General features: G+C 74.1%; 96 protein-coding genes, 1 tRNA gene and 2 pseudogenes (2 of these 99 cut by a window edge). 63 read left to right on the top strand and 36 right to left on the bottom strand.

Annotated elements, in window-relative coordinates:
* Together AB0883_RS09480 and glpX are read right to left on the bottom strand one after the other, a co-directional pair.
* On the bottom strand, positions 1 to 741 hold the 5' portion of the coding sequence (locus AB0883_RS09480; RefSeq protein ID WP_366640798.1) for a DMT family transporter. Its footprint begins 237 nt before the window's first position; only the first 741 of its 978 coding nucleotides appear in the window; the start codon lies at positions 739 to 741; its stop codon lies off the left edge, out of view.
* Positions 738 to 1,769: a class II fructose-bisphosphatase gene (glpX, locus tag AB0883_RS09475; protein ID WP_121396576.1), complete on the bottom strand. Its 1,032-nt coding sequence runs from the start codon at positions 1,767 to 1,769 to the stop codon at positions 738 to 740. Before glpX ends, AB0883_RS09480 begins: the two co-directional genes overlap by 4 nt.
* Before the next feature lie 152 nt (positions 1,770 to 1,921).
* Here glpX and AB0883_RS09470 point away from each other — a divergent pair, with 152 nt between their 5' ends.
* The 3 genes from AB0883_RS09470 (at position 1,922) to AB0883_RS09460 (ending at position 4,654) form a co-directional block, all read left to right on the top strand.
* The gene (locus AB0883_RS09470; protein ID WP_366640797.1) at positions 1,922 to 2,635 is read left to right on the top strand and encodes a DUF4245 domain-containing protein; all 714 of its coding nucleotides are present in this window, start codon (positions 1,922 to 1,924) and stop codon (positions 2,633 to 2,635) included.
* A gap of 111 nt (positions 2,636 to 2,746) precedes the next feature.
* On the top strand, positions 2,747 to 3,553 hold the full coding sequence (locus AB0883_RS09465) for a hypothetical protein (protein WP_366640796.1): 807 nt from the start codon (positions 2,747 to 2,749) through the stop codon (positions 3,551 to 3,553).
* A 246-nt stretch (positions 3,554 to 3,799) separates the two neighbouring features.
* Entirely contained in the window at positions 3,800 to 4,654 is an 855-nt protein-coding gene (locus AB0883_RS09460; protein ID WP_366640795.1) for a hypothetical protein, read from the top strand.
* Between the two features lie 111 nt (positions 4,655 to 4,765).
* On the opposite strand, the gene AB0883_RS09455 is transcribed toward AB0883_RS09460, so the two are convergent.
* Complete coding sequence (locus AB0883_RS09455) at positions 4,766 to 4,978, bottom strand: exodeoxyribonuclease VII small subunit (protein WP_366641690.1); 213 nt, start codon at positions 4,976 to 4,978, stop codon at positions 4,766 to 4,768.
* Positions 4,979 to 5,014: 36 nt separating this feature from the next.
* Positions 5,015 to 6,235 carry an exodeoxyribonuclease VII large subunit gene (gene xseA, locus AB0883_RS09450; protein WP_121396570.1) on the bottom strand — a complete coding sequence of 407 codons (1,221 nt, stop codon included), beginning with the start codon at positions 6,233 to 6,235 and terminating at the stop codon, positions 5,015 to 5,017.
* Positions 6,236 to 6,557: 322 nt separating this feature from the next.
* Between xseA and AB0883_RS09445 the strand changes: the two genes are divergently transcribed.
* Both AB0883_RS09445 and AB0883_RS09440 read left to right on the top strand, forming a co-directional pair.
* Entirely contained in the window at positions 6,558 to 7,547 is a 990-nt protein-coding gene (locus tag AB0883_RS09445) for a 4-hydroxy-3-methylbut-2-enyl diphosphate reductase (protein ID WP_366640794.1), read from the top strand.
* Positions 7,548 to 7,589: 42 nt separating this feature from the next.
* The gene (locus AB0883_RS09440; protein WP_366640793.1) at positions 7,590 to 8,045 is read left to right on the top strand and encodes a hypothetical protein; all 456 of its coding nucleotides are present in this window, start codon (positions 7,590 to 7,592) and stop codon (positions 8,043 to 8,045) included.
* Positions 8,046 to 8,339: 294 nt separating this feature from the next.
* On the opposite strand, the gene AB0883_RS09435 is transcribed toward AB0883_RS09440, so the two are convergent.
* Together AB0883_RS09435 and AB0883_RS09430 are read right to left on the bottom strand one after the other, a co-directional pair.
* Positions 8,340 to 11,609: a S8 family serine peptidase gene (locus AB0883_RS09435; protein ID WP_366640792.1), complete on the bottom strand. Its 3,270-nt coding sequence runs from the start codon at positions 11,607 to 11,609 to the stop codon at positions 8,340 to 8,342.
* 162 nt (positions 11,610 to 11,771) lie between these two features.
* Positions 11,772 to 12,950, bottom strand: coding sequence for a DNA recombination protein RmuC (locus tag AB0883_RS09430; protein WP_366640791.1), 1,179 nt, complete (start codon positions 12,948 to 12,950; stop codon positions 11,772 to 11,774).
* A 177-nt stretch (positions 12,951 to 13,127) separates the two neighbouring features.
* Here AB0883_RS09430 and AB0883_RS09425 point away from each other — a divergent pair, with 177 nt between their 5' ends.
* Both AB0883_RS09425 and AB0883_RS09420 read left to right on the top strand, forming a co-directional pair.
* Positions 13,128 to 14,297 (top strand): hypothetical protein, encoded by a 1,170-nt coding sequence (locus AB0883_RS09425; RefSeq protein WP_366640790.1) that lies wholly within the window; start codon positions 13,128 to 13,130, stop codon positions 14,295 to 14,297.
* Positions 14,298 to 14,445: 148 nt separating this feature from the next.
* Positions 14,446 to 15,228, top strand: a complete 783-nt coding sequence (locus AB0883_RS09420; protein WP_366640789.1) for a hypothetical protein — start codon at positions 14,446 to 14,448, stop codon at positions 15,226 to 15,228.
* A gap of 98 nt (positions 15,229 to 15,326) precedes the next feature.
* Here the strand turns inward: AB0883_RS09420 and ppc are convergent, their stop codons facing one another.
* Positions 15,327 to 18,113, bottom strand: a complete 2,787-nt coding sequence (gene ppc, locus AB0883_RS09415) for a phosphoenolpyruvate carboxylase (protein WP_366640788.1) — start codon at positions 18,111 to 18,113, stop codon at positions 15,327 to 15,329.
* A 129-nt stretch (positions 18,114 to 18,242) separates the two neighbouring features.
* Positions 18,243 to 19,280, bottom strand: coding sequence for a hypothetical protein (locus tag AB0883_RS09410; protein ID WP_366640787.1), 1,038 nt, complete (start codon positions 19,278 to 19,280; stop codon positions 18,243 to 18,245).
* A 137-nt stretch (positions 19,281 to 19,417) separates the two neighbouring features.
* Between AB0883_RS09410 and AB0883_RS09405 the strand changes: the two genes are divergently transcribed.
* Positions 19,418 to 20,458, top strand: a complete 1,041-nt coding sequence (locus tag AB0883_RS09405; protein WP_366640786.1) for a S66 peptidase family protein — start codon at positions 19,418 to 19,420, stop codon at positions 20,456 to 20,458.
* A gap of 257 nt (positions 20,459 to 20,715) precedes the next feature.
* Here AB0883_RS09405 and AB0883_RS09400 read toward each other — a convergent pair whose 3' ends face one another.
* From AB0883_RS09400 to AB0883_RS09390, 3 genes are all read right to left on the bottom strand, one after another.
* Complete coding sequence (locus tag AB0883_RS09400) at positions 20,716 to 21,627, bottom strand: DUF559 domain-containing protein (protein WP_366640785.1); 912 nt, start codon at positions 21,625 to 21,627, stop codon at positions 20,716 to 20,718.
* A gap of 321 nt (positions 21,628 to 21,948) precedes the next feature.
* The gene (locus AB0883_RS09395; protein WP_366640784.1) at positions 21,949 to 22,875 is read right to left on the bottom strand and encodes a cyclase family protein; all 927 of its coding nucleotides are present in this window, start codon (positions 22,873 to 22,875) and stop codon (positions 21,949 to 21,951) included.
* Positions 22,876 to 23,260: 385 nt separating this feature from the next.
* Positions 23,261 to 24,163: an AraC family transcriptional regulator gene (locus AB0883_RS09390; protein WP_366640783.1), complete on the bottom strand. Its 903-nt coding sequence runs from the start codon at positions 24,161 to 24,163 to the stop codon at positions 23,261 to 23,263.
* Between the two features lie 151 nt (positions 24,164 to 24,314).
* On the opposite strand from AB0883_RS09390, the gene mfd reads away from it, so the two are divergent.
* From mfd to AB0883_RS09370, 4 genes are all read left to right on the top strand, one after another.
* Positions 24,315 to 27,965 (top strand): transcription-repair coupling factor, encoded by a 3,651-nt coding sequence (gene mfd, locus AB0883_RS09385; protein ID WP_366640782.1) that lies wholly within the window; start codon positions 24,315 to 24,317, stop codon positions 27,963 to 27,965.
* 136 nt (positions 27,966 to 28,101) lie between these two features.
* Positions 28,102 to 28,872, top strand: a complete 771-nt coding sequence (locus AB0883_RS09380; RefSeq protein ID WP_366640781.1) for a hypothetical protein — start codon at positions 28,102 to 28,104, stop codon at positions 28,870 to 28,872.
* Positions 28,873 to 28,874: 2 nt separating this feature from the next.
* Positions 28,875 to 29,846: a nucleoside triphosphate pyrophosphohydrolase gene (locus AB0883_RS09375; protein ID WP_366640780.1), complete on the top strand. Its 972-nt coding sequence runs from the start codon at positions 28,875 to 28,877 to the stop codon at positions 29,844 to 29,846.
* 22 nt (positions 29,847 to 29,868) lie between these two features.
* On the top strand, positions 29,869 to 31,488 hold the full coding sequence (locus AB0883_RS09370; RefSeq protein WP_366640779.1) for a DUF885 domain-containing protein: 1,620 nt from the start codon (positions 29,869 to 29,871) through the stop codon (positions 31,486 to 31,488).
* A gap of 43 nt (positions 31,489 to 31,531) precedes the next feature.
* Here the strand turns inward: AB0883_RS09370 and AB0883_RS09365 are convergent, their stop codons facing one another.
* Entirely contained in the window at positions 31,532 to 32,224 is a 693-nt protein-coding gene (locus AB0883_RS09365) for a hypothetical protein (RefSeq protein ID WP_366640778.1), read from the bottom strand.
* 233 nt (positions 32,225 to 32,457) lie between these two features.
* Here AB0883_RS09365 and eno point away from each other — a divergent pair, with 233 nt between their 5' ends.
* Genes eno through AB0883_RS09345 form a run of 4 tightly spaced genes read left to right on the top strand, consistent with a single transcriptional unit; the run spans position 32,458 to position 35,543 of the window.
* A complete protein-coding gene (gene eno, locus AB0883_RS09360; protein WP_366640777.1) occupies positions 32,458 to 33,741 on the top strand; it encodes a phosphopyruvate hydratase in 1,284 nt (427 codons plus the stop codon).
* A gap of 32 nt (positions 33,742 to 33,773) precedes the next feature.
* Positions 33,774 to 34,412, top strand: a complete 639-nt coding sequence (locus AB0883_RS09355) for a septum formation initiator family protein (protein ID WP_366640776.1) — start codon at positions 33,774 to 33,776, stop codon at positions 34,410 to 34,412.
* Between the two features lie 34 nt (positions 34,413 to 34,446).
* Positions 34,447 to 35,004: a DUF501 domain-containing protein gene (locus tag AB0883_RS09350; RefSeq protein ID WP_366640775.1), complete on the top strand. Its 558-nt coding sequence runs from the start codon at positions 34,447 to 34,449 to the stop codon at positions 35,002 to 35,004.
* 2 nt (positions 35,005 to 35,006) lie between these two features.
* Positions 35,007 to 35,543 carry an amino-acid N-acetyltransferase gene (locus AB0883_RS09345; RefSeq protein WP_311414779.1) on the top strand — a complete coding sequence of 179 codons (537 nt, stop codon included), beginning with the start codon at positions 35,007 to 35,009 and terminating at the stop codon, positions 35,541 to 35,543.
* A gap of 1 nt (position 35,544) precedes the next feature.
* Here the strand turns inward: AB0883_RS09345 and AB0883_RS09340 are convergent, their stop codons facing one another.
* Positions 35,545 to 36,444, bottom strand: a complete 900-nt coding sequence (locus tag AB0883_RS09340) for a PHB depolymerase family esterase (RefSeq protein ID WP_366640774.1) — start codon at positions 36,442 to 36,444, stop codon at positions 35,545 to 35,547.
* A gap of 96 nt (positions 36,445 to 36,540) precedes the next feature.
* Between AB0883_RS09340 and AB0883_RS09335 the strand changes: the two genes are divergently transcribed.
* Positions 36,541 to 37,539, top strand: coding sequence for a helix-turn-helix transcriptional regulator (locus AB0883_RS09335; protein ID WP_366640773.1), 999 nt, complete (start codon positions 36,541 to 36,543; stop codon positions 37,537 to 37,539).
* Positions 37,540 to 37,566: 27 nt separating this feature from the next.
* A complete protein-coding gene (locus AB0883_RS09330) occupies positions 37,567 to 38,496 on the top strand; it encodes a Ppx/GppA phosphatase family protein (RefSeq protein WP_366641689.1) in 930 nt (309 codons plus the stop codon).
* A 121-nt stretch (positions 38,497 to 38,617) separates the two neighbouring features.
* On the opposite strand, the gene AB0883_RS09325 is transcribed toward AB0883_RS09330, so the two are convergent.
* On the bottom strand, positions 38,618 to 39,031 hold the full coding sequence (locus AB0883_RS09325) for a nuclear transport factor 2 family protein (protein WP_366640772.1): 414 nt from the start codon (positions 39,029 to 39,031) through the stop codon (positions 38,618 to 38,620).
* A gap of 68 nt (positions 39,032 to 39,099) precedes the next feature.
* The gene (locus AB0883_RS09320; protein WP_366640771.1) at positions 39,100 to 40,074 is read right to left on the bottom strand and encodes an NADP-dependent oxidoreductase; all 975 of its coding nucleotides are present in this window, start codon (positions 40,072 to 40,074) and stop codon (positions 39,100 to 39,102) included.
* A gap of 94 nt (positions 40,075 to 40,168) precedes the next feature.
* Between AB0883_RS09320 and AB0883_RS09315 the strand changes: the two genes are divergently transcribed.
* From AB0883_RS09315 to AB0883_RS09255, 13 genes and pseudogenes are all read left to right on the top strand, one after another.
* Positions 40,169 to 41,158 carry a helix-turn-helix domain-containing protein gene (locus tag AB0883_RS09315; protein WP_366640770.1) on the top strand — a complete coding sequence of 330 codons (990 nt, stop codon included), beginning with the start codon at positions 40,169 to 40,171 and terminating at the stop codon, positions 41,156 to 41,158.
* A 67-nt stretch (positions 41,159 to 41,225) separates the two neighbouring features.
* Positions 41,226 to 42,014, top strand: coding sequence for a hypothetical protein (locus tag AB0883_RS09310; RefSeq protein WP_366640769.1), 789 nt, complete (start codon positions 41,226 to 41,228; stop codon positions 42,012 to 42,014).
* A gap of 70 nt (positions 42,015 to 42,084) precedes the next feature.
* Positions 42,085 to 42,417 (top strand): PadR family transcriptional regulator, encoded by a 333-nt coding sequence (locus AB0883_RS09305; RefSeq protein WP_366640768.1) that lies wholly within the window; start codon positions 42,085 to 42,087, stop codon positions 42,415 to 42,417.
* Positions 42,414 to 43,433, top strand: a complete 1,020-nt coding sequence (locus tag AB0883_RS09300; RefSeq protein WP_366640767.1) for a hypothetical protein — start codon at positions 42,414 to 42,416, stop codon at positions 43,431 to 43,433. Before AB0883_RS09305 ends, AB0883_RS09300 begins: the two co-directional genes overlap by 4 nt.
* 210 nt (positions 43,434 to 43,643) lie before the next feature.
* Positions 43,644 to 44,033 (top strand): annotated as a pseudogene (locus AB0883_RS09295) (hypothetical protein); the annotation flags it as partial.
* Between the two features lie 201 nt (positions 44,034 to 44,234).
* Positions 44,235 to 44,921 (top strand): dienelactone hydrolase family protein, encoded by a 687-nt coding sequence (locus AB0883_RS09290; RefSeq protein WP_366640766.1) that lies wholly within the window; start codon positions 44,235 to 44,237, stop codon positions 44,919 to 44,921.
* Positions 44,922 to 44,940: 19 nt separating this feature from the next.
* Positions 44,941 to 45,654 carry a uracil-DNA glycosylase gene (locus AB0883_RS09285; RefSeq protein ID WP_366641688.1) on the top strand — a complete coding sequence of 238 codons (714 nt, stop codon included), beginning with the start codon at positions 44,941 to 44,943 and terminating at the stop codon, positions 45,652 to 45,654.
* Between the two features lie 78 nt (positions 45,655 to 45,732).
* Positions 45,733 to 46,479 (top strand): DUF4129 domain-containing protein, encoded by a 747-nt coding sequence (locus tag AB0883_RS09280; RefSeq protein ID WP_366640765.1) that lies wholly within the window; start codon positions 45,733 to 45,735, stop codon positions 46,477 to 46,479.
* A gap of 49 nt (positions 46,480 to 46,528) precedes the next feature.
* Positions 46,529 to 47,113 (top strand): hypothetical protein, encoded by a 585-nt coding sequence (locus tag AB0883_RS09275; protein WP_366640764.1) that lies wholly within the window; start codon positions 46,529 to 46,531, stop codon positions 47,111 to 47,113.
* Positions 47,110 to 48,108 (top strand): MoxR family ATPase, encoded by a 999-nt coding sequence (locus AB0883_RS09270; protein ID WP_121396538.1) that lies wholly within the window; start codon positions 47,110 to 47,112, stop codon positions 48,106 to 48,108. The genes AB0883_RS09275 and AB0883_RS09270 overlap by 4 nt, the downstream gene beginning before the upstream one ends.
* Positions 48,109 to 48,122: 14 nt before the next feature.
* Entirely contained in the window at positions 48,123 to 49,517 is a 1,395-nt protein-coding gene (locus AB0883_RS09265) for a DUF58 domain-containing protein (protein WP_366641687.1), read from the top strand.
* A gap of 8 nt (positions 49,518 to 49,525) precedes the next feature.
* Positions 49,526 to 50,086: a hypothetical protein gene (locus AB0883_RS09260; protein ID WP_366641686.1), complete on the top strand. Its 561-nt coding sequence runs from the start codon at positions 49,526 to 49,528 to the stop codon at positions 50,084 to 50,086.
* A 104-nt stretch (positions 50,087 to 50,190) separates the two neighbouring features.
* The gene (locus tag AB0883_RS09255) at positions 50,191 to 51,525 is read left to right on the top strand and encodes an NAD(P)/FAD-dependent oxidoreductase (protein WP_366640763.1); all 1,335 of its coding nucleotides are present in this window, start codon (positions 50,191 to 50,193) and stop codon (positions 51,523 to 51,525) included.
* A gap of 97 nt (positions 51,526 to 51,622) precedes the next feature.
* Here the strand turns inward: AB0883_RS09255 and AB0883_RS09250 are convergent, their stop codons facing one another.
* Positions 51,623 to 53,455 (bottom strand): hypothetical protein, encoded by a 1,833-nt coding sequence (locus AB0883_RS09250; protein WP_366640762.1) that lies wholly within the window; start codon positions 53,453 to 53,455, stop codon positions 51,623 to 51,625.
* Between the two features lie 102 nt (positions 53,456 to 53,557).
* Here AB0883_RS09250 and AB0883_RS09245 point away from each other — a divergent pair.
* The 3 genes from AB0883_RS09245 (at position 53,558) to AB0883_RS09235 (ending at position 55,151) form a co-directional block, all read left to right on the top strand.
* Positions 53,558 to 53,638, top strand: a tRNA-Leu gene (locus AB0883_RS09245).
* Positions 53,639 to 53,749: 111 nt separating this feature from the next.
* Positions 53,750 to 54,565, top strand: a complete 816-nt coding sequence (locus tag AB0883_RS09240) for a Bax inhibitor-1/YccA family protein (protein WP_121396533.1) — start codon at positions 53,750 to 53,752, stop codon at positions 54,563 to 54,565.
* 265 nt (positions 54,566 to 54,830) lie between these two features.
* Entirely contained in the window at positions 54,831 to 55,151 is a 321-nt protein-coding gene (locus AB0883_RS09235; protein WP_366640761.1) for a hypothetical protein, read from the top strand.
* 333 nt (positions 55,152 to 55,484) lie between these two features.
* Here AB0883_RS09235 and AB0883_RS09230 read toward each other — a convergent pair whose 3' ends face one another.
* The 3 genes and pseudogenes from AB0883_RS09230 to AB0883_RS09220 all read right to left on the bottom strand — a co-directional run.
* Positions 55,485 to 56,747, bottom strand: a complete 1,263-nt coding sequence (locus tag AB0883_RS09230; RefSeq protein ID WP_366640760.1) for an acetyl-CoA C-acetyltransferase — start codon at positions 56,745 to 56,747, stop codon at positions 55,485 to 55,487.
* 180 nt (positions 56,748 to 56,927) lie between these two features.
* The gene (locus AB0883_RS09225) at positions 56,928 to 57,731 is read right to left on the bottom strand and encodes an SGNH/GDSL hydrolase family protein (RefSeq protein ID WP_366641685.1); all 804 of its coding nucleotides are present in this window, start codon (positions 57,729 to 57,731) and stop codon (positions 56,928 to 56,930) included.
* A pseudogene (locus AB0883_RS09220) lies at positions 57,720 to 58,780 on the bottom strand (SGNH/GDSL hydrolase family protein); the annotation flags it as partial. The pseudogene AB0883_RS09220 and the gene AB0883_RS09225, both read right to left, overlap by 12 nt.
* Before the next feature lie 148 nt (positions 58,781 to 58,928).
* On the opposite strand from AB0883_RS09220, the gene AB0883_RS09215 reads away from it, so the two are divergent.
* Entirely contained in the window at positions 58,929 to 59,285 is a 357-nt protein-coding gene (locus tag AB0883_RS09215; RefSeq protein WP_366640759.1) for a YkvA family protein, read from the top strand.
* A 77-nt stretch (positions 59,286 to 59,362) separates the two neighbouring features.
* A complete protein-coding gene (locus AB0883_RS09210; protein WP_366640758.1) occupies positions 59,363 to 60,733 on the top strand; it encodes a cystathionine beta-synthase in 1,371 nt (456 codons plus the stop codon).
* Between the two features lie 54 nt (positions 60,734 to 60,787).
* Here AB0883_RS09210 and AB0883_RS09205 read toward each other — a convergent pair whose 3' ends face one another.
* The 6 genes from AB0883_RS09205 to msrA form a co-directional block, all read right to left on the bottom strand.
* Positions 60,788 to 61,297 carry a GNAT family N-acetyltransferase gene (locus tag AB0883_RS09205; protein WP_366640757.1) on the bottom strand — a complete coding sequence of 170 codons (510 nt, stop codon included), beginning with the start codon at positions 61,295 to 61,297 and terminating at the stop codon, positions 60,788 to 60,790.
* Entirely contained in the window at positions 61,294 to 62,223 is a 930-nt protein-coding gene (locus AB0883_RS09200) for a ribonuclease Z (RefSeq protein WP_366640756.1), read from the bottom strand. Before AB0883_RS09200 ends, AB0883_RS09205 begins: the two co-directional genes overlap by 4 nt.
* A gap of 345 nt (positions 62,224 to 62,568) precedes the next feature.
* A complete protein-coding gene (locus tag AB0883_RS09195) occupies positions 62,569 to 63,753 on the bottom strand; it encodes an osmoprotectant NAGGN system M42 family peptidase (protein ID WP_366640755.1) in 1,185 nt (394 codons plus the stop codon).
* On the bottom strand, positions 63,750 to 65,564 hold the full coding sequence (gene ngg, locus AB0883_RS09190; protein ID WP_366640754.1) for an N-acetylglutaminylglutamine synthetase: 1,815 nt from the start codon (positions 65,562 to 65,564) through the stop codon (positions 63,750 to 63,752). The genes AB0883_RS09195 and ngg overlap by 4 nt, the downstream gene beginning before the upstream one ends.
* A gap of 2 nt (positions 65,565 to 65,566) precedes the next feature.
* Entirely contained in the window at positions 65,567 to 67,351 is a 1,785-nt protein-coding gene (locus AB0883_RS09185) for an N-acetylglutaminylglutamine amidotransferase (RefSeq protein WP_366640753.1), read from the bottom strand.
* 281 nt (positions 67,352 to 67,632) lie between these two features.
* On the bottom strand, positions 67,633 to 68,295 hold the full coding sequence (msrA, locus tag AB0883_RS09180; RefSeq protein WP_366640752.1) for a peptide-methionine (S)-S-oxide reductase MsrA: 663 nt from the start codon (positions 68,293 to 68,295) through the stop codon (positions 67,633 to 67,635).
* A gap of 208 nt (positions 68,296 to 68,503) precedes the next feature.
* On the opposite strand from msrA, the gene AB0883_RS09175 reads away from it, so the two are divergent.
* Both AB0883_RS09175 and AB0883_RS09170 read left to right on the top strand, forming a co-directional pair.
* Complete coding sequence (locus AB0883_RS09175) at positions 68,504 to 68,827, top strand: hypothetical protein (RefSeq protein ID WP_366640751.1); 324 nt, start codon at positions 68,504 to 68,506, stop codon at positions 68,825 to 68,827.
* Between the two features lie 427 nt (positions 68,828 to 69,254).
* Positions 69,255 to 69,764 (top strand): GNAT family N-acetyltransferase, encoded by a 510-nt coding sequence (locus tag AB0883_RS09170; protein WP_366640750.1) that lies wholly within the window; start codon positions 69,255 to 69,257, stop codon positions 69,762 to 69,764.
* Between the two features lie 261 nt (positions 69,765 to 70,025).
* Here the strand turns inward: AB0883_RS09170 and AB0883_RS09165 are convergent, their stop codons facing one another.
* Positions 70,026 to 70,448 carry an HIT family protein gene (locus AB0883_RS09165; protein ID WP_366640749.1) on the bottom strand — a complete coding sequence of 141 codons (423 nt, stop codon included), beginning with the start codon at positions 70,446 to 70,448 and terminating at the stop codon, positions 70,026 to 70,028.
* A 332-nt stretch (positions 70,449 to 70,780) separates the two neighbouring features.
* On the opposite strand from AB0883_RS09165, the gene AB0883_RS09160 reads away from it, so the two are divergent.
* From AB0883_RS09160 to ilvA, 3 genes are read left to right on the top strand one after another with little or no spacing between them, the layout of a single operon-like run.
* A complete protein-coding gene (locus AB0883_RS09160) occupies positions 70,781 to 71,923 on the top strand; it encodes a cystathionine gamma-synthase (RefSeq protein ID WP_366640748.1) in 1,143 nt (380 codons plus the stop codon).
* Positions 71,924 to 71,938: 15 nt separating this feature from the next.
* A complete protein-coding gene (locus AB0883_RS09155) occupies positions 71,939 to 73,336 on the top strand; it encodes an amidase family protein (protein WP_366640747.1) in 1,398 nt (465 codons plus the stop codon).
* A gap of 49 nt (positions 73,337 to 73,385) precedes the next feature.
* Complete coding sequence (gene ilvA / locus AB0883_RS09150; RefSeq protein ID WP_366640746.1) at positions 73,386 to 74,606, top strand: threonine ammonia-lyase; 1,221 nt, start codon at positions 73,386 to 73,388, stop codon at positions 74,604 to 74,606.
* Between the two features lie 243 nt (positions 74,607 to 74,849).
* Here ilvA and greA read toward each other — a convergent pair whose 3' ends face one another.
* Together greA and AB0883_RS09140 are read right to left on the bottom strand one after the other, a co-directional pair.
* Positions 74,850 to 75,347 (bottom strand): transcription elongation factor GreA, encoded by a 498-nt coding sequence (gene greA, locus AB0883_RS09145; protein ID WP_121396515.1) that lies wholly within the window; start codon positions 75,345 to 75,347, stop codon positions 74,850 to 74,852.
* 153 nt (positions 75,348 to 75,500) lie between these two features.
* The gene (locus AB0883_RS09140) at positions 75,501 to 75,935 is read right to left on the bottom strand and encodes a DUF4307 domain-containing protein (protein ID WP_366640745.1); all 435 of its coding nucleotides are present in this window, start codon (positions 75,933 to 75,935) and stop codon (positions 75,501 to 75,503) included.
* Between the two features lie 191 nt (positions 75,936 to 76,126).
* Here AB0883_RS09140 and mca point away from each other — a divergent pair, with 191 nt between their 5' ends.
* The 6 genes from mca to purE all read left to right on the top strand — a co-directional run bounded on the left by mca (position 76,127) and on the right by purE (position 83,982).
* Positions 76,127 to 77,008 carry a mycothiol conjugate amidase Mca gene (gene mca, locus AB0883_RS09135; protein ID WP_366640744.1) on the top strand — a complete coding sequence of 294 codons (882 nt, stop codon included), beginning with the start codon at positions 76,127 to 76,129 and terminating at the stop codon, positions 77,006 to 77,008.
* A 48-nt stretch (positions 77,009 to 77,056) separates the two neighbouring features.
* Complete coding sequence (locus AB0883_RS09130; protein WP_366640743.1) at positions 77,057 to 77,350, top strand: hypothetical protein; 294 nt, start codon at positions 77,057 to 77,059, stop codon at positions 77,348 to 77,350.
* Between the two features lie 215 nt (positions 77,351 to 77,565).
* Positions 77,566 to 80,061: a bifunctional diguanylate cyclase/phosphodiesterase gene (locus AB0883_RS09125; RefSeq protein ID WP_366641684.1), complete on the top strand. Its 2,496-nt coding sequence runs from the start codon at positions 77,566 to 77,568 to the stop codon at positions 80,059 to 80,061.
* A 67-nt stretch (positions 80,062 to 80,128) separates the two neighbouring features.
* Positions 80,129 to 82,123: a thioredoxin domain-containing protein gene (locus tag AB0883_RS09120; RefSeq protein ID WP_366640742.1), complete on the top strand. Its 1,995-nt coding sequence runs from the start codon at positions 80,129 to 80,131 to the stop codon at positions 82,121 to 82,123.
* A 77-nt stretch (positions 82,124 to 82,200) separates the two neighbouring features.
* Positions 82,201 to 83,382: a 5-(carboxyamino)imidazole ribonucleotide synthase gene (locus AB0883_RS09115; RefSeq protein WP_366640741.1), complete on the top strand. Its 1,182-nt coding sequence runs from the start codon at positions 82,201 to 82,203 to the stop codon at positions 83,380 to 83,382.
* Between the two features lie 108 nt (positions 83,383 to 83,490).
* Entirely contained in the window at positions 83,491 to 83,982 is a 492-nt protein-coding gene (purE, locus tag AB0883_RS09110; RefSeq protein ID WP_132233504.1) for a 5-(carboxyamino)imidazole ribonucleotide mutase, read from the top strand.
* A gap of 637 nt (positions 83,983 to 84,619) precedes the next feature.
* On the opposite strand, the gene AB0883_RS09105 is transcribed toward purE, so the two are convergent.
* Positions 84,620 to 89,536: a permease gene (locus tag AB0883_RS09105; RefSeq protein WP_366640740.1), complete on the bottom strand. Its 4,917-nt coding sequence runs from the start codon at positions 89,534 to 89,536 to the stop codon at positions 84,620 to 84,622.
* A gap of 162 nt (positions 89,537 to 89,698) precedes the next feature.
* Positions 89,699 to 91,126 carry a UDP-glucose/GDP-mannose dehydrogenase family protein gene (locus tag AB0883_RS09100; protein ID WP_366640739.1) on the bottom strand — a complete coding sequence of 476 codons (1,428 nt, stop codon included), beginning with the start codon at positions 91,124 to 91,126 and terminating at the stop codon, positions 89,699 to 89,701.
* Positions 91,127 to 91,375: 249 nt separating this feature from the next.
* Between AB0883_RS09100 and AB0883_RS09095 the strand changes: the two genes are divergently transcribed.
* Positions 91,376 to 92,539, top strand: coding sequence for an acyl-CoA dehydrogenase family protein (locus AB0883_RS09095; RefSeq protein WP_366640738.1), 1,164 nt, complete (start codon positions 91,376 to 91,378; stop codon positions 92,537 to 92,539).
* A 98-nt stretch (positions 92,540 to 92,637) separates the two neighbouring features.
* Here the strand turns inward: AB0883_RS09095 and AB0883_RS09090 are convergent, their stop codons facing one another.
* Entirely contained in the window at positions 92,638 to 93,300 is a 663-nt protein-coding gene (locus AB0883_RS09090; RefSeq protein WP_366640737.1) for a hypothetical protein, read from the bottom strand.
* Between the two features lie 23 nt (positions 93,301 to 93,323).
* On the opposite strand from AB0883_RS09090, the gene AB0883_RS09085 reads away from it, so the two are divergent.
* Both AB0883_RS09085 and AB0883_RS09080 read left to right on the top strand, forming a co-directional pair.
* Complete coding sequence (locus AB0883_RS09085) at positions 93,324 to 93,842, top strand: acyl-CoA thioesterase (protein ID WP_121396503.1); 519 nt, start codon at positions 93,324 to 93,326, stop codon at positions 93,840 to 93,842.
* A 291-nt stretch (positions 93,843 to 94,133) separates the two neighbouring features.
* Entirely contained in the window at positions 94,134 to 96,107 is a 1,974-nt protein-coding gene (locus AB0883_RS09080) for an acetoacetate--CoA ligase (protein WP_366640736.1), read from the top strand.
* Between the two features lie 152 nt (positions 96,108 to 96,259).
* Here the strand turns inward: AB0883_RS09080 and AB0883_RS09075 are convergent, their stop codons facing one another.
* Positions 96,260 to 96,949 carry a TIGR03089 family protein gene (locus tag AB0883_RS09075; RefSeq protein WP_366640735.1) on the bottom strand — a complete coding sequence of 230 codons (690 nt, stop codon included), beginning with the start codon at positions 96,947 to 96,949 and terminating at the stop codon, positions 96,260 to 96,262.
* A 150-nt stretch (positions 96,950 to 97,099) separates the two neighbouring features.
* On the opposite strand from AB0883_RS09075, the gene AB0883_RS09070 reads away from it, so the two are divergent.
* Together AB0883_RS09070 and AB0883_RS09065 are read left to right on the top strand one after the other, a co-directional pair.
* A complete protein-coding gene (locus tag AB0883_RS09070; RefSeq protein WP_366640734.1) occupies positions 97,100 to 98,245 on the top strand; it encodes a glycosyltransferase family 1 protein in 1,146 nt (381 codons plus the stop codon).
* Between the two features lie 62 nt (positions 98,246 to 98,307).
* The gene (locus AB0883_RS09065) at positions 98,308 to 99,399 is read left to right on the top strand and encodes a sugar phosphate nucleotidyltransferase (RefSeq protein WP_366640733.1); all 1,092 of its coding nucleotides are present in this window, start codon (positions 98,308 to 98,310) and stop codon (positions 99,397 to 99,399) included.
* Here AB0883_RS09065 and AB0883_RS09060 read toward each other — a convergent pair.
* Positions 99,368 to 99,982, bottom strand: coding sequence for an NUDIX domain-containing protein (locus AB0883_RS09060; RefSeq protein WP_366640732.1), 615 nt, complete (start codon positions 99,980 to 99,982; stop codon positions 99,368 to 99,370). The two genes, AB0883_RS09065 and AB0883_RS09060, sit on opposite strands and share 32 nt — an antisense overlap.
* 39 nt (positions 99,983 to 100,021) lie before the next feature.
* Here AB0883_RS09060 and AB0883_RS09055 point away from each other — a divergent pair, with 39 nt between their 5' ends.
* Together AB0883_RS09055 and AB0883_RS09050 are read left to right on the top strand one after the other, a co-directional pair.
* Positions 100,022 to 101,056: a hypothetical protein gene (locus tag AB0883_RS09055; protein ID WP_366640731.1), complete on the top strand. Its 1,035-nt coding sequence runs from the start codon at positions 100,022 to 100,024 to the stop codon at positions 101,054 to 101,056.
* A gap of 281 nt (positions 101,057 to 101,337) precedes the next feature.
* Positions 101,338 to 102,342, top strand: a complete 1,005-nt coding sequence (locus AB0883_RS09050; protein ID WP_366640730.1) for a winged helix-turn-helix domain-containing protein — start codon at positions 101,338 to 101,340, stop codon at positions 102,340 to 102,342.
* A gap of 183 nt (positions 102,343 to 102,525) precedes the next feature.
* Here AB0883_RS09050 and AB0883_RS09045 read toward each other — a convergent pair whose 3' ends face one another.
* Positions 102,526 to 103,614, bottom strand: coding sequence for a coenzyme F420-0:L-glutamate ligase (locus tag AB0883_RS09045; protein ID WP_366640729.1), 1,089 nt, complete (start codon positions 103,612 to 103,614; stop codon positions 102,526 to 102,528).
* Positions 103,611 to 104,558, bottom strand: a complete 948-nt coding sequence (gene cofD / locus AB0883_RS09040) for a 2-phospho-L-lactate transferase (protein WP_366640728.1) — start codon at positions 104,556 to 104,558, stop codon at positions 103,611 to 103,613. The genes AB0883_RS09045 and cofD overlap by 4 nt, the downstream gene beginning before the upstream one ends.
* Positions 104,559 to 104,657: 99 nt before the next feature.
* Between cofD and AB0883_RS09035 the strand changes: the two genes are divergently transcribed.
* From AB0883_RS09035 to AB0883_RS09025, 3 genes are all read left to right on the top strand, one after another.
* Complete coding sequence (locus AB0883_RS09035; protein ID WP_366640727.1) at positions 104,658 to 105,629, top strand: hypothetical protein; 972 nt, start codon at positions 104,658 to 104,660, stop codon at positions 105,627 to 105,629.
* A 961-nt stretch (positions 105,630 to 106,590) separates the two neighbouring features.
* A complete protein-coding gene (locus AB0883_RS09030; protein ID WP_366640726.1) occupies positions 106,591 to 109,116 on the top strand; it encodes a bifunctional FO biosynthesis protein CofGH in 2,526 nt (841 codons plus the stop codon).
* Between the two features lie 637 nt (positions 109,117 to 109,753).
* Positions 109,754 to 110,011, top strand: a complete 258-nt coding sequence (locus AB0883_RS09025) for a WhiB family transcriptional regulator (RefSeq protein WP_088980572.1) — start codon at positions 109,754 to 109,756, stop codon at positions 110,009 to 110,011.
* Between the two features lie 35 nt (positions 110,012 to 110,046).
* Here AB0883_RS09025 and AB0883_RS09020 read toward each other — a convergent pair whose 3' ends face one another.
* Entirely contained in the window at positions 110,047 to 110,496 is a 450-nt protein-coding gene (locus AB0883_RS09020) for a metallopeptidase family protein (protein WP_089001916.1), read from the bottom strand.
* A gap of 197 nt (positions 110,497 to 110,693) precedes the next feature.
* Between AB0883_RS09020 and AB0883_RS09015 the strand changes: the two genes are divergently transcribed.
* From AB0883_RS09015 to AB0883_RS08990, 6 genes are all read left to right on the top strand, one after another.
* Positions 110,694 to 111,062, top strand: a complete 369-nt coding sequence (locus AB0883_RS09015) for a DUF3499 domain-containing protein (protein WP_121396491.1) — start codon at positions 110,694 to 110,696, stop codon at positions 111,060 to 111,062.
* 457 nt (positions 111,063 to 111,519) lie between these two features.
* Positions 111,520 to 112,287, top strand: coding sequence for a helix-turn-helix transcriptional regulator (locus AB0883_RS09010; protein WP_366641683.1), 768 nt, complete (start codon positions 111,520 to 111,522; stop codon positions 112,285 to 112,287).
* A complete protein-coding gene (locus AB0883_RS09005) occupies positions 112,278 to 112,478 on the top strand; it encodes a DUF397 domain-containing protein (RefSeq protein WP_132233542.1) in 201 nt (66 codons plus the stop codon). Before AB0883_RS09010 ends, AB0883_RS09005 begins: the two co-directional genes overlap by 10 nt.
* 368 nt (positions 112,479 to 112,846) lie before the next feature.
* Entirely contained in the window at positions 112,847 to 114,031 is a 1,185-nt protein-coding gene (locus AB0883_RS09000) for a spermidine/putrescine ABC transporter substrate-binding protein (protein ID WP_366640725.1), read from the top strand.
* Between the two features lie 5 nt (positions 114,032 to 114,036).
* A complete protein-coding gene (locus AB0883_RS08995) occupies positions 114,037 to 115,203 on the top strand; it encodes an ABC transporter ATP-binding protein (protein WP_366640724.1) in 1,167 nt (388 codons plus the stop codon).
* Positions 115,200 to 115,343 carry the start of an ABC transporter permease gene (locus tag AB0883_RS08990; RefSeq protein ID WP_366640723.1) on the top strand. It continues 762 nt past the right edge of the window, so only the first 144 of its 906 coding nucleotides appear in the window; the start codon lies at positions 115,200 to 115,202; its stop codon lies beyond the right edge, outside the window. The genes AB0883_RS08995 and AB0883_RS08990 overlap by 4 nt, the downstream gene beginning before the upstream one ends.

Here is a 115,343-nt window from a genome sequence, read left to right as displayed (position 1 = left end):
CAGGTAGAGCCACGGCTCGGCCGGCGCGCCGCCCGCCGGCCAGCCCCGGAGCGCGAGGTCGACGGCGAAGGCGACCAGCAGGGCCACCGTGCCGACGGAGAAGTTGACAAGCGTGGCGGTCAGCGCGCTGCCGGCGGCCATCCGTACCCGGCCGTTGACCGCCTGCTGCCAGGCGATGGCCACCCCGGCGAGCAGCGGCAGCAGGGCCAGCCCGAGGGTGCCCGGGTCGCCGAGCCGGTCGCCGACGGCCAGCAGGACCGCGACCACGGTCAGCGCCGCGCCGGCCAGCCGCCGGCCGGTGACCGGCTGGGGACCGCCCGGGCCGATCCCGGCCCGGTCGACGGCCAGGCTGCTGCCGGACTGGCCGGCGACCACCGCGACGGTGAAGACCGCCACGCCGAGGGTGCCGATGGTCAGGCCCTGGGCGGCGACCAGGAGCGCGCCGCACGCCCCGCCGAGGCACTGCCACGGCCGCAACGTGCCGTCGGCGAGCGCGCCGCGCAGGGCGGCCAGCCCTCGCCGCCCACCCGGGGTGGCGGGGACCAGCACCAGCAGCACCAGCAGGCCCAGCCCGAACGAGACGACCGCGGCGGCGATCCCGTCGGCCAGGCGTACGCCCAACTCGCCGTTGATCCGGGACTGCACGGCCACGGCCAGCCCGGAGGCGGTCGCGAGGCCCACGCCGGTGACCCGGCGGGCCGCCGACGGGGCCGGCGGGGCCAGCGTCCCGGCGACGCTCACTCCTGCTCGGCCAGGGGGCGGCCGTCGAAGTCGACCGCCGAGTAGAGGGCGAGCTTCTCCAACCGGTGGTACGAGTCGATCACCCGGATGGTGCCGCTCTTCGAGCGCATGACGATCGACTGCGTGTACGCGCCGCCGGCCCGGTAGCGCACGCCCCGCAGCAGGTCGCCGGAGGTGACGCCGGTGGCCACGAAGAAGCAGTTGTCCCCGGTGACGAGGTCGTCGGTCGTGAGCACCCGGTCCAGGTCGTGCCCGGCGGCGAGCGCCTTCTCCCGCTCCTCGGCGTCGCGCGGCCAGAGCTTGGCCTGCATCGCCCCGCCCATGCACTTCAGCGCGCAGGCCGAGATGATGCCCTCGGGGGTGCCGCCGATGCCCATCAGCACGTCGACGTCCGACTCGCCGCGGGCCGCCGCGATGGAACCGGCGATGTCGCCGTCCGAGATGAACCGGATGCCCGCCCCGGTCCGGCGGATCTGCGTGACCAGGTCGTCGTGTCGGCTGCGGTCCAGCACGCAGACCGTGACCTCGGAGACGTCCGTGCCCTTGACCTTGGCGATCCGGCGCAGGTTCTCGGCCACCCCGGCGTTGATGTCCACCACGTCGGCGTACGCCGGCCCGACGGCGAGCTTCTCCATGTAGAAGACGGCGCTCGGGTCGAACATCGCACCCCGCTCGGAGACGGCGAGCACCGCCACCGCGTTCGGCATGCCCTTGCTCATCAGCGTGGTGCCGTCGACGGGGTCGACGGCGACGTCCACCTCCGGGCCGGTGCCGTCGCCGACGTGCTCGCCGTTGAAGAGCATCGGGGCGTTGTCCTTCTCGCCCTCGCCGATCACCACGACGCCCCGCATGGGGATCGAGTTGATCAGCTTGCGCATCGCGTCGACGGCGGCTCCGTCGCCGCCCTCCTTGTCGCCCCGACCGACCCAGCGACCGGCGGCCATCGCCGCGGCCTCGGTGACCCGGACCAGGTCGAGGGCGAGGTTGCGGTCGAGATCCTGTGGGATCCGCGTCCTGGTGTTCGTCATGACGGCTCCTCCTCGCGACGTTGCGGGGCGGCAGGGTGCGGCGTCGCCGCTGCCGGGTTTGTCGCTGATCCTCACACGATCGCTCACCCGGCGCGGGATCGGGGCGGTGATGGCCCGGATACGGCCGGTCGGGCGGCTGCGAAGATGGTGGGGTGGAAGCCGCACAGCCTGCCGATCGCGTACCCGCCGACTCGACGCCGCCGGACGGCCAGCCACCGGTCGCCCCGAGCCGGGCCGCCGCCGTACCGGAGGGGGAGCCGGCGCTGGTCGAACCCGCCGGCGCCCCCGGGGCGGCCCCGCCCGACGGCGAGGCGGAGACGGGCGAACGGCCCGTGCCGCCGCCCGGGATCGACACCCGCAAGTCGGAGCGCTCGCCGAAGGACATGGCGATCTCGCTGCTCGTGCTGCTGATCCCGATCGCCCTGCTGCTGGCCTTCTACCGGGGATTCCTCGGCGGCGACCAGCCGACGACCGTCGACCCGGCGCCCGCCCTCGAATCGGCGCGGGCCGCCAACGCCTTCCCGGTCAGCGAGCCGGCGGAGCTGGACGACGGCTGGCGCACGGTCAGCGCGAGATTCCAGACCGTCGAGGGTGGGTCGAGCCTCCGGCTCGGCTATCTCACGCCGGAGGGGCGGGCCGCCCAGCTGGTGCAGAGCAGCGTGCCGCCGGAGCGGCTGCTGCCGACCGAGCTGACCGCCGAGGGGCAGCCGCAGGGCCAGACGGACCTGGGCGGGCGCACCTGGCAGCGGTACACCGCCCGGGGCAACGAGCAGGCGCTGGTCCTGCTCGAACCGAACCGGACCGTGATCGTGGTCGGCGACGCCCGGGACAACGAGCTGCGACACCTGGCCACCGCGATCCGGTAGGCGGCCGGAAACCGCCCCCCGAGTGTCGGTCGGATCGGCTACGCTGCCCCGGCTCACTGCCCGGCGGCTGAGGTTCGCCGGGTGCTTACCGTTTCGCGAAGAGAGACAACTGTGAACATTCGACGGTGGAGCGTCGGCGTGCTCGCCGCCACCCTGCTCGTTCCCGGCCTGGCCGCCTGCAAGTCGGACGGTCCCGCGCCGGCCGACGCGGGCTCGGCAACGTCGGCCGTTCCCGCCGACCCGAAGGAAGCGCTGCTCGCCTCCACCAAGGAGATCGAGAAGGGCAACTTCAACTTCACGATCGCCGGTGGCGGCGTCAACGGCCAGGGCTCGGTGCACAAGCCGAGCAACAGCGCCCAGTTCACGATGAAGGTCGACGACGGCTCCGGCACGACCTTCGGCATGGAGATGATCTACATCGAGCCCGACAGCTGGGTGAAGATGGACCTCGGCGAGCTGGGGGCGATGATCCCGGGCGCGGACAAGATGAAGGGCAAGTACCAGCACCTCGACCAGTCCAAGGTCAAGGACGGCGGCGATCTCGCCCTCAACATGAAGGACCTGGACCCGGCCGGCACCGCGGTGCTCGCCAAGGGCATCTCCGAGGTGCAGAAGACCGCCGAGGGCAGCTACGCCGGCAAGCTCGACGCCTCCGCCGTGGGCGACGGCTCGGCCGCCCTGGACTCCGACCTGGTCAAGGCGCTCGGCCCGCAGGCCAAGTCGCTGCCCTTCACCGCCAAGCTGGACGCGGAGGGCCGGCTCACCGAGCTGGTCATCTCCGTCCCAGCGGCCGGTGACACCAAGGCCCACGACATCAAGGTCGCCTACGCCGACTACGGCAAGGCCACCACCCCGCAGAAGCCGCCGGCGGACCAGGTCGTCGAGGCCCCCGCCTCGACGTACGAGATGCTGAAGTAAACACCGGCAGGACGGAAACGGGGCGGCCTCGGCCGCCCCGTTTCCGCGTTCCGGGGTCACCGGTCCGGGGCAACCGGACATCCCGGTGATTGTGCGACGCGGCGACAGGGAACAGGAGTGGGGCGGACCCGGACCGGTCGCCCCGGCAACCGGCCTCAGGGGGTCCGCGCGGCGCAGCCGACGTGGTGCGCCGCCCGGTTTCCGGCCGCCGCCAGGTGCGTCGGGTGACCCACGTGGGAGACACGTATGACTGTTCGACGCCTGAGCGCCGGCCTGGTGGCCGCCGCCCTGTTCACTCCCGGTCTGGCCGCCTGCAACGCCTCCGGGACCCCGACGGCGGGCTCCTCCGCCTCCCCGTCCGTCTCGGCGTCCGGTACGCCCGCGGCCTCCGGCAGCGCGGCCCCGGCCTCCGGCGACGCCAAGCAGGCGCTGCTGGCCTCCACCCGTGAGATCAGCAACGGCAACTTCCGGTTCACCATGTCCGGCGTCGGCTCGACGGCCGAGGGACGGGTGCACGAGCCGACCCAGAGCGCCGAGATGCGGGTGACGATCGGCAAGCCGACCGACGACCTGTTCATGAAGCTCGACCTCGTCCACTACAAGCCCGACAGCTGGGTGAAGGTCGAACTCGGCGGCACGACCGCCAGCAGCGTGCCGGGAGTGCAGAAGCTCAACCTCGGCAAGTACCAGCACCTGGACCAGACCCGGATCAAGGGCAACCGCAACCTCGGCTTCGACTTCGACAAGGTCGACCCCGCCGGCAGCGAGGTGCTGACGCAGGGCATCACGGAGGTGCGTCAGACGGGCGAGGGCGCGTACGCCGGCACGATCGACGTGTCGAAGGCGGCGGAGGCGGGTTCGGTGGACCCGACGGTGATCACGGCCCTCGGGGCGCAGGCCAAGTCGGTGCCGTTCACCGCGAAGCTCGACCCGCAGGGCCGGCTCAGCGAGATGGCCATCCAGATCCCGGCTGCCGGCCAGACCAAGGCGCAGGACATCCGGATCACGTACTCGGACTACGGCAGCGCCACCGCCGCCCAGAAGCCCCCGGCGGACCAGGTGGTCGAGGCCCCGGCGGAGCTCTACAACCTCTTCAACTGACCCCCACCCGCCGCCCCCGCCCCGTGGATCATGCAGTTGTGGTGGGTGACACAAGGTGCAAAGTGCCCTGTATCGCCCACCACAACTCCATGATCGACGCGCGGGGGTGGGTCAGGAGGTGGGGTCCTGGCGGGCGGCGTCGATGCGGGCGCGGGCGCCGTCGAGCCAGCGCTGGCAGGTGTCGGCGAGCTTCTCGCCGCGCTCCCAGAGCGCCAGTGACTCCTCCAGCGTCGTACCGCCGGTCTCCAGCCGCTCGACCACCGACGCCAGCTCGGCGCGGGCCTGCTCGTAGCTGAGCCGTTCGTCCTTCTTCTCGTCAGTCATCGCTGCCATCCCACCACATCGTGATCCCGTCCCCGCTCAGCCGTCGACCGTCGCGGCCAGCTCGCCGTCGGCGAGGCGTACCCGGAGCGGGTCGCCCTTGCCGACCTCGGACGCCGCGCGCACGACGTGGCCGTCGGCGCGCTGGACGATCGCGTAGCCCCGGTCGAGGGTCGCGGCGGGGGAGAGGGCACGCAGCCGGGCCAGGGTGTGCCGCAGGTCGTCGTCGGCGGCGGCGAGCCGGTGGTCCAGGCAGCGCCCGGCCCGCTGGCGCAGCCCGGTCAGGTCGGCGAGCCGCTGGTCGACCATCACCTGCGGGCGGGCCAGCACCGGCCGGGAGCGCAGGCCGTCGAGCCGGTGCGACTCGCGGTCCACCAGGTTGCGCACGGCGCGTTCGAGGCGGTGCCGGGCCTGCCGGATGACGCGCACCTCCTCGGTGAGGTCCGGAACCACGCGCTTGGCGGCGTCGGTCGGCGTCGACGCCCGTACGTCGGCGACGTAGTCGACGAGCGGCGCGTCGGTCTCGTGGCCGATCGCGCTGACCACCGGCGTGCGGCAGGCGAAGACGGCCCGGCAGAGCGCCTCGTCGGAGAAGGGCAGCAGGTCCTCGATACCGCCCCCGCCCCGGGCGATGACGATCACGTCGACGGTCGGGTCGGCGTCCAGCACCTTGAGCGCGTCGACGATCTGCGGAACGGCGCTCGGCCCCTGCACGGCCACGTTGACCGTGCGGAACTCCACCGCCGGCCAGCGCCGGCGGGCGTTGGTCAGCACGTCGCGCTCGGCGGCCGAGGCGCGGCCCGTGATCAGCCCGACCCGGTTGGGCAGGAACGGCGGCCGGCGCTTGCGCGCCCGGTCGAACAGCCCCTCGGCCGCGAGCAGCTTCTTCAGCTTCTCCAGCCGGGCCAGCAGCTCGCCGAGGCCGACCTGCCGGATCTCGTCGGCGCGCAGGCTCAGCGTGCCCCGGGCGGCGTAGAACTCCGGCTTGGCGTGCAGCACCACCCGGGCGCCCTCGCGCAGCTCGGGCGCGCCGACGTCCAGCACGTCCCGGTTGGTGGTGACCGTCAGGCTCAGGTCGGCCGACGGGTCCCGCAGCGTGAGGAAGACGGTGCTGGCGCCGGGCCTGCGGCTGATCTGCGCCACCTGCCCGTCCACCCACACCCAGCCCAGCCGGGCGATCCAGGCGCCGACCTTCTGACTGACCACCCGGACCGGCCACGGCTCCTCGGACGTGCTCCGCCCCACCTCGCCTGTGCTCACCGGCCCACCCTACGGCCCGCCCCGGACAGCCCCGCGCGGGCGACTCGGCGTGGCCGATCCGGTGGGCGCCGCTCGGCGGGGCGGGCGGCGCGCGGTCGGCACCGGGCGGCGGTGGCGCGCGGTCGGCCGGCGTGCCGGGCCCCGCGCGAGGGCAGGGTGGGATCAGGATCACCCTGGGCGCGTCCGCGCCGGAAAGGGCCTTCCGGAGGCGTGCCGGTGGCCACGTCGGCCCCCGGCGCGCCCGTTCCGGCAGGCCACGGCCGGCGCCGTGGTGGCGGTCGCGTCCCGTGTCGCCCTCGGGAGCGGCACGTACGATGGGCGGGTGACTCAGGCTGAAGTGACGTCCCGGACCGGCAAGCGCGTGATCCTGGCCAAGCCCCGCGGCTACTGCGCGGGCGTGGACCGCGCGGTGCAGACCGTGGAGGAGGCACTCAAGCTCTACGGCGCCCCGATCTACGTACGCAAGCAGATCGTGCACAACAAGCACGTCGTGCAGACCCTGGAGGCCCAGGGCGCGATCTTCGTGGAGGAGAACGAGGAGGTGCCGGAGGGCGCCACCGTCATCTTCTCCGCGCACGGGGTGGCCCCGGAGGTCTACGAGCAGGCCCGGACCCGTTCGCTGCGGGCGATCGACGCGACCTGCCCGCTGGTCACCAAGGTGCACCAGGAGGCGAAGCGGTTCGCCGCCGAGGACTACGACATCCTGCTGATCGGCCACGAGGGGCACGAGGAGGTCATCGGCACCTCCGGCGAGGCCCCCGAGCACATCCAGCTCGTGGACGGCCCGGAGGACGCCGACCGGATCACCGTCCGCGACCCGAACAAGGTCGTCTGGCTCTCCCAGACCACCCTCTCGGTCGACGAGACGCTGGAGACGGTGGCCCGGCTCAAGAAGCGGCTGCCGATGCTCCAGTCGCCGCCCAGCGACGACATCTGCTACGCCACCTCAAACCGGCAGCACGTGGTCAAGGAGATCGCGCCCGAGTGCGACGTGATGATCGTCGTCGGCTCGACCAACTCCTCCAACTCCGTACGCCTCGTCGAGGTCGCCCTGGACGCCGGGGCGCGCGCCGGTCACCTCGTCGACTTCGCGCACGAGATCGACGACGCGTGGCTGGCGGGGGCGCGTACGGTCGGCCTGACCTCGGGTGCCAGCGTTCCCGACCAGCTCGTGCAGGAGGTGCTCGCCCACCTCGCCGCGCGGGGCTTCACCGACGTCGACGAGGTGGTGACCGCCAACGAGCGGCTGACCTTCTCGCTGCCGCAGGAGCTCAAGCGGGACATGAAGGCCGCCGCCGCGGCCCGCGGCTGACCGGCGGGAACGGCACGCGGCCCCGCTGCGTCAGACACGGGTATGAGGACTCTTCGGCTCGCCGTCTCCGCGCTGGCCGTCTGCGTGGCGCTGAGCGCCTGCGGCGGGCAGGACGGTACCGGCGACACCCCCACCCCGACCCCGACGGGAGCGCAGCCGGTGACCAGCCCGCCCAGCCCTGATCCGAGCCTCCCCACGGCCCCGCCGACCCCCGGCGACCCGGTGGACCCGACGGGGCCGGCCCTGCCCCCGCCCACGCGGCCCAGCGGGGGGCCGACGAAGACGCCGCCGGCCGGCGGCACCACCCTGACCGGGACCGTCACCTCCGGGGTGGAGCCCAACTGCCTGCTGCTCGACAACTACCTGTTGATCGGCGGCCCGCGCGACCTGCTGAAGGCGGGCGCGAAGGTCACGGTCACCGGCCGGGTCCAGCGCGACCTGCTCACGACCTGCCAGCAGGGCACGCCCTTCCTGGTCGAGACCGCCCGCCGCGGCTGACCGGAGGGGCCGGAGCCCGTCCGCGTCGGGACGCCCCGAGATCGCCCGCCACGACTGACCGGAGAGGCCGGAGCCCGTCCACTCGCGGTCGCGTCGCGGGGCACCCCGGGCCCGTGCGTCGCGGGACGTCCTGAGCCTGTACATCGCGGGGCGGCCCGGGCCCGTGCGTCGCGGGGCACCCCGGCCCGTGCGTCGCGGGACGGCCCGGGCCCGTGCGTCGCGACGGAAGTCGCCGGAACGGGCGGAGCCCGCCCCCGGGTGGGGACGGGCTCCGGTGTTCCGGTGCGGGACGGGTCAGTTCACGGTGCCGATGGAGACGGCACCGCGGCCGACGACCGCGCCCTCGGTGGTCACCAGGGACAGCTCACCGAAGAGCGCCCGACCGGCGACCGGGGTGGACTGGGCGGTCACCGTACCGGTGAGGGTGGCGGTGGCGCCGTGGGCCAGGTTGAGCGGGGTGGCGGGCGCCGAGAGGCTGCCCAGCGCCGCCGCGGAGAACGAGTCCTGGTAGTCGTAGGCGGTGCTGCCACCGGCCCCGTCCACCGCGTAACCCTCGACGACCACCCGGTAGGTGCCCGCCGGCGGGTTGTTGATGGTCACGGCCTCCTCGGAGTCGCCGTCGGCGGCCCGACCGACCTCCGCGGTACCGCGGAAGACGTAGAGGTCGAGGTCGGCCGCGGCGCTGGCCGGGTTGCCGATCCGGGCGGTGAAGCGGGTCGCGCCCGCCGGCACCTCCACGGTGTACTCCTGCGACGCGCCCTCGACGATGGTCGGCCGCTCAGCGTGGACGCTGGAGAGCGGGCCGCCCTGGCCGGTCACCGCGACCGGGCCGAAGGTGTTGGTCAGCGACCAGGTCACCGGGGTCGCCGCACCGGCGGTGACCGACGGCAGCTCGACCACGGCCGGCTCGACCGCGACACCCTGCACCCGCGCCGTGAGCTGGAACGGGTTGTTCAGCGACGGCGAGGTCCGACGGGACTCCACCTCGATCTCCCAGACCCCGGCGATCGGGTTCTGGTAGTCGCGCTCCTGCGGCTTGCAGGCGTTGGCGTCGGAGAAGTTGGTGTAGCAGGCGAGGCTGGAGGTGCTCTCCACCGGGACGCCGTACGGGTTGAAGGCGATGAACCGGGTCTGCGAACCGGTGGCGATGCCGGAGAGGTTCACCTGGAGGGCGCCCGTGCCCGGCGGAACCGTCACGAAGTACGAGGTGAAGCCGTTCCGGTCGACCGAGCCCTCGGCCGAGAAGGAGAAGTTCGGCTTCTTCACGTCGTTCGAGGCGACGACGACGGTGGAGACCTCGAAGTCGATCACCGAGGTGGCCGGGTCGTCGATCGTCATGATCGCGCCGTGCGCGCCGGCGGTGGCGGGCTTGGCGGTGACCGAGACGGTGACGGTCTTGTTCAGCGGGAGCGAGACGGTCTTCGGCGCCTTGAAGGTGCCGTCGTTGCCGCGCAGACCCACGTTGTGCTTCACGGTGCCGGCCGGCCCGCTGGTGCGGGTGACCTTGACCTGGTAGCTCTTCGACTGGCCGATCCGCTGCCCACCGTCGGTGGAGGCGCACCGGTTGTAGAGGCCGGTGCCCCGGTTCGGGGTGCCCAACTGGCCGGACAGGACGGTGCAGACCGGGGCCTCGGAGGTGTAGGAGCGCGTCTCCACGCCCTTACGCAGCAGCTTCCACGCGCCCGGCACGTTGAACATGCCGTAACCCTGGGCGTACGTGGGAACGTCCGAGATCGGCTTGGCCGAGGTGTAGATCGCCCGGCGCAGCGCGGCCGGGGTGACGCCGTTGTCGGTCGCCTTGGCGGCCGACAGCAGCAGCGCGGCGGCGCCGGCGGCCTGCGGGGAGGCCATCGAGGTGCCGTTCAGCATCGCGTAGCCCGGGGGCAGCGCGTAGCCGGCCTCGGGGACCGCGTTGCCGGGCTGCCAGGTCGGGGCGGTGGAGATGGCCGAGCCGGGGGCGGCGATGTTCGGCTTGACGCCGCCGTCCTCGCGCGGGCCGCGGGAGGAGAAGTTGAACAGCGCGTTCTTCTTCTTCACCGCGGAGCCGTAGTTGGCCAGCCAGGTGTCCTTGCTGATGCTCGCCGCCACGCTGACCACGTTGGCCGCCACCGACGGGTCGCCGATGGTGTTCAGGCCCGGGCCGGAGTTGCCGGCCGAGATGAACATCTGCACGCCGTAGGTGGTGATCAGGTTGTTGTAGAGCTCGGCGCGGGCGTTGTTGCCGTCGTTCAGCGCCGGCAGGCCGCCGATCGACATGTTGACCACGTCGACCTTGCGGTTGATCACCAGGTCGGCCATGCCGGTGGTGAGGGCGGCGTACGTGCAGCCGCCGCCCCAGGAGCAGGCGCGGGCCGAGACGAGCTTGGCACCGGGCGCGGCACCGTCGAAGGCGCCGTTGCCGAGCATGTCGTTGGCGGCGGTGATGCCGGCGACGTGGGTGCCGTGGGTGCTCTCGACGATGCCGATGTTGACGTAGTCCACCAGGCCGGGACCGCCGATGGGGGCGGTGTCCACGTCCTCGCGGTACTCGACCACGAACGGGATCCGCTCGACCACCGGGGTGGCCGCGTTGTCGGTGCCGAAGTAGCCGACGTCGAACTTCTCCTTGTACGGCCGCATCACGGCGTCGTCGGTGAAGTTGTTGTTCTGGTTGGCGTCCACCCAGATGTTGTGGGTGGCCGGGTCGTAGAGGATGCCGAACGTGTCGGTCCGGTCGCCGTCGCGGTTGACGTCACCGGCCGGGTCGCTGGCGGCCGTGATCGACTCGCTGAACCGGTTGAACCGGTAGGTGCCCGCCGGGGCCGTCCAGGTCGCGCCACCGGAGGTGAACGTCGGACCGGTTACCTCGGTGAGCATCGGGCGCCAGGTGGCGTCCTCGAACGGGTCCGTCGCGGTGACCCAGTCGACGATCTTCCGCTCGCCCGTGGTGGTCTTCTGCAGCGCCGGGTGGGCGAGGTCCACACCGGAGTCCATGATGCCGATCGTGACGCCGCGGCCGTCCCACTGGGGGTTCTTCGCCACGAAGTCGACGGCGCCGATCTCGTTCGTCGGCATGTAGGGGTTGGCGGCCGGGGTGTCGGCACCCGGGCCGGGCAGCGTCGCAGCCTGCTTCGCCGCCTTCTTGCCGGAGGGGGCGACCTCGGGCGTCGGGTCGGGCAGCTGGATGGTCTCGTCCAGGTCGACGGCGGAGACGCCGGGCAGCGTGGCCGCCTTGACCACCTTGGCGGTGGGGACCTTGGCCAGGACGTAGCCGATGCTGTCGTACCGCTCGGTGACGGCGGCGCCCAGGTTCTTCAGGTCGGCGGCGACGTCCTTCGCCTCGCCCTTCTTGGTGGCCACGATCAGCGTGACGGTCGGGGCCTTCTTCGCCTCCGCCTCGGCGAGCAGCTTGGCGTCGTGCGAGCCCAGAGCCTCCACGGGGGTGGCCTGGGACGCGTCGGGTGCGGCGGTGGGCGCGGCGCTCGCCGTGGCGGCACCGCCGGCCACCGTCACCGCGCTGGCCGCCACGACCGACGCGAAGAGCGCGGCGGAGGTCCGCCGGCTCAGGTTTCGGGGTTTGCTCACGTTCTCTTTCCTCCAGAGAACAGGGCCCTCAGATGCAGGGCACGCGTGAGGCGAATCCTTCGCGCTGCCGCTGGTCACTGTCACTACCGTGGAGTTCGTTGTGACCACTTCGTGACATGGGCGGTCGTCCATTGTCACATCGGCGGTGGTAGGTATCGGTCGTCAGTCCAGTGTCGACCGCCCGGTCGGCGGTCCGGCATCGGCGTTTTCGAGCAGCTCCGGTGCCTGCGGCTGACGGGGTGCCAGCTCGATCTGCGCGGGCGCGGCCAGCTCCTGGTCCGACACCCCAAGCTCGGCGAGCTTGCGGGCGCTGACCAGCACGCGCGCCTCCAGCGACCCCACGGCCCGGTTGTACGCGGTCACGGCGCTGCCGAGCGACGAGCCGAGCTTGCCGACGTGCTCGCCCAGGGTCGACAGTCGCCGGTAGAGCTCCCGGGCCAGCGAGTGCACCGCGACCGCGTTGCGCGCCAGCGCCTCCTGCCGCCACGAGTAGGCGACCGTACGCAGCAGCGCGACCAGGGTGGCCGGGGTCGCCAGCACCACGTTGCGGGCGAACGCGTGCTCCAGCAGCGTCGGGTCGCGTTGCAGCGCGACGTCGAGGAACGGGTCGGCCGGCACGAAGAGCACCACGAACTCCGGCGTGCTGTCGAACGCGGCCCAGTAGGTCTTGGCGGCCAGCGCGTCGACGTGTCCGCGCAGGTGCTTCGCGTGCGCGTCGAGGTGCGTGTCGCGGCCCCGCTCGTCCCGGGCCTCCATCGCCGTCAGGTAGGCGTCGAACGGCGCCTTGGCGTCCACCACCACCGACCGGCCGCCGTGCAGCCGGACCACCAGGTCGGGTCGGACTCCCTGGTGGTCGGTGGCGGCGGTGACCTGCTCGGAGAAGTCGCAGTGCTCCAGCATGCCGGCCGCCTCGACGATCCGGCGCAACTGGTGCTCGCCCCAGCGGCCCCGCACCTGGGGTGCGCGCAGCGCCGCCACCAGCTGCTTCGTCTCGGTGCGCAGCTCGCCCGAGACCGTGCTCATCGCCCGGACCTGCTCGCGCAGTTCGGCGTACGCGTCGACCCGGTCGTGCTCCAGCTCGGCGACCCGCTGCTCGTAGCGGCGCAGCGTGTCGTGCAGCGGGGCGACGGCGCGGGCCACCGCCTCCTGGGACTGCGCGGTGGCCTCGTAGCTCAGCGCCCGCATGGACTGTTCGAGCCGCCCCTCGCCCTCCCGGGTGGCCCGCAGCGTGGCGTCCAGCCGGGCGATTTCGGTCGCCGAGCGGTTCCGGGCGGCGTACCAGCCCGCCGCGCCCCCGGCGGCGAGGCAGACGATCACCACGGCCAGCGTCGAGAAGTCCACCCCCGGAGCTTGCCAGACCGGCGCGCCGCGCGCCGCCGTGCCGCTCTCGCCGCCTTTGTCGCGGATGGACGTTGTGGCCGATCGTGCCGAGCAGCGTGGCGAGGTGGGGCCGTTCCGGGGCAGACAGGAACCCGGGAGATGGCCCAGAGTGACGACAGGACCTCGGAGGGAGACGGCATGGCTGGTCGGCTGCGTCCCGTACGGACACTCGTCGCGGCGGCGGCGGGAGTGCTCCTCGCCGGCCTCACCGCGCCGGGCGCGCCGGCCGCGGCGGTCGCCGCGCCGCCCGGCGGCGCCGTCGGCTGGCGGGACCTCGGCACGCTGGGCGGCGACTGGAGCGTCCCCGTCGGGCTCACCGACTCCGGGCTGGTCCTCGGCAACAGCCAGACCGCCGACGGCCGCATCCACGCGTTCGTGTGGCGGGACGGGAGCCTGACCGACCTCGGCACGCTGGGCACGGACAGCCACGGGGCCGCCGTCAACGAGCGGGGCGTGGTGGTCGGCACCACCACCCTGGCCGACGGGCGGACCAGGCCGTTCCGGTGGCGCGACGGCGTCATGACCGACCTCTCCGGCGTCCACGGGCCGTCCTCGGCCGTCGGCGTCAACGAGCGCGGCGAGGTGATCGGCACGAGACACACCGACGACAGCGGCCAGTACGGCAAGGCGTTCCGCTGGCGGAACGGGATCAGCACCGACCTGCCCGGTCGAGGTGGCGACACCCTCGCGGCGGCGATCAACGACCGCGGTGACGTCGTCGGCTTCACCAACAGCGCGGACGGGACCTCCACCGAGGCGGCGCTGTGGCGCGACGGCAGGCTGGTCCGGCTGACGCCGCCGGCCAGTGCGACCAGCATGGCCACCGGCATCAACGACCGGGGCCAGGTGGTCGGCACCATGCGGGTCGACGGCTCCGGCTGGCACGCCTTCCTGTGGCACGACGGTGTCTTCACGGACCTCGGCACCCTCGGCGGCACCGACAGCTACCCGGTCGGCATCAACCGGCGCGGGCAGATCGCCGGCAGCGCGCAGACCCCGACGGACATGCGCGCCGTGCGGTGGCACCACGGCGCCGTCACCGATCTGGGCACGCTCGGCGGCTCGTACAGCCAGGCCATGGCGATCAACGACGCCGGCACCGTGGTCGGTGAGGCGACGGTCGCCGGCGGCGCGAAGCACGGCGTGGCCTGGGCGTGGGGCCGCAGCGTCGACCTCGGCCCGCTGGATCTCGGCCGCTCGGGCGGCCGGGTGGGCTTCGTCAACGACCGGGGGCTCGTCGCCGGCTACCTGGCCCCCGCGGGCGGCGACGTGCACGCCGTCGTGTGGGACCTCGGCCGGCGACGCTAGCCCGGCCGCAGGCCACCCACCCCGGGTCCCGCCGGTCCCGCCCGGGCCGCCGCGGTCCTGCGCCACCCGGCCCGGCCCTCCGATCGCCGCCGCCGGGCTGCGTCCATCGGAGGCGTGACGCTGGCCTGGCCTGGGTAACGTCGCAGACATGAGATATCTGCCGCTGCTCATCCTCGTGGTGCTGCTGGTGGGTGCGGTCGTCTGGTGGCGCCGGGAGAGCGCCGCCCGGGAGGCCCGGCGCCTCGAAGACGCGCGGGCCGACGCCCAGCGCTGGTACGAGCGGCTCGGCGGTCAGGTGATGAACCTGCACGGCGACCACCCGGCCGTGCGCCAGGCGCTCGTCGACGCCGGGGAGCGTTACAACGCGGCCGGCAGCCAGCTGGAGCAGGCCCGCAGCGTCGAGCAGTACCGCCTGGCCCGGGAGACCGCGCTGGAGGGGCTGACCTACGCCCGGGCGGCCCGGGTGGCGCTCGGCATCGACCCCGGCCCCGAGCTGCCCCCGCTGGCCGCCGCGCAGGGCGCCGGGCAGCTCACCCGGGAGCGTCAGGTCGACGTGCAGGGGCAGACCTTCAAGGCCGGCCCGCAGCCCGGCCGCGACACCCCCTACTACTACCCGGGCGGGCGCTACCAGGGCCGGCCGGTGCCGGCGGGCTGGTACTCCACCCCGTGGTGGAAGACCGCGCTGGGCGCCGGCGCGGGTGTCCTCGGCGGCGTGCTGATCGCCGACGCGCTCTTCTCGCCCGGCTTCGGCGATCCCGGGTACGGCTACGAGGCCGGCTACCAGGAGGGCTTCGGAGACGCCACCGGCTACGGCGAGCAGGGCGGTGAGGCCGGCGGCGACGCCGGGGGCGGTGACATGGGCGGCTTCGGCGGTGGCGGCTTCGGTGGCGGAGATTTCGGCGGTGGCGATTTCGGCGGCGGTGACTGGTAGGGCCGACGTCGACGACCGCGCCGGCCGGGTTCGCCGGTGGTGTCCGTAAGGGCCCCTTCCCGTGCAGGAAGCGTCGGGAAGGGGCCCTTACGTATCCCTCAGCCCGTGTTGCGCATGCCGGCGGCGATGCCGTTGACCGTGGTCAGCAGCGCCCGCTCCAGCGCCGTACCGTCGCTCGGCGCCCGCCGGCCGCCCGGCGCGGTGGCCACCGCCCGGCCCGCCGCCCCGGACTCCCGGTACTGGCGCAGCAGCGCCACCTGGAGGTGGTGCAGCGGCTCCAGGTACGTGTCGCGGACGGCCAGGGTGCGCTGGAGCACCGGCGAGTTCTCCAGCAGGGCCGGCGAGGAGGTCACCGCCAGCACCTCCCGCTTGGTCAGCTCGTACTCCTGCTCGATCTGGTGGAAGATCGGGTGCAGCTTCTTCGGCACCAGCGTCTCGACGTAGCGGCGGGCGATGCTCAGGTCGGTCTTGGTGAGCATCATCTCGACGTTCGACAGGAACGTGCGGAAGAAGTGCCAGTTGCGGTGCATCTCGGCCAGCACGTCATCCAGTCCCGCCTCGCGGGCCGCGGCCAGGCCGGAGCCGACCCCGAACCAGCCGGGCACGATCTGCCGGGTCTGGGTCCAGCCGAACACCCACGGGATGGCGCGCAGCCCGGCGAGTCCGGCCCCGGTGTTCGGCCGCTTCGCCGGCCGGGAGCCGATGTTCAGCGCGCCGAGCAGCTCCGTCGGCGTCGACGCCCAGAAGTACGCGGGCAGGTCCGGATCCTCGACCAGCGACCGGTACGACCGGAAGGCCGAGTCGGAGACCAGCTCCATCGTGGCGTCCCAGCGTTCCAGCATCTCGGCGGGCTGCCGGGGCGCGGTGTGCAGCAGGGTGGCCTGGAGCACCGCGGCCAGCGTCAGCTCCAGGTTCTCCCGCGCCAGCGACGGCAGGGAGTACTTGTCGGAGATGACCTCGCCCTGCTCGGTGACCTTGATCGCGCCGTCCAGGGTGCCGTACGGCTGGGCCAGGATCGCCTCGTGCGTGGGCCCGCCGCCGCGACCCACGGTGCCGCCGCGACCGTGGAAGAGCCGCAGGTGCACGCCGTGTCGGGCCGCGACGTCGCGCAGCGCGCGCTGGGCCCGGTGGATGGACCACTGGCTGGTGGTGATGCCGGCCTCCTTGTTGGAGTCGGAGTAGCCCAGCATCACCTCCTGCACGTCGCCCCGCGCCGCCACCAGGGCCCGGTACGCCGGCAGCGAGAGCAGCTCGTCGAGCAGTTCGCCGCCCGTGTTCAGCTCGGCCGGGGTCTCCAGCAGCGGCACGAAGCCGATCCGGGACCGGCCGCTGTGCACGTCGATCAGGCCGGCCTCGCGGGCCAGCACCACCGCGGCGAGCACGTCGTCCACCCCGAGCGTCATCGACACGATGTACGACTCGATGACCTCGTTGCCGAACCGGTCCTGCGCCTCGCGGATGGTGCCGAACACGTCGAACGTCTTGCGGGTCGCCTCGGTCAGCGGGGTGTCCAGCGTGGAGAGCGGCCGGCGACCGGTCAGCTCGTCGGCGAGCAGCTTCGTCCGCTCCAGCCGGCTCAGCGACGGGTAGTCGGAGACCTCGCCGACGGCCGCGTAGAGCTGGGCGAGCACCGCGTGGTGCGCCTCGGCGTGCTCCCGGACGTCCATGGTCGCCAGGTGCAGCCCGAACGCGGAGACCGTACGGATGGTGGAGGCGAGCCGGCCCACGGCGGTGAGCTGGCCGGCGTTGCGGGCCAGCGAGGCGCGCAGCAGCTCCAGGTCGGCGACCAGCTCGGCGGAGCCGCGGTAGTCCCGCCCGGGCACGTGCGCGGTGCCCTGGCGCAGCCGCTGCCGGGTGTTGGCCAGCTTCGCCTTCACGCAGCGGGCCTTGAGCCGGTACGGCTCCTCGGCGTTGACCCGGCGGAACCGGGCCGCCACCTCGGGCAGCGCGTCCAGGTCGGCGGCGAGGCTGGCGGAGAGGTCGAGCGACACCCCGCGCAGCCGTCGGGACACCGACACCTCGTCGATCAGGTGGTCCATCGCCTTCTCGGTGGCCGCGATGCCGTGCTCGTGCTGGATCGTCAGCACCTCGCGGGTCACCGCGGGGGTGACGAACGGGTTGCCGTCGCGGTCGCCGCCGATCCAGGTGCCGAAGGACAACGGCCGGGCGGTCGGGGAGGTCTCCACGCCGAGGGTGCGCAGCGTGTCGGCGAGGTCGTCGAGGACCTGCGGGGCGGCCTCGGCGTACAGGTCGCGCAGGTAGTAGATGGCGTTGCGGGCCTCGTCGGTCGGATCCGGCCGGTCCAGCCGCAGCTCGTCGGTCTGCCACATCAGGTCGAGCAGTTCCGCGAGGCGGCGGTTGGCGGGGCCCTCGTCGCTGGCGCCGTAGAGGATCGCGTTCGCGGTCTCGGTGTCCAGCTCGTCGGCGATGGCGCGCAGCTTGGACAGGATCGACCGGCGGGCCGCCTCGGTCGGGTGGGCGGTGAAGACGGGCCGTACCGCCAGCCGCCGGGCCGCCGCGGCGATCTCCTCGGCCGGCACCCCACGCTCGGCGATCATCTTGGCCGCCTGGTCCAGCCAGCCGCCCTGCACCGCCCGGCGGCGCCGCAGCTCCCGGGCCCGGTGCACCTGCTCGGTGATGTTGGCGAGGTGGAAGTAGGTGGAGAAGGCGCGGGCCAGCTTGGTGCCGGTGGTGACGTCCAGGCCGGCGAGGCGCTGCGCGGCGGTGGGCGCGTCGGACCGCACCTGGGCGCGGATCTCCTCGACGAGGTCGAGCAGCGGCCGACCCTCCTGGCGGGCGAGGGTCTGCCCGAGCAGGGTGCCGAGGCGGCGGATGTCGGCCCGCAGGGCGGCGTCGGGGCCGTCGTGGTCGTGCTGGTCGGTCACGATGCGCTCCTTACGCGAGTACGAAGGACAGCGCTGTCCGACTCCCTGGATCGTATCCGCGTCCCCCGCCGGGAAGGAGGGGGACCCTTGCAATCGCCCGGGGCACGGCAGGTGGCCCCTCCTCGCGTATCAGCCGGCGCCGGGCACGTCTTCGCTGGCGGGGGCGGGTGCGGTGCGGCGGGCGGCCCGGCGGCGGGCGTGGAACAGCGTGGCGCTGAGCACACCCGCCACGCCCAGCGCCGTCCAGATGGTGAGCCCGGCGACCGGCCAGCCCGTCGACCGACGGTCGAAGTAGACGACGGACTTCAGCAGGTCGGTGGCGAGCCCCGGCACGTTCCACCGGTGCATGCCGCGCAGCCAGGTGGGAAGGAACTCGGGGGCGTAGATGCCGCCGGAACCGGGGTTGCCGAGCACGACCAGCAGCAGGATCACCAGCCCGGTGCCGAACAGCCCCAGCCAGCCCTGCACCGCCGAGGCGATCATCGCCGCCGCGAGGACGGCCAGCGCCCCGCTCGCGGCGATACCGACCAGGTCGTGGTCCCACACGTCCAGGACGGGCCCGACCACGACCGCGCCGACGACCCCGAGCACCAGGCTGTACGCGGCGAGCGCGGCGATCCGCAGCCCGGCGCGGCGCAGGCTGCGTGGGGCCGTGCCGTTACCCAGGCCGAGCACGGTGGCGGCGAGGTACCCGCCCAGCACGTACCCGACGGCCAGGTAGAACGGCACGAGCCCGCGCGGGTCGGTCGACGCCACCGGGACCTCGTCGGTCACGCGCAACGGCATCTCCGCCTGCCGGGCGGCGGTGCCGAGCACCTCGACGACGACGTCGGTCGCGGCCGGCGCGGCGGCGCTGGCGGTGGTCAGGACCAGTCCGCCCTCGGCCGTGGCGGTGAGCACCCCGTACACCTGGCGGGTGAGCAGGCCGTCGTCGGCGGCCGCCGGGTCGTCGTACCCGACTGCTTCGAGGGTGTCGGTCTGGTTCCGCACGGCGCCGAGGAGGGCCTGCGCCTTCTGGTCGCCGCGCACCACCCCCACCGGCACGTCGCGCGGCGTCGGCCGGTGCAGCGCACCGACGTACGCGGTGATGAACGCCGTGGCGAGCACCAGGGTGCCGAGCAGCAGCGCGGCGGTACGCGGCAGCCTGTCGCGTATCTCCTGATCCACGCCGTCAGCCTAGGTCGGCGCGTGCCCGGTGAGTGCCGTTTCGCGGCCCGGGGCCGGCGGGCGATGGGCCGGCGGGCCAGGTGGTCGGCGGGCCGGTCATTGGGAAAACCGGTTCCGCCGGTCGGTAGCGTCCGGTCATGACGTCGCCGAGCTATCCCCCCAAGCCCCGACCGGGAGACCGGGTCGCGGTCGTCTCGCCCTCCGCCGGCCTGCCGGCCCTCTTCCCCCACGTGTACGAGCTGGGGCTGCGCCGGCTGCGCGAGGAGTTCGGCCTGGAGCCGGTGGAGTACCCGACGACCCGGGTACTCGGCGCCGACCCGCGCGACCGGGCCCGGGACCTGACCGCCGCCTTCGCCGACCCGACGATCACGGCAGTGCTCGCCACGGTGGGCGGGGACGACCTGATCACGGTCACCCCGCACCTGGACGACGACGTGCTGCGGGCCAACCCGAAGCCGTACTTCGGCTACTCCGACAACACCAACGTCCTCAACCACCTGTACCGGCTGGGCGTCGTGTCGTACCACGGCGGGTCGGTGCTGGTGCACCTCGGCCGGTCGGGCAGCCCGCACCCGCTGACCTTCGACTCGCTGCGGGCGGCCCTCTTCACCTCCGGCTGGTACGACCTCACGCCCGCGCCGGAGTGGGGCGACCGGCCGAACGACTGGCGGGACCCGGCGACGCTGGCCGACGAGCCGGAGATGCTCCCGGGCGAGGGCTGGCGCTGGCAGGGGCCGTCGACGGTGGTCGAGGGGCGCACCTGGGGCGGCAACCTGGAGATCCTGCACTGGCTGCTCGCCGCCGACCGGGTTCCCCCGGCCGGGGACCTGGCCGGGTCGGTGCTGATGGTCGAGACCTCCGAGGAACTGCCCCCGGCCACCGAGGTGTTCCGGATCCTGCGCAACATGGGGGAGCGGGGACTGCTCGCCGGCTTCCCGGCGGTCCTCGTCGGCCGGCCGAAGGCGTGGGACTTCGAACGACCGCACACCCCCGACGAGCGGCGGGACTGGGCGGACGCGCAGCGGGAGGCGGTCACCCGGGCACTCGCCACCTACCGCCCCGACGCCGTGGTGGTCTTCGACGTCGACCTCGGCCACACCGACCCGCAGCTGATCGTCCCGTACGGCGGCGAGATCCGGATCGACGCCGTCGAGCGCCGCATCTCGGTCCGCTACTGACGACCTGGCGGCGGGGGCGGCGGTGCGCGCCACCCCTCCCACCCGAGCGCCCTGCCTTCCCGCCTTCGCACCTTCGCACCTTCCCGCCCGGGCGCCGCTTGCGCCGGCGCCGGTGACACGCGGGCGTGCCCCCGCCCTTGCCCGCAGGCGCCCCGCCGCGCCGCCCTCGCGCGGGCCCCCGGTGATCAGGACGCCATGGACGTAACCCGGCCGTTTCAGGGTCCATGACGTCCTGATCACCGTCGGCAGGGGCGTGATCAGTTGTGGCGTTCGTGGATTGCGGCAGTGACCAGGCGGACAATTCGGGCGGGGTGCCGCAGTACGTCGTCCGCCGTGAAGCGCAGCACCAACCAGCCCGCCGCACGCAGGGCGTTGAGCCGAGCTACATCGCGCTGGAAGTGGGTGCGCTCCCGGTGGTGGTCACCCTCGTACTCGATGGCGATCTGCCACCGGGGGTAGGCAAGGTCGACGCGGCCGAGGAAGATCCGTCCTCGCTGCGCGTGGGCGCCATGCACGTCGTGCTGTGCGGTCAGGAGCGGCAGCCCGGCGTCGTGCAGGAGGAGCCGGAGCCGGGTCTCCATCGGGGACTCGCTCAGCGGCTCGGCCAGCGTCAGCACCTCGCGCAGTTGGGCGGTGCCGGGCCAGCCGTTGTGCGTGTCCAGGTAGCCGCCCAACGCGGGGAGGTTGACCACCCGCCGATGCAGCAGCGCGTCCACCGCCACCAGCGCGTCCGTCCGGGGCAGCTGCCGCCCGAGGTCGAAGGCCGTGCGGACGCTGGTGGTGACCGGCAAGCCGGCGAACCGGGTGATCTCCCGGGCGGAGAGGGACCTCTGGTCGACCGACACACGTTGAGTGGAGCGTCGGCGGGCCGCCCCCGGAAGCGTGACGAAGACGGGGCTCGCGCGTGGCAGGAGGTCCACGCCCCACAGGAATGCCGCGCTGAGACCGCTGATGGCGGCCCCCGCCGGCAGGGTCAGGGCGACGGCGTCGCACCACATCCGGTGGTCGTTCTCCCGGTAACCGGCGACGTGGACGTAGATGCCGGGCAGCAGCCGGCGCCAGGACGGCCCACGGAGCATCCGCCAGGTGACCAGGCCGGCGGCGACGGCCCGACTGCCGGAGAACGGGAGGAACGCCAACTCTCTGGGAACGTGCGGTGCCCGTGGCATTGCGGCAGCTTGCGGTCACGGCCCGCTCGGGCGCTGACCTGAAGGTCGATTCCGGGGTGTTGTGGGGCCTTGCCGCTCAACACCGCCACGCGTGCCCCGACCGCTGGCTGCCGGAGCACGGCCGCCGGCTGCGGACGTGTGGGCCTGGCACGACCCGACGCCCGGCTGAAGTGGACCAGCGGCGCCACGAAGCCCGGCCCCGGAGCCCGACCGCTGGCTGCGGGAGCCCGGCGGCCTGGCCGCCGGCGCCCTGGGCCGACGGGTGGGCGGTCGGGCCGGGCGGCGCCGCAGGTTGGCGGGAGGCGGCCGTGGTACGGCAGGTCAGGTGGGGTCGACGACCGCGAACGCCCGTACCGGGAAGGTGCCCATGCCGGCGACCATCGGCGGGGCGGCCGTGAACCGGAAGCCGGTCGGGGGCAGCGCGTCGAGCCCGGTCAGGTGCTCCACGATCGGGACGCCGGCGGCCAGCAGGGTGCTGTGCGCCGGCCGCTCGCCAGCCGCCGCCGGGCTCATGTCGTCGATGTTGATCGAGTCGATGCCGACCAGGGCGGCGCCCGCGTCGACCAGGGCCCGGGCGCCGTCCCCGGTGAGGTAGGGCGCCTCCGGCGCGCCGTACCGGTCGGTGCCGAAGTGCGTCGACCAACCCGTGTGCAGCAGCACCGCGTGCCCGACGACGTCGTACGGGGCCAGCAACAGCCGGTCCACCGCGCGGGTGCCGGCCGGCACCCGGACCACGACGGCGGGCAGGTCGGCGAGGCGGTCCAGCGGGGTGGCGGCGAGGTCGGCGCCCCCGGCGAAGCGGTGGGCGGGCGTGTCCAGGTACGTGCCCGTGTTGGCGATCATGTCGATCCGCCCCACCTGGAACTCGGTGCCGGGGGCGTAGTTGGCCCGCGACGCCTCCCGCGTCAGCCACTCGGTGATCCGCGGTGCCGGCCAGCCCGGCAGGGTCGTCATGCCGTCGGCGACCACGTGGCTCAGCTCGATCAGGCGTCGCCGGGAACTGCCATCCGCGCCGGCCCCGGCGGCCACGCCCCGGCCGCCCTTGTGCGGCTCCTCGACGATCGTCCGGCCGGTGATCCGCACCTCGGCCACCATCAGCAGCCCGAGGTGCCGGACGAACAGCGCCGCCAGCTCGTCGTCGGTGATGTCGCGGCCGGGGATGTCCAGGCGGAACCCGTCCGTCCGCAGCCCGCCGCCGTTGGCGAAGGTGACCTCCGCGTCGAACTGTGCCCGCCACTGGTTGCCCATCAGCGCAGCCGATCACGACCGGCCGTGCCAGTCAAGATCCTTCGATCGGGCTGCCCCGCGCCCACCGGAGTGCCGTACAGGGGGGTGCACGGCACCGCCGGTGGGCAGCGACGGCGTTTCGCCGTCGCCGAGGTCGCAGCCGGATGGAGCTGCGGGCCTCCCCGAACAGGTCCGCGCACCCCGCGACCGCCGATCCGGCGGCTCGATCCCGGCTGACGAATCCCATCTTCGGCCGCCGGGCGGGCCGGGGTCTTGAACATCGATGCTCGTTTCACCCCGGCTCGACGATTCCGGCCCTAGCACTCCCCGCCCCACCCCGATCGATCCAACCCGACGACCCGCCCCGGCCCGGGGCACCGAGGGGCGGCACCGAGGGGCGGGTGGGTCAGGTCGGCCGGGTGCGGGTGAGGAGACGGCGCAGGTGGGCCGGGGGGTGGCCGAGGTGGTCCCGGACGACCCGGGTGAGGTGGGCCTGGTCGGCGAAGCCGTGCTCCGCCGCCACGGCGCGCAGCGGCCGTCCGTCCGCCTCGGCGAGGGTGTCCAGCACCGCCCGGACCCGCAGCCGGTTCCGGTAGGCGGTGAGGCTGCTGCCGGTGACCCGGTGGAACACCCGGCTCAGGTGGTGCGGAGAGGCGCCCACCTCCCGGGCCACCTCGTCGAGGCCGAGCGAGAAGTCGCCGGCGGTGAGCACCTCACGCGCCCGGTCGGCCAGGCGACGGTGGGCGGCCTGGGTGGCGGGCCGCCGGCCGACCGCGCGGGCCAGGTCCGCCTCCGGCGGTTCGGTACGGGCGTCGGCGAGGCTGAGCACCCCGTCGAGGAAGCGGTGCAGCCGCTCCGCCATCTCGAAGCGGTCCAGCCCCCGACGGAACTCCGCGATGAGCATCCGGTGCGCCAGGTCGAGCGCCGCGTCGGAGGTGCCCTCCCAGCCGGCGGTCTCCAACCAGCGGGCCCCGTCCGGGCGCTCGGCCAGCACCGCCGGATCGACCTGCACGCAGGTGTACGAGTCGCCGCAGCCCAGCGGGTGGGACACGGACATCTCGTCGCCCGGCCGGGTGAGCAGCACCGAGGTGGCGTCCGAGAACGTCGTACGACCGTTGAGCCGCCGCCGGTACGCCCCCGACCGCCCGAGGATGAGGTTGTAGAACCTCTCGACGGCGGGTTCGGTCCAGCCGTGGCTCTCGACGATGCAGCGCACCTCGTAGATCAGGATCCCGTCCGGGTGACCCAGCACCCGCCACCGGCCGGGCGTGGTCTTCCGGCGCGGGTCGCTGCCGTTTCCCTCAGGCATCCGTTCTCCCCTCGGGTGGCCCAACGCGGATTGTCGAGGAACCAACCTACGCGGGGGTGGTTCGTCCGACCGGAGAGATAGTGTCGACCGGTGGACCCCCCGTCCGACCGGACGAGGGGTGATCGTCGTGTCGTCCGCTGGAAGTGATCACATGCTCACCGGTCTGTTCTCCGCCGCCCTGGCCGACCCGGGGCTGGCCCGGGCACGTGACCTGGCGCGCTCCGGTGCCGCGCAGGTCGACGGCCTCGACATCACCGCGCCGCCCGCGCTGCGCCCGTTCGCGGTCGCCGCCGTCGCGGCCGACCAGGCCGGCGACGGCGGGCCGGGCGGCGGCGCGGGTCGTCCGGTGCTCGCCGTGACGGCCACCACCCGCGAGGCCGACGACCTGGCCGCCGCGCTGGGCGGCCTGCTCCCGCCCGAGCAGGTGACGGTCTTCCCGTCCTGGGAGACGCTGCCCCACGAGCGCCTGTCGCCCCGTTCCGACACGGTCGGCCGGCGGCTGGCCGTGCTGCGCCGCCTGGCGCACCCCGGGTCGGCGGACGCGCACGGCCGCACCGGGCCGCTGCGGGTGGTCGTGGCGCCCGTCCGGTCGTTGCTGCAACCGCAGCTCAAGGGGCTCGGCGACCTGGAGCCGGTGCAGCTCGCCGCCGGGCAGGAAGCCGACCTGGAGGAGGTCGCCCGCCGGCTCATCGACATGGCGTACGCGCGGGTCGACCTGGTCACCAAGCGGGGCGAGTTCGCCGTGCGCGGCGGCATCCTCGACATCTTTCCGCCCACCGACGAGCACCCGTCGCGGGTCGAGTTCTGGGGCGACGAGGTGGAGGAGATCCGCACCTTCGCCGTCGCCGACCAGCGCACCATCGAGCAGGTGCCGCAGCTGTGGGCGCCGCCCTGCCGGGAGCTGCTGCTCACCCCGTCGGTGCGCAAGCGGGCCGCCGCCCTCGCCGAGGAGCACCCGGAGCTGGCCGAGATCCTCGACAAGCTGGCCGAGGGCATCCCGGTGGAGGGCATGGAGTCCCTCGCCCCGGCGCTCATCGGCGCCGACTCGATGGAGCTGCTGCTGGACGCCATGCCGGCCGGCACCCACGTGCTCCTCTGCGACCCGGAGCGCATCCGCACCCGGGCGCACGACCTGGTGCGTACCTCCGACGAGTTCCTCCAGGCGAGCTGGGCCGCGGCCGCCGTCGGTGGCCAGGCCCCGGTCGACCTCGGCGCCGCCGCCTTCCGGACCTTGGCCGACGTACGCGCCGTCGCGGCGAAGCTGCGCCAGCCCTGGTGGACGCTGTCGCCGTTCGGCCTGGTCGAGGCGGACGCCGCCCCGGCCCGGCAGCCCTGGGAGGACGGGCCGGAGGCGTACGACGTCACCCCCGACGACGCGATCGCCGTGACCCTCTCCGCGCAGCCGGCCCCGCTCTACCACGGCGAGACCGCCCGGGTGGTCGACGACCTCAAGCGCTGGACCGGCGAGGGCTGGTCGGTCGCGCTGGTCTTCGAGGGGCACGGTCCCGCCCAGCGGGCGGTCGAGGTGCTCCGCGACGCCGGCCTCGGCGCGCGGCTGACCGAGGAGATCCCGGCCGCACCCGCCCCCGGCGAGGTGCTGGTCGCCTGCGGCAGCCTGACCGGCGGCTTCGTCGACGAGGCGTCCCGGTTCGTGCTGCTCACCGGCAACGACGTCACCGGCGGGCGGGGCACCTCCACCCGCGACATGCGCAAGATGCCGAGCCGGCGGCGCAACACCATCGATCCCCTGGAGCTCAAGGCCGGCGACCACGTCGTGCACGAGCAGCACGGCATCGGCCGCTACGTCGAGCTGGTGCAGCGCACCGTCAACGGCGCCTCGCGGGAATACCTGGTCATCGAGTACGCCCCGAGCAAGCGCGGCCAGCCCGGCGACCGGCTCTTCGTCCCCACCGACCAGCTCGACCAGCTCTCCCGCTACGTCGGCGGGGAGCAGCCCACCCTGCACAAGATGGGCGGCTCGGACTGGCAGAAGTCCAAGGCCCGGGCCCGCAAGGCGGTCAAGGAGATCGCCGCCCAGCTCATCCAGCTCTACGCGGCCCGTAAGGCGTCGAAGGGGCACAACTTCGGCCCCGACACGCCGTGGCAGCGGGAGCTGGAGGACGCCTTCCCGTGGCAGGAGACGCCGGATCAGCTCGCCGCCATCGAGGAGGTCAAGCGGGACATGGAGCAGACCGTCCCGATGGACCGGCTGATCTGCGGCGACGTCGGCTACGGCAAGACGGAGATCGCGGTCCGGGCGGCGTTCAAGGCGGTGCAGGACGGCAAGCAGGTGGCGGTGCTGGTCCCCACCACGCTGCTGGTGCAGCAGCACTACAACACGTTTGCCGAGCGGATGAGCCAGTTCCCGGTGACCATCAAGCAGCTCTCCCGCTTCCAGACGCCCAAGGAGGCCGAGCGGACCCTGGAGATGGCCGCCGCGGGCACCGCCGACATCGTCATCGGCACCCACCGGCTGCTCCAGGCGGCCACCCGGTTCAAGTCGCTCGGCCTGGTCATCGTCGACGAGGAGCAGCGCTTCGGCGTCGAGCACAAGGAGCACCTGAAGACGATGCGCGCCTCGGTCGACGTGCTCAGCATGTCGGCCACCCCGATCCCGCGCACCCTGGAGATGGCGATCACCGGCATCCGGGAGATGTCCACCATCGCCACCCCGCCGGAGGAGCGGCACCCGGTGCTGACCTTCGTCGGGGCGTACGACGAGCGGCAGGTGGCCGCCTCCATCCACCGGGAGCTGCTCCGCGACGGGCAGGTCTTCTACCTGCACAACCGGGTCGAGTCGATCGAGAAGACGGCCCGGAAGCTGCGCGAGCTGGTGCCCGAGGCGCGGGTCGCGGTGGCGCACGGCCAGATGGGCGAGGAGGCCCTGGAGAAGGTCATGGTCGGCTTCTGGGAGAAGGAGTTCGACGTGCTGGTCTGCACCACGATCGTGGAGTCCGGCATCGACATCCCCAACGCCAACACCCTGATCGTGGAGCGGGCCGACCTGCTCGGCCTGGCCCAGCTGCACCAGATCCGCGGCCGGGTCGGCCGGGGCCGGGAGCGGGCGTACGCGTACTTCCTCTACCCGCCGGAGAAGCCGCTCACCGAGCACGCCCACGAGCGGCTGGCGACCATCGCCCAGCACACCGAGCTGGGCGCCGGCATGTACGTGGCGATGAAGGACCTGGAGATCCGGGGCGCCGGCAACCTGCTCGGCGGCGAGCAGTCCGGGCACATCGAGGGTGTCGGCTTCGACCTGTACGTGCGGATGGTCGGCGAGGCGGTCTCCGCGTTCAAGGGCGAGCGCCCGGAGGAGGAGACCGAGGTCAAGGTCGACCTGCCGGTCGACGCCCACCTGCCGCACGACTACGTCGCCGTGGAGCGGCTGCGCCTGGAGATGTACCGCAAGCTCGCCGAGGCCCGCGACGAGGAGCGACTGCGCGAGGTGGTCGCCGAGATGACGGACCGCTACGGCGAGCCGCCCGCGCCGGTGCAGAACCTCGTCGCCGTGGCCCGGTTCCGGCTGCTGGCCCGCCGGTACGGCCTGACCGACGTCTCCATGCAGGGCAAGCACATCCGGTTCGGCCCGTTGCCGCTGCCCGACTCGAAGCAGCTGCGGCTCAAGCGCTACCACCCGGACTCGGTCTACAAGCAGGCCCTCGACCAGGTCAGCGTGCCCCGGCCGAGCACCCGGCGGGTGGGCGGCGAGCCGCTGCGCGACCAGGCCCTGCTGGAGTGGTGCGCCCAGCTGCTGAAGGACGTGCTGGGGGAGCCGGCGGTGGCGGGAGCCTCCGCCCGGTGAGCGGCGATCGACGATGGCCGGCCGGCAGCCGGCGAGCGACCAGGGGGCGGGGACCCGGGCCGGCACGGGACGGACGCGCGGGGAGACCGGTGGGCGGTGTCACGGGGGCCCCGGGCGGCATGAGAGAGTGACCGACATGCGTGCTCGCCGTCTTGTCGCCGTCGCCAGCGTGGCGCTCGGCCTCGTCGCCCTCTCCGGTTGCCGTGCCGAGCCCGGTGTCGCCGCCTACGTCGGTGACCTGCGGATCACCGAGGATGCCGTCACCGGGGTCGTGGACGACCTGCGGGCGAAGAACCCGACGCCGACGGGGCAGCCCGCGGCGCCCGAGGGGCAACCCCCGGCGCAGGTGCCGCAGCTGCCCGACCGCGGCCAGATCGTCAGCATGCTGGTGCTCTCCGAGGTCTGCGAGCGGCTCTCCGCGGACAAGAACTACCAGCCGCGCGGGCAGGTCGCGGCGGAGCAGCTCGCCCAGCAGATGGGCCTGTCGCCCGACACCGGCTACGTGCGCCAGTCCGCCGAGCTCTACAACTGCCTGTCGGGGGTGCCGACCGGTGCGCCGGCCGAGCCGACCGCGCAGGACCTGAAGGACGTGGTGGCGGCGGGCCGCAAGGCGGGCGCCATCCCGGCCGACGTGCCCGACGAGGCTGCCGCCCGCCAGCTCGACGGCGAGCAGCTGCGCGGCGCGCTGGCCACCCGCAAGTCGCTGGCCGAGGCGGTCGCCGCGTACGACGTGACGGTCAACCCCCGCTACCGCCCGCTGGAGTTCCCGGTGCTGAGCTTCTCCGGCAACGCGCCGGCCGTGAGCGTGCCGCTGGGCGAGGCCGGCTCCGACGCGGTCACCGACGTCTCCACCCCGGATCCGCTGCCCACCGCCGGGCCGCAGGCGGCCGGCGGGACCGACAGCTGAGCATGTCCGCCCGGATCGTCCTGCTCGTCACCTCGCCCCGGCTGCCGGCCGGGCTGCTGACCGCCGCCGCCTGGGACGTCGTACGCCGGCATCCGGTGCTGGCGGGGGCGGAGAGCGAGCTGACGACGGCGGTCCGCGCGGCGGGCGCCGAGGTCACGGTGGTCGACGGCCGGGCGACGCAGGCGTTGCTCGACGCGGCGGCGACGCACGGCGTCGCGGTGTGGCTGGCCGGCCCGGCCGGCGACGAGTCGCTGGCCCGCGAGCTGGGCCTGCGGCTGGCCCGCGAGCCCGTCCTGGCCGAGCTGGAGCTGATGTACGGCTCCTGGGACCCGCCGGGCGCCCGGCTGCTCGACGCGGTGGCGGTGATGGACCGGCTGGCCTCCCCGGGCGGCGACCCCTGGAAGCGCGCGCAGACCCACCGCAGCCTCGCCGGCTTCCTGCTGGAGGAGTGCTACGAGGCGTACGACGCGATCAGCGCCGGGGACACCGACGCGCTGCGCGAGGAGCTGGGCGACGTGCTGCTCCAGGTGGTGCTGCACGCCCGCCTCGCCGAGGAGCTGCCCGAGGGGCAGCGGTGGACCGTCGACGACGTGGCCGGCGGGCTGGTCGACAAGATGGTCCGGCGCAACCCGCACGTCTTCGCCGACGCGGCGGCGGGCACCCTGGAGGAGATCGAGGCGAGCTGGGAGCGGATCAAGCGGGCCGAGAAGGCGCGTGACTCGGTGCTCGACGGCATCGCGCTGAGCCAGCCCGCACTCGCCCTGGCCGCCAAGATCCTGGAGCGCGCCGGGCGGGTCGGCCTCGCCGTACCACCGCCCCTCGCGGACTCCCAGGTGGACCCGGAGGCGCGGCTCGGCGCGGGCCTGCTCGCCACGGTCGCGGCGGCCCGCGAGGCGGGCCTGGACCCGGAGGCGGCCCTGCGCCGCGCCGCCCTGGCCTACGCGGACGCGGTCCGCGCCGCCGAAAAGGCCTGAGCCGACCCGGTAGGGTCGGCGGGTGGAATCGTTTGTGCCGCTCGCGGAGCGGATCGTCGACGCGTTGCTCCAGAGCCGGCCCGGGCTCGCGACCTCCACCGGCGACCACCGGTACGACGACCGACTGCCGGACCTCTCCGCCGGGGCGGTCGCGGCCGACCGGACCATGCTCAAGGAGGCCGCGGACGCGCTCGCCGAGCTGGACCCGGACGCCCTGGACGTCGAGGAGCGCGTCGACCACGCGCTGCTCACCTCGTTCGTGGACCGGGAGCTGTTCGAGTCCGGCGACATCCGCGCACACGAGTGGGACCCGCTGCGGCACAACCCCGGGCCGCTGCTGCACGCGCTGCTCGCCCGCCCGTACGCCCCGGCGGACGTGCGGCTGACCAGCCTGGCCGGTCGGCTCGCCGCCGTACCGGACGCGCTGGCGACCGCGCGCGCGACGCTGCGCGACATGCCGCGCATCCACGCCGAGACGGCGGTCGGGCAGTTCACCGGCGCGGCGGCGCTGATCCGCGACGAGGTGCCGGCGCTGCTCGCGCAGGCCCCCGCCCTCTACGACCGGGTCGAGCCGGCGGCTACGGCGGCGATCGCGGCGCTGGAGGAGTTCGTCGCGTGGCTGCGTCAGGGCCTGGCCGCCGACGCCGGCCCCGGGCGGGACCCGCGGCTGGGCCGCCGCCGCTGGGAGGCGCGGCTGTGGCACACCCTCGACACCGAGCTGGGCGCCGCCGAGATCCAGCGCCGGGCCTGGGCCAACCTGGACCGGGTCGGCGAGGAGATCCGCGCGGCGGCCGTCGAGCTGGTCGGCGGCCCGGCCGACGACGAGACGGTACGCCGGGCGCTGGACCTGCTGGCCGCCGAGCACCCGGACGACCACACCATCGTGGACCTCGCCTCGGTCACCCTGGACGAGGCGACCGACTTCGTGCGCGCCCACGACCTGGTCACCCTGGTCGACGACCCGTGCGTGATCCAGGAGATGCCCCAGTTCGCCCGGGGCGTGGCGGTCGCCTACTGCGACTCGCCCGGCCCGCTGGAGACGGCGGACGTGCCGACCTTCTACTGCATCGCGCCCACCCCGGCGGACTGGCCCGCGCACCGGGTCGAGTCGTTCTACCGGGAGTACAACGACCACATGATCCGCAACCTGACGGTGCACGAGGCGATGCCGGGGCACTTCCTCCAGCTCGCCCACGCCCGCCGGCACGTCGGCCCCACCCGCGTACGCGCGCTGACCGAGTCGGGCCCCTTCATCGAGGGCTGGGCGGTCTACACGGAGGAGCTGATGGCGGGCCTCGGCTTCGGCGGCCTGCCGGTGCGGTTGCAGCAGCTCAAGATGCAGCTCCGGATGACCATCAACGCGCTGCTGGACCAGCTCGTGCACTGCGAGGAGCTGCCGGAGGCCGAGGCGATGGCGCTGATGACCGGGCGGGGCTTCCAGGAGGAGGGGGAGGCGGCCGGCAAGTGGCGGCGCGCGCTGCTCACCTCGACGCAGCTCTCGACGTACTTCGTCGGCTACAGCGAGGTGGCCGCGATCGCCGCCGCCCGCCCGGCCGGCGTGTCGGTGCGCGAGTGGCACGACGCGATGCTCGCACACGACTGCCCGCCCCCGCGCCACCTGCGCACCCTGCTGGGCGTGTGAGAGAGGGCGGGCTCCACCGGCACCGCCGTGGTGGCGGGGTCGGTCACGAGCTGACCGGGCGGCGGTCCACGACGCCGGCGTCGGGCGGCAGGTCGAACACGGCGCCGTCGACCGTCTCGCGGTAGCGGCTCAGCGCCAGCTCGACCTGGCGGCCGTCGACCCGGCCGGTGAAGCTGCCCAGCACCCCGTCGGTGGTCACGCAGGCGGTGAAGTCCCCGCCCGACTGCGTCACGTCGACGCAGGTGGCGTGGTGGCCGGCGAGGGTGGTGTCGCTCTGCTCGATCACCGCCTCCGGGTCCAGCGCGGCGGTGGTGAGCAGCCCCACGACGACCGGCGGCGTCAACAGCCCTCGCTGCTTGGCCTCGGTGAACATGGTCACCGTGGGCTTCGCGTTGGGCGCGGGCGGTGCCTCCAGGGTGCAGGTCGCGCGGCCGGCACCGGTCTCGCAGCGGGTCGTCGCATCCGGGGTGACGGTGAGCTTGCCGCCGGGCCAGGTGTACGCGGAGCGGGCCGGGTCCTGGGCCTGGGCGATGGTGGCGGTCTGCCCGCCGGGGAGCTGGTAGTCGGCGGAGTAGGTCAGCTCCAGGGCCCGGTCGAGCCGGGCGGCCAGGTCGTTCACCAGGTCGGACCGCCCGATCGCCCGGCCGGCGTCGTCGAGGGTCTGGCAACCGGTCACCGTGAGCGACGCGATGACCGACACGGCGAGCATGCGGAGGGTGGTCGAGGCGGCGGGCATGGCGACCAGCCTCGCCGATCGGGTCAACCGCGCGCAAACCCGTTGCCGGTTGAGGCACGAGAATCCGGGAATGTCCGTGTAAAGCACTGCCCGGAGGCAGGTTTCGGATCGGGCCGGCGAGCGCCCGGACCGCCCGCGTCCGAGCGCCGCCCGATACGCTGCGTTCAACAACTGCCTCAGCCGCACCGTCGCGGCCCATACCGGACCGGAACACACAAACGAGGAGCGACTCAGTGGCAACCATCGAGGGAATCGTCGCGCGGGAGATTCTGGACTCGCGGGGCAACCCGACCGTCGAGGTCGAGGTCGGGCTCGACGACGGCACGATCGCCCGGGCGGCGGTGCCCTCCGGCGCCTCCACGGGCGCCTTCGAGGCGATCGAACTGCGCGACGGTGACGCCGACCGCTACCAGGGCAAGGGTGTCGAGAAGGCGGTCTCGAACATCGAGGACAAGATCGTCGACGAGCTGATCGGCTACGAGGCCAGCGAGCAGCGGCTGATCGACCAGAAGATGCTCGACATCGACGGCACGGACAGCAAGTCCGAGCTGGGCGCGAACGCCATCCTCGGGGTCTCCCTGGCGGTGGCCAAGGCGGCGGCCGGCAGCGCCGAGCTGAGCCTCTTCCGCTACCTGGGCGGTCCGAACGCGCACCTGCTGCCCGTGCCGATGATGAACATCCTCAACGGCGGCGCGCACGCGGACTCGAACGTCGACATCCAGGAGTTCATGATCGCGCCGATCGGCGCGCCCAGCTTCCGTGAGGCGCTGCGCTCCGGCGCGGAGGTCTACCACGCGCTGAAGTCGGTGCTGAAGAAGAAGGAGCTCTCCACCGGCCTCGGCGACGAGGGCGGCTTCGCGCCGAACCTGCCCACCAACGCCGCCGCCCTGGACCTGATCGCCGAGGCGGTGGAGAAGGCCGGCTACCGGCTCGGCACCGACATCGTCTTCGCGCTCGACGTGGCCGCCACGGAGTTCTTCGACAACGGCACCTACACCTTCGAGGGCACCGCGAAGACCGCCGAGGAGATGAGCAACTACTACACCAAGCTCGCCGGCGACTACCCGATCGTGTCGATCGAGGACCCGCTGGCCGAGGACGACTGGACCGGCTGGCAGACGCTGACCGCCTCGCTCGGCGACCGCATCCAGATCGTCGGCGACGACCTGTTCGTCACCAACCCGCAGCGCATCGCCCGCGGCATCGCCGAGAAGGCCGCCAACGCGGTCCTGGTCAAGGTCAACCAGATCGGCTCGCTGACCGAGACCCTGGACGCGGTGGACCTGGCCCACCGGGCCGGCTTCAAGTGCATGATGAGCCACCGCTCCGGCGAGACCGAGGACACCACCATCGCCGACCTGGCGGTGGCCACGGGCTGCGGCCAGATCAAGACCGGCGCCCCGGCCCGCTCGGACCGGGTCGCGAAGTACAACCAGCTCCTGCGGATCGAGGAGGAGCTGGCCGACGCGGCGCGGTACGCCGGTGCGGGCGCCTTCCCGCGCTACCGTTCCGCCTGAGACGCGCGAGGCCTCGGGGGAGGGGTGTGACGATGCAGCAGCGCCGCACACCGGGCGGTCAGCGCCCCGCCCGCCGGCCGGGTCACACCGGCCGGCCGGGCGGGGCCCGGGGCGCCCGGACGTCGGTCCGCGAGGGCGGTGTCCGCGCCGAGCCGCGGGCCACGGCCGGTCGCGCGCCGGGGGCGGCCCGGGGCGCGGAGGGCGTACGCTCCGCGAGCCGGCCCGCCGCGGCCCGTCGTACGGCCGCCGGCACCGTCAAGCGGCTCTCCGCACCCCGCTCCCGGGGCCTCACCGGGCGGGCCACCGTGCTCTTCGCGGTGCTGATCGCGCTCGCCCTGGCCTACACCTACCCGGTGCGCGTCTACCTGGACCAGCAGGCCGACATCGAACGGATGGAGGCCGCCCAGGCCGCCCAGCGGGAGGCGATCGAGGAGCTCTCCGAGCGGGCGGCCAAGTGGCAGGACCCGGAATACATCAAGATCCAGGCCAGGGAGCGGTTCTTCATGGGGCCCCCGGGCGAGACGCTGCTGGTGGTGCTCTCCGACCCGGCGGGCGCCGCCCGGGACGCCGGTTCGGCCGCGGCCCCGTCGGCGCCGGTCACCCCCGCTTCCTGGTACGACACCCTCTGGTCGAGCGTGCAGGCCGCCAACGGCGAGCAGCCCGACAAGTGAGCAACACCCGAGCATCGAACGAGAGACCAGCATCGTGACTGTCGTACCACCGCAGGAGCCGGCGGCGGACTCCGTACCCCCGCCGCGGCGCGAACCGGCCACCGAGGCCGACCTGGCCGCGGTGGCCGCGCAGCTCGGACGCCCGCCCCGGGGCACCCGGGCCGTGGCCCACCGCTGCCCCTGCGGCCTGCCGGACGTGGTGGAGACGACCCCGCGCCTGGCCGACGGCACCCCCTTCCCGACGCTGTTCTACCTGACCTGCCCCCGGGCGACGGCGGCGTGCAGCCGGCTGGAGTCGGCGGGGCTGATGAAGGAGATGGCGGACCGGCTGGCTGCCGACCCGGAGCTGGCCGCGCGCTACCGCGCCGCGCACGAGGACTACCTGGCCCGCCGGGACGCGATCGGCGAGGTGCCGGAGATCGCCGGCATCTCCGCCGGCGGGATGCCCGGCCGGGTGAAGTGCCTGCACGTGCACCTCGGGCACGCGCTCGGGGCCGGGCCCGGGGTGAACCCGTTCGGCGACGAGACGCTGGAGCTGGTGGAGAAGTGGTGGGCGGCCGGGCCCTGCGTGGACGTGCCGGCGGCGGACTGACCATGGCGGGCGCGGACGGGGGCGTGGCGGGGGCCGACGAGGTCGTGGTGCGGCGGGCCCGCACCTCGGACGTGCGCGGCATCCGGCGGCTCGTCGACACCTACACCGACGACCGGCGGCTGCTCAGCAAGGCCACCGTGACCCTCTACGAGCACGTGCAGGAGTTCCGGGTCGCGGTCCGTGCCGGCGACGGCGCGGTCGTCGGCTGCGGCGCGCTGCACGTGATGTGGGAGGACCTGGCCGAGATCCGGACCGTTGCGGTCGACCCCTCCTGCCGGGGGCGCAAGCTCGGCCACCGGATCGTCGCGGAGCTGATCGACGGCGCCCGCGAGCTGGGGGTGGCCCGGATCTTCGTGCTCACCTTCGAGACCCGGTTCTTCGGCTCGTTCGGGTTCACCGAGATCGACGGCGCGCCCGTGCCGCAGCCGGTCTACGAGCAGCTCCTGCGCTCCTACGACGAGGGCGTCGCGGAGTTCCTCGACCTGGAACGGGTCAAGCCGAACACCCTCGGCAACACCCGGATGCTGCTGCGCCTCTGACTCAGCTCCGGCGCGGGTGGGCGGCGAAGAAGTCCCAGACGAGTTCGGTGGCGACGAGGCCCGCGTCGGGGGCGGCCAGCTCGCCGGATGCCGCCCCGGGCCACGAGTGCCCCATGTCGGGCAGGGTGTAGACGGTCACGTCGCTGCCGTCGCCGCACCGCGCGTCGGTGCGGGTGACCCGCGGCGCGCCCGGCGGCGGTGCGCCGGTCTTCGGTGTGCAGCGCAGCCGTCGCTGCCAGGTCCGTACGCCCTCGGTGAAGACGTCGGCGTAGCGGTCCTGCCCGCCGATGAACGTGATCACCGACACGGGTCGCCGGGGCACGTAGGTCTCGGGGGCGGTCCGGGGGCCGCTGTAGCCACCGCTGACCACGCCGATCGCCGCGAAGAGCCCCTCGGCCTCGACGGCGGCGCGGAAACTCATGTCCCCGCCGTTGGAGATGCCGGTGAGGTAGACCCGGTCCGGGTCGACCCGCCACGTCCGCACGAGGTGGGCGGTGAGGTCCTTGAGGAAGCCGACGTCGTCGGTCGTCCCGCAGCAGATCAGCGCGTTGAAGCCGCCGTTGTGCCCGTCCGGGTACGCGACCAGGAAGTTCTCCCGGTCGGCCACGGCGTCCAGCCCCACCATGTCCCGCAGGCGGGCGCCGCTGCCGGGATAGAAGTGCAGGGCGATCACCAGCGCGGTGGGCCGGGCGGGGTCGTAGCCGGGCGGGGCGTGCAGCAGGTACCGGCGGTCGGACCCGCCGTGCGGCAGGGTGAGCCGGTGGTCGCCGGCGGCGGGGCGCTCGACGGCCCCCGAAGGCGACGGGGCCGGCGTGACCCGGGCCTGACCCCGGCCCCCACCACACGCCGTGGTGACGACGGCGAGCATCAGCCCCGTCAGCACTGCCACCGTCCGTCGCACGCCCCGCCCCCTCCGTGACCCGATGTCCACACTGGATCGGGCGACCCCCGCGCGGCAACCCTTTCGGTCCAGGCCGAAGGGAGGCAGTCTGCTGGCATGCTTCGTCTCCGCCTGGGCCCGGCGGACCTGTGCCGGGTCCGCTTCGCCGACCGTCTGCACCCGGTGGGCACCGCCATGCTGGCCTGTCAGGCGCTGTACGACGCGGAGGCGGCCCGGACGGCGCCGGGCCCGGCCGCCGGCGCGGCGACGGCGACGGGCCGGGTCCGCTCCGCCGCCTCGGTGCTGCGGCACCTGCTGCCCGCGCGCGGTCGCCTGCCGGACTTCCTCACCCCGCTCGACGGCCTGGAGTCGGTCGCCGCCGGCCTGGAGGCGATCCGGGCCGTCCCCGTTTGGCGCGTGCGGGCCGAGGTGACCGCCGCGTACGCCGACCTGGCCGAGACTCCGTTGCGCAGGCGGTTCGCCGAGGCCGACGGGGAGACGATGAACCTGTTCGGCCGGGCCCTGGGCACCTGGCACGACGCGGTGCTCGCGCCGCACTGGGCCGACCTGACGGACGTGCACCGGCACCAGGTGGCCGAGGCGACCGGGCACCTCGCGGCGTACGGGCTGGACGGGTTGCTGAACGCGTTGCACCCGGCGATCCGGTGGGAGGCGCCGACGTTGACGTTGACGGTGCGGACCTGGTGGAGCGCGACGGTGTCCGGCACCGGCCAGGGCCTGCTCCTGCTGCCCTCCCCGCTGGCCGGGCCGCATCCCCGGGTGCTGGTGGAGCCGGACCGGCCCGTGCTGGTGGTGTATCCCGCGCGGATGCCGCACCGGGTCGGGTCGAGCGTCGCCGATCCGCTCGGCCGCCTGTTGGGCGCCACCCGGGCGGCGGTGCTGCGTCGGCTCGGCGGCCCCGGCCGGCACACCACCACGACGCTCGGGCGGGCCGTCGGCATCAGCGTCTCCTCGGCGTCCGAGCACGCGGGGGCGTTGCGGGCGGCCGGGCTGGTCGTCAGCGTCCGGGACGGCGGGGCGGTGCTGCACCGGTTGACGCCGCTCGGCACCGAACTGCTCGGCCGCGACGACGTCCTGCCGCCCGCCGGCGCCTGACGTAGGGTTGCTGCCGTGACGACGCGTGTGGCCGCCATCGACTGCGGGACCAACTCGATCCGACTGCTGGTCGCCGACCTGCCCGACGCCTCGGCGGGTCCGGAGGCGCCGCTGGTCGACCTGAGCCGGCGGATGGAGATCGTCCGCCTCGGCCAGGGCGTCGACAAGACGGGGCGGCTGGCCCCGGAGGCGATCGAACGCACCCGGGTCGCGCTGGCCTCCTACGCCGCCGAGATCGAGAAGCTGGGCGCGGAGCGGGTCCGGATGTGCGCCACGTCGGCGTCCCGGGACGCCTCCAACGCCGCCGAGTTCCGCGAGACGGTCGAGCGCACCCTCGGGGTCGCGCCCGAGGTGGTGACCGGTGACGAGGAGGCGCGGCTCTCCTTCACCGGCGCGGTGCGCGGGCTGCCCGCCGACGCGCGCGAGCCGTACCTGGTCATCGACATCGGCGGCGGCTCGACCGAGTTCGTCGTCGGCACCCGCGCGGGCGGCGTCGAGGCGGCCATCTCGATGGACATCGGCTGCGTCCGGATGACCGAGCGACACCTGCACGGCGACCCGCCGGGGCTGGACGAGGTCGCCGCGGCGCAGGCCGACATCGCGGTCGCGGTGGAGCGGGCGCTGGAGGCCGTGCCGGGCCGGCAGGCCGCCACGCTGGTCGGGCTCGCCGGGTCCGTCACCACCGTGGTCGCCATCGCCGAGGGCCTCCAGGAGTACGACCCGGGCCGCATCCACCACGCCCGGGTCCCGTACGACGCGGTGGCCGACGTGACCGCCGACCTGCTCGGCAAGAGCCGGGAGCAGCGGCTGGCCATCCCGGTGATGCACCCGGGCCGGGCGGACGTGATCGGGGCGGGTGCCCTGGTGCTCCGGGTGATCATGGAGCGGGCGGGGATGGACTCGGTGGTCGCCTCCGAGCACGACATCCTCGACGGCATCGCCTGGTCGCTGGCCTGACCCGCCCGGGAGAACCTGGCGACCCCGCGCCACGACGGCGGTGAGGCACGGCGTGCGGTGATCGGACCCGGCGCCGGTTCCGATCACCGCACGGCTCGACCCGGGTCAGCCGGTCCGCGACTCAGCCTGCGAACGCGGCGTCGATCGCGTAGGTGTCCTCGTACATGTGATAGGTCGTGATCTTGCCGTTCCTGACGCCGATGTGCAGGGCGAAGTGGTTGGTGAACGACTTCCCCGTGGCGAGGACCTCGAACTTGTTGTGCCCGAGCACGACCGCGTTCTCCCCGTCGACGACCGTCGTGGCGATCTCGTATTCCTGGGCCGGTCCGAGTACGCGACCGAACGAGCCGAAGAAGTCCGGCAGTTCGGCCGGGGTGGAGCGCCGCCCGGACCAGGGGACGGCGGGGGTCCCGTCGACCACGAAGTCGAACGTGTCGGCGAAGAGGTCGACGAGTCCTGGTACGTCGCCGGCGCCGAACCGCGCGAAGAAGGACTCGACGACGGCGGCTGTGCTGGTACGTGTCGCGTTGCTCATGCGGATGGAACTCCTCTGTGCGTGACGTGGTTGGTCACCGCCCTCGGGGGCGGGTGCGAGGACGGGCCTCAGGCGATGACGGAAAGGACGATCTTTCCGGTGGTTCTGTTGGTCTCGCCGCGCTCGTGGGCGCGGGCCGCCTCTCTCAGCGGGAGAGTCGTGTCGACGAGTGGCCGCAGCTGCCCGCGAGCGACCAGGTCCGCGACCGCCTTCATGCCCGCCTGGTCGGGCTCGACGAGCATCCGGGTGGCGCGGACGCCGAGCTTCTCGGCGAGGTCGGCGGGGAAGTCCGGGGCCACGGGGAGGAGGGAGACGAGGATCCCGCCCCTGCGGAGGGTGCGCAGCGAGCGCGGGGTGTAGTCCCCGCCGACGGTGTCGAGCACGACGTCGATGTCCCGCAGGACGACGCCGAAGTCGTCCGTCGTGTAGTCGATCAACTCGTCCGCGCCGAGTCCGCGAAGAAGGTCGTGCTTGCCGGCTCTCGCGGTGCCGACGACCCATGCGCCCCGGGCCTTGGCGATCTGCACCGCCAGGTGTCCGACTCCGCCGGCGGCGGCATGGACGAGGACGCGCTGGCCCGGCTGGATGTCGGCGGTGTCGACGAGAGCCTGCCACGCGGTCAGGGACGCCAGGGGCAGCGCGGCGGCGGTCGTGTGGTCGATGTTCGCCGGTTTACGGCAGAAGTGCCGGGCGGGTGCGGTCACGAACTCCGCGTACGCGCCTGCCGGATGCGGGAAGCGCGGCATGCCGAACACCTCGTCGCCCGCCGCGAACAGGGTCACCCCGGGCCCCACCTCCTCGACCACCCCGGATACGTCGAAGCCCAGGACGAACGGGGGGAGTACGCCGGTGGCGAACTGCCCGCGAGCGCGGGTCTTCCAGTCGGTGGGGTTCACCCCCGCGGCGTGGACCCGGACGAGGATCTCGCCGGGTGCGGGGACCGGACGCGCCATCTCGATGATTTTCAGGACGTCGGGTGTCCCGGCCACGTCCTGGCTGACGGCGAACATCCGGTTCGGCGCTCGCCCTGAGCTGGTTGTCACTGGACTCCTCACCTGTCGTGCCGGCCGCGTGGGCGGCCGTGCCCGTCCAGCATCTCCGGAGGGGCGGTGCCGCTGCCGCGGCCAGATGGACAACATGTGTCAGGATCTGGCCATGCATCGCGTCGTTGTGCTCGCGCTTCCCGGCGTCGTCCCGTTCGAGCTGGCCATCCCCTCGCGCCTCTTCGGCGCCGCCCTCGGCTCCGACGGCGATCCGCTGTACTCGGTGACCACCTGCTCGATCGATGGCGGCCCTGTCGAGACCTCGGCCGACTTCGCGATCGCCGTGGACCACGACCACACCGCGCTGGCCCAGGCGGACACCGTGGTGATCCCTCCCTCCGCGAGCGGACGGAAGTGGGGCGAGGAGAAGGCTCTTCCGGTGCCGCTGCGGGACGCGCTGGGGCTCGTCCGCCCCGGCGCGCGGGTGATGGCGATCTGTACGGGCTCCTACGTCCTGGCGGCGGCGGGAATCCTCGACGGACGCCCGGTGACGACCCACTGGCGTGAGTCCGACCACCTTCAGGGCCTGTACCCGGACCTCATGGTCAACGCCGATGTCCTCTTCATCGACGACGGCAACGTGCTCACGTCGGCGGGCGTCTCGGCGGGAATCGACCTGTGCCTGCACGTGATTCGGCGCGACCACGGCAGCGAGATCGCCAACGAGGCTGCGCGTTCCTGCGTGGTGCCACCCTGGCGCGACGGGGGCCAGGCCCAGTACATCCGGCGCCCGGTGGTCGAGGCGGAATCGACGACGACGGCACCGGCCCGGGCGTGGGCGCTCGAACACCTCGATCGCCCGTTGGCCCTGGCTGAGCTTGCCGCCCGGTCGAACATGAGTGTGCGGACATTCAGCAGGCGGTTCCAGGACGAGGTGGGGGTGAGCCCGATGACCTGGCTCACCCAGCAGCGGGTCGAGCGCGCCCGGGAGCTGCTTGAGAGCTCAGACCTCCCGGTAGACAGGATCGCGGAGCAGGCCGGGTTCGGCTCAGGTGGTTCGCTCCGGCAGCACCTGTTGGCTGCCACCGGGGTGTCGCCGCGCGCCTACCGGCGAACATTCCGGCCGGCTCCGGCGGGCCGGTAGCGCCGGCGCCGCACCCATCGGACCTCAGGCCCTGTTGCGCGACAGGGGGTGCCGGTATGTTCTCGCCATGCTCGCCGATCCCGCTCAGCTGTTGCCCCGTCCGGTGCTGTGCGTGCTCGGCGCCGGCCTGGACTTCGACACGGTGGGCAGGATCGCGGCCCAGGCGGGAGCCGCAGCCGGCTTCACGCTCGACGACGAATACTCCGAGCGGGAGCACGACCCGCGGATGTCCCACGCGTTCGAGGCGAGCCTGGCCGGGGTCAGCTTCACCGACGCCGACTGGGCGGCGGTAGCGGCGCACGACAGCGTCGCGTACGTGCTGTCCCGGCCCCTGCGGGCTGTCACGATGCCGCCGGAGCTGTTGCGGCCGACGCTGCTGGAGGTCTCGCGCGCGGCGCTGGCCGTGTCGGCCGCACTCCTGCGCTCCGGTGCCACCGCCGTGAAGAACGAGAGCAACGGTGTCGCGCACGGCCGGGACCGGTGGCTCTCCCTGGCCGACGAAGCGGCCGCCGCGACGACGGCCGCGGAGCTGGCCGGCGTGCTGTACCGCGCCACCGTCAAGCGACCGATCCGCGCCGGCGAGTCGTCGTACAGCTGCGGCATGCATCTGCTCGGCGCGCCCGACGTGGAACTCCTGACGACCGACGGCGGGGTCGAGGACCGCGTCACCCTGATGGACACGCTGGCGCTGTACCTCCTGACCGACGAGCGGGCGGCGGAGATGGCCGACGGCGAAGGGTTCCGCCGCACCGCCGACTCCCCGCGTTGGCTGCTGGAGCACCGCCCGGACGACCGCCACGAGACCGACGACCTCTTCCACAATCCGCTCGGCTACTGGCGCCTGACACCCGCCTGACCGGAACACCCTCACCCCGCGCGGCGCGTCCCTTTGACGGTACTGTGCATTGCGTACTAGTGTGCATTGCGTGGACACCACACAACTGCTGAAGGGCGTGCTGGATCTCGCGGTCCTCGCCGTGCTCCGCGGGGAGGACGGCTACGGCTACGACATCCTGCGCCGGCTGCGCGACGCCGGGTTGGAGGAGGTCGGCGACGCCTCGGTCTACGGCACGCTGCGTCGGCTCTACGCCGCCGGCCTGCTGACCACCTACGTCGTGCCGAGCGAGTCCGGCCCGCACCGCAAGTACTACTCCCTCAACGCCGCCGGCCGGGACCAGCTGACCCGCTCCGGCAAGCTCTGGCGCTCGTTCGCCACCACCATGGACGCACTGCTCGACGATCGGGGGATGGCGGCATGACCGTCACGGAGCAGGAGATCGCGGACTACGCCGCACGGGTCCGGGCCGCGCTGGCCGACCTGCCGCCGGCGCACCGCGACGAGTTGACCGAGGACCTGCCGGAGCACCTCGCCGAGGTCGCCGCCGAGGCCGACGGCTCGCTGGTCGACCGGCTCGGCGAGCCCGAGGCGTACGCGGCCGAGCTGCGCGCCGCCGCCGGGGTCGGCGCCGCCACCACCGGCGGGCGTCGCCACCGTCGCCTCGGTGTCGCCGTGGACCGGTTCCGCGCGCGGGCGCACCGCTGGGACGTGCAACTCGGACCACCCCTCGGGTACGCCACGGCCAGCGAGTTCCTCCGGCTGCTCCGGCCGGCCTGGTGGGTGCTGCGGGGCTACCTGGCCGCCATGCTCGTCACGGTGATCACGACCGGCGACACGTTCGGTGTGCTGCCCGAGCTCAACGGCAGCCTGCTGGCCGGCCTGGTCCTGCTCGCCGGCAGCGTGCTCGCCTCGATCTGGCTCGGCCACCACACGCCGGGCCTGACCCGACCCAAGCGGCGGATGCTGCACGTCGGCACGGCGGTGCTGGTGTTCTTCGGGCTGGTCGGCCTGGCCGACGTGAACGGCAGGGTCGGCAGCGGCGACCTCGGCTACGAGCAGATCTCGATCGACGACCGGTACGACCACATCCGCGACGTCTTCGTCTACGACCGCGAGGGGCGGCTGGTGGAGGACGTCCGGCTCTTCGACCAGAACGGCGATCCGATCCGGCTCGGCTACCCGGACTGCCCGGACGCGCACGACCCGAACGCGCTCGGTCTTCCGCTGCTGCGGACGTACCCGTACTGCCCGCAGCAGGCGCCGTTCGCGCCCCGGGCGCCGATCGGCCCCCTGCCGTCGGTGGGCGTGCCACCGCTGCCGGCACCCACCACGTCGGGCGACCCGGCCGAGCCCACGCCCACCCCGAGCGGCACTCCGACCACGGAATCCACGCCGACGGATGCGCCGGCCGCCACGCCGGCCCCGAGCCGGACGTGAACAGGATCATGGAATGAAGCTGGGAAATAGCTGAACGGATGAGTCCAGCGGGGCAACGGCTGTCGGTCCCGGTCGCTACGGTGTCGTCTGCTCACTCACCCCCCGGAAGGAAAACGCGTGTCAGAGCAGGTCGCACCGCCCCCCGCGTCGGACGCCGCCCAGCCCCCGTCGGCCGTCCAGGCGCCGCCCCCGGCGGAGCCCCAGGCCGAGAAGTCCGGTTCCAAGAAGCTGCTCGGCATCGTGGGCGCGATCGTCGTGTTCCTGGTCGTCGCGGGCCTCAAGTTCGGCATCGGCTCGGCGATCGGCAACTTCTTCAACAAGGACGAGACCGCTGAGGCCAAGGTCGGCGACTGCATCGCCGAGCTGCCCGAGGTGACCGGCACCAAGGAGGAGAAGGTCGACGGCGCGAAGGTCGTCGAGTGCACCGCCACCGACGCCGTCTACAACGTGGTCGGCCGCGTCGACGGGCAGACCCAGGCGCAGGCCCGCTCCGGCGAGGCGTGCGGCCAGTACATCAAGGAGGGCCAGGAGGGCTACGTCTACTACAGCATCGAGCCGGGCAAGACCGGCTACCTGCTGTGCCTGACGAAGAAGGCCTGATCCCCCGGCTCGACAGGACCGCCGACGGCGGCGCGGACATCGTCCGCGCCGCCGTCGGCGTCCGTGGGTACGGGGGGCGAACAGGAGGTGAATGCCACTGTTCCGGCGTCTTCCCCGGGGCGCTCACGGCGTGGCAGGCTACCGACACGTAGCAACACTGTGCGACCAGCCAACGATGACTGACCGCTAGGAGGACGGCCGATGGGCGAGATGGTGAGCTACCGCGGCAACGGGGGGACGGGCGAGGGGTATCTCGCGATACCCTCCGGCGGTGCGACCAGCCCTGCGGTCATCGTCATCCAGGACTGGTGGGGACTGGTGCCCCACGTCCGGGCGGTCGTGGACCGCTTCGCCGAGGCCGGTTTCGTCGCCCTCGCCCCGGACTTCCGCCACGGCGGCCCGGCCAGCAAGCCGAGCGAGCCCCGGCAGATGCTGAACAGCGCGCAGATGGACGAGGCGGCGGCGGACATCGCGGGCGCGGCGGACTACCTCACCGGGCGGCCCGAGGTCGCCGGCAAGGTGGGCTGCGCGGGCTTCTGCGCCGGGGCGAGCCTGGCCCTCTGGGCGGCGACCCGTTCCGAGCGGATCGTCGCCACCGCCGCCTTCTACCCCCGGCTGCCGTGGGACGGGATGCGCCCCGAGTGGCCCGACTACGCGGGCAAGGCGGCGCACATCCACTGCTCCGAAGAGGACGGCACCTCCGCCGCCGACGGCGTACGCACCGTCCGCCGCGCCATCGAGACCTCGGGCGGCACCTGCCAGACCTACGACTACCCCGGCACCTCGCACGCCTTCTTCAACGAGGACCGGCCGGAGCACTTCGACCAGCGCGCCGCCGCCACCGCCTGGGCCCGCACCCTCGAGCTCTTCCGGGCCAAGCTTGGCTGAGCCCCGTACGCCCGACGAGGTGGTCGCCCGCGCCGCGCGGGCGACCGACCTGGCCGACCTCGACGCCGCCGTCAGCGACTGCTTCGCCTGCCCGCGGCTGGTGCGGTGGCGGGAGGAGGTGGCCCGCGTCCGCCGGGCGGCGTTCCGGGACCAGGAGTACTGGGGCCGGCCGGTGCCCGGGCTCGGCGTCCCCGACGCGCGCATCGCGATCCTCGGCCTGGCGCCCGCCGCGCACGGCGGCAACCGCACGGGCCGCATCTTCACCGGCGACCGCTCCGGCGACGTCCTGTTCGCCGCGCTGCACCGGGCCGGGCTGGCCAACCAGCCGACCAGCGTCGCCGCCGACGACGGGCTGACGCTGCGCGACCTGCGGATCTTCTCCGCCGTGCGCTGCGCCCCGCCGGACAACAAGCCCACGCCGGAGGAGCGGGACACGTGCGCGCCGTGGCTGCACCGCGAGGTGACGCTGATCCGGCCCACCCTGCGCGTCGTGGTCGCGCTGGGCGCGTTCGCCTGGGCCTCGTGGTGGCCGGTGCTGCGCCAGGTGTACGGTCTGCGCCCGCCCAGCCCGCGACCGGCGTTCGGCCATGGGGCACACTGGTCCGGCACGGGCGCACCGGAGCTGCTCGGCTGCTACCACGTCAGCCAGCAGAACACCTTCACCGGGCGGCTGACACCAGGGATGCTGGACGACGTGTTCGCCCGGGCGAAGCAACTGGCCGGGGTGGACTGAGGCGCGGGGGCGATGGCGATGACGGACGTGACGCGTCGGTCCGTGCGACCCGCCCCGGTGGCCCGGAGGTAGCTCTCGATGGAACTCAACGTCCTGCGCAGGTGGTGGCCGGTCGTGGCGGTGGTGCTCCTGCTGGCCGTCGCCGCGCTGTCGTCCGCCCACTCGTCGATCGGCGCCAACCGGATCCCGCCCGCCGCCGACAGCATCCCCTACATCCCGGAATATCCGACCGCCGAGCCGGTCCCCTCGATCCCCGTCGAGCCGCGGGACACCGCCGAGACCACCGGGACGCGGATCCCGAAGTGGCTCGTCACCGCCGTCGTCGTGCTGCTCGGGCTGGCCCTGCTCGCCGCGTTCGGCTACCTCACCTGGACGCTGGTCCGGGGCGCGATGCGGCGCACCACCCGGGCGCTGCCGGCCCGGCGGTCCCGGCGGACGCCCGAGGGCACCGCCCGCGAGGTGGCCGCCGCCCTCGACGCCGGCCTGGAGGAGTTGGACGACCGCGACACCGATCCGCGTACGGCGGTCATCGCCTGCTGGGTGCGCCTGGAGCAGGCCGCGGCCGGGGCCGGCGTGTCCCGGCTGGCCGGCGACACCCCCACCGACCTGGTCACCCGGCTGTTGCGGGGCGACCCGTCGGTGGGCATCCCGGCCATCGCCAGCGCCGACGTGCTGGCCGAGTTCGCCCACGTCTACCGCGAGGCCCGGTACGCCACCCGGGAGGTCGACGAGCGCACCCGCGACCAGGCCCGGGCGGCGCTGCGCCGGCTGCGCGGCGAGCTGACCGCCGCGGTCGCCCCCGACGACGCCGAGGTGCCCGCGTGACCGGGACCGGGGCGCGGTCCCTGCCGGCCCGACGCGGCGAGGTGGCGCGGTGAGCAGCACCAGCATCGACGACCTGCTCAGCTCCGAGGAGGAGCGGACGGCGCCCGCCGAGCGGTCCCGGGGCGGGCGGGCCGGTCGGGTGTTCCGCACCCTGGCCGGCGTCGTGGCGGTCGTGGTCGTGCTGGTCGCCGGCCTGCGCGTGGTGGGTCTCCGGGTCTCCCTGCCGGTCCTCGTGGCCGGCGTGGTCGCGCTGTTCCTGGTGCGCCGGGTCGTCGCCGCCCTCGCGCCCCCGCCCCCGCCCCGCTCCGGCGGCCGGGTGCCGGCCGCCGCCGACGACGGCACCTGGAACTGGGGCGCCCGGGACGCGCTGCGCGCCGCGATCAACGGCTGGGAACGGCCGCTGGACTGGGCCGGAAGGGACCGGGAGCGGTTCGCCGGGCGGATCCTGCCCCGGATCGGCGAGCTGGCCGACGAGCGGCTGCGCCAGCGCCACGGCCTGACCCGCGAATCCGACCCGGAGCGGGCCCGTGCCCTGCTCGGTGACCGGCTCTGGGCCTTCCTCAGCACCCCCTCCCGCCGCCCCCCGTCGCCGCGCGACCTCGCGGCGATCGTCGCCGAACTGGAGAAGATATGAACGACGTGGACCGCAGCATGCCCGCCGCCGAGGTCGGCCACCTCGCCCGGTCGGTGCTGGAGGCGGTCGGTCAGGTCGTGGTCGGCAAGCGGGACGCGCTGGAACTGGTCCTCGCCGGGATCCTGGCCGGCGGGCACGTGCTGCTGGAGGATCTGCCGGGCCTCGGCAAGACGCTGACCGCGCGGTCCTTCGCGCAGGCGCTCGGGCTGGACTTCCGCCGCCTCCAGTTCACCCCCGACCTGCTGCCGGCCGACGTGACCGGTTCGTTCCTGTACGACCAGCGCAGCGGCGACTTCGCGTTCCGGGCCGGGCCGGTCTTCACCAACCTGCTCCTCGCCGACGAGATCAACCGGACCCCGCCGAAGACCCAGTCGGCCCTGCTGGAGGCGATGCAGGAGAAGCAGGTCTCGGTGGAGGGCGTGACGTACAAGCTGGACGAGCCGTTCCACGTCCTGGCCACCGCCAACCCCATCGAGTACGAGGGCACCTACCCGCTGCCGGAGGCGCAGCTCGACCGGTTCCTGCTCCGGGTCTCCTTCGGCTACCCGGAAGCCGAGGAGGAGTGGGAGGTGCTGCGCCGGCGGATGGCCCGCCGGCGCGAGGAGGCCGACATCAAGCCGGTGGTCGACGCCGAGACGCTGCGCGCCATGCAGGCCGCGCTGGAGGACGTGGTCGTGGAGGACTCCATCGGCCGCTACATCGTCGCGCTGACCGCCGCCACCCGCGAGCACCCGTCGGTGCTGGTCGGCGCCTCACCGCGCGGCTCGCTGGCGCTGCTGCTGCTGTCCCGCGTACGGGCCGTCATGGCCGGCCGCGACTACGTGGTGCCGGAGGACGTCAAGGAGGTCGCGGCGCCCGCCCTGGCACACCGGATCACGCTGCGCCCGGAGATGTGGCTGCGCCGCGTCGATCCGTCCTTCGTGGTCGGCGAGGTGCTGGAGGCGACCCCGGCCCCCGCCAGCGGCGCGCTGCCCAGCTACGCCGCCGGGCACTGATGGTCGCGCCCGCCGTGTCGCCCCGCGAGTCGCCGCCGCAGGAGCCGGAGCCCTCGACCGGGTGGGCCCCCACCTGGGCGCTCGGCCGGGCGGTCCTGCTCACCGGGCTGCTGCTGATCGCGGGGGTGCTGCTCGGCCGGGTCGACCTGGTCGTGCTGGCCGCCCCGTTCGCGATCGGCACCGCGTACGCGCTGCGCCGCCGGCCGACCGCCCTGCCCCAGGTCTGGATCTCCGCCGACGAGGGGCACCTCGTCGAGGGCGGCGAGCTGACCGGCACGGTCACCGTCGGCAACCCGGACCTGCTCGACTACGACGTGGCGGTGGTCCGCAGCCGGGTCTCGCCGTGGCTGCGCGTCGAGCGGGCGACGATCGCCGGGGCGACCGCGACGTCCGGCACCGGTTCGGCAACCGCCCCGTCAGTCGCCGAGCGGCCCTTCGTGACCGCCGTTCCCAGGGCCGCGGCCGTGGACCTGGAGCTGACCGGTACCGCGCTGCGCTGGGGGCGGCACCCCATCGGCCCGGCGGGCGCCCGGGCGGCCGCCGCGCAGGGACTGCTGGTCTCCCGCGCCGTGATCGCCGAGCCGTCCCGGCTGCGGGTCTACCCGAAGACCGAGCCGTTCGACGCGGTGGAGGCGATGCCCCGGGCCGCCGGCCTGGTCGGCGCGCACCACTCGCGCCGGCCCGGCGAGGGCGGCGAGCTGGCCGGCGTACGGGTCTTCGCGCCGGGGGACCGGCTGCGCCGGATCGACTGGCGGGTCTCGCTGCGCGCCCGGCAACTGCACGTGGCGGCCACCCTCTCCGACCGGGACGCCGAGGTGGTGGTGCTGCTCGACGTGCTCGCCGAGGCGGGCCGCTCGGGCGGCGTGGCCGGTGCCGCCTCCGTACTGGACACCACCGTCCGGGCCGCCGCCGCGATCGCCGAGCACTACCTGCACCGGGGCGACCGGGTGTCGATGCTCGAGTACGGCCCGGCCGCGCGCCGGCTGCGCCCGGCCACCGGCCGCCGGCAGTACCTGACCGTCCTGGAGTGGCTGCTGGAAGTGCGGGCGGAGTCCTCGCCGCACGAGCCGTACGACCAGGTGTTCGGGCCGCAGCTGTTGTCGGCGGACGCGCTGGTGGTGGTCCTCACCCCGCTGCTCGACGAGCGGTCGGCGCAGATGCTGGCCCGGCTGGCCCGCTCCGGGCGGTTCGTGGTCGCGGTGGACACCCTGCCGACGGATCTCACCCCGCCGAAGGACCGGGGCTGGGCCGAGGTGGCGTACCGGCTGTGGCGGCTGGACCGGGACACGATGATCGGACAACTGCGGGAGCACGGCGTGCCGGTGGTGCCCTGGGCCGGCGCGGGCAGCCTCGACCAGGTGCTGCGGGACGTGGCCCGCCTGGCGACCGCCCCGAGGGTGGCCCGGTGAGCGCGCCGGTGGACGCCGTCGTCGAACGGGTCCGGGCCGTGCGGTACGCCGCCGCCCGGGTCAGCCTGACGCCGCTGCTGGTGCGCGCCGGCATCTTCCTCACCGTGCTCGTGGGCCTCGCGCTGGCGTACCCGTCGCAGGTGCTCCTCGGCCGGCCGCTGCTCGCCCTCGTGGCGGTGGCGGTGCTGCCGGCGGTCGGGCCGCGCCGGGTCTGGCCGACCTTCGCGGCGCTGGTCACGGTCGGCGGCTGGCTGATGGCCACCGACGGGTACGGCCGACCGATCGCCCTCTGGCGGCTGCTCGCCGTGGCGGCGGCGCTCTACCTCACCCACACCCTCTGCGCGCTGGCCGCCGTGCTGCCGTACGACGCGGTGGTCGATCCGGACCTGATCGTGCGGTGGCTGGCCCGGGCCGGTGGGGTGCTGCTGGCCACCTTCGTCCTCGGTGTGCTGTTGGTCGAGGTCGGCGGGCTCGGTGGTGACGCCGGACACCAGGCGGCGACGGTGGTCGGTCTGCTCGTGGCGGTGGCGGTGGCGGCGTTGCTGGGGTGGCTGCTGCGCCGCAGGTGACAGCCCCTTTCGGGGGAAGTCGTGCAGGTCACAGGGGTTGTGCTCCGTCACAGAGAAGGGGCGCGAGCGGGATTAGCCGGGCCGCGCGGGGAAAGATAGATGACGTGAACCCGAAGCGGATCCTTGTGGTGGGTGCCGGGCACGTCGGTCTCTACGCGGCACTGCGCCTGTCGAAGAAGCTCAGCTCCCGTGAGGCTGAGGTCGTCGTGGTGGACCCTCAGCCCCACATGACCTACCAGCCGTTCCTGCCCGAGGCGGCTGCCGGGAACATCTCGCCCCGGCACTCCGTGGTGCCCCTGCGGCGGGAGTTGCGGCGGTGCAAGGTGGTGGCGGGCGCGGTGACCCGGATCGACCACCACCGCAAGACCGCCGTGGTGCAGCCCATCAGCGGCCCCACCCGGGAGATCCCGTACGACCACGTGGTGGTCGCCCCGGGTTCGGTGTCCCGGACGCTGCCGATCCCCGGCCTGCACGAGCACGGCATCGGCTTCAAGACCATCGGCGAGGCCATCTACCTGCGCAACCACGTGCTGGACCGGCTCGACGTGGCCGCCGCCACGCCGGACCCGGCCGTCCGCCGCTCGGCGCTGACCTTCACCTTCGTCGGCGGCGGGTACGCCGGCATCGAGGCGCTCGCCGAGATGGAGGACATGGCCCGGGACGCCCTGAAGTACTACCCGGAGCTCAAGCCGGAGGACATGCGCTGGGTGCTGGTCGAGGCGACCCAGCGGGTGCTGCCGGAGGTCGACCGGGACATGGGCGCCTACACGGTGCAGCAGCTGCTCAAGCGGAACATGGACATCCGGCTGGACACCCGCCTGGAGTCCTGCCTCGACGGGGTCGTGAAGCTCTCCGACGGCGACAGCTTCCGCTCCGACACCATCGTCTGGACCGCCGGCGTGAAGCCGTCGCCGATGCTGGACGCGACGGACTTCCCCCGCGACGAGCGGCGGCGGGTCACCTGCCTGCCGACCCTCCAGGTGGTCGACGGCGACCGGGTGGTCGACGGCGCCTGGAGCGCCGGTGACTGCGCGGCCGTGCCGGACCTGACCAAGGAGCCGGGCAACTACTGCTCGCCGAGCGCCCAGCACGCGGTGCGTCAGGCCGCCCGGATGGCCGACAACATCGTCAACGTCGTCCGTGGCCGGGAGCCGGTGGAGTACAAGCACAAGCACGCCGGCAGCGTCGCCAGCCTCGGCCTGCACAAGGGCGTGGCCCAGGTGTACGGGATCAAGATGACCGGCTGGCCGGCGTGGTTCATGCACCGGACGTACCACATGAGCCGGATCCCGTCGTTCAACCGCAAGGTCCGGGTCGTGGTCGACTGGACGTTGGCCTTCTTCCTCAAGCGCGAGGTGGTCGCCCTCGGCCAGCTGCACGATCCGCGCGAGGAGTTCGCCGAGGCGTCCCAGCCGGTCGGCGTCGCCCGCGCCGCCTGACGAAGCACGCGAAGCCCTCTCCGCCTCCGGGCGGAGAGGGCTTCCGCACGTCCGTGCCGTCGGCGCGCGGGGCTGTGGCTGCGCGATCCGGTGCGGGTCAGACGCGCCAGGTCCAGGCGTCGGCGATCCGGGTGGCGGGGCCGTAGAGCTGCTCCAGCGTGCCGCGCAGGCTGTCGGCGTGCGGGGTGTCGTCGGCCAGCGCCACGCAGGAGGCCCCCCAGAACTCCGCGTCCTGCGCGGCCTGCCGGCGCTGTTCGTCCCCGATGACGGGTTGACCGCCGCGCCGGCCGACCTCGGCGAGCAGGGCCGACGTGGGCCGGGAGTAGGTGCCCATCGCCGCCGTGCCGCCGCGACCGTACGGGCCGATGAAGAAGCCCTCCGGCATGCCGAAGGCCGCGTCGGCGGCGGTCGCCCAGCGCATCGGCCACGGCTGCTTGGGCGTGGCGAGCGGCACCGGCACCAGCACCCCGCCCGGCTCGACGCACTGGCGCCAGTGCCCGCCGGTGACGAACTCGGGCAGCGGCGGGCGCCCGGCGGTGGGCAGCGGGGTCGGCAGCAGCGGCAGCAGCGCCACGCCGACCGCCGCCGGCACCAGGCGGCGGGCCAGGCCGGCGCCGCGCAGGGCCCGGTCGACCGCCAGCACCAGCAGCGTGGCGATCAGCGGGAGCACCGCGAGGGCGAACCGCATCGGCAGCGCACCGTCCACCACGGGCAGTCCCGAGAGCAGGGCGTACGGGCCCGGGACGGCGGTGGGTTCACCGTCGACGACCACCCGGGGCCCGAGCGACAGCGCCCCCGTCACGAGCGTGCCGACCACGCACGCGACGACCAGCGGGCGACGGCCCAGCCAGAGCGCGCAGGCGGCGGCGACCAGCAGCAGGGGCAGCCCGAGGAAGGTGTTGTACTCGGCCGGCCCGGTGGTCAGCCGGGCGGCCCCGTCGCCGCCCGCGAGCGACAGCGGCGAGACGGTCCACCAGCTGCGTAGGTCCGCCGAGAAGTAGTGCGGGCTGAACATGCCGTCCGAGACGCCCTGCGGGCCGGCGAACTGGAACCAGAGCGGCCAGGCCAGTACGAGCAGGGCCAGCCCGGCGGCGAGCGTCATCCCGGCGGCGAAGCCGGGCAGGGCGCGGCGGGCCAGGTTCCGGTCCGCCACCGCGTAGGCGACCGCCATCACCAGCAGCGTGACCGCGCAGAGGAAGAGCACCTCCTCGCCGACGAAGACCTGCGCCGTGACCGCCGCCGCCAGGCCGACGGCCGAGCTGACCACCCGCCGGCGGTCCGGCCCGTCGGCGGTGCCCGCCGGGTCGGCGGCCCGCAGCATGCGGACCACGAGCCAGACGATCACCGGAACCAGCCACTGCGCGGTCATGTGCAGGTGGCTGTTGGTCTGCGAGACCATCCCCGGGCCGAAGCCGCAGAGCGCCGCCCCGAGCGCGGCGGCGGTCCGGCGGGCACGCAGGACCCGGGTGAAGAGCAGGTACCAGGCGATCGCGGTGCCGGCCAGGTTCGCCATGGCCAGCAGGGCGAAGGTCACCGGCGCGCCGAACAGCAGGGTCACCGGGGCGAGGAGCACCCCGAGCGCGATGACCGTGGTGTTGGTCATCAGGTTGACCCCGTCCGGCGCGTTGAGCCGCCCGGTGAGCAGGTCGAAGTCGCCGAGCAGCGCCCGGGAGTCGACGGCGAGGAACCACTCGTAGAGGGCCTGGTCCTCCGGGTTGAGTGCCAGGACCCGGGCCGCCGGGTCGGGCCAGAGCCCGTGGGTGAGCCAGCCGGCCAGCGCCACGAAGAGCAACGCGACGGTGACGTCGGCCCGGCGACGGTGGACGGCGGTCAGCAGGCGCGCCGGCCGGAGCCGGCGGGACGGCCGGTCGGCGGCGAGGACAGCCTGGTCAGGGACGGCGTCGGGGGCCGTGGGGGCTGTGCTGCTCACGGTCTCGACCCTAGTGCGACCCGCCCGCCGGGGTACGCCGGGTCGCCGCCGACCCGCTACCGTGGCACTGCACCACGCGTGTCGACCCGCGCGGTGTCACCCGCCCGGGTGGTGGAACGGCAGACACGGCCGCCTTAAAAGCGGCTGCCGCAAGGCGTGCGGGTTCGACCCCCGCCCCGGGCACGCCGCACTCTCAGCTTCCGTTCAGCCTGGTGATCTCCACGGGACTGCCCCGGGCGTTTACTCTTGGGAGTGCACGTTCACGTGCAACGACCCCCTGAGGGAGGCCTGACAGTGAAGACTTCGAACCCGGTGCTCGCCCGGCTCGGCCAGGCGGCCGAGCGGGAGCGCTCCGCCGGGTACGCCCCGACCGGGCCGTACGGACAGCCCGGTTATCCCCAGCAGTACCCGACGGAGGCCGGCTACCCGGCGGCCCCGCCGACCGTCAACACCATGTCGATCGACGACGTGGTGGTCAAGACCGTCACGCTCCTCGGCATCCTCGGCGTCTCCGCCGCGGCCGCCTGGGTGCTGGTGCCTGACGCGCTGCTCGGCGCGGCCTGGATCGGCGCGGCAGTCGTCGGCCTGGTCCTCGGCCTGATCATCTCGTTCTCCCGGATGGCGAACCCGGCGCTGGTCGTCGCGTACGCCGTCGTCGAGGGCGTCTTCGTCGGCATGGTCAGCAAGTTCTTCAACTCGCTCTACGACGGCATCGTGGTCCAGGCGGTGACCGCCACGTTCGGTGTCTTCTTCGTGATGGCCATGCTCTACAAGGCGAAGGTCATCCGGGCGACCCCGAAGTTCGTCAAGGGCATGATCGCCGTGATGGCGGGTCTCTTCGCCGTTATGCTGATCAACCTCGTGTTCGCGCTCTTCGGCGTGAACACCGGCCTGCGCGACGGCAGCCCGCTGGCGATCGGGTTCAGCCTGGTCTGCATCGTCGTCGCCTCGCTGAGCTTCGTGCTCAGCTTCAAGGAGGTCGAGGACGGCGTCCGGATGGGCCTGCCCCAGCGCTACTCCTGGGTCGCCGCCTTCGGCATCCTGGTCAGCCTGGTCTGGCTCTACATCGAGATCCTGCGCCTGCTGAGCTACTTCCAAGGCGACGACTGACCGTCGTCCACGACTGACCGGCGCCCGCCCCCGCACCCGCGAGGGCGGGCGCCGTCGCCTCCCGCCCCGCCCCGCCTCCGCCCCGCGCCCCGCGCCCGCCGCTCCGCAGCGTTGATCATGAGGTTAGCGGCGAAGTTGATCGCGATTCCCGCCGCAAACCTCATGATCGCCGGCGGCCGGGGCGGGACCGGGGACCGGGGGCCGAGGGTGGGCTGGGTGGGACGGCGGGGGTGGGGGCGGGGTGGGGGTCCGTAGACTCGGCGGGGTGAGTGCGGGGGAGTTGGGGCGGGCGGTGGAGTTGCTGGTCCGTCAGGTCGGGCACTGGCAGCAGCCCCGCTGGGCGGCCACGGCCGCCGGTGGCAACGTGTCCCGCGCCGATCTCGTGCACCGGCTTGTGCAGGAGATCGCCAACCGGGCCGCCGACGCGGAGGGCGGGCCCCGGCGGACGGTGCCCCGGCTCGACAACGACCTGGCGCTGCCCGACCAGCTCCGGGTGGTGGCCGCCGACCTGGTGGCCGCCGCCCCGCCGCCAGAGGTGCTGGCGCGGGCCGCCGCCGAGGTGACGGCGACCCGCGAGACCCTCTAGCCCGATCCGCGCGTGGCCGACCGGGCTGCGGCCCCGACTACGGGGCCCGCCCGGGCCGGGCCGCGCCTGGTCGGGCCAGTCCAGGTCAACCCCTGCTTTTCAACAGTCCGACGTGGCCCTTGGGGGTGGTCCTGACGACGAGGGCCGACCCCGACAAGGGGCCGGCCCTGTCGTCCAGGTCAGGATCCTGGGCTCGGAACGCCAGCTCGGGGCTCCGGCGCTCAGGACCTTGGCACGGGCTGGACTCCGGACTCGGAACTCCAGCCCAGGACCCGCGGGCTCAGGATCCTGCGCTCCGGGCTGGGCTCTTGGGCTGAGGCAGGAACAGGCCGCTCAGCTCAGGCGCTCGACGACCATGGCCATGCCCTGGCCGCCGCCCACGCACATGGTCTCCAGGCCGATCGTCTTGTCGTGCCAGTCGAGGGCGTTGAGCAGGGTGCCCGTGATCCGGGCGCCGGTCATGCCGAACGGGTGCCCGACGGCGATCGCGCCACCCATGACGTTCAGCTTCTCCAGCGGAATGCCGAGCTGGCGGTACGAGGGGATCACCTGGGCGGCGAACGCCTCGTTGATCTCCACGAGGTCGACGTCGTCGATGGTCATCCCGGCCCGCTTGAGCGCCTGCCGGGTGGCCTCGACCGGGCCGAGGCCCATGATCTCCGGCGAGAGGGCGGTCACGCCGGTGGAGACGATCCGGGCCAGCGGCGTGATCCCGAGGTCCCTGGCCCGCTGGGCGCTCATGATCACCACGGCGGCGGCGCCGTCGTTGAGCGGGCAGCAGTTGCCGGCGGTGATGCGGCCGTCCGGCCGGAACACCGGCTTCAGCCCGGAGACGCCCTCCAGGGTGACCCCGGCGCGCGGGCCGTCGTCGGTGCCGACCACCGTGCCGTCCGGCGTGGTGACCGGGGTGATCTCCCGGGCCCAGAAGCCGTCGGCGATGGCCTTCTCGGCGAGGTTCTGGCTGCGTACGCCGAACTCGTCCATGTCGGCGCGGGTCACGTCGTACACCTGGGCCAGGTTCTCGGCGGTCTGCCCCATGGTCAGGTAGATGTCCGGCAGCTCGCCGGCCTCGCGCGGGTCGGTCCAGACCGGGGCCCCGCCCTGGGCGCGGGCCTTGGAACGCTCGGCCGCGGCGGCGAAGCGCGGGTTCTCCCAGCCGCCGCCGACGAGCGCCTGTGCCTCCTTCGGTAGCCCGTCGGAGTTGCCGCGGGCGTACCGGGAGACCATCTCCACGCCTGCGGAGACGAACACGTCGCCCTCTCCGGCCCGGATCGCGTGCATCGCCATCCGGGTGGTCTGCAGCGACGACGCGCAGTAGCGGGTGAGCGTCGCGCCGGGCAGGGTGTCGAGGCCCATCAGGGTGGCGACCACCCGGGCCATGTTGAAGCCCTGCTCGCCGCCGGGCAGGCCGCACCCCAGGTAGAGGTCGTCGATCTCGGCCGGGTCGAGCTGGGGGACCTTGTCCAGGGCGGCCCGCACGATGGTCGCGGCGAGGTCGTCCGGGCGGACGTCGCGCAGGGACCCCTTGTGCGCCCGGCCGATGGGGGAGCGGGCGGTGGCGACGATGACGGCGTCGCGGGACGACTCAGTCGGCATGAACCAACGTTAACCCGTCGGTAACTTCGGGCGGAAGCTGCCCGCCGGCCGGGAAATGTCACGCCCGCGCCGTCGCCGTCCCGGCGTCGACCGACCGCTCGCCCACCCGGGGCGGGACCGCGTCGCTCTCCGCCCGTTTCGCCTCCCGCCAGGAGGACCCGCCCGGCACCGGCGGGCGATTCACTGCCGGGAGGCGACCGCCGCGGCGGCGGCGACGGCCGGCAGCAGGGCGTGCGCCCAGACCCGGTAGCCGTCGGCGGAGGGGTGGTAGCCGTCGTGGCACAGCGTCCCGGCGTCGGCCCGGAACACCGCGCCGGTCTCGGTGGCCAGGTCGACCACCGTGCCGCCGGCGTCGAGCACCGCCGCCGCCTGGGCGCGGGCCACCCGCCGCCCCGACCAGCCGACCACGTTGCGCAGCGGCGGCGCGATGGCGCGTACGGCGCCGAGGTCGGGGCACGTGCCGACGACCACCTCCACCCGGGCCTCGCGGAGCCGGTGCACGGCCGCCCCGAGGTAGGCGGCGGCCTCCACCGGGCGACGCAGGGTGGTGGCGTCGTTGGCCCCGATCAGGATCACCGCCACGTCGGGACGCTCGCCGAGCAGCGCGCGGGCCACCTGGGTGGCCAGGTCGGTCGAGCGTGAGCCGGAGACGCCGACGCTGGACAGGTGCACCCGGCGGCCGGTCGGGCCCTCGGCGAGCAGGTTGGCCAGCTGCCCGCCGATGGTCTCGTCGAGGCGGCCGACCCCGACGCCGAGGGCGGACGAGTCGCCGAGCAGCACCAGTCGCAGCGGCGGCGCGCCGGCACGCCCGACCGTGGCGCGCAGGGCGAGCGCCAGCTCCGGCTGGGCGTACCGGCGGTGCCGGGCGGCCAAGGCCTGACCGGCGAGGACGGCGGCGCCGCCGACCGTGCCGGCGATGAGGCTGAGCGTCGCCGCCCGGCCCAGTCGATTGGCGAGCCCCGAGGGGATGAAGCGCTCGCTCATGCCAGTCCCTCCAGTGTGGGTGAGTCGGCGGCGGGGCTGGGCTGCGGCGCCGCGCCGACACCGAAGAAGGCCCGTCGGCGCAGCTGCGCCCACCGGCCGGCGGGGCCGCGTTCGCGCCCCCTGACCCGGGTGCCGCTGACCTCGGTGCCCGCGTGGCGGGCCGCCTCCTGGGCGGCCTGCGGCAGCGAGCGCACGCCCTCGCCCCGGTCGAGGGTCGGGCGGCGTTCCTGCCCCGCGCCGAGCGCGGACAGCACGGTCGGCAGCAGGGCGGCGGCGGCCATCGCGTAGCCCTCCGCCGAGGGGTGGAAACGGTCCCAGGCGAACATCCGGGTCGGCTCCGCCGTGAACCGGGGACCGAGCAGGTCGCCGAGGGAGACCGTCCAGCCGCCGGCCTCGACCACGGCCACCGTCTGGGCGGCGGCGAGCTGCCGGCTCCAGTGCCGGGCCAGCCACCGCAGCGGCGGCTGGATCGGCCTGATCGCGCCCAGGTCGGGGCAGGTGCCGACGACCACCTCGCAGCCGGCCGCGCGCAGCGTGCGGACCGCGTCGACCAGGTAGCGCACCGCCAGTGCGAACGGCGCGCGGTTGGTCACGTCGTTGCCGCCGATCAGGATCACCGCGACGTCGGGCCGGCACTCCAGCGCCGCCTCCACCTGGTGGCGCAGCACCGCCGAGATGGCGCCGACCACGGCGAAGCGGTGCAGCCGGACGGGGCGTTGCAGGCGGCGGGACAGGCCGGTGGCGAGCAGGGCGCCGGGCGTCTCCCGACGGCGGTGCACGCCGTAGCCGGCGGCCGACGAGTCGCCGAGCACCACCAGGGTGACGGGCGGGCCCGGCAGCTTCGCGCCGTAGACGCCGTCGCAGCGCGGCGGCGGGGCCTCGGCCATCGGGATCGTGCGGCGGGCCTGCCGGGCCTGCCCGAGGAGCACCCCGCCGGTCGCCACCACGGCCGCGGCGGTGGCACCCGTGCCGATCGCCGCGAGGCGGGCGAGCTGCCGGGCGCGCTGCCAGCGCGGATTTACCGGGACGACGGAACCAGCGACCCCCATACAGCGACATTATCGCGCCGGCACGACACGCCGCTGTCGTCGTGTCGGCTCGCGGGTGCCTGGAAGGCGACGGTCCTGGGTACCTGTACGGGTGACCGGGGGACGGTTGCGCGGGCGCGTCACCCTGGCACGTGGAGAGGGGCCGAACATGGGGAAGACACTGAAGCGGAGCGCGGCGTTCAGCGCGCTGGCCCGGGCGCTCGCCGCCGGATCGCGGGGCGGGCCGTCGCTCGGGGCACGGCTGGGCGCGCTGCCCCGGATGATCCGGGCCACCGCCCGGGGGGAGTACGACGGCGGCCTGCGGCTGGCCCTGATGACCGCGGCGACGGCGTACATCGTCTCGCCGGTCGACCTGCTTCCCGAGATCCCGCTGGCGATCTTCGGGCTGGCCGACGACGCGGTCATGGTGACCTGGCTGGCCGGCAGCGTGCTGGCCGAGACCGAGCGGTTCCTGGAGTGGGAGGCTCGGCGCAGCTCGGTGATCCCCGGGCACGTGGCGTCCTGAACCCACGTACCCTGGGGCGTCGAGAAGACGTCTGCCCGGCCGCCGCCGGCGGCGCCGGAGGAGAAGGGCACAACGAGGTGCGGTACTACGACAACGTCGTCGAGCTGATCGGCAACACCCCGCTGGTACGGCTGCGCAACGTCACGGCCGGGATCCAGGCCACCGTGCTGGCGAAGGTGGAGTACCTCAACCCGGGCGGCTCGGTGAAGGACCGGATCGCGCTGCGGATGGTGGAGGACGCGGAGAAGGCGGGCATCCTCCAGCCGGGCGGCACGATCGTCGAGCCGACCAGCGGCAACACCGGCGTCGGGCTGGCGCTGGTGGCGCAGCTGCGGGGCTACAAGTGCGTCTTCGTCTGCCCCGACAAGGTCAGCCAGGACAAGCAGGACGTGCTGCGCGCGTACGGGGCGGAGGTGGTGGTCTGCCCGACCGCCGTGGCCCCCGAGGACCCGCGCTCCTACTACAACGTCTCCGACCGGCTGGCCCGGGAGATCCCCGGGGCGTGGAAGCCCAACCAGTACAGCAACCCGGCCAACCCGCGCTCGCACTACGAGACCACCGGCCCCGAGCTGTGGGAGCAGACCGGGGGCGAGATCACCCACTTCGTGGCGGGCGTCGGCACCGGCGGCACCATCTCCGGCATCGGGCGCTACCTGAAGGAGGCGTCGGAGGGCCGGGTCAGGGTCGTCGGCGCCGACCCGGAGGGCTCCGTCTACTCCGGCGGCACCGGCCGGCCGTACCTGGTCGAGGGCGTCGGCGAGGACTTCTGGCCGGAGACGTACGACCAGGGTGTCGCCGACGAGATCATCGAGGTCTCCGACAAGGCGTCCTTCGAGATGACCCGGCGGCTGGCCCGCGAGGAGGGGCTGCTGGTCGGCGGCTCCTGCGGAATGGCCGTGGTGGCCGCCCTGGAGGTGGCCCGCAAGGCCGGCCCGGACGACGTGGTCGTGGTGCTGCTGCCGGACAGCGGCAAGGGCTACCTGTCCAAGATCTTCAACGACACCTGGATGGCCCGGTACGGCTTCCTGGACAACTCGGGCACGGAGCCGACGGTCGCCGACGCGCTCACGGGCAAGCCGGGCGGCCTGCCCGAGCTGGTGCACGTGCACCCGACCGAGACGGTCCGCGACGCGATCGACTACATGCGCGAGTACGGCGTCTCGCAGCTTCCGGTGCTCAAGGCCGAGCCTCCGGTGGTGACCGGCGAGGTGGCCGGCTCGATCGCCGAGAAGGACCTGCTCGACGCGCTCTTCACCGGCCAGGCGCACCTGCACGACACCATCGAGCGGCACATGGCCGATCCGCTGCCGATGATCGGCGGCGGGCAGCCGGTGAGCGAGGCGGTCAACCTGCTGGAGAAGTCCGACGCCGCCCTAGTGCTGGTCGACGGCAAGCCGAAGGGCGTCCTCACCCGGCAGGACCTGCTGGCCCACCTCGGCGCGCGCTGACCGCTTGCGGAACGCCCCCTGTCGACGCCTGGTGCGCACGGCAGGGGGCGTTCCTCACAACGGGCGGGCGTACCGGAGCTGGGGCACGACCGCCGGGCCGATGCGTTCGTCGCGTTCGGTGCCGGTGAAGGTCCAACCGCCGCGCTCGTAGAAGGCCCGGGCGTGCGCGTTGTCCCGCAGCACCCAGAGCACCGCGCGGGACCAACCACGGGCGCGCATGGCGTCCAGGGCGTCGACCATCAGGGCGCGCCCGGTGCCCCGGCCGCGTTCGGCGGGTTCGAGGTGGATGGCGTTGAGCAGGCCGGTTGCCGGGTCGCCCTCGTCGTCCGGGCCGAGGTAGCTGAAGCCGACCAGCCGGCCGTCGCGCTCGACCACGGTCATCCGGTGCTCGTCCCGCTCCCACGTCCACCGCTCGGTCCAGTACGCGCCCATCGCCTCCGGCGTCGGGTCGGCCAGCGCCTGCGCCGGCAGGAAGGCCGCGTAGGCGGCGACCCGGGAACGCTGGTGCAGCGCGCCCACCGCCATCAGGTCGTCGACGGTGGCGGAGCGCAGGGTGACCGTCACCCGCCCGAGGCTACCCGCCGGGGCGGGACCTGCACGGTCGTCAGGTCCTCGGCGATCACCAGGTCGCCGTCGAAGTGCGCGCGGGCCTCGTCGGCGAAGCGGCGCGGGTCGGCGTACCGCTGGGAGAAGTGGGTGAGCACGAGTCGGCGTACGCCCGACTCGGCCGCCACCCGCGCGGCCTGGCCCGCCGTGAGGTGGCCGACCTCGGCGGCCAGCGCGGCCTCCGAGTCGAGGAACGTCGACTCGATGACCAGCAGGTCGGCCTGCTCGGCAAGGGCGTACACCCCGTCGCAGAGGCCGGTGTCCATGACGAAGGCGAAGCGCTGCCCGGGCCGGGGCACGCTCACCTCCTCGCGGGTGACGCGGCGCCCGCCGACGTCGAGGTGGCCGACGCGGATCAGCTCCCCGACCGCCGGCCCGGCGATGCCGTACGCGGCCAGCCGCTCCGGCAGCATCCGGCAGCCGTCCGGCTCGACGAGCCGGTAGCCGTACGTCTCGATGGGGTGCCGCAGCCGGCGGGCCTCCAGCGTGCCGACGCCCAGCGCGATCCGCTGCCCGTCGGCGTCGACGGGCTCGACGCGCAGCTCGGCCGTCTCGTGGAAGCTGGAGGCGTGCCGCAGTCGGGCGAAGTACTCCGCGCCGCCGGCCGGGAAGTGTACCGCCACCGGGTGCGGCACCCGGTCCAGCGAGAGCCGCTGGATGGTGCCGGGCAGGCCGAGGCAGTGGTCGCCGTGGAAGTGGGTGACGCAGATCCGGGTCAGGTCGGTGGCGGTGACGGTGGTGTGCAGGAGCTGCCGCTGGCTGCCCTCGCCCGGGTCGAAGAGGATCACCTCGTCGTCCCAGCGCAGCACGTACCCGTTGTGGTTGCGCTGCCGGGTGGGGGCCTGGCTGGCCGTCCCGAGCACCACCAGCTCGCGCATCGACACGGTGACCTCCGGCTGCGTCGACCACCCGGCCTGCGGAAAGGGTCGACCCCCGGGGCTTCCGTGCTCGCGCACGGGCCGGCTGGACTGGGCCGGCACCCCGGGGGTCGGGTGGCTGTCGTGGTTTCGCCGCACCGCTGCCACACGGTCTCGACGATGGTGCTGTGCCCGCCTCGCGGCGGACGAGTTTACTGTCGAGGACAGCGGCTAGCGGACAGCCACCTCACGAGTCCGATTGCTATACAAGTCTGGACCACCTCCTTTCCCGTGTACCGCCACGCTATCGACCCCTCGCGTCCCGGGCAACGGATTTCGATCACACGGCGCCCGGGAATAGCGGGCCGGCGGTCAGGAGTTCTCGGCGATGCCGATCGGGCCCTCGCGGGGGCCCTCCTCGCTGGCCGGCTGCACGGCCAGCGACGGGAAGTCGGCCAGGTCGCCCTCCGGCTCGGCGTCCCACTCCGGGAAGACCAGGTCGCTCTGGAGGTAGAGGCAGAGCAACTGGGTGAGCTGGCGCAGGCCCTCCAGGTGGGTGCGCTCGTGCCCGTGGGTGGCGTCCACGCCGAAGCCGAGCAGCGCCACCCGGGCGTGCGCGCCGGCCTCCACGGCCGCCGCCACGTCCGAGCGGTAGAACTCGAAGACGTCGCGGACCAGGTCCACCCCGTGCTCGGCCGCGATCGAGGCCAGGTTGCGGGTCAGGTGGTAGTCGAACGGTCCGACCCCGTCGCCCATCGCCAGCGTGGCCGCGTCCTCGCGGGACTGCTGGCCGGGCGCGACCACCGCCGCGTCCACGGAGACGATCTCCGCCACGTCGGGGTCGAGCCCGTGCGACGCCCCGTGCCCGATCTCCTCGGTCACGGTGACCAGCAGGTGCGCGGTGACCGCCGGGCGTACGCCGGCGTCGACCATCGCCTTGAGCGCGGTGAGGACCGCCGCCACGCCGGCTTTGTCGTCCAGGTGCCGGGACTTGACGTACCCGCTGGGGGTGACCGTCGGGTTGGGCAGGAACGCCACGAAGTCGCCCGCGTCGATGCCGAGGGCGCGCAGCCCGGCGACGTCCTCAACCGGCTCGTCCACCCGGACCTCGACGTGCTGCCAGCCGACGCCCTGGAGGTCCACGTCGTCGTTGTAGCGGTGGCCGCTGGCCTTCAGCGGCAGCACCTGGCCGGTGATCACCCGCTCCAGGTCGTCGGTGAAGATCCGCACGTGCGCGCCCTCGGCGAACCGGGCGCTGTGCGTACCGATGGTCTTCAGCTCCAGCCGGCCGTTCTCCTTCAGCCGCTTCACCATGCCGCCGATGGTGTCGGTGTGCACCACGATCGCCCGGTCGGCGCCGGTCGAGCGGGGGCCGGGCAGGCAGGCGCTCAGCGCGCCGCGCCGGGTCAGCGTGGAGGGGATGCCGAGCGCGGAGAGCCGCTCGCCGACGTACTGCTGCACGTGGTCCGTACGCCCCGACGGGCTCGGGATCTCCAGCAGCTCCACCAGCACCTGGCGCAGGTAGTCCAGGTCGATCTCCAGGGGCCTCGGGCTCACGCGGCACCTCCCGGGCCGGCCGGGGTCCAGAGCCGCTGCGGCGCCCGGGTGCCGGGGAAGAGCAGGTCCACGAAGCGCTCGGCGGTCGGCTGCGGCTCGTGGTTGGCCAGGCCGGGTCGCTCGTTGGCCTCGATGAAGACGTGCTCCGGCCGGTCCGGGGCCCCGACCAGCAGGTCCAGCCCGGTGACCGGGATGTCCAGCGCCCGGCTGGCCGCCACGCACGCCTCGGCGATCGCCGGGTGCAGCTCGGCGGTGACGTCGTGGATGGTGCCGCCGGTGTGCAGGTTCGCGGTCCGGCGTACGGCCAGCACCTGCCCCTCGGGCAGCACGTCGTGCAGCTCGTGGCCGGCCTCGGCGAGCACGTCGCGGGTCATGTCGTCGAGCGGGATCCGGGACTCGCCACCGGTGGCGGCGGCCCGGCGACGGCTCTGCCGCTCGATCAGCTCGGCGATGTCGTGCACCCCGTCGCCGGTGATCGAGGCGGGCCGCCGGACCGCGGCGGCCACCACCTCGTGGTCGATGACGACGACGCGCAGGTCCTCGCCGGCGCGCATCTCCTCGATCAGCACGTCCGGGCAGAACCGGGCGGCCAGCTCGACGGCGGCGGCCAGCGCCTCGGGAGTCCGTACGCCCACCGTGATGCCGTTGCCCTGCTCGCCGCGCGCCGGCTTCACCACCACCCGGCCGACCTCGGCGAGGAAGGCGGTGTCGCCGTCGTCGCCGGTGGCGGTCCGGCCGCGCGGCACCGACAGCCCCGCCTCGGCGAGGATGCGGCGGGTCACCCGCTTGTCGTCGCAGCGGCTCATCGCCACCGCCGAGGTCAGCTCCGACAGCGACTCGCGGGTCAGCACGGTCCGTCCGCCGCTGCTCAGCCGCAGCTCACCCCAGTCCGGGTCGGTGACCTCCACCCGGATGCCGCGCCGCATCGCCTCGTCGGCGACGATCCTCGCGTACGGGTTGAGCTGGTCGTACCCCTGCGGCATGGCGGGCAGGAAGAGCCGCTCGTTGATCGGGTTCTTCCGCTTCACGCAGAGCGTCGACGTCCGGTAGAAGCCGAGCCGCTCGTAGAGCCGGATCGCCCCGGCGTTCTCGGCGAGCACGGACAGGTCCACGTACGCCCGGCCCCGCTCGACCAGCCGGGCGGCCAGCGCGGTGATCAGCGCCTGGCCGGTGCCCGGCGGCGCCGTGTTGAAGTCGACGGTGAGGCACCACAGGCTGGCGCCGTTCTCCGGGTCGTCGAAGACCGCGACGTGGTCGACGCCGGTGATGGTGCCGACGACCTCGCCGGTGGCGTCCTCGGCGAGCAGGTGCAGGAACCGGTCGGTGCGCGCGTTGTCGACGAGCACGTCGACGGGGGCGGTGACCATGCCGTTGCGGGCGTAGATCCGGTTCACCGCGTCCGCGTCGGCGGCGTCGGCCAGCGGGCGGATGGTCAGCCCCGGCACGTCGCCGTCACCGGCCGGCCGGTCGTCGCCCAGCGGCAGCCGGTAGGTCAGCGACGGATCGATGAACAGCTCGTCGGGCAGCCGGGACACCAGCACGTGCGGGTCGCGCAGGTAGATGCAGATGTCCCGGGAACCGGCGGCCTCGGAGCGCAGCACGGCGGCGACGGCGGCCTGGTCGGCGAAGGTCTGCCCGAAGACGAGCCGCCCCCAGCCGCAGTCCAGCACCACGTCGGTGTCGCCCTCCCGGGTCGGCGGCTCCGCCGGCTCCGGTGCCATCGGATCGCCGCCGGGGCCCACCCGCTCCCGCCGCCGGCCGTTGCGCGACCGCTCGGTCCGGGCCGCGCCTGTCGCCAGGGTGTCGGTCACGGTCAGTCGATTCCGTGGCTCTGGAGCCACATTTCCAGGAGTCCGAGTTGCCACAGCTTGTTTCCGTTCAACGGGGTCAGTTCGGCGTTCGGATCGGCGAGCAGGGCGTCGACGTAGTCGGCGCGGAACAGGTCGCGGCGGCGGGCCTCGGGCGCGGAGAGCGCGTCGCGTACCCGGTCGAGGAGCTTGCCCTCCAGGTGGGTGAGGCCCGGCACGGGGAAGTAGCCCTTCGGCCGGTCGATGACCTCGTGCGGCAGCACCCGGCGGCCGATCTCCTTGAGCACCCCCTTGCCGCCCTGCGCCAGCTTCAGCTCCGGCGGGCAGCTCGCGGCCAGCTCGACGAACTCGTGGTCGAGGAACGGCACCCGGGCCTCCAGCCCGTGCGCCATCGTCATGTTGTCCACCCGCTTGACCGGGTCGTCGGTCAGCATGACCTGGGTGTCGATGCGCAGGCCGGCGTCGACGGCGGTCTCGGCGCCGGCCCGGCCCAGGTGCGCGGCCACGAACTCCCGCGCCGGGTCGCCGTCGGTCAGCCAGGCCGGGTTCAGCACCCGGGCCAGCCCGGCCGCGTCCCGGTCGAAGAAGGCCCCGGCGTACGTGTCGAGCGCCCCGTCCCGGCCGACCCGGGCGAGCGGCGGGTACCAGTGGTAGCCGCCGAGGATCTCGTCCGCGCCCTGGCCGGACTGGACGACCTTGACGTGCTGCGACACCACCTCGCTGAGCAGGTAGAACGCCACGCAGTCGTGGCTGACCATCGGCTCGGACATCGCGGCGACGGCCGCCTCCAGCGGCGGCACCAGGTCGGCGGCGGCCACCCGGATCTGGTGGTGGTCGGTGTCGAAGGTCTTCGCGACGAGATCGGAGTAGCGGAACTCGTCGCCCTCCCGACCGCCGACCGCGTCGAAGCCGATGGAGAAGGTGGAGAGCCCGCGCTGGCCCTCGCCGGCGAGCAGAGCGACCACCAGGCTGGAATCGAGGCCGCCGGAGAGCAGCACGCCCACTGGCACGTCGGCGACCATCCGCCGCCGTACGGCCGTGGTCAGCGACTCCAGCAGGGCGTCCTGCCAGTCCTTCTCGGACCAGCCGGCCCGCTCGGCGGAGCGGGTGAAGGCAGGGTCCCAGTAGACCCGCTCGGAGGTGCGGCCGTCCGCCTCGTAGACCCGTACGGTCGCCGGGGGCAGCTTGGTGACGCCGCGCAGGATGGTGCGCGGCGGCGGCACGATGCTGTGGAAGCTCAGGTAGTGCGCGAGCGCGACCGGGTCGATGCCCGTGTCGATCCCGCCCCCGGCCAGCAGCGCGGGCAGGGTGCTGGCGAAGCGCACCACGCCGGGCGTCTCGGCCAGGTAGAGCGGCTTGATGCCGAGCCGGTCCCGGGCCAGCACCAGCCGGCCCGTGTCCCGCTCGCTGATCGCCACGGCGAACATGCCGACCAGGTGGTCGACGAAGTCGAGCCCCCACTCGGCGTACGCCTTGAGCACGACCTCGCTGTCGCCGGAGGAGAAGAACCGGTGGCCCTTGGCCTGAAGTTCCTCGCGCAGCTCGCGGTAGTTGTAGATGCACCCGTTGAAGACGCCGGTCAGCCCCGCACCGGGGTCGACCAGCGGTTGCCCGCTCGCGGCGGAGAGGTCGATGATCTTCAGGCGTCGGTGTCCGAGGGCCGTCGGGCCCTGGGCCCAGACGCCACTGTCGTCGGGCCCCCGGTCGCTCATCGTGGCCGCCATGCGCTCCACCGCCGCCACGTCGGCGCGTGAACCGTCACGGCGGAACTCTCCCGCAAGTCCGCACATGCCAGGCAATGCTGCCAGAGGCCGGCGAGGATTGCCCGTTGGGCTGATAACAGTTTCTTGAAGTTTTGCTACACTGCGCGATTCCGTCACGGCGCGTGTCGGCCGTAGTGGCGAACCGCGTCAGGAGTGCCGGGTGGGGCGGTTTCCGCGCCGGGGCAGATGTGATCGATTGCTCAGTTCCGGGAAGCGCGGAGGCCGGCGCGACTGACGCCGCGCCGGCCCGCGTGAATCGTGCCCGTGGTCCCGGTGAACGTGCCGGTGATTCCGCCCCCGGGCGGGGTTCAGCCCGAGGTGCGGGCCACGCCGACCGGGCAGCTCAGCCCGTTCGGGCCGTGGTTGCAGTACCCGTTCGGGTTCTTCGTGGGGGCCAGATACTGCTGGTGAAGATCCTCGGCGAAGTAGTACTCACCGAGCCGGTCGATCTCCGTGGTGATCTCGCCCTTGCCGGCCCGCGCCACGATCGGTGCGAACGCGTCTCGGGACGCCTGGGCGGTGGCGAGCTGTTCGTCCGTGGTTACGTAGATCGTCGACCGGTACTGGGTGCCCACGTCGTTGCCCTGGCGCATGCCCTGGGTCGGGTCGTGGTTCTCCCAGAAGACCTTCAGCAGGTCCTCGTAGCTGATCGTGGCGGGGTCGTAGACCACCTGGACCACCTCGGCGTGCCCCGTCATGCCCGAGCACACCTCCTCGTACGTCGGGTTCGGCGTGATGCCGCCCGCGTAGCCGGCGGACGTGGTGATCACGCCCGGCAGGGTCCAGAACAGCCGCTCGGCGCCCCAGAAACAGCCCATGCCGAACACGGCCACCTGCGAGCCCTCCGGGAAGGGACCCTTGAGCGGGGTGCCCAGCACCTCGTGCCGGTCCGCGATCGGCATCGCGATCAGGCGACCCGGCAGGGCCTGGTCGGAGGTGGGCAGTTCGGCCTTCATGCGGCGCAGGAACACGGTGGGACTCCTCTCGTACCTCTCCCAGCGTGCAACACCGCCGGACCCGCCTTCCTTACCCGCTCCACCCGCACTCAGGCGGATCCGGCGAACGGTGCGTGTGAGATGAGGCGTTGTCGGTTGATCGCGGCACGGTGGCCGGCGCAGTGGCCGGGATGGTGGGCGGCGCGGTGACCGCCGTGGCCGCCCGTGGCCGGCATGGGGTGCGGTGGCCGGTGTGGTCGGCGTGGTGGTGCGGTGTGGCCGGCGTGGTGGTGCGGTGGCCGGTGTGGCCTGGTGTGGTGGTGCGGTGGCCGGTGTGGCCGGCGTGGTGGCCGGCGTGGTGGCGCGGATGAGTATGCAGAGCGGGGGCAACGGCAAGCCGCTGGGGGCGATCTTCAGAACCTGGTGCGCAGCCGCCACTGACGTCAGGCAGCGCTGCTGTCGCCACCTGTCCGCGCCCGCGATGCCGCTCGACGCGAAGCGGCACGCGGCGGGCAGCCTGACGCTGCGTCGCGCGGCCGACGACGCCACGGCGACACCCTCGCCCTAATTGTCCGCTTAGTCGCTGACGCGCTACACCAACGCCGTTCCAGCCAATGGTGATCAGGACGCCATGGACGCTAAAACGGCCGCGTAACGTCCATGGCGTCCTGATCACCTTGCTTCGCCCGTGGGCGACCCCGCCGGCGGCGCTCGCGCCAAAGGAAGTGGCGTGTGGGTTACGTCGCCGGCGGCAGGGGCGCGCGGGGGGACGGGGCGCCGGGCGGTTGATGTCGGCGCGTTGACCGGTGCTGTCGTTACCTTCCGTGGCCTGCGCGGGCGACTTTGTGGCCTGTGGCCGGGGCGGCGGGGTCGGCACCGGACGTGGCGGGCTGGGCTGGGCGTCGGGGCGGTTTGGGGCATCGGGCATGGGGCGGGCGTCGAGGGCCGAGTTCTTGTCCCGAGGGTGGGTGGATCTGGGGAAGGGGACGCGAGGAATGCGGCCGTTCGGAGCGGAGAGGTCCAAACAGGGTCGAGACGGTGGGGACGGCGGCGGGGTCTCGGTCGTCCGGATCTGGCCCGCGGCCGACGAGGGGCTGGCCCGGTCACTGCTCGCGGTGCAGCACGCGGCGTACGCCGTCGAGGCCGCCCTGATCGGCGATGACCGCATCCCGCCGCTGCACGAGACCCTCGCCGACGTACGGGCGGTGCCCCTGCACTGGCTCGGGGCCCGCTCCGGGCCGCGGTTGGTCGGGGCGATCGGCTGGACCGAGGACGACACGACCGTCGGCATCGATCGTCTGGTGGTCGACCCGGCCGCCCATCGGCGCGGGATCGGGCGGGCGTTGGTGGGTGCCGTACTTTCCCACGCCGGCAACCGCCGCGTCGTCGTCGCCACCGGCCGGGACAACCGCCCCGCCCGACAGCTCTACGAGTCGCTCGGTTTCGGCTCCACCGGGGACGAGGAAGTCCTTCCCCGCCTCTGGGTCACCCACTACGCGCGGTGATCCCCGCGGTCATGGTTGGTTCCAGCGCCTGGAAGGGCCGTTCCCGTCCAGGATCGGGAGCGCCCGGGGGCCTCATGCCCAGCCGCGCCCCAGATCGTGCCGAGCCCCGGACCGCGCCGCGTCCGCGCCACCCCACGTCCCGCGTCCCGCGTCGCCCCCCCCGCCACCCTAAGTCCCGCCGGGTCCCGCGTCCCGCGTCGGGCCAGGGGCCGCGTCGGGCCAGGGGCCGCGTCGCGGCAGGGCTCGCGTCGACTCGCGTTGTCAGGTGGCGGGGCGGAGGGCTGCGGTGACGCGGGCGGCGTAGGTCTCGGCCTCGGCGTCGTCTGCGTAGCGGGTACGCGGCCAGAAGAAGCCCCGCAGGCCGTCGCCCCTGGTACGCGGCACCACGTGGGTGTGCAGGTGCGGGACGGACTGGGACACCTTGTTGTTCATCGCCACGAACGTCCCGCCGGCCTCCGTGCCGGTCTCCACGGCGACCGCGAGCCGCCGCACCAGGCCGAAGTAACCGGCCAGCGCCTCGGCGGGCAGGTCGGTCAGCGTGACCAGGTGCGTGCGCGGCACCACCAGCACGTGCCCCTTGAAGACCGGCCGGGTGTCCAGGAACGCCATCCCGTCGGGCTCGTCGGCGACCCGGAAGGCGGGGACCTCGCCCGCCACGATCCCGCAGAACACGCACCCGCTCATCCGTCCAGGCTATGCCGCGAGTCCGGCGCGGGAGACGCCTGCCGCGCCAGCCCGCCTGCTGCCCCAACCCCTTGCCCGCTGGCCGGCCTGCCGCGCCGGCCCGCCTGCCGCGCTAGCCCGGGCCCGCTGGCCGGCCTGCCGCGCCGGCCCGGGCCCGCTGGCCCGCCTGCCGCGCCAACCTGCCGCGCCTGCCGCGCCGGCCCGGGCCCGCTGGCCCGCCTGCCGCGCCAACCTGCCGCGCCTGCCGCGCCTGCCGCGCCGGCCCGCCGGCCCGCCGGGCCCGAGAGCACCGTTCCGTTCCAGCCCTCGGGACGGGGGATTAGCCTCACGGGATGAGTCACGGCTTCGACACGCTCGCCATCCACGCCGGCCAGGACCCCGAGGCCCGCACCGGCGCGGTGATCCCACCGATCTACCAGACCAGCACCTACGCCCAGGACGCCGTCGGCGCGCCCCGGCTGGGCTACGAGTACAGCCGCTCCGGCAACCCGACCCGCGACGCCCTCCAGGAGTGCCTCGCCGCGCTGGAGGGCGGCCCGGTCGGGCTCGCCTTCGCCAGCGGCCTGGCCGCCGAGGACACCCTGCTGCGTACCGTCTGCAAGCCGGGCGACCACGTGGTGATCCCCGACGACGCGTACGGCGGCACGTACCGGCTCTTCGCCCGGGTGGCCGAGCGTTGGGGGCTGGACTTCACCCCGGCGAAGGTCTCCGACCCCGACGCGATCCGGGCCGCCGTCGAGCCGGGCCGGACCCGGATCGTCTGGGTGGAGACGCCCACCAACCCGCTGCTCGGCATCGCCGACATCGCCGCGCTGGCCGGTGTCGCGCACGACGCGGGCGCCCTGCTGGTCGTCGACAACACGTTCGCCTCGCCGTACCTCCAGCAGCCGATCGCGCACGGCGCGGACGTGGTGGTGCACTCGACCACCAAGTACATCGGCGGCCACTCCGACGTGGTCGGTGGCGCGCTGGTCGCGGCCGACGCCGGGCTCGGCGAGGAACTGCGCTACCACCAGAACGCGATGGGCGCGATCAACGGCCCCTTCGACGCGTGGCTCACCCTGCGCGGCATCAAGACCCTGGGCGTACGCATGGACCGGCACTGCGACAACGCCGAGCGGCTCGCGGCGTACCTGGACGGGCACGCCAAGGTCGGTCAGGTCATCTACCCGGGGCTGCCCGCGCACCCGGGCCACGAGGTGGCCGCGAAGCAGATGCGCCGCTTCGGCGGCATGATCTCGTTCCGGGCCGCCGGCGGCGAGGAGCACGCCGTCGAGATCTGCAACCGGACGAAGCTCTTCATCCTCGCCGAGTCGCTCGGCGGCGTGGAATCCCTGATCGAGCACCCGGGCCGGATGACACACGCAAGTGCTGCCGGCTCGCCGCTTGAAGTTCCCGGCGATCTCGTGCGACTGTCTGTCGGCATCGAGACGGTCGACGACCTGCTCGCCGATCTGGAGCAGGCGCTGGGCTGACCGCTGGCTGGGAGGGTGGCCGTGCAGGACATCATGCCGACCTGGGTGGGGGCGACCGCCAAGCAGATCGCCCGGGGCGTACGCCGGGGCGACGTCACGGCCACCCAGGTCGTCGCCGACCACCTGGACCACATCGCCCGGGTCGACGCCGACCTCGCCGCGTTCCGTACGGTACGCGGCGGGGAGGCGATCACCGAGGCGGAGAAGGTCGACGAGCAGGAGGACCTGGCCAACCTGCCGCTGGCCGGGGTGCCGGTGGCGGTCAAGGAGAACACCGCCGTCGCCGGGCTGCCCACCTGGAACGGGTCGGCCGCGGTGCGTACGCCGGTGGCCGAGGCCGACCACGAGGTGGTCCGGCGGCTGCGCGGCGCCGGCGCGGTGATCCTCGGGGTGACCCGGATGCCGGAGCTCGGCCTCTGGGGCATCACCGACGACGAGACGGCCGTGACCCGCAACCCCTGGGACACCCGGCGTACCCCCGGCGGCTCGTCCGGCGGCGCGGCCGCCGCCGTCGCCGCCGGCCTGGTGCCGATCGCCCACGGCAACGACGGCCTCGGCTCGATCCGCATCCCGGCCGCCTGCTGCGGCCTGGTCGGGCTCAAGCCGGGCCGGGGGGTGGTCCCGTGCCAGCTCGGCGCGGACGACTGGTTCGGGCTCACCGAGCACGGCATGCTGACCAGCACGGTCGCCGACGCGGCCGTCGGCTTCTCGGTGCTGGCCGGCCGCCGCCCGGACAAGCTGGTGCCGCCGCAGCGGCTGCGGGTGGGCGTCTCGCTCCGCTCGCCCGTGCGCGGCGTGCACGCCGACGCGCCCAACCGGGACGCGGTCGCCGCCGCCGGCCGGCTGCTCGCGGGCGCGGGCCACGACACCGTGCCGGCCGATCCGGTCTACCCGACGGCGCTGGGCCTGCAGGGCATCGCCACCTGGTTCGCCGCGGCGGCCGCCGACGTCCGCGCCGCCGGGTTGGACCGGCGCGGCCTCCAGCGGCGCAGCCGCCGGCACGTCGCCCTCGGCGAGTGGGCGCAGCGGCGGGGGTACGTCCGGGAGGCCGACCGGGCCGCCTGGCGCGAGCGCTCGATCGGCTTCTTCGCCGACCACTCGGTCGACCTGCTGCTGACGCCCGCCCTGGCGACCGTGCCGCCGGAGGCCACAAGCTGGTCCGGCCGGTCCTGGCGGGCGAACATGCTGGCCAGCGTCAGGTACGCGCCGTTCGCCGCCCCGTGGAACATCGCCGGACTGCCCGCGCTCGTGGTGCCGGTCGGCCGCCGCCCGGACGGGCTGCCGGTCGCGGTGCAGCTGATCGGCCCGCCCGGCAGCGAGCTGCTGCTGCTCGGCGTCGCCGGCCAATTCGAGATGCAGGCTCCCTGGTCCCGCCACGCCCCCGGCTACCCCCGGATCCCCGCTCCCGTCTGAGGGGTGGCGTGGGCGCGTCGGCGCGGGTGGCGGGTGGCACGATCAGGGCATGACGGAACTGGTCGGTCTCGCCGACGTACGGGCCGCGCGGGAACTTCTCGCCGGCGTCGTCCGCACCACCCCGCTGGAGCCCTCCCGGCCGCTCAGCGCGGCGCTGGGCGGGCCGACGTGGCTCAAGTGCGAGAACCTGCAACGCGCCGGCTCGTACAAGGTGCGCGGCGCGTACGTGCGGATCTCCCGGCTGTCGGAGGCGGAGCGGGCCCACGGGGTGGTCGCGGCGAGCGCCGGCAACCACGCCCAGGGGGTCGCGCTCGCCGCCGGCCTCGTCGGTACGCACGCCACGGTCTTCATGCCGGTGAACGCGCCCCTGCCGAAGGTGGCCGCCACCAAGGGCTACGGCGCCCAGGTCGAGCTGGTCGGCAACACCGTCGACGAGTCCCTGGTCGCGGCGCAGACCTACGCCGAGCGGACCGGCGCGACGCTGATCCACCCGTTCGACCACCGGGACGTGATCGCCGGCCAGGGCACGGTGGCCCTGGAGATCCTCGAACAGTGCCCCGAGGTCAGGACGATCATCACGGGGGTCGGCGGCGGCGGGCTGGTCTCCGGCATGGCGGTGGCGGCCAAGGCGCTGCGGCCCGACGTGCGGATCATCGGGGTGCAGGCCGCCGGCGCCGCCGCCTTCCCGCCCTCCCTGGTGGCCGGCGAGCCGGTACGCCTCCCGTCGTTCGGCACCATCGCGGACGGTATCGCCGTCGGCCGGCCGGGGGAACTCACCTTCACCCACGTCCGCAAGTTGGTGGACGAGATCGTCACGGTCTCCGAGGAGGACATCTCCCGGGCGCTGCTGATGCTGCTCGAGCGGGGCAAGCAGGTGGTCGAGCCGGCCGGCGCGGTGGGCGTGGCCGCGCTGCTGGCGGGCGTCGTCGAGGTGCAGGCGCCGGTGGTGGCGGTGCTCTCCGGCGGCAACATCGACCCGCTGCTGATGCTGCGGGTGATCGAGCACGGCCTCGCCGCCGCCGGGCGCTACCTGCGGGTGACGGTGCGCTGCTCGGACCGCCCCGGCCAGCTCGCGTCGCTGCTCGGCGAGATCGCCGAGCACCGGGCGAACGTGGTGGACGTGGAGCACCAGCGGGCCAATCCGCACCTGCGCCTGGGTGAGGTGGAGGTGGCCCTGTCGGTGGAGACCCGGGGGGTCGAGCACTCCGACACGCTGATCAGCGCGTTGCGGGCCAGCGGCTACCAGGTGGTCTTCGCCGGCGAGGCGTGAAACGTGGCCTTCGCCGGTGAGGCGTGACACCGGACCGCGCAGTCGGTCCGCGACCCGTGCCACGCCTCGTCTGGTCGGGCGTCGTTGCCGCCTGGCCGGGGCCGGTGCCCGGGTCGCCGTGGCGTCCAGGCGCGGCTCAGGCGTGGCCGCGGCGGGTGCCTCCGGCGGCCGTGTCGTCCGGTCCACCACCGAGGCGGCGGCTGTCCCGCCCGCCCGGTTCAACCCGGGCGGGCGGCGGGGGACTCAGCCGGCGAACGGCTCGAAGCTGACCACGGTCACCTTGATGTCGGCCCCGCTGGGGGCGGTGTAGGTGCAGGTCTGGCCGGCCCGGCCGCCCAGGATCGCCTGGCCCAGCGCCGACTCCGGGCTGTAGACCGTCAGCTCGGTGGTCGACGCGATCTCCCGGGAACCGAGCAGGAAGGTCTCGGTGTCGTCCTTGTCGTCGTCGAAGAAGATCGTCACGACCATGCCGGGCGAGACCACGTCGGCGGCCTGCGCCCCGCCCACCTTGGCGGTGCGGAGCAGCTCCTTGAGGTAGAGGATGCGCCCTTCGGCCTTGCCCTGCTCCTCGCGGGCGGCGTGGTAGCCACCGTTCTCCCGCAGGTCGCCCTCCTCGCGGCGGGCGTTGATCTCGGCGGCGATGACCGGCCGGTTGGCGATCAACTCGTCGAGCTCGGCCTGGAGCCGGTCGAATGCGTCCTGGGACAGCCAGGTGGCGGGCGCCTCGTTGCCAGTGGACACAGGCGGTCTCCTCGTTCGTGCGTGCTGGCTGACAGGTGAACTTCCAAGTTACCAGTGCCGTACGACACAGGGTGCGCTCGAACACCGGCGGTGCCGCCGGCGCCCGGGCCGCCGAGGGTGTCCGTACGCGCGTCCGGTCCGCGTCGTGGCCGCTCAGCCCACGGGCCGGCAGCGCAGCACCTCGCCGACGAAGGGCCGGGCGGTGGTGGCCACCCGGTGCTGCGCGGTCACCTGCCGCTGGTCGGGCCGGGCGGTCACCGTCACCTCTTCCCGGCCCACCTCGGCGCCGTCGCGGTCCCGCGCGCGCAGCAGGCAGACCGCCGAGCCGCCCTCCGGCACGGTGACCCGGAAGTCGACCACCACCTGGCTGTCGGTGATCCCCGTGTAGGTGATCACCTCGGCGTCGTAGTTCGGGTCGCCGTACTGCCGGTAGAGCCGCACCGCGACCAGGGTCATGACGGCCACCAGGGCGACCACCAGCAGCGCCATCAGCAGCGGCCGGCGGCGCCCGGGCTCCCGGCGGCGGCCGTACCGGCCCGGCGGGAAGGCCGGCGCGCCCGGCGGAAGTGTGGCGTGCGTCTCGGTCACCGGTGGGTATCTCCTGGCGTCGTTGTCGGGGGCATCGGCAAGAATGGCAGGGTTCCATCTTCCCAGCCCGTCCCGTCGTCAAATATGGCAGGTCGGCACCGGCAGGTCCCGGCGTGGGGGGAAGATTCCGGCAGGTCAGCCGGGCGGTCCCGCGGGGGGTCCGCCGGGGCCAGAGACGAGGAGCGCCGACGTTGGCAGAGCAACTGCGACTGATGGCCGTCCACGCACACCCCGACGACGAGTCGAGCAAGGGTGCCGCGACCATGGCGAAGTACGTCGCCGAGGGCGTGGACGTCCTGGTGGTGACGTGCACCGGCGGCGAGCGCGGCAGCGTGCTGAACCCGAAGATGGACCGGCCGGACGTCTGGGCCAACATCGCCGACGTCCGCCGGGCGGAGATGGACGCCGCGCGGGCGATCCTCGGCGTCGAGCAGGCGTGGCTCGGCTTCGTCGACTCGGGCCTGCCCGAGGGCGACCCGCTGCCGCCGCTGCCCGAGGGCTGCTTCGCCCTCCAGGACGTCGAGGTGGCGGCCGGCCCGCTGGTGCGGCTGATGCGCCAGTTCCGTCCACACGTCGTCACCACGTACGACGAGGAGGGCGGCTACCCGCACCCCGACCACATCATGACCCACAAGGTCAGCGTGGCCGCGTTCGAGGCCGCCGGCGACCCGGAGCGCTATCCGGAGCTGGGCGAGCCGTGGCAGCCGCTCAAGCTCTACTACGACATCGGCTTCTCCAAGGGCAAGATCATGGCGCTGCACGAGACGCTGCTCGCCGCCGGTCTGACGTCGCCCTACGAGGAGTGGATCAAGCGCTGGGAGGACCGCCCCGACAAGGGCCCCCGGATCACGACCCGGGTCGAGTGCGCCGACTACTTCCCGGTCCGCGACGACGCGCTGCGCGCCCACGCCACCCAGATCGACCCGGACGGCTTCTGGTTCCAGGTGCCGATGGAGTTGCAGCGGCGGGCGTGGCCGACGGAGGACTTCGAGCTGGTGCGCTCGCTCGTCGACAGCCCGCTGCCCGAGTCGGACCTCTTCGCCGGGGTACGCGAGACGGCCCATGCCCGCTGATCCGGGACGGGGCTACCCTGGTCACCAACCGCACACCGGAGGAACGCCATGCTGACCGCCGCACAGGTGCTCGCCCAGAACAACTTCGGGGACACCCGCACGGGTGGCCTGGCCGGGCCGATGGGCCTCTTCCTCATCCTCGTTCTGGCCGCCGCCACCGTCCTGCTGATCCGCAACATGAACTCCCGGCTGCGTCGGCTGCCCGACCGGTTCCCCCAGCAGGGCCCGTCGGCGACCCCCGACCGCGCGGACGCGGCAGTCGTCGATCCGACAGAAGGCGCGCTGAGGCAGGATTCATCCTCCGCCGCTCCCACCGGGCGTCAGCAGCGTCGCAACGGCTAGTCCGCCCATGATTCACGTCGAACCCGGTCGTCGCCCCCTGTTGCGGCCACCGGGTTTGCCTTAGCCTCTCGCCGGGGGGACCAAGAGTTCCCGAGCCGTGCGCGGGAGGGGGCGCCGATGACCACCACACCAGCGGCCGCCCGTCGTACCGGCGAGCGGCCCGCGGGCGGAGCGGCCCGGTGACCTCCGGCAGGGCCGGCGAGTCGACCGACCGGATCGGAGCCCGCGGCACCCCCGCGCGGCTGCTCCTGTTCACCGCCGCCGTCGCGCTGACCGCGCTGGTCGCCGCCGGGCTGGGGTGGACCGCCCCGACCCGGCTTCCCGCCGACGACCCGCTCGGCGGGCCGGCCCGCTTCGGCCTCGCCGTCGCCGTGTTCGCCGTCGCCCAGCTGGCCCGGCTGCGGTTCCGCACCGCCGCCGGGATGGTGAGCATCACCTGGGGCGAGGCCGCGCTGATCATCTGCCTCTACCTGGCGCCCACCGGCTGGCTCCCCTCCGCCGCGCTCCTCGGTGCCGCGCTCGCCTGGTCGGCCATGTCGTTGCTCGGCGACCGGCGACCGGTGCTGGAGGTCGTCCGGATCACGACCTCGCTGACCGCCGCCACCGCCCTGGCCGTCTCGGTCACGACCGTGCTCGGCGAGCCGCTGCTGGCGACGCCGACCCCGGCGCTCGCCCTGGCCGTGCTCGCGGGTTCGGTCACCTACCTCCTCGCCACCGCCTGGCTCGGCGGCGCCACCCTGGCGCTGCGGCACGGCATCCCCGTCGCGCCGCCGCTGCTCGCCGCGCTGCGGGGCAAGCTGCTGATGTTCGTCGGGAACGTGGCCGTCGGTCTGGTCGTGGTGGCGCTGCTGGAACTCGACGCGCGCTGGCTGCTGCTGCTCCCGCCGCCGCTCTGGCTGCTCCAGCAGACCTACCGGCACCGGCTCCGCGCCGACCAGGAGCGCCGCACCTGGCGGGCCTTCGCCGAGGCCACCGCCGCGCTCAACCAGCTCGACGAGCGGGGCGTCGCCACGGCCGCGGTGACCGGCGCGCTGACCCTGTTCAACGCCGAACTCGTCGACGTCGACGTGGCCCGGGGCGACGGCCGCTGGCGGCGCTACCGGGGCGACCCGGGCGGCCAGCTGGTCGACCGGGAGGTCGCACCGCCCGGCCGGACCGAGCCGGAGGACCACGAGCTGGTGCGTACCCTCTCCGTGGGTGCCGCCCGGGTGGGCGAGCTGCGGGTCCGGTTCCCGCGCTGCGCGCCCCCCAACGCCCGGGAACGCGACGCCGTGGCCGCGTTCGGCGACGCGCTCGCCGCCGCGCTGCACGACGCCGCGACCCACCGCGAGCTGCGCCTGGTCACCGCCCGCTCGTCGTACGAGGCGGTGCACGACCAGCTCACCGGGCTGGTGAACCGGTCGGCCATGCTGAGCAAGGGCGACCAGGCGCTGCGCCAGCTCGCCCACGACCACCCGGTCGCTCTGCTGCTGCTCGACATCGACCAGTTCAAGGAGGTCAACGACACCCTCGGGCACGCCGCCGGCGACCAGCTGCTGCGGCTGACCGCCAACCGGCTGGGCACCCTCGCCCGCCCCGGGGACCTGCTCGCCCGGCTCGGCGGCGACGAGTTCGCGCTGCTGCTGACGTCGGTCCCGGTGATCGGCGACCGGGCCGCCCCGATGGCGTACGCGCTGCGGCAGGCCCGCGAGATCGCCGAGCGGCTCGCCGCGCCGACCGAGGTGGCCGGGGTACGGATGTCCGTCGAGGTCTCCGTCGGAGTCGTGGTCGCCGACGCCGGCACCGCCGACCTGACCGAGCTGCTGCGCCGGGCCGACATCGCCATGTACCAGGCCAAGGAGGGCGGCGGCAGCGTCGCCGCGTACGACTCCGCCCGGGACGCCGCGAGCACCGACCAGCTGGCCCTGCTGGCCGAGCTGCGCGAGGCGCTGAAGACCGACGACCAGCTCGTGCTGGCGTTGCAGCCGGCGGTCGACCTGACCACCGGCGCCCCGACGGGGGTGGAGGCGCTGATCCGCTGGCGGCACCCGCGCCGGGGTTGGCTCGGGCCGCACGACTTCATCCGTCCGGTGGAGAACAGCGAGCAGCTCGGCACCTTCACCCGCTACGTGCTGGACAAGGCGCTCGCCGTCGCCGCCGGCTGGGCCCGGGACGGGCTCGACGTGCCGATCTCGGTCAACCTGTCGGCGCGCAGCCTGCTCGACCCCCGCCTGCCCACCGAGATCGCCGACGCCCTGCGCCGGCACCAGGTGCCGCCGGACCGGCTGGTCCTGGAGATCACCGAGACGGTGGTGATGAGCGAGTTGGAGGTCATCGACGAGGTGCTCGCCACCCTGCGGTCGATGGGCGTGCAGCTCGCGGTCGACGACTTCGGCACGGGCTTCTCCTCGCTGACGTTCCTCACCCGGATCGCGGTGGACGAGCTCAAGGTGGACCGCTCCTTCGTGATCCGGATGGCCGACTCCCCGGAGGCGGCGGCGATCGTACGCACCACCGTCGGCCTCGCCCACGAGCTGGGTCTGCGGGTGGTCGCCGAGGGCGTGGAGACCGCCGAGCAGCGCTCCGCCCTGGCCGAGCTGGGCTGCACGGCCGCCCAGGGCTACCACTTCTTCAAGCCGATGCCGGCCGACAAGATCGGCGCGGTCCTGGGCACCCTCCTCGACGAGGCCCGCCCCAACGTCTTCCCGCTGCGCGCCGACGGCGCCTCCTGACCCCACCCCCGCCGAGGGGGAGGCCGGAGCGCGGGCGGGCGCGTCGCCGGGTGGTTATGGTCGTCGGGTGAACCGACTCGCTGACGCCACGAGCCCGTACCTGCTCCAGCACGCCGACAACCCGGTCGACTGGTGGCCGTGGTGCGACGAGGCGTTCGCCGAGGCGAGGCGCCGGGACGTGCCGGTGCTCATCTCGGTCGGCTACGCCGCCTGCCACTGGTGCCACGTGATGGCGCACGAGTCGTTCGAGAACGAGCAGGTCGGCGCCCTGATGAACGACGACTTCGTCTGCATCAAGGTGGACCGCGAGGAACGCCCCGACGTCGACGCCGTCTACATGACCGCCACCCAGGCGATGACCGGGCAGGGCGGATGGCCGATGACCGTCTTCGCCACCCCGGACGGCACCCCGTTCTTCTGCGGCACCTACTTCCCCCGGCCCAACTTCGTCCGGCTGCTCCAGTCGGTCGCCGCCGCCTGGCGGGACCAGCGCGACGCCGTCATCCAGCAGGGCGCCGCCGTGGTCGAGGCGATCGGCGGCGCGCAGGCCGTGGGCGGCCCCACCGCGCCGCTGGACGCCGCGCTGCTCGACGCCGCGGCCGACCAGCTCGCCAAGGAGTACGACGCCACGAACGGCGGGTTCGGCGGCGCGCCGAAGTTCCCGCCGCACATGAACCTGCTCTTCCTGCTCCGGCACCATCAGCGCACCGGCTCGCCGCGCAGCCTGGAGATCGCCCGGCACACCTGCGAGGCGATGGCCCGGGGCGGCATCTACGACCAGCTCGCCGGCGGCTTCGCCCGCTACTCGGTCGACGGGCACTGGACCGTGCCGCACTTCGAGAAGATGCTCTACGACAACGCGCTGCTGCTGCGGACGTACACCCAGCTCTGGCGGCTGACCGGCGATCCCCTCGCCGCCCGGGTCGCCGCCGAGACCGCCGCCTTCATGATCGACGACCTGGGCACCCCCGAGGGCGGCCTGGCCTCCGCCCTCGACGCCGACACCGAGGGTGTCGAGGGGCTCACCTACTCGTGGACGCCGGCCCAGCTCGTCGAGGCGCTGGGGGAGGACGACGGCCGCTTCGCCGCGGACCTGTTCGCGGTGACCGACGAGGGCACGTTCGAGCACGGCACGAGCGTCCTGCGGCTGGCCCGGGACGTGGACGACGCCGCCCCGGAGGTGGCCGCCCGATGGGAGCGGACCCGGGCCCGGCTGCGCGAGGTCCGCGACACCCGGCCCCAACCGGCCCGCGACGACAAGGTGGTCGCCTCCTGGAACGGGCTCGCGGTCACCGCGCTGGTCGAGCACGCGGCGCTCACCGGGGACCCCGTCACCGCCGCCGCGGCGGTCCGGATCGGCGAGGTACTGGCCGACCGGCACATCGTGGCCGGGCGGCTGCGCCGCGTCTCGCGTGGTGGGGTCGTCGGCGAGCCGGCCGGCGTGCTGGAGGACCACGGCTGCGTGGCCGAGGCGTTCTGCGCCCTGCACCAGCTCACCGGGGAGGGCCGCTGGCTGACCCTGGCCGGTGGACTGCTCGACGTCGCGCTGGAGCGGTTCGCCGCGCCCGGCGGCGCCTTCTACGACACCGCCGACGACGCCGAGCGGCTGGTGAGCCGGCCGGCCGACCCGACCGACAACGCCACCCCGTCCGGGCGTTCGGCGATCGTCGCGGCGCTGGTCGCGTACGCGGCCCTGACCGGCGAGACCCGCTACCGCGAGGCCGCCGAGGCGGCCCTGTCGACCGTGGCGCCGATCGTCGGCCGGCACGCCCGGTTCACCGGCTACGCGGCGGCCGTCGGGGAGGCGCTGCTCTCCGGGCCGTACGAGATCGCGGTGGTCACCGACGAGCCGGCCGGGGACCTGCTGGTGGCGGCGGCACACCGGCACGCCCCGCCCGGCGCGGTGATCGTGGCGGGCCGGTCGGGTCAGCCCGGGGTGCCCCTGCTCGCCGACCGGCCGATGGTCGAGGGGCAGCCCACCGCGTACGCCTGCCGTGGTTTCGTCTGTGAGCGCCCGGTGACGACGGTGGACGACCTGGTCGGCCAGCTCGCCCGGCGCTGAGGCGCACGGCTGCGGCCGGGTGCGATCGGCCATCCGGCGGCGCGGGTGGCGGGGCGTCCCGATAGGCTGGCGCCGCTATGGATTCCCGTACCGGTCTGCCTGTTGTCGGCATGGTGGGCGGCGGCCAGCTGGCCCGGATGACCCACCAGTCCGCGATCGCCCTCGGCCAGTCGCTGCGCGTGCTCGCGCTGGCCCCAGACGACGGCGCCGCGCTGGTCGCCGCCGACGTCCAGTACGGCGACCACACCGACCTCGCCGCGCTGCGCACCTTCGCCAAGGCCTGCGACGTGGTCACCTTCGACCACGAGCACGTCCCCACCGAGCACATCCGCACGCTGGCCGCCGAGGGCGTGAAGCTCTTCCCGCCGGCCGACGCGCTGCTGCACGCCCAGGACAAGCGGGCCATGCGGGAGCGGCTCGGCGAGCTGGGCGCACCGAACCCGGCGTGGCGGCCCGTCGCCGAGCCCGCCGACCTGGTGGCGTTCGGCGACGAGGTCGGCTGGCCGGTGGTGCTCAAGGCGGCCCGTGGCGGCTACGACGGCCGGGGCGTCTGGCTGGTCGACGACGCGGCGCAGGCCGAGGAGCTGGCCACGACCCTGCTGGCCGGCGGCACCCGGCTGATCGTCGAGGAGCGGGTGCCGCTGCGCCGGGAACTCGCGGTGCAGGTGGCGCGCTCGCCGTTCGGACAGGTCGCCGCGTACCCGGTGGTGGAGACGGTGCAGCGCGACGGCATCTGCGTCGAGGTGCTCGCCCCGGCGCCGGGGCTGCCGGAGGAGCTGGCGGTCGCCGCCCAGCAGCTCGCCATCGACCTGGCCACCGCGCTCGGCGTGGTCGGCCTGCTCGCCGTGGAGCTGTTCGAGGTCGCCGACCGGGCCGCGCCCGGGGGCAGCCGGATCGTGGTGAACGAGCTGGCCATGCGGCCGCATAACTCGGGGCACTGGACCATCGAGGGCGCCCGCACGTCGCAGTTCGAGCAGCACCTGCGGGCGGTGCTCGACTACCCGATGGGCGACACCTCGTTGACCGCTCCCGTGGTGGTGATGGCGAACGTGCTCGGTGGCGAGCCGGGCGGGATCTCCATCGACGAGCGGCTGCACCACCTCTTCGCGGCCGAGCCGGGCGCGAAGGTGCACCTCTACGGCAAGCAGGTGCGGCCAGGCCGCAAGATCGGGCACGTCACGGTGCTCGGTGACGACCTGGACGACGTACGGACGCGGGCCGCGCGCGCGGCCCGCTGGCTGCGCGAGGGGCACCAGTGAGCGCGAGGAGTGAGCTTGCGAGCCCGGCAGTCGCGAACGAGAGGCGGACGGGTGAGCGCGAGGAGTGAGCTTGCGAGCCCCGCAGTCGCGAACGAGAGGCGGACCGGCTTGAGTACCGTTGGGTTGATCATGGGCAGCGACTCGGACTGGCCGACGATGAAGGCCGCCGCCGAGGTGCTGGACGAGTTCGAGGTGCCGTACGAGGTCGAGGTCGTCTCGGCGCACCGTACCCCGATCAAGATGATCGACTACGGGCGCGCCGCGGCCGACCGGGGCCTGAAGGTCATCATCGCCGGGGCGGGTGGCGCCGCCGCCCTGCCCGGGATGGTCGCCTCGGTCACCCCGCTGCCCGTGATCGGTGTCCCGGTGCCGTTGAAGCACCTCGACGGGATGGACTCGCTGCTCTCCATCGTGCAGATGCCGGCCGGCGTGCCGGTGGCCACCGTGTCGATCGGCAACGCGCGCAACGCCGGGCTGCTCGCCGTCCGCATCCTGGCCGCCGCCGACCGCGCCCTGCTCGACCGCATGTCGGCCTACCAGGCCGACCTGGAGCAGCTGGTCGCCGAGAAGGACGCGGCCCTGCGCGCCTCCCTCGCCTGAGATCCTCGGCGCCGGACCCTGAGGGACGGACGCCGACCTGGCGCCGGTCGGCGGTGGGGCCGAGATGGTCCGTGCCGTCGGCGCATGTGAGGTGGTCGCTGTCCGTGACGGATGGGTGCGTTGCTCAGGGTAACGGTGATGGCTCGGGACGGGCGTATCCCTTCCGCCCCTTTGCTCTGCAGCCACCTACGCACCAGTGCCCTGAGCTGGCATTTCTTCAGCGCCGCAGTGATTGAAGCTTCAAGCATGAGCTATCCTCGGTAACTGTTGCGTCGATGGCTGCAGAGCAAAGGGGAGGCGGAGCAAGTGCCCGGTCGAGCCGAGAAGTCACACTGCGTGTTCTCCGGAAGGCCGGCGACCCGACGGTCAGCGATCGCCGGGGGTGCCGGACGCCGGTCTTAGGGCGCGCAGGCCGGGGTCAGGGGCAGCCTGCCGCGCAGCGGCGAGCGGCGATGGGTGAGCTGCCGCGCAGAGCCGAGCGGCGGTGGGAAAGCTGCCGCGCAGCGCCGAAACGGCGGACCTGCCGCCCACACCGGAGCGGCGGACGCCCCGCCCACACCGGAGCGCCTGACCCGCCGGTTGCAGCGGGGCTCAGCGGGCCCGCCCGCGCCGGTAGCCGGGGACGGGCCCGTCGATCTCATCGCATGCCGCGTAGGGCCGTCTGGAGGCGTTCCTGGGCGCGGCGGCGGCGCTCGTTGCTCGCGCCGAGCGCCAGCAGCAGGATGCCGACGGGGATCAGGGCCAGCCACGGCCCCAGGCTGAACAGGGCGTGCACCGCCGCGATCGCCGTCACGCCGGCGCCGACGATCACCGGCGCCTGCTGCTGGCTCATCGAGCCGAAGACGAGGACGGCCACGGCGCCGAGCAGCAGCAGCACCTGGCGCAGCGTGCTGGAGTCGGTGGCCAGCACGATCGCCAGGGTCGGCACGAACGCGGCGACCAGCGCGGGCCCGTACGCGACCCAGCTGCTCAGGTCGGGCCGGTGCCGCAGCTCCAGCACCCCCACGAGCAGGGCGAGCGCCGCGAAGGGCAGCGTGTAGGCCTCCGGCAGCGCCACGTCGGCGACCCGCATCAGGATCCACCAGGCGGCGATCTCGCAGACCACCACCGCCCAGAACAGGATGCGCCGCTCCACCGGGCGGCGGCCCGGTCGGGTCGCCGCCACGCCCAGTACCGCACCCCAGGCGGCCAGCAGCGCCGCGATGTGCCGGGGCGAGTCGAAGGCCAACGCCAGGGCGATCAGGGCGGCGGCGTACCCGCTCCACTCGACGGTGGCCGCCTCCCGCTGGGCCTCGGGGCGACGCAGCCGGGGCAGGGTCGCGGCGAACACCTGCAGGGCCGCGCCGACCGCCAGTACGCCGAACGCGGACCAGACGGCCGCGAGGCCGGCCACCAGGCCGGCGGTGAGCACGAAGAGCTGCGCCGTCAGCGAGGCGAACAGCCAGCCGAGGATGCGCGCCCGCTGGGTGGTGCCGAAGATCGCGGCCACCGCGCCGACGCCGACCGCGCCGCCCAGGGTGAACAGGGTCAGCTCCCGCGTCGACAGGCCGCCGATCAGGCCAGCGCTCCCGGCGGCCAGGCCGATGGCGAAGACGAGCACCCGGGCCAGCCGCAGCGAGCGGGCCCGCTCGGCCAGCGGCGGGGGCGGGGTGAGCGCCAGGCCCAGCATCGAGATGGTGAACACGGCCAGCGCCGCCAGGGTGCTCGCCGGCCAGCCGTTGCCGAGCGACACCGGGGTGATCAGCAGGGTGACGGCGGCGCCGGGCAGCACCACCGGCACGGCCCGGGAACGTCGCCCGCCGCTGAAGCCGGTGGCGGCGAGCGCGGCGGTCGCGGTGAGCAGTAGCGCGGTCAGCACGTGGGTGGCGTCGACCGCGTCGGGCGGCGGGGCGAGCAGTTCCGGCGGTGGCCCCTGCCAGACCCGGCCAAGGCTGCGGTGCGGATCGACCAGGGCGACGACCAGGGACGGCGCGATCGACACCAGCGCCAGGGTGGTGGGCAGCGCGGCGGCGGCGAGCGCACCGGCGGCGGGGCTGACCCGCCAGCGACGCTGCGTGCCGTCGTCCGGCAGCCGGCGCAGCGCGCCGTCGAGCAGCACCGACCAGCGCCGGACCGGCTGGGCCGCGCCGACCGGCGGTTCGGTCGCGCCCCGGATCAGCTCCGCGAGCACCCCGAGCAGGGCCGCCGCGGCGGCGTAGACGCCGACGGGCATGCCGGCGGGGACGGCGGCCAGGGCGCTCACCGTGGCGCCGCCGACCACCGCCGCGCTCGCCCAGGGCAGGTACTGCGGGATCCGTCGCCGGACGGCGGCCACCGCCGCCAGACCCAGGCTCGACGCGGCCAACGCGGCGGTGAGCACCACCTCCGGCGCACGCCCGAACTCGGCCGCCAGCGCCGCGACGGCACCGGGGAACGCCAGCAGGGCGGCGCCGGCCGCGGCGCCCCCGATCTGGGCGAGGTGCGGCGGCATCCCCTCGGTCTCGATGTCGTCAACCAGCGGCACGGCCAGCGACCGGGCCAGCGCCGCCACCACGATGCCGATCAGCGCGATGCTGCCCAGCGCGAGCGCGGTGGTCCACGGCCGGACCAGACCCGCCCCGGCGGCGTGCAGGGCGACGGCACCGGCCACGACCGCCCGGGACAGGCCGGCGCGGGGGTCGACCGCGGCCACGGCGGCAGCCCCGAAGACGGTGGCGACCATGCCGCCGACCAGGACGGGTGACCACCACGGCAGGTCGAACGCAGCCGGCGCGCCGATCGTGGCGAGCACGGCCGCCGCGCCCGACACGTCGTACTTCCACGGTGGCGGCAGCAGGACGGCGGCGGCGACGCCGAGCAGGGCCAGCGCGACCGGGGCCTGCCACGTCGACCCACCGGTGGGCCCGGCCGGCCAGCCGGTCAGGTCGCCGGCCCAGATCGGCCCCGGGGTGGCGAGCACCCCCAGCCCGCCCCGCAGCGCGCTCCAGCCGGCCAGCAGCCCGATCAGCACGCCGCCGACGGCGAGGCCGACGATCGGCCCGCGTCGCCACTCCTCCGGCATGGCCCGGGCGGCCACGGCAACCACCAGCACCAGCGCGGCGGCGACGGCGAGCTGCCCGCCGGGGGCGAGGACGGCCGCGATCCGGGCCAGGGTGGCGATCAGGGCGGCGGTCACCGCCGCGGCGGCCAGGTCGGAGCCGTCCAGCGTGAGGTCGGAGCGCCGACCGGCGTCGATGGGACCGGCGAACACCACCATCGCGGCGGCGACGAGCAGCAGGCCGCCGACCCACGCGTCGGCGGCGGTGGCGCCCGGGGCCCCGAACGCGGCGGCGGTAACCGTGACCGCGCCGAGGGCGGTACCCACCGCCAGCGGCGTCGGGATGCGGCGCTGGGAGACCTGCACGACGGCGGCGTGTCCGAGGGTGACGCAGACGGCCAGGAAGCTGGCCGCGAGCACCGGGACGGTGACCTCGCGCAGGCTCGCCGGGGTGGGCGTCGGGTCGGCCGGCACGGTCGCGGCGACGAAGGCGGCCACCGCGCCCGGCAGCGCGAACGCCGCGCCCCCGGCGGCCCAGGCCGAGACGGTGTCGGCCGCCGCCGGGGCGAGCCGCATCCGGGGCGCCACGGCGACCAGGACCCCGGCGGCGAACAGGGTGAGCAGGACCGCGGTGGTCAACGCCGGCCGGGCCAGTCCCGCGCCCGCGCCGAACAGGCCGACGCCGGCGGCGGTCGCCGCGTGCGCCAGCGCCGCGCGTTCGGTGCGGGCGGAGAGCCCGACCACGCCGATGCCGACCGCCGTCAGCACCATCGGCCAGGGCGCCACCGCCCATCCGAGACCGAACGACGCCGGTACGGCGAGCGCGGTCAGCGCTGCGCCGACCACCGCGAACTCCCGGCGGATCTCTGGCGGCAGGGCCAGCACCGCGGCGACGGTCAGCAGGAAGGCGCTCGCGGCGAGCTGCCAGGCGGCCGGTCCCACGGCCGCCGCCAGCTCGGCCGGGTAGCGGTCCAGGTCGGCCGCCCAGGCCGGCAGCGCGGCCCGGACGGGGGCGACCCCGGCGCGCAGGGCACCCCCGGCGACCACCACCCCGCTGACCGTGAGCGCCACCGCCGAGGCGAGCTGCGGCCCGCGTCGGGCCGCCTCCGGCACCGCCCGGACGGCCAGCCCGGTCAGCGTGATGACCGCCGCGATCAGCAGCAGCGCCCGCCCCGGGAACGCCACCGAGGCGATCCGGCTCAGCGCGCCGATCACGGCGAGGGTGAAGATCCCGGCGCCGAGGTCGGGCAACGGCGGCCGGCGCAGCACCAGCGTCCCGGCCAGCCCGACCGCGGCGGCCAGCAGCAGCACCGTGCCGGCCCCGGTCGCGGCCGGCACGGCGCCCGCGCGGAGCAGGGCGGAGACGGCGTACGCGAGGGCGACGGCGACCGCCACCCCGTGCAGCGCCCAGGTCAGCTCGCGCAGCCACGGCACCGGGCGGGCGGCGGGCACCCGGTCCTGCACCGGTAGCCCGCCGTCGAGCACCTCGCCGGCCTCCTCGGGCGCCCCCTCCGGGCGGCCGTCGGCGCGGCGCTGCCGGGGCGCGGCCGGGGACCCGGCGGGGCTCGCCGAGGGCCCGGGCAGGTCCCGGCGGACCGGCCGCTCCACGGTGACCGTCGACCGCGCCAGCCAGAGGTCGAGCAGGGCCACCGCGGTCAGCACGAGCGCCCAGCCGCCCGGGCCGGTGATCCGGTCGGACGCCAGCAGCGGCAGCACCGGCTGGGCGGCCAGCACCGTGGCGAACCGGGGCGCGCGCAGCCCCGTCCAGCCCGCGTAGCCGAAGGAGACGCCGGCGGTCACGGCGAAGATGATGCCGGCGAAGATCGCGCCCGAGGCGCCGCCGTTGCCGATCCGGTCCACCGCCCACAGCGCGTAGCCGGCGAGTGGCACCAGGAGCAGGCCGACCGCGGAGATGGTCTCGGCGGTCGAGGTCAGCCCGCGCCGGGCCAGCACCGGCGGGGCGAGCAGCATCAGCACGGTCGCGAGCAGCAGGATGCCCAGCCGGGCCAGCGCGTCCATCGAGCTGGTCGCCACCGCGGCGAAGACCACGGCGGCGACCCCGAGCAGCAGCGCGCCGAGCCCGAGGGGGATGTTCTGCACCTCGCGGGAGGACGCCTCCGGGGGGTGCTCCGGGTCGTCGGCGTCGAGCCAGGTGGCGGTCGACGGCGGGGGCGGGGGCGGGTCCTCCGGGCCGGCCGGGGTGCCCTGCCGGGGGACCCGGGGCGGGGCGCCGGTGGCGGCCGTGGGTGGCCGGCGGCCCGGCCGGCGGCGTAGCACCCGACGGGGGCGGGTGGCCTGCTTGAGACGTTCCTCACCCGCGTGGGCGAGGATGTCCCGCTGGAAGAGCGCGGCCTGCATCTTGGCGGCGATCTGCCGCTGCTCGCTGGCGATGGCGGCCTCGCGGGCCTTCATCTCCGCGATGGACCGCTCGATCTCCGCCAGGTGCTCGACCCACTGTGGCTGGTGCGCACCGCAGTGCGGGCAGCTGACGGCCGGTTTGATCTCCCGGCCGCACGAGGAGCACTGAAAGGTCGCCACGACACCCCTCCACCCGCACTGTGGACTCCCACCTTGGCAGCATGCCCAATGTGGGCGCGGATTTCGACAGTTGTCGGCGGGTCCGGGGCAAAGATCGTCCACGCGGACGGCGAACGGCCGGTCGCGGAGCGTGCTCCGCGACCGGCCGTCGGTCGTCGATCGTCAGGGGCGGCCCATGCCGCGGTACTCCCAGCCGGCCTGCGTCCACAGTGCCGAATCGAGGCAGTTGCGGCCGTCGACCACCTTGCGGCCGGCGGCCAGCTCGCCGAGGGCCACCGGGTCGGCGTTGCGGAAGTCGGCCCACTCGGTGAGTACGCAGACCAGGTCCGCCCCGGTCACGGCCTCGTTGATGCCGGGCTCGTAGACCAGCTCGGGCGCCACGGCGCGCGCCCGCTCCATGCCCTGCGGGTCGTAGACGTGCACGTCGGCGCCGGCCTTGCGCAGCAGCGAGGCGACGGAGAGCGCCGGCGCGTCGCGTACGTCGTCGGTGTTGGGCTTGAAGGTCGCGCCGAGCACGGCCACGCGCGTGCCGGAGAGGTCAGGTCCGGCGGGCCCGGAGCGGCGGCCGAGCAGCTCGGCGGCGAGCTGGACCACCCGGGTCCGACGGCGCAGGTTGATCAGGTCGACCTCGTGCAGGAAGCGCAGCGCCTCCCCGGCGCCCAGCTCCTGGGCGCGGGCCTGGAACGCGCGGATGTCCTTGGGCAGGCAGGCGCCGCCGAAGCCGAGCCCGGCCTGGAGGAACCGGTTGCCGATGCGCGGGTCGAAGCCGATGGCCCGGGCGAGGTGGGTGACGTCGCCGCCGGAGGCCTCGCAGACCTCGGCCATCGCGTTGATGAAGGAGATCTTGGTGGCGAGGAAGGCGTTCGCGGCGACCTTGACCAGCTCGGCGGTGGCGAAGTCGGTGACCACCAGGGGCACCTCGCGGTCCTCCGTGGCGGCCAGGTCGAAGACGCCCTTGTGGGCGGCGTAGAGCATGCCGTTGGCCCACTCGCTCTTGACGCCGACGACGATCCGGTTGGGCCGCAGCACGTCGTCGACGGCGAAGCCCTCCTGGAGGAACTCCGGGCTCCACGCCACCTCGACGCCCAGGTCGGCGGGGGTGTGCTTGCTGACCAGCTGTTCCACCCACTCGGCGGTGCCGACCGGCACGGTCGACTTGCCGACGATCAGCGCCTTGCGGGTCAGGTGCTGGGCCAGGCTGGTGACCGACGCCTCGACGTACGACAGGTCGGCGCCCATCCCGTCGGCGCGCTGCGGCGTGCCGACGCAGATGAAGTGCACGTCACCGAACTCGGCGACCTCGGCGATGTCCGTGCTGAACCGCAGCCGCCCGGCCGCCAGGTTGCGCTTGAGCAGCTCGTCGAGGCCGGGCTCGTGGATCGGCACCTCGCCGGCGTTGAGCATGGCGATCTTGTCGACGTCGACGTCGAAGCCGAGGACCTCGTAGCCCAGCTCCGCGTAGCAGATGGCGTAGGTCGCACCGAGATAGCCGGTGCCCAGGAAGGTCACCCGCGGCCGCTGCGCGCCGGAGGGGGGCGTCACCGCGGCGATGGCGGGCATCGGCTGGGTGTTCGGGTACGGGATCGTCACGCCTGTCTTCTCCGCTCGCGCTGGCGTCGCATCGTCGCGTCGCGTTCTGCTGCGGCGCCTGGGCGGGCACCGGAGGGACTCTAACGTCTGCCTGTTCCATCGTCGCCGGGCGGCGTCGGCGCTCCGCCACGTCCAAGGCTACGCGGCGGTAACATGACCTGAACTCTGTCGCTATCCTTCAGTCTGCGCCGTCGGCGGTCAGGAGACGCTACAGACTGCGCATGATAGCGGTGAAGGGGAGGGGCCGACATGGCCGCAGAGCAGTCGTTCGACGTCTACCGGTTGCCCGAGGAGCACGAGGCGATCCGGGAGGCGGTCCGTGAGGTCTGTGCGGCCAAGGTGGCGCCGCACGCCGCCGAGGCGGACGAGACCGGCGAGTTCCCGAAGGCGTCCTACGACGCGCTGCGGGCCGCCGACTTCCACGCCCCGCACGTCCCCGTCGAGTACGGCGGCGCGGGCGCGGACGCGCTGGCCACGGCCATCGTGATCGAGGAGGTGGCGCGGGCCTGCGCCTCGTCCTCGCTGATCCCGGCGGTCAACAAGCTCGGCACCATGCCGCTGCTGCTGGCCGGCTCCGAGGAGCTCAAGCGGCGCTACCTGACGCCGGTGGCGGCGGGCGAGGCGATGTTCTCGTACTGCCTCTCCGAGCCGGAGGCCGGCAGCGACGCGGCGTCGATGACCACCCGCGCGGTGCGTGACGGCGATCACTGGGTGCTCAACGGCGTGAAGCGTTGGATCACCAACGCCGGGGTGTCGGAGTTCTACACCGTCTTCGCGGTGACCGACCCGTCGGCCCGCTCCCGGGGCATCTCCGCCTTCGTGGTCGAGAAGTCCGACGCCGGGGTCAGCTTCGGCGCCCCCGAGAAGAAGCTCGGCGTCAAGGGCTCGCCGACCCGCGAGGTCTACCTGGACAACGTCCGGATCCCCGCGGACCGCATGATCGGCGCCGAGGGCACCGGCTTCGGCACCGCGATGAAGACCCTGGACCACACCCGGGTCACCATCGCCGCGCAGGCCGTCGGCATCGCCCAGGGCGCGCTCGACTACGCCAAGGGGTACGTCCAGGAGCGCAAGCAGTTCGGCAAGGCGGTCGCCGAGTTCCAGGGCGTCCAGTTCATGCTCGCCGACATGGGCATGAAGCTGGAGGCGGCCCGGCAGTTGACGTACGCCGCGGCCGGCAAGTCCGAGCGGGGCGACGCCGACCTGACCTACTTCGGCGCGGCGGCCAAGTGCTTCGCCTCGGACGCGGCCATGGAGATCACCACCGACGCCGTGCAGCTGCTCGGCGGCTACGGCTACACCCGCGACTACCCGGTCGAGCGGATGATGCGGGACGCCAAGATCACGCAGATCTACGAGGGCACCAACCAGGTGCAGCGCATCGTGATGGCCCGTCAGCTCCTGAAGGGCTGAGCGGGTCGGCGGGCGGGCCGGTCGTCCGGCCCGCCCGTGTCCTCACCGGATCCCGCTCCCGCCGCCGCCCGCCGGCCGGCGCGCGTGGGGCCGGCGCGTCACCGGATCTCGGTCGTCGTCTCGTCTTCCGGGCGGTTGCCGGCGCGCGGCGGCGCCGACCAGGGCGAACCCCCGCCGGTGCGGCGCGGCAGCGGCTCCGTCGGCGTCTCGTCCGGGTAGCCGAGGCTCGGCGGGGCGGTGTCCCGGTCGGCCGGCTCGGCCGGCGGCCAGTCGGTCAGCGTGAAGTCGTTGCGCTCCGGCCCCTCGGCGGGCGTCGGCGTCGGCTCGACCACCGGTCGGGGCCACCGCCGCCAGCGCTGCCCGCTGAAGGTGGCCACGACCAGCAGCATGCCGATGAGGAAGAGCGTGCCGTTCTCCACCGGCAGGTGCAGGGGCAGGGGGTCGCCGAAGACCTTCCAGCCGTCCGGGATGCGGTCCCGCACCTCGAAGGGCGCGACGAACATCCCCACGTACGGGGCGGCGAGCAGCAGCCCGGCCACGAGCGGGCCGAGCGGTGACGTACGCAGCGTGCCGAGCAGGCCGAGCAGCACCCCGCCGACGGCGAGGTAGACGGCAGGCTCGATGAGATTGGCCGAGTTCGACGTGCCGATCTCGACCCAACGGCCGACGGTGCCCGCCGACCCGTCCTGCCCGAGGGTGACCAGCACCCACGTGACGGGCGCCACCACCAACCCCGCGAGGAAGCTCCAGAGATGTCGCATCCGCGCACCGTACCGTTTCCGACATGACCGAGCACCCCTCCACCGCGCCGGCCGGCAAGCCGACCTCCTACTCCCGGGTCACCCTGAGCCGGATCATGACCGCGGTCGACGTCAACCTCTACGGCACCGTGCACGGCGGGGTGCTGATGAAGTTCATCGACGACGTGGCGGGGGCCGCTGCGGCGCGGCACAGCGGCGGCACGGCGGTCACCGCGGCCATCGACGAGATCGTCTTCACCGAGGCGGTCCGGGTCGGGGACCTGCTGCACGCGCACGCCCAGGTGAACTGGACGGGGCAGACCTCGATGGAGGTCGGGGTCCGGGTGGTGGCCGAGCGGTGGGACTCGGCCGAGGACGAGCCGGTGCGGGTGGCCACGGCGTACCTGGTCTTCGTGGGCGTCGACCTCGGGGGCGCGCCGCGGGCGGTCCGGCCGGTGCTGCCGGAGAGCCCGGAGGACGAGCGCCGGTTCCGGGAGGCGGAGATCCGCCGCGCGCACCGGCTGGCCCGGCGACGCGCCATCCAGGCCCACCGCGCCGGCTGACACGCCAGCGGCCTCGCGCCGGTGGACACGTCGGGCCCCGCGCCAGCGGACACGTCGCGTCCCGGTGCTGCCAGGCCCCGCTCCGGCGGGCGCGTCAGGGTCGCCGCGCGGGCCTCGGGCGTCAGGACGGGGGCACTTCCCCGCCCGGCCCACACAGGGGCATGGTGGGGCATGTGGGTTCCGCACGTGCGCCGACGGAGGTCGGGTGCGGAGAATGGCGCTCTGAGGTAGGGCAAGATGGCGCCACGGCCCATTTCACAGTGTCGTGCGGGGCCAGGGGAGGGTGGAGCAGTGGGTGACGTGCTGTGGACGCCGCCGGCGGACGTACGCGAGCGGTCCCGGATCGGAAGCTACCTGCGCTGGCTGCGTGAGCACCGGGGGCTGGACTTCGCCGACTACGACGAGCTGTGGCGCTGGTCGGTCACGGACCTGGACGCGTTCTGGCGGTCGGTCTGGGACCACTTCGAGGTGATCGCGCACACCCCGCCGACCGCCACGCTGAGCGGCCGGGGGATGCCCGGGACCAGGTGGTTCCCCGGCGCCACCCTCAACTACGCGGAGAACGTGCTGCGGATGCCGGGCCGGGCCGACGACGACCCGGTGGTCATCGCGCACGGCCAGACCCGGGCGCCGGTCACCCTCACCGCCGCCGAGCTGCGCGAGCAGGTCCGCCGGGTGGCCGCCGGGCTGCGCCGGCTCGGCGTCACCGCCGGCGACCGGGTCGCCGCCTACGCGCCCAACATCCCCGAGACGTACGTGTTGCTGCTCGCCACCAGCAGCCTGGGCGCGATCTTCTCCTCCTGCGCCCCGGAGTTCGGCACCCGCAGCGTCACCGACCGGTGGCAGCAGATCGAGCCGAAGGTCCTCGTCGCCGTGGACGGCTACCGCTACGGCGAGAAGCCGGTCGACCGGCGCGGCGAGGTGGCCGCGATCCGGGCCGCCCTGCCGTCGGTGGAGCACACCGTCAGCATCGCCTACCTCGACCCGGCCGGACCGCCGCCCGAGGGCGCGCTGGCCTGGTCGGAGCTGGCCGCCGACACCGACGAGCCGCTGACCTTCACCCCGGTCGCCTTCGACCACCCGCTCTACGTGCTCTACTCCTCCGGCACCACGGGGCTGCCGAAGCCGATCGTGCACGGCCACGGCGGCATCCTGCTGGAGCACCTGAAGATGCTCGCCCTGCACCACGACCTGGGCCCGGCGGACCGGTTCTTCTGGTTCACCACCACCGGCTGGATGATGTGGAACTTCCTGGTCTCCGGGCCGGCGGTGGGCGCGGCGATCGTGCTCTTCGACGGCAACCCGGGCCACCCCGACCTGGGCGCCCTGTGGCGGCTGGCCGGGGAGACCGGCACCACGTACTTCGGCACGTCCGCACCGTTCCTGCTGGCCTGCCGCAAGGCCGGGCTGGTGCCGAAGGAGACCGCCGACCTCTCCGCGCTGCGCGGGGTCGGCTCGACCGGCGCGCCGCTGCCCGCCGAGGGCTTCACCTGGGTGTACGAGACGGTCGGCGACGACCTCCAGCTCCAGTCGCTCTCCGGCGGCACGGACGTCTGCACCGGATTCGTCGGCGGCGTGCCGCTGCTGGCGGTGCACGCCGGTGAGATCACCTGCCGGGCGCTCGGCGCCAAGGTGGAGGCCCGTTCGGCCGACGGCACCCCGGTCGTCGGCGAGCTGGGCGAGCTGGTGATCACCGAGCCGATGCCGAGCATGCCGGTCGGCTTCTGGAACGACGCGGACGGCACCCGCTACCGGGAGGCGTACTTCGACCTCTACCCGGGCGTCTGGCGGCACGGCGACTGGATCACCATCAACGAGCGGGGCGGCTGCGTGATCACGGGCCGTTCCGACGCCACCCTCAACCGGGGCGGCGTGCGGCTCGGCACCGCCGAGTTCTACTCGGTGGTCGAGGGGCTCGACGAGGTCGTCGACTCGGTGGTCGTGCACCTGGAGGACGACGAGGGCGGCGCCGGCGAGCTGCTGCTGTTCGTGGTGCTCGCCGAAGGGCTGGAGTTGGACGACGCGATGCGGAAGAAGATCTGCCGCGAGCTGCGTACCGCCCTGTCGCCCCGGCACGTCCCGGACGAGATCCACCAGGTGCGGGCCGTGCCGCGCACCCTGTCGGCGAAGAAGCTGGAGGTGCCGGTGAAGAAGATCCTCACGGGCACCCCGGTGGACTCGGCGGCGGCCAGGGGCGCCCTGGCCAACCCGGAGTCCCTCACGGCCTTCGCCACCCTCGCCCGACACCGCACCCCCCGCCCGTAACCCACCCGCGCCCCGACCCCGCCCCCGCCCGCCCCCACGTGTCGATCATGGAGTTCTGGTGGGGGGAATGCGCCGGATTGCCCCTTTCGTGGGGCACCACAACTGCATGATCGACGCGCGAGGGCGGCGCGCGCGAGGGCAGGGGTGGGTGGTCAGGGGAGGGGGTGGGTCACCCGTTCCGTGGTGGCGCGGGTGGGGAGGGTGGAGGGGTCGGCGTTGGCGCAGAGGACCGTGGTGGCGTTGGCCGTCAGCGGGGCGAGCAGCCAGTCGACCGGGTCCGGGTACGTCCCCGTGTCGATCAGGACCCGGTCGCCGCGGCCGAGGCCCCACTCCGCCGCGCGGGCGGTCGCGCGGACCAGCAGCTCCGCCTCGACCGGGCCACCCTTCGCGTACGGGCTGAAGTGGTCGCCGTGCGCGCGTACCTCCGACACGTAGTCGGCGAAGCCGGGCGGCACCTGGCGCATCGGCAGGGCGAAGGGGTCGAGGGCGAGGACGTAGCGCTCGCCCGCCGACCAGGCGTCCGCCTCGGCCACCCGCGTGGCGGCGGCGAAGAGCACGTCCACGTCCCCCGGCGTGTCGGCGACGGTCAGCCCGGCCGACCAGCAGCCGAGCAGCACCGCGGCGGTCTGCCAGTGCGGGGGCAGCAGCACCCCGGCGACGTCGCCGGGGCCCACGGCCACCTCGTCGACGAGCAGGTTGGCCGTCTTGGCCACCCAGTTCGCCAGCGTGGCGCCGGATAGCTCGGTCCGTTCGCCCGTGGCGTCGTCGTACCAGGTCAGCAGCGGTCGGGTCGGGTCGGTCGCGATCGCGTCGGCGAGGACCCGGGCAATGTTGTCGGCCATCGGCGCGAACGATACGCCCCCGGTCGCCGCACTCGATGACAACGACAAGTCGGCGTACGGTCGGGTCGCAGTCAGCGTCCGCGCCGGGCTCCGGCGTAGGCTTGCCGGAGTGTTGTTCCCCACAGGCCCGTCAGTTCAAGGAGTCGCCCCGTGACCGCCGGTCGCCCGCCCCGCGTGCTCATCGACGCCACGAGTGTCCCCGTCGACCGTGGTGGTGTCGGTCGATACGTCGACGGCCTGCTCGGCGCCCTCGGCAAGGTGTGCGGGTCGGGGGTGGAGCTGGCCGTCGTCTGCCTCCGCACCGACCTGGAGCGCTACAGCCGGATGCTGCCCGGTGCGGAGATCATCCCGGCCCCGGCGGCCGTCGCGCACCGCCCCGCCCGGCTCGCCTGGGAGCAGACCGGCCTGCCGCTGCTCGCCCAGCAGGTGGGCGCGCAGGTGCTGCACTCGCCCTTCTACACCTGCCCGCTGCGCGCCGGCTGCCCCGTCACGGTGACCGTGCACGACGCGACGTTCTTCACCGAGCCGGAGCACTACGACAAGTCGCGGCGCACCTTCTTCCGCAGCGCGATCAAGACGTCGCTGCGCCGCGCCAACCGGGTGATCGTGCCGAGCAAGGCCACCCGCGACGAGCTGATCCGGCTGCTCGACGCCGACCCCACCCGGATCGACGTGGCCTACCACGGCGTCGACCACGCGGCCTTCCACGCGCCCAGCGACGAGGAGAAGGCCCGGGTCCGGGCCCGGCTGGGGCTCGGCGGCACCAACTACGTGGCCTTCCTCGGGGCCAAGGAGCCGCGCAAGAACGTGCCGAACCTGATCCGCGGCTGGGCCCGCGCGGTGGCCGACCGGGTGGATCCGCCGGCCCTGGTGATCGCCGGCGGCCAGGGGCACGACGACGACATCGACCGCGCGGTGGCGGAGGTCCCGTCGCACCTGCGGCTGCTCCGTCCCGGCTACCTCCGCTACGCGGACCTGCCCGGCTTCCTCGGTGGGGCCCTGGTGGCCGCCTACCCGTCCTACGGGGAGGGTTTCGGCCTGCCGATCCTGGAGGCGATGGCGTGCGCCGCCCCGGTGCTCACCACGCCCCGGCTGTCGCTGCCGGAGGTGGGCGGCGACGCGGTCGCGTACACCAGCGAGTCGCCCGACCAGATCGCCACGGACCTGGCGGCGCTGCTGGACGACGAGCAGCGGCGGTTGTCCCTGGCCAAGGCCGGTTTCGACCGGGCCAAGGAGTTCACCTGGGAGTCCAGCGCCGAGGTGCACATCGCCGCCTGGAGCCGGGCCCGGTCCTGACCGCCGCGGCCGACGGGCGCGAGAATGCGTCCCCGGTCAGGCGAATCGGGCATGATGTGCGGGTGATCTACGCCGTCATCCCGGCGGGTGGCAGTGGCACGAGGTTGTGGCCGCTGTCCCGCGCCGGCCACCCCAAGTTCCTCCACCCGCTGACCGGCTCGGCCGCCTCGCTGCTCCAGGCGACGGTGGACCGGCTGGGCCCGCTGACCACTGCCGAACGCACCCTGGTGGTCACCGGGACCGCGCACGTGGCGGCGGTCGCGCGCCAGCTCGCCGGGCTGCCGGAGGAGAACATCCTGGTCGAGCCGTCGCCCCGGGACTCGTGCGCGGCGATCGCCCTGGCCGCCGCGGTCATCGCGCGGCGCGACCCGGAGGCGGTGATGGGCTCCTTCGCCGCGGACCACCTGATCGGTGACCCGGAGCGCTGGCGGGAGGTCGTCCGGGAGGCGGTACGCGGCGCTGAGCAGGGCCTGCTGATGACGGTCGGCATCACCCCGACCCGGGCCGAGACCGGCTACGGCTACCTCCAGACCGGTGACCCCGTCGACGGGGGCCCGCTGCGGCCGGTGGCGGAGTTCAAGGAGAAGCCGAGCGCCGAGGTGGCCGAGGCGTACCTGCGTTCCGGGCGGCACCTCTGGAACGCCAGCATGTTCGTCTGGCGGGTCGACGTCTTCCTCACCGAGCTGGCCCGCCAGCAGCCCGCCCTGCACGCCGGGATCGTCGCGATCGCCGAGGCGTGGGGCACCGAGGAGCAGGACGACGTGCTCGGCACGGTCTGGCCGACGCTGCCGAAGATCTCCGTCGACTACGCGGTGATGGAGGGCGCGGCGACCGCCGGCCGGGTGGCGACCGTGCCGGGCGACTTCGGCTGGAACGACGTCGGCGACTTCCACACCCTGGGCGAGGTGCTGCCCGCCGACGCGGACGGCAACGTGGTGCTCGGCGCCGACGCCAAGCCGGGGGTGCTGCTGCGCGACAGTTCCGGACTGGTGGTGGTGCCCTACTCCGGGCGGCTGGTGGCCGCCGTCGGCGCGCACGACCTGGTCATCGTCGACACCCCGGACGCGCTGCTGGTCTGCCCCCGGGACCGGGCGCAGGACGTCAAGAAGGTCGTCGACGAGCTCAAGGAACGGGGCGAAGAGGGGCTCGTCTGAGCGTCGCCAGGGCCGGGCCGACCAGGTGCGCCGTCCCGCCGGCCAGCGGCTCCGGCAGCCGGTCCGGCGGGAACCAGCCCAGCGCCTCGGACTCCTCGCTGACCCGCTCCACCGCGCCGGGCGGGGCGAGCACGGCGAAGCGTACGTCGTGGTGCAGCGAGCCGCCCTGGCAGCTCACCGGGTGGATGTCGACGTCGATCGGGACGGGGTCGATCTGCAGGCCGGCGATGCCGGACTCCTCGCCGGCCTCGCGCAGAGCGGCAGCGGCGAGGGTCCGGTCGGCCGGCTCGCAGTGCCCGCCGAGCTGCACCCACCGCCGGAACTTGCCGTGCAGGCAGAGCAGCACCCGTGACCCGGTGGCGTCGAGCACCAGCGCGCTCGCCGTGACGTGCCCGGGCCGGTGCGCCCGGCTCATCGCCACCGGCCCGGCGGCCAGCAGCGCCACCGTGCGGTCGCGGGCCTCGGCGGCGGCCGGTGCGGTCGGCTCCCACCGGCTCAGCGTCGCGACGGCGTCGGCGTGCAGGGCCGCGTACACCTCGACGTCCGACGGCGTCCGGGAGGCGGCGGTGGGGGAGTCGGCCATGTCGACACTGTACGAGCCGACGCTTCGTACCCTGGCCCGGTGACCCTGCGACTGTTGGAGTTCGTCGTGGCCGGCAACGAGGCCAGCGACCTGCTGCCGGTGCGTTCCGTGCCGCTGCTGCGGGCGCACGGTGCCCGGCGAGGCTTCTGGACGGTGCTGGACGAGGGGCCGGTGGAGCACTGCCTGGCCCTGCTGCTCGAGCTGGACGACGGCCGCTGGGTCGCCCACCACGTGGCCGCCGACGCCGGGGCGGAGAACGGCCGCACGGAGGACGGCGAGGCGCTCGCCCACCACGACGGCTGGGTGTACGTCTTCGGCTCCCACTTCGGTTCGAAGGCGGGGCCGCTGCGCCCGCGACGCGCCTTCGTGGCCCGGTTCCGCGAGGACGACGCGGCGGCGGGCCGCCTGCCGGTGCAGGTGGTGCGCAACCGGTTCCGGCTGCACCGGGCGGTCAACGACGCCCTGCTGAAGGCGGCGTTCACCCCGCTGCCGCCGGGCGAGCGGGTGCGGGCCCGGTTCATCGGGGAGACCGTCGCCCGGGGCACCGCCCGGTCGAAGGGCTGGGTCAGCCGGCTCGTCGCCGACGACCTGCCGCTCAACGTCGAGGCGGCGGCCTTCACGCCGGCCGGTGGCGTCCTGCTCGGACTGCGGTTCCCGGTCACCGCCGACGGCGAGCCGATCCTGGTCGAGCTGACGGGAGTGCCGGGCATGTTCGAGCCCGAGCCGAGTTGGCCGCAGGCGTCGGGGGCGTACGTCCTGACCGGGGTGACCCCGCCCGGCGCGCTGGCCGGCTTCCGGGCGATCACGCCCACGGACGACGGCGGCTACGCGGCGATCATCGGGTCGATCGACGCGCTGGGCAAGGGCTCGGTGCTGCTCGACGACCACCCCACCGGCGGCGACGTCACCTCCCGGCACGTCCGGTTTCCCCCGCCCGGCGACGGGCACCTGGTCCCCGGCGAGCTGGTGGCCGACCTGGCGCCGTTCCACCACGTGGAGGGAGTGGCCGAGTGGGGTGGGCAGAGCTTCTACGTCACCGACGAGGACCATCGGGTGGCGCTCTGGGTCGACTGACCTGCGGTGGACCGGCGGCCGGACGACACCTCCGCGGAACGTGGCCGCAGACCCTCGTGGTGCCGCCCGGTCGCCGGTCTCTCCCCGTCCCCCGGGTGCCCGGTTCCGGGCGCGTCGGGTGACGTGCCCGCCCCCGTGTGCGGGCAGTGAGAGCATGCCGAACGGTCCCCGGGGGCGTCGAGGTCTTTCAGTCCACGCTTAAAGACGGAGATAAGTGCCAGCCAGGTACAGTGCAAACGGTTGCCAGGCATCCCCTCTGCCGGGCGACGCGGGAGCCGTCCATGCTGAAGATCTACTTTTCCGCCGAGGACATCCTCCGGACCCGGGTGGCTCCGGCGGCGGATCCGGTGTGGGAGCTGGTTCTCAGCCTGCACCTGCTGCCCGGCCGTGGCCGGGAACCGCTGCTGGCGGGCTGGCGACACAGTGTGACCCGCGGGCTGCGTGAGGACAGCGGTTCGGCGGGGCTGCGGCTCCTGCTGTCACTCAACCCGCCCCGCGGCTACTTCCCCGACTTCCTCACCCCGTACGACAGCGTGTCGGGGTTCGACGCGGGCATGGAGGCGGTCCGCAGCACCCCCGTGGCGGTGCTGCAACGCGACCTGGCGCTGCTCGCCGCCGGTGGCGCCCCGTCGTCCGGCGCCGGGGCGCTGGCCCGGGGGGAGCCGGACACGCTGCGCGGCCTGACGGGCGCGATGGAGCGGTACCGCGGCCTGGCCATCGACCCGTACTGGCCCCGGATCCAGGCGGCGGTGGAGGCCGACCGCACCCGGCGGGCCCGGGCGCTGCTCGACGGCGGGGTGGAGGGGCTGCTGGCCAGCCTCCGGCCCGCCATGCGCTGGGAGTCGGGGGTGCTGGAGATCCGCGACTACCCGCACAGCCGGGAGCTGCACCTGGGCGGGCGCGGGCTGCTGCTGGTGCCGTCGTTCTTCTGCGCGGCCACGCCGGTCGCCCTGCTCGACCCGGCGCTGCCCCCGGTCCTGGTCTACCCGGTGGACCGGCTCGGCGGCCTGCTGCCGGCCCCCGGCGAGGGCGGCGGCCCCGGCGCGTCGGATCCCGGGCGCGAGGCCCTGGCCGCGCTGCTCGGTCGTACCCGGGCGGCCGTGCTGGCGGCCAGCGACGACGGCTGCACCACCGGCGAGGTGGCCCGCCGGCTGAACATCTCGGCCGCCGCCGCGAGCCAGCACACCACCGTGCTGCGCAACGCCGGCCTCCTGGTCAGCCAGCGCGACCGCAACACCGTCCTGCACACCCTGACCCCGTTGGGGCGGGCGATGCTCAACTCCTGAGCGCGTCCGCGCCCGCCCGGGTGGCGTCACAGCCGGGTCGTGCGCCGACGGCTGGTCGTGGGACCGCGCGGCGCGACAGCCCGGGTGGCGGCGCCGGCTGCCGCCCGGTGGCGGTGCCGGCTGCCGGCCGGTGGCGGTGCCGGCTGCCGGCCGGTGGCGGTGCCGGCTGCCGGCCGGGTGGCGTCAGAGGGCCAGCGCGGCGCTGGCGGTGGTGCCCGGGGGCGGGGGGAGCAGCAGGGAGGCGACGCCCTCGGCCGCCAGGGCGGTGCGGAGGCGTTGCAGGTCGGCGCCGAAGCGGACCAGGTCGGCCGGGCCGGCCGGGGTGGCCGGGGAGCCGAGCACCAGCGTCGTCGCCTCCGCCGGCCAGCCGGGCACCCGGGAGGTCAGCCCGGCGCGGGCCTCCTCGTCGGCGACCAGGTTGAAGACCGTGCCGGGCGCGACCACGCCCGCGACGGTGCCGATCGCCCGGCGTACGGCCGCCGGGTCGGGCGGGGTCGGGTTGGGACCGTCCGGCAGGGTGGCGGCGGCGGCCAGCCCGGCGGCCTTCGCCTCGGCGGTGCCCAGCGAGAAGAGGTCCATCGACGCGTCCCGGACCAGTGCCGACGCACCGTCGCCGTCGTCCGGCCGAAGCGTGGTGAGGTAGCCGCGCACCACCGCCACCGGCATCTGGTCGCACTTGCCCTTGATCAGCTCGCCCGCGCCGGCCAGCTCGTCCACCACCGCCATCTGGGTGAGCTGGAGCTCGTTGCCGTACGGGTCGACCTCGCCCCGGTGGTCGCGGATCGCGTCCATCCCGGCGACGCCGAGCGCCACGTCGGTGAGCCCGTTGCGCCAGGGCCGGCCCATCGTGTCGCTGACGATCACCGCCACGTCCACGCCGTGGCGCTCGCGCAGGGCGGCCCGCAGCGCCCGGGCCGAGGCGTCCGGGTCCTCGGGGAGCAGCACCAGCCGGGTCTTGTCGACGTTCGAGGCGTCGATGCCCGCCGACGCCATCACGAAGCCGTGGTGGGTCTGCACGATCCGGGTCGCGCCCCGGGTGGCCACCACCCGCGCCGTCTCGGCGGCCAGCACCTCGTCCCGGGCGGCGAGCCGCTCGGGCCCGTCCGCCGGGACGTCGACGAGGCGCCCCTCCGCCTTCGAGACGATCTTGCTGGTGACCACCAGCACGTCGCCGTCGCGCAGCCAGGGCGCGGCGGTGGCGATCAGGGCCGCCAGGTCGTCGCCCTCGGACACGTGGCCGATGCCCGGCACCGGCAGGATCTCAAGCCTCACGTCAGCTCCAGCGCGGCGCGGACCATGGCCGCCGTCGCCGCCTCGTCGGTCATCCGCAGCGGTGCCGCCCGGACCGTCACCTCCGGCACCACCGTGCCGGCGTCCTCCTCGGCGACCAGCCAGCCGTCGAGCAGCCCGCCGGCCGACCGGCCGCCGTAGAGCCGGCCCACGCCGGCCGCGCTGCACTCCACCCCCAGCACCGCCAGGCAGCGGTCGGCCATGCCGCGCACCGGTGCACCGCCGATGATCGGCGACACGCCGACCACCGGTGCGGGACCGTCGGCGACCGCGTCGCGCAGCCCGGGCACGGCCAGGACCGGGGCGACGCTCACCACCGGGTTGCTGGGCGCGATCAGCACCACGTCGGCCCCGGCGATGGCCTCCAGCACGCCGGGCGCCGGCCTGGCGGCCTCCGCGCCGACGAAGACGAACCGGTGGGTGGGGACGTCGCCGCGGTGGCGCACCCACCACTCCTGGAAGTGGATCGCCCGCTGGCCGCCGTCGAGTTCCACCACCACGTGCGTCTCCAGCCGGTCGTCGGTCGCCGGCAGCACGCGTACGCCGGGCTGCCAGCGCGCGGCGAGCGCCTCGGTGACCGCGTGCAGCGGATAACCGGCGTTGACCATCGTGGTCCGCACCAGGTGGGTGGCGATGTCCTTGTCGCCGAGCCCGAACCAGGTCGGCTCGGCGCCGTACGCGGCCAGTTCCTGCTTGACCGTCCAGCTCTCGCCGACGCGCCCCCAGCCCCGCTCGGGGTCGGCGCCGCCACCCAGCGTGTACATCACGCTGTCCAGGTCGGGGCAGACCTTGAGCCCGTGCAGGAGCAGATCGTCACCGACGTTGACCACGGCGGTCACCTCGGCGCCGACCTCGCGGGCGTACGCCCGTACGCCGACCAGGAAACGAGCGCCTCCGATGCCACCCGTCAGAACCACGATGCGCATGCCGCCCATCCTCGCGTACGGGCCACCTCCGGTCCGCCCTTGGGCCGGGAGACTAGGCTCACGTCGGCAACTGTCCGCATTCGCCCCGAGGGGGATCCCGTGACCAGCCCCGCCGAGCCCGCGTCCACCGACGCGACGCAGGCCAGCCAACTGACCAAGCCGCTGCGTGAACTCGCCGCGTTCGTGCTCCTCGGCGCGAACGCCGTGTTCCTCTTCGTCGGCCTGATCCGGCTGGTGACGCCGACCGACTACAGCACGTTCGGCGGTCGGGCGGGCAGCGCCTTCTTCGCCTTCGTCGGCGTGGAGTCGGTGTTCCTGCCGCTGCTGGCCGTGCTGCTCGCCACGCACGTGAAGCCCCCGGTGCCGAAGGCGAAGCTGATCACCCAGGCCGCTCTGGGCGAGTACGCCGTCAGCGCGCTCTTCGGCGGGCTGACCTTCCTGTTCTGGACGGTCAACCGGCTGGCCGAGGGCGAGATCCTCGACGCCTTCCTGGGCCTGCTGAGCCGCGTGGCGTGGCTGGCGCTGTTCGCCGTCGCCGCGTACGTCGTGTTCAAGGTCTGGCGCACCCTCTACCACGTGCCGAAGCCGAAGCCGCAGCCCGGCGTGTACGGCCAGCCGCAGCCCGGCTGGCCCCAGCAGCAGGGCGGCTACCCCGTCCCGGGCCAGCAGGTCCCCGGCCAGCAGGTCCCGGGTCAGCAGGTCCCCGGCCAGCAGGGCGGCTGGCAGGCGCCGGGCCCCTACGGCGCCCCGTACGGTCAGCAGCCCGCGCCGTACGCCGGTGCCCCGCAGCCGACCTCGCCGTTCGCCCCGGCCCCGCAGTCGGCGCCCCCGGCCACTCCCGCCCCGCAGTCCGCGCCGCCGTTCGGCCAGCCGCAGTCGTCGCCGCCTTTCGGTCAGCCGCAGAGCGCCCCGCCGTTCGGTCAGCCGCCCTCGGCCGACCCCACCCAGGCGATCCCGCGGCAGTCCGCCGAGCCGGCGGAGCCCACCCAGGCGATTCCGCGTCCCGCCGCCGACGAGACCGACCGCACCCAGCACATCAACCCCGGCGACACCCCCGACGCCCCGCGCTGAATCGCGACGCCGCCCCACCCGAGCGCCCCGCACGGCAACCGTGCGGGGCGCTCGTCGTCCCACCCACCCCACGGCCGTCCGCCCGCCGCACCCGCACTCACCACCGGCTAGCTGTCCGCCTGCCGCACTTCTCCCTCCCACCCACTCCGCCAGCCGCACCCCTCCCTCCACCCACTCCGCCAGCCGCACCCCTCCCTTCCGCTCGCCCGGGTCGCCGTCCGCACCGCTGCATGCCCTGCCACCCGTCCGGCTCGCCGTGACCACCCATCCCGCCGCCCACCGCCACACTCCGCCACCCCCGAGTGCCCACCTCCGCCTCGCGGTACCTCGGTGATCAGGACGGTATGGACGTATCCCGGCCCGTTTTAGGTACATGACGTCCTGATCACCGCGGTTCGTCGGGCAGTGCCCGGCGCGGAGCGGGCCAGCGCGTCCAAAGAGTGGCCGGCAGGGCACGGGGGCGCGCAACGCGCCCGAGGGCTGGCCGCCCTGGCATGGGGGCGGGCCGTCGCGTCCAAGGGCTGGCCGGCGCGGCGCGGGGCGGGCCAGCGCGTCCGAAGGCTGATTGGCACGGCACCGGGCGCACCAGCGCGTCCGAAGGCTGACCGGCACGGCACCGGGCGCACCAGCGCGTCCGAAGGCTGACCGGCACGGCACCGGGCGCACCAGCGTGTCCGAAGGCTGACCGGCACGGCACCGGGCGCACCAGCGCGTCCGAAGGCTGAACGGCGCGGCGCGGGGCGGGCCAGCGCGTGCAAAGGGTTGGCCGCCACAGCACGGGGGCGCGCACCCAGCGTCCAGGGGCCGAGCCGCCCGGCACGGGGGCGGGCCAGCAGGAGCGGTATGGGCAGCCGGACGGGCGGGGCAGTAGGACGGGGGCGGGTGGGGCCGGCGCGGAGGTGCGCTTGTTCACGCCGGTCAGGTTCGCGGGACAGGGCGGATGAGCGCTTAGGCTGGGCGGATGGTTGATCGCACCGTGCCCGGCCCGACCGACGCGAGCGTGCGGCGGGCACTGCACCGGGCCGCGAGCGGGCGGGCGCTCGACGTCGACGAGGCCACCGCGCTGCTGGCCGCCCGGGGCGGGGCGCTGGACGAGCTGCTCGACGTGGCGGGCGCCGTCCGCGACGCCGGCCTGCGCGAGGCCGGGCGGCCGGGCGTGGTCACGTACTCGAAGAAGGTCTTCATCCCCCTCACCCGGCTGTGCCGGGACCGGTGCCACTACTGCACCTTCGCGACCGTGCCGCACCGGCTGCCGGCGGCCTTCCTCGACCGGGACGAGGTCCTCGCCATCGCCCGGGCGGGGGCGGCCCAGGGCTGCAAGGAGGCCCTGTTCACGCTCGGCGACCGGCCGGAGGAACGCTGGCCGGCGGCCCGGCAGTGGCTGGACGAGCGCGGCTACGACTCCACGCTCGACTACCTGCGCGCCTGCGCGGTGGCGGTGCTGGAGGAGACCGGGCTGCTGCCGCACCTCAACCCGGGCGTGCTCTCCTGGTCGGAGTTGCAGCGGCTCAAGCCCGTCGCGCCCAGCATGGGGATGATGCTGGAGACCACGGCGACGCGGCTCTGGTCGGAGCCGGGCGGCCCGCACTTCGGCTCGCCGGACAAGGAGCCGGCGGTCCGGCTGCGGGTGCTCGACGACGCGGGCCGGGTCGGCGTGCCGTTCACCACCGGCATCCTGATCGGCATCGGCGAGACCCCGGCCGAGCGGGTCGACGCGATCTTCGCGATCCGCCGGGCGCACCGCGAGTACGGCCACCTCCAGGAGGTGATCGTGCAGAACTTCCGCGCGAAGCCGGACACGGCGATGCGCGGCATGCCCGACGCGGAGCTGCACGACCTGGCCGCCACGGTGGCGGTGGCCCGGTTGCTGCTCGGGCCGAAGGCCCGGATCCAGGCCCCGCCGAACCTCATCGCCGGCGAGTACGACCTGCTGCTGCGCGCCGGCATCGACGACTGGGGCGGGGTCTCCCCGCTGACCCCGGACCACGTCAACCCGGAGCGCCCCTGGCCGCAGATCGACGAGCTGGCCCGGCGCACGGAGAAGTCCGGCTTCACCCTGCGCGAGCGGCTGACGATCTACCCCGAGTACGTGCGGGCCGGCGACCCGTGGCTGGACCCGCGCCTGCTGCCGCACGTCGGCGCGCTGGCCGACCCGGCGACGGGGCTGGCCGTCGAGGAGGCCCGACCGGTGGGCCGCCCCTGGCAGGAGCCCGACGAGACGTACGGCGGCCGGACCGACCTGCACGCCACCATCGACACGACCGGGCGGACCGGCGACCGGCGCGGCGACTTCGACCACGTCTACGGCGACTGGTCGGAGGTGGCGGGCAAGGTCACCGCCGGGGGCGGGCCGGGGACCGACCGCGACCTGCGGGCGGGGCTGCGGCTCGCGGCCGACGACCCGGCCGCGCTGCTGGAGCCGCGGCACGCCGACGCGGCGCTGGCGCTGTTCGCCGCCGACGGGCCGGCGCTGGACGAGCTGTGCCGGCTCGCCGACGACGTCCGCCGGGCGGCGGTCGGCGACGACGTGACGTACGTGGTCAACCGCAACATCAACTTCAGCAACGTCTGCTACGTCGGCTGCCGGTTCTGCGCCTTCGCCCAGCGGGAGCGCGACGCCGACGCGTACCGGCTCTCGGTGGACCAGGTCGCCGACCGGGCCGAGGAGGCGTGGGCGGCGGGCGCCAGCGAGGTCTGCCTCCAGGGCGGGATCGACCCGAAGCTGCCGGTGACCGTCTACGCCGACCTGGTGCGGGCGATCAAGGCGCGGGTGCCGGGGATGCACGTGCACGCGTTCTCGCCCATGGAGATCGTCACCGCCGCCGCCAAGGCCGGCGTGTCGGTGCGGGAGTGGCTGACCGGGCTCCGCGAGGCCGGGCTGGACACCATCCCGGGCACCGCCGCGGAGATCCTCGACGACGACGTGCGCTGGGTGCTCACCAAGGGCAAGCTGCCGGCCGCCGCCTGGGTCGACGTGGTCGGCACGGCCCACGAGCTGGGCATCCGGTCCAGCTCCACCATGATGTACGGCCACGTGGACCACCCGGCGCAGTGGCTCGCGCACTTCCGGGTGCTGGCGGGGTTGCAGGACCGTACGGGCGGGTTCACCGAGTTCGTGGCGCTGCCGTTCGTACACACGAACGCGCCGATCTATCTGGCCGGCATCGCCCGCCCGGGGCCGACGTGGCGGGAGAACCGGGTGGTGCACGCGATGGCCCGACTGCTGCTGCACGGCCGGATCGACAACATCCAGTGCTCGTGGGTGAAGCTCGGCGACGAGGGCACGGCGGCGATGCTCCGGGGCGGCTGCAACGACCTGGGCGGCACGCTGATGGAGGAGACGATCTCCCGGATGGCCGGTTCCGGCAACGGCTCGGCGCGCACGGAGGAGCAGTTGATCGCGATCGCGACGGCCGCCGGACGACCGGCCCGCAAACGCACGACCGCGTACGGCAGCCCTCGTCCCTGGCATCGACGGGTCGCCTGACCGTCCACACCGGGCATCGTGCTGCACGCCGCCGGCCGGGCCGGGCGCGCGAGCCGCGTCCGTACCGCCTGGTGGGACGAGCGCCGGCCGGTCTCCAGGATTTCTGTCGCAAGTGGAGGGACGACCGGATTCGTCCGGCCAGCAGCGTGTCGGCGGCCCGCCGCGATCCGGGGGGCGCGGTCGCATCGCCGCGCTCTGTCCACATGGTGAGCGGAGCACGGCCGGCGTCTCCGGCTCGACGGGCGGTCCGCGCCAACTCGGGTTAACCTGTGCCCCACCAAGATCAACGGATCGTGGTGGGCGACTTCCGAGCGCCCTCATCGGCCTTCCCCGTCGGGTCGGCGGGGAGGCGCCACGGGAGAAAACTCGGGCAACTCGCCGGAGAGGGCGTTACTCGGCCGGGGTCTGAATCGATAGGGCAGGTTGCGAGGCCGGGTGGTCGGGTGGCCGTCCGGAGTGTTGTCGGGAGGGCGACTCCATTATCAAGTCCGGCTTGACGGCGCACGCATTACACGCGTGTAATTTGAATGGGGTTGTTCGCGCGGAACGCAACAAATCGGGACCGTACGGACAAGCACGCCTTCCGCGTGGGGGGTTGCAGCGGCGATGACGCCGGTGCGCGACAAGGAGGCATCTGATGGACGGCCAGCTTGAGGTGGCCGACCTGCTCGGAAACGCGCCGGAGTGGCAGGAGCGGGCGCTTTGCTCCCAGACCGATCCGGAGGCGTTCTTTCCCGAGAAGGGCGGCTCGACCCGCGAGGCGAAGCGGATCTGCTCGCGCTGCGAGGTGAAGACGGAATGCCTCGAATACGCTCTCGGTCACGACGAGCGGTTCGGGATCTGGGGCGGGCTCTCGGAGCGGGAGCGGCGCAAGCTCAAGCGGCGGGTCGCCTGAGCGTTGCCGGGCCGGGGCGGTGGGGGCCGCCCGGCTCAGGCCAACTCGTCGGGGTCCACCCCGAGCAGATTGGCCACCTGTTCGATGATCACGTCGTGCACGAGATCCGCGAGGTCCTCGCGGTCCATCGCACGGAACTCCAACGGCCGGCGGTAGAGCACGATCCGCGGGGGCACCTCCTGCCGGCCGGGGCGACCCGGCAGCAGCCGGGCGAGCGGCACCTCGCCGTCCTCCAGCACGTCGGAGTCGTAGACGTTGAGGTCCGGCGGGACGTCCTCCACCGCGAACTCGACCCCGGCCAGCTCCTTGGCGAACCGCCGTTCGAGGGTCTCGACCGTGTCCAGCACCAGGTCGTCGAAGATCTCCGCCTTCGTACGCGCCAACGGCACCGTCGCCGGCACCAGCCGCCCGCGCAGGCCGCGCCCGTGCCGGTCGCGGTGGGCGCGCCGGCCGGGGCCGGGGCGGCGGTGTTCCGGGCTCGTCATGAGGAAAGGTTAGCGCCCGCACCGACCTGGCCTGCGGCAGCGCCACTGACGCGGCGCGGCGCGGTCAGCATCTGCGCGAGGTGCTCGCCTGACGGGCCAGCCGACAGGGGGCGACAGGCCGAATTGTGATCACCGTGACGGGCGTGTCGCAACGCGAAGCAGTGCGCCGGACCCGGTAATGGAGATACCCTGCCGCCGTGAGGTCACCACGGCGCTGCTCCCGTAACGGCTGCCCCCGGCAAGCGGTCGCCACGCTGACCTATGTCTACAACGAGTCGACAGCGGTGGTCGGCCCCCTGGCGGCATTCGCCGAGCCGCACACGTACGACCTCTGTGAACCGCACGCCCGGAGCCTGACGGCGCCGCGCGGGTGGGACGTCGTCCGGCACGAGGGCGAGTTCGAGCCCCCGCCGCCCACCACCGACGATCTGGTCGCCCTGGCCGAGGCCGTCCGCGAGGCCGCCCGCCCGGTGGCCCCGCGCCCGCCCGAGGACGACCACACCACCAACTCGACTCCCCAGACGGGCCGCCGGGGTCACCTGCGCGTCATCCCCCCGAACCACTGACCCGCCGCCCCGGCGGAGATCACGGGCGCCGGGGAGGGAAATCCGCGACGGACCCGGCAGCTTGCCGGCCGAGGTGCGGGACCGATGGTCACGCCGGGCGCTGTCGAGCTGACTCGTCTACGACATCACGGCACCGCCGACGGTAGCGGCCAGCCCATCGGCGAGCATGGGGTAGGCGCGCTCACGAGGCGTCCGCGCACCCTCCATGTCGGTCACACCCTGCACGTCGGTGGGTCGGGCAGGGCCGGCGCGCGGCCCTTCGGAGGTGCGACCGCTCGTTCCGGTGTCCGGCCCGACGCTGCGGCGGAGGCATGTCCAGGGCCTTTTCCGGGCGGTCGTCGGCCACCTCGGACGCGCGAAACAGATCCCACCGCGACACGCCGGCAGCGTGACGACAAGGGCACTAAGCGTGGCTACCGTGCGCCCCAGTGTGATCGCGGGCGCGGGAGGTCGGATGGTGAACGAGGCACTGCGGGTGGCGATGGCCGAGAAGGGGGAGACCGCCGAGTCGCTGGCGGAGAAGGTGGGTGTCGACCCGAAGACGGCGGGACGGTGGCTCGCGGCGGGCCGGATCCCGCACCCCAGGACCCGGCTCGCCGTCGCCGAGATCCTCGGGCGCGACGCCGCCGAGCTGTGGCCCGAGCCGTTCCGCCGCCGCGACCTGCCGTGGTTCCGGCCGTGGGCGGAGCTGGAGCAGGACGCCGTCACGATCAGGTCGTACCAGCCGCTGCTCGTGCCGGGCCTGCTCCAGACCGAGGGGTACGCCCGCGCGGTGCTGGCGACAGGCGGCCTGCTGCCGGCGGCCGAGGTCGACGAGATCGTGGGCGGCCGGCTGGCCCGGCAGGCGATCCTGGCCCGGGACGCCCCGCCCCAGCTCGTCGCCGTGATCGACGAGGTGGTGCTGCGCCGGCGGGTGGGGGACCGGGCGGTGATGGCCGGGCAGCTGGCCCACCTGCTGGCGGTCGCCGCGCAGGAGCACGTGCAGGTCCGGGTGATCCCCGCCGAGGCGCCGTGGCACACCGGGCTCGCCGGGCCGTTCGTGCTGATCCGGCTGCCCGACGGCGCCGAGACGGCCTATCTGGACAACCAGCTGCGCGGTCAGGTCGTGACCGAGAGTGCCGACATTGCTAGCCTGGGCGCGAGATGGGAGAGCGTCGCCGGCGAGGCGCTGCCGCGACGCCGGTCGATCGAGCTGATCGGGGAAGTGGCGACGACATGGACATGACCGACGCCCGCTGGCGCACCGCGACCCGCAGCAGCAACAACGGCGGCGACTGCGTCGAGGTGGCCGACAACCTGCCCGGTCGGGTGCTCGTGCGGGACAGCAAGGACCGCGCCGGGGGCGTGCTCACCTTCGCGCCGGACGCCTGGCGGGCGTTCGTCGGGTCCGCCGGCCGGCACGGGCGCGCCGGCTGATCGGGCGGGGCCTCAGGCGTACGCCTGCGCGCGTCGCGTGAGGCGGACGGACGCCGCGGTGGCGAGACCGGCCGGTCGCCGCGACGATCCGCGGCGCTCCCACGACGATCCGCGGCACTCCCGCGACGATCCGCGGCACTCCCGCGACGATCCGCGGCGCTTCCGCGACGATCCGCGGCGCTTCCGCGACGATCCGCGGCGCTCCCGGCGCCGAGCGGAATGTGGTCGCGCCTTCGCCCTTCGCGCACGCCGACCCGCCGTCCGTCGGCGCCGTCGGCCCATGCCAAGATCTGTCGTTCACCGCACCTGACGTCCCGTCGGCGCGCCACTCTCGCCTGCCGCCGACGATGACCTCGAGGAGTCGTCACATGCGATCTCCCCTCCGGCCCCTCACCCGGCGTGGGCTGCTGACCGGCGCCCTCGGCTCGGCGGCACTGCTGGCCACGGGCGGCTCGCTGGCCGGCTGCGGCACCAGGGGCGCCGCCCAGACGGAGGCCGGCTGCGTCAGCGAGGACCTGTCCGGCACCGAGAAGACGCTGACGTTCTCCAACTGGCCGCAGTACATGGACGTGGACGACGCCGACTCCGCCAAGCGGCCGACCCTCGACGCCTTCGTCGCCGAGAGCGGCATCCAGGTCGCCTACACCGAGGACGTCAACGACAACAACGAGTTCTTCGGCAAGGTGCAGCACCAGCTCGCGGGGTGCCAGCCGACCGGGCGGGACATCATGGTCCTCACCGACTGGATGGCGGCCCGGATGATCCGGCTCGGCTGGATCCAGAAGCTGGACAAGTCCAAGCTGCCCAACGTCGAGGCCAACCTGCTGCCCTCGCTGCGCGGCCGGTCCTTCGACGCGGAGGACCGGCTCGCCATCCCGTGGCAGTCGGGCCTGGCCGGCCTCGCCTACAACGGCAGGGCGACGAGGGAGATCCGGACGGTCGACGAACTGCTCACCCGTCCGGACCTCAAGGGCAAGGTGACCGCGCTGGCCGAGATGCGGGACACCATGGGCCTGCTGCTCCAGTCGAACGGCCACGACCCGGCGAACTTCACCGGCGCCCAGTTCGACGACGCGCTCGCCAAGCTGAAGAGGGCCGTCGACTCCGGCCAGATCCGCAGGTTCACCGGCAACGACTACGCGCCGGACCTCGCCAAGGGCGACATCGCCGCCTGCATCTGCTGGTCCGGCGACGCCATCCAGCTCGGCTTCGACGACGACAGGGTCAGGTTCGTGGTGCCCGAGTCCGGGGTGATGATCTGGTCGGACAACGTGGTGGTGCCGAACAAGGCCACCCACAAGGGCAACGCCGAGCGGCTCATCGACCACTACTACCAGCCGGCGGTCGCCGCCCGGCTCGCCGCGTTCGTCAACTACATCTGCCCCGTCCGGGGCGCCCAGGCCGAGATGGAGAAGATCGACCCGGCGCTGGCCGCCAACCCGCTGATCTTCCCCGACGACGCCATGCTCGCCAGGTCGAAGGTCTTCATGGCGCTGGACGAGAAGCAGGAACGCGAGTACGAGAGCAAGTTCCAGCAGGTCATCGGAGCGTGAGCGGGATGGGTACGACGACTGCGGGACGCGAGACCCCGGCCGGCGACCTGCGGCTGGCGAACCTCACCAAGCGGTTCGGCGTCGTCACCGCGGTGGACGACCTCAGCCTGACCGTCCCGCAGGGCTCCTTCTTCGCCCTGCTCGGCCCGTCCGGCTGCGGCAAGACCACCACGCTGCGGATGATCGCCGGCCTGGAGGAGCCGACCGGCGGCCAGGTGCTGCTGGGCGAACGGGACGTGACCCGGCTGCGCCCGTACAAGCGGCCGGTGAACACCGTCTTCCAGAGCTACGCGCTCTTTCCGCACCTGGACGTCTTCGAGAACGTGGCGTTCGGCCTGCGCCGGCGGGGCATCCGTTCCGTCGACGACGAGGTCATGGGCATGCTCGCGCTGGTGCAGCTCGACGACCACGGCCACCGCCGTCCCGCCCAGCTCTCCGGCGGGCAGCAGCAGCGGGTGGCGCTGGCCCGTGCCCTGGTCAACCGCCCGCAGGTGCTGCTGCTCGACGAGCCGCTCGGCGCGCTGGACCTGACGCTGCGCCGGCGGATGCAGATCGAACTCAAGCGGATCCAGACCGAGGTCGGCATCACGTTCGTGCACGTCACCCACGACCAGGAGGAGGCCATGACGATGGCCGACACCGTCGCGGTGACGAACGCCGGGCGGATCGAGCAGCTCGGCGCCCCCGCCGACCTCTACGAGTATCCGGCCACGGCGTTCGTCGCGAACTTCCTCGGCCAGTCCAACCTGCTCGCCGGCGAGGCGTCCGGCGCGGGCGGGAACGAGGTCGCCGTGTCGGCCCACGGCCGTCGCTTCTCGGTGCCCGTCGGCCGGGCCCGGGTCGACCGGGGGCCGGTCCACCTGGGCGTACGCCCGGAGAAGCTGCACCTGGCCGACTCCGTCGACCAGGTCCCCGCCGGGTGCCAGCACGTCACCGGCATCGTCACCGACGCCTCCTACGTGGGAGTGAGCACCCAGTACCTGCTGCGCACCGGCTGGGGCGGCGAGCTGACGGCCTTCGTGGCCAACAGCGGCACGGCCCGTCCACTGCCGCTGGGCGCGGAGGCGGTGGCGTACTGGGACCCGCGGCACGCCTTCCTGCTGCCCCGGGAAGCCGGCGGGCAGGACCGGAGCGCGCCGGCGCGGGACGAGCCGGTCGGCGCACCCTCGTGAGCGCCCTGGGCCGGCTGCCCACCGGACCCGGGAAGCCGGCGCCGCCCGCGTCGCCCCGCCGGCCCGGGCTCCTGCCGTACCTGCTGCTGCTGCCCGCGGCGGCGTGGCTGGTGCTCTTCTTCGCGGTGCCGCTGGTGCAG

The sequence above is a fragment of the Micromonospora sp. NPDC047812 genome, from assembly GCF_040704175.1.
GTDB lineage: Bacteria > Actinomycetota > Actinomycetes > Mycobacteriales > Micromonosporaceae > Micromonospora.
This window is presented reverse-complemented; position numbering and strand designations above follow the sequence as displayed.

Excerpts from the sequence above, each read along its gene's own strand:
- glpX (WP_121396576.1), bottom strand. The coding sequence starts at position 1,769 with ATGACGAACACCAGGACGCGGATCCCACAGGATCTCGACCGCAACCTC.
- AB0883_RS09460 (WP_366640795.1), top strand. The coding sequence starts at position 3,800 with ATGACTGTTCGACGCCTGAGCGCCGGCCTGGTGGCCGCCGCCCTGTTC.
- AB0883_RS09455 (WP_366641690.1), bottom strand. The coding sequence starts at position 4,978 with ATGACTGACGAGAAGAAGGACGAACGGCTCAGCTACGAGCAGGCCCGC.
- AB0883_RS09440 (WP_366640793.1), top strand. The coding sequence starts at position 7,590 with ATGAGGACTCTTCGGCTCGCCGTCTCCGCGCTGGCCGTCTGCGTGGCG.
- AB0883_RS09425 (WP_366640790.1), top strand. The coding sequence starts at position 13,128 with ATGGCTGGTCGGCTGCGTCCCGTACGGACACTCGTCGCGGCGGCGGCG.
- AB0883_RS09420 (WP_366640789.1), top strand. The coding sequence starts at position 14,446 with ATGAGATATCTGCCGCTGCTCATCCTCGTGGTGCTGCTGGTGGGTGCG.
- AB0883_RS09405 (WP_366640786.1), top strand. The coding sequence starts at position 19,418 with ATGACGTCGCCGAGCTATCCCCCCAAGCCCCGACCGGGAGACCGGGTC.
- AB0883_RS09400 (WP_366640785.1), bottom strand. The coding sequence starts at position 21,627 with ATGCCACGGGCACCGCACGTTCCCAGAGAGTTGGCGTTCCTCCCGTTC.
- AB0883_RS09395 (WP_366640784.1), bottom strand. The coding sequence starts at position 22,875 with ATGGGCAACCAGTGGCGGGCACAGTTCGACGCGGAGGTCACCTTCGCC.
- AB0883_RS09390 (WP_366640783.1), bottom strand. The coding sequence starts at position 24,163 with ATGCCTGAGGGAAACGGCAGCGACCCGCGCCGGAAGACCACGCCCGGC.
- mfd (WP_366640782.1), top strand. The coding sequence starts at position 24,315 with ATGCTCACCGGTCTGTTCTCCGCCGCCCTGGCCGACCCGGGGCTGGCC.
- AB0883_RS09380 (WP_366640781.1), top strand. The coding sequence starts at position 28,102 with ATGCGTGCTCGCCGTCTTGTCGCCGTCGCCAGCGTGGCGCTCGGCCTC.
- AB0883_RS09375 (WP_366640780.1), top strand. The coding sequence starts at position 28,875 with ATGTCCGCCCGGATCGTCCTGCTCGTCACCTCGCCCCGGCTGCCGGCC.
- AB0883_RS09365 (WP_366640778.1), bottom strand. The coding sequence starts at position 32,224 with ATGCCCGCCGCCTCGACCACCCTCCGCATGCTCGCCGTGTCGGTCATC.
- AB0883_RS09355 (WP_366640776.1), top strand. The coding sequence starts at position 33,774 with ATGCAGCAGCGCCGCACACCGGGCGGTCAGCGCCCCGCCCGCCGGCCG.
- AB0883_RS09345 (WP_311414779.1), top strand. The coding sequence starts at position 35,007 with ATGGCGGGCGCGGACGGGGGCGTGGCGGGGGCCGACGAGGTCGTGGTG.
- AB0883_RS09335 (WP_366640773.1), top strand. The coding sequence starts at position 36,541 with ATGCTTCGTCTCCGCCTGGGCCCGGCGGACCTGTGCCGGGTCCGCTTC.
- AB0883_RS09325 (WP_366640772.1), bottom strand. The coding sequence starts at position 39,031 with ATGAGCAACGCGACACGTACCAGCACAGCCGCCGTCGTCGAGTCCTTC.
- AB0883_RS09315 (WP_366640770.1), top strand. The coding sequence starts at position 40,169 with ATGTGTCAGGATCTGGCCATGCATCGCGTCGTTGTGCTCGCGCTTCCC.
- AB0883_RS09310 (WP_366640769.1), top strand. The coding sequence starts at position 41,226 with ATGCTCGCCGATCCCGCTCAGCTGTTGCCCCGTCCGGTGCTGTGCGTG.
- AB0883_RS09300 (WP_366640767.1), top strand. The coding sequence starts at position 42,414 with ATGACCGTCACGGAGCAGGAGATCGCGGACTACGCCGCACGGGTCCGG.
- AB0883_RS09290 (WP_366640766.1), top strand. The coding sequence starts at position 44,235 with ATGGGCGAGATGGTGAGCTACCGCGGCAACGGGGGGACGGGCGAGGGG.
- AB0883_RS09280 (WP_366640765.1), top strand. The coding sequence starts at position 45,733 with ATGGAACTCAACGTCCTGCGCAGGTGGTGGCCGGTCGTGGCGGTGGTG.
- AB0883_RS09270 (WP_121396538.1), top strand. The coding sequence starts at position 47,110 with ATGAACGACGTGGACCGCAGCATGCCCGCCGCCGAGGTCGGCCACCTC.
- AB0883_RS09230 (WP_366640760.1), bottom strand. The coding sequence starts at position 56,747 with ATGCCGACTGAGTCGTCCCGCGACGCCGTCATCGTCGCCACCGCCCGC.
- AB0883_RS09225 (WP_366641685.1), bottom strand. The coding sequence starts at position 57,731 with ATGAGCGAGCGCTTCATCCCCTCGGGGCTCGCCAATCGACTGGGCCGG.
- AB0883_RS09215 (WP_366640759.1), top strand. The coding sequence starts at position 58,929 with ATGGGGAAGACACTGAAGCGGAGCGCGGCGTTCAGCGCGCTGGCCCGG.
- AB0883_RS09185 (WP_366640753.1), bottom strand. The coding sequence starts at position 67,351 with ATGTGCGGACTTGCGGGAGAGTTCCGCCGTGACGGTTCACGCGCCGAC.
- AB0883_RS09170 (WP_366640750.1), top strand. The coding sequence starts at position 69,255 with ATGCGGCCGTTCGGAGCGGAGAGGTCCAAACAGGGTCGAGACGGTGGG.
- AB0883_RS09165 (WP_366640749.1), bottom strand. The coding sequence starts at position 70,448 with ATGAGCGGGTGCGTGTTCTGCGGGATCGTGGCGGGCGAGGTCCCCGCC.
- AB0883_RS09160 (WP_366640748.1), top strand. The coding sequence starts at position 70,781 with ATGAGTCACGGCTTCGACACGCTCGCCATCCACGCCGGCCAGGACCCC.
- ilvA (WP_366640746.1), top strand. The coding sequence starts at position 73,386 with ATGACGGAACTGGTCGGTCTCGCCGACGTACGGGCCGCGCGGGAACTT.
- AB0883_RS09130 (WP_366640743.1), top strand. The coding sequence starts at position 77,057 with ATGCTGACCGCCGCACAGGTGCTCGCCCAGAACAACTTCGGGGACACC.
- AB0883_RS09115 (WP_366640741.1), top strand. The coding sequence starts at position 82,201 with ATGGATTCCCGTACCGGTCTGCCTGTTGTCGGCATGGTGGGCGGCGGC.
- AB0883_RS09095 (WP_366640738.1), top strand. The coding sequence starts at position 91,376 with ATGGCCGCAGAGCAGTCGTTCGACGTCTACCGGTTGCCCGAGGAGCAC.
- AB0883_RS09090 (WP_366640737.1), bottom strand. The coding sequence starts at position 93,300 with ATGCGACATCTCTGGAGCTTCCTCGCGGGGTTGGTGGTGGCGCCCGTC.
- AB0883_RS09085 (WP_121396503.1), top strand. The coding sequence starts at position 93,324 with ATGACCGAGCACCCCTCCACCGCGCCGGCCGGCAAGCCGACCTCCTAC.
- AB0883_RS09075 (WP_366640735.1), bottom strand. The coding sequence starts at position 96,949 with ATGGCCGACAACATTGCCCGGGTCCTCGCCGACGCGATCGCGACCGAC.
- AB0883_RS09060 (WP_366640732.1), bottom strand. The coding sequence starts at position 99,982 with ATGGCCGACTCCCCCACCGCCGCCTCCCGGACGCCGTCGGACGTCGAG.
- AB0883_RS09050 (WP_366640730.1), top strand. The coding sequence starts at position 101,338 with ATGCTGAAGATCTACTTTTCCGCCGAGGACATCCTCCGGACCCGGGTG.
- cofD (WP_366640728.1), bottom strand. The coding sequence starts at position 104,558 with ATGCGCATCGTGGTTCTGACGGGTGGCATCGGAGGCGCTCGTTTCCTG.
- AB0883_RS09030 (WP_366640726.1), top strand. The coding sequence starts at position 106,591 with ATGGTTGATCGCACCGTGCCCGGCCCGACCGACGCGAGCGTGCGGCGG.
- AB0883_RS09025 (WP_088980572.1), top strand. The coding sequence starts at position 109,754 with ATGGACGGCCAGCTTGAGGTGGCCGACCTGCTCGGAAACGCGCCGGAG.
- AB0883_RS09020 (WP_089001916.1), bottom strand. The coding sequence starts at position 110,496 with ATGACGAGCCCGGAACACCGCCGCCCCGGCCCCGGCCGGCGCGCCCAC.
- AB0883_RS09005 (WP_132233542.1), top strand. The coding sequence starts at position 112,278 with ATGGACATGACCGACGCCCGCTGGCGCACCGCGACCCGCAGCAGCAAC.
- AB0883_RS09000 (WP_366640725.1), top strand. The coding sequence starts at position 112,847 with ATGCGATCTCCCCTCCGGCCCCTCACCCGGCGTGGGCTGCTGACCGGC.
- AB0883_RS08995 (WP_366640724.1), top strand. The coding sequence starts at position 114,037 with ATGGGTACGACGACTGCGGGACGCGAGACCCCGGCCGGCGACCTGCGG.